The organism is Methylorubrum subtropicum, assembly GCF_038442325.1.
GTDB lineage: Bacteria > Pseudomonadota > Alphaproteobacteria > Rhizobiales > Beijerinckiaceae > Methylobacterium > Methylobacterium subtropicum.
Genome location: NZ_JBBXMW010000019.1, coordinates 1 through 92,247, shown reverse-complemented (window position 1 = coordinate 92,247; position 92,247 = coordinate 1). Strand labels below are relative to the sequence as shown.

General features: G+C 70.9%; 85 protein-coding genes and 1 pseudogene. 35 read left to right on the top strand and 51 right to left on the bottom strand.

From position 1 onward, the window contains the following. Positions 1-154: 154 nt before the first annotated feature. The 3 genes from bfr to AAHG03_RS21760 form a co-directional block, all read right to left on the bottom strand. Complete coding sequence (gene bfr, locus AAHG03_RS21770) at positions 155-652, bottom strand: bacterioferritin (protein ID WP_056240891.1); 498 nt, start codon at positions 650-652, stop codon at positions 155-157. Positions 653-702: 50 nt separating this feature from the next. Further along, positions 703-993, bottom strand: a complete 291-nt coding sequence (locus tag AAHG03_RS21765; RefSeq protein ID WP_342153147.1) for a (2Fe-2S)-binding protein — start codon at positions 991-993, stop codon at positions 703-705. A gap of 322 nt (positions 994-1,315) precedes the next feature. Continuing rightward, positions 1,316-2,179 (bottom strand): universal stress protein, encoded by an 864-nt coding sequence (locus AAHG03_RS21760; RefSeq protein ID WP_342153145.1) that lies wholly within the window; start codon positions 2,177-2,179, stop codon positions 1,316-1,318. Between the two features lie 372 nt (positions 2,180-2,551). On the opposite strand from AAHG03_RS21760, the gene AAHG03_RS21755 reads away from it, so the two are divergent. Then, on the top strand, positions 2,552-3,256 hold the full coding sequence (locus tag AAHG03_RS21755; RefSeq protein WP_342153144.1) for a DUF4142 domain-containing protein: 705 nt from the start codon (positions 2,552-2,554) through the stop codon (positions 3,254-3,256). Between the two features lie 215 nt (positions 3,257-3,471). Here AAHG03_RS21755 and AAHG03_RS21750 read toward each other — a convergent pair whose 3' ends face one another. The 3 genes from AAHG03_RS21750 to AAHG03_RS21740 form a co-directional block, all read right to left on the bottom strand. Beyond that, positions 3,472-4,155 carry a carbonic anhydrase gene (locus AAHG03_RS21750; RefSeq protein ID WP_342153143.1) on the bottom strand — a complete coding sequence of 228 codons (684 nt, stop codon included), beginning with the start codon at positions 4,153-4,155 and terminating at the stop codon, positions 3,472-3,474. Positions 4,156-4,297: 142 nt separating this feature from the next. Further along, complete coding sequence (locus tag AAHG03_RS21745; protein WP_342153142.1) at positions 4,298-4,825, bottom strand: NUDIX hydrolase; 528 nt, start codon at positions 4,823-4,825, stop codon at positions 4,298-4,300. A 12-nt stretch (positions 4,826-4,837) separates the two neighbouring features. Next, positions 4,838-5,587 carry a DUF429 domain-containing protein gene (locus AAHG03_RS21740; RefSeq protein WP_342153140.1) on the bottom strand — a complete coding sequence of 250 codons (750 nt, stop codon included), beginning with the start codon at positions 5,585-5,587 and terminating at the stop codon, positions 4,838-4,840. Between the two features lie 333 nt (positions 5,588-5,920). On the opposite strand from AAHG03_RS21740, the gene dut reads away from it, so the two are divergent. From dut to AAHG03_RS21725, 3 genes are all read left to right on the top strand, one after another. After that, positions 5,921-6,382: a dUTP diphosphatase gene (gene dut, locus AAHG03_RS21735; RefSeq protein ID WP_342153139.1), complete on the top strand. Its 462-nt coding sequence runs from the start codon at positions 5,921-5,923 to the stop codon at positions 6,380-6,382. A gap of 107 nt (positions 6,383-6,489) precedes the next feature. Next, entirely contained in the window at positions 6,490-6,687 is a 198-nt protein-coding gene (locus AAHG03_RS21730; protein ID WP_342153138.1) for a hypothetical protein, read from the top strand. A 188-nt stretch (positions 6,688-6,875) separates the two neighbouring features. After that, positions 6,876-7,502 (top strand): TetR family transcriptional regulator, encoded by a 627-nt coding sequence (locus AAHG03_RS21725; protein ID WP_342153136.1) that lies wholly within the window; start codon positions 6,876-6,878, stop codon positions 7,500-7,502. Between the two features lie 104 nt (positions 7,503-7,606). Here the strand turns inward: AAHG03_RS21725 and AAHG03_RS21720 are convergent, their stop codons facing one another. The 6 genes from AAHG03_RS21720 to AAHG03_RS21695 form a co-directional block, all read right to left on the bottom strand. Further along, positions 7,607-7,951, bottom strand: coding sequence for a DUF1330 domain-containing protein (locus AAHG03_RS21720; RefSeq protein ID WP_342153135.1), 345 nt, complete (start codon positions 7,949-7,951; stop codon positions 7,607-7,609). A 2-nt stretch (positions 7,952-7,953) separates the two neighbouring features. Continuing rightward, positions 7,954-8,652 (bottom strand): orotidine-5'-phosphate decarboxylase, encoded by a 699-nt coding sequence (gene pyrF / locus AAHG03_RS21715; RefSeq protein WP_342153134.1) that lies wholly within the window; start codon positions 8,650-8,652, stop codon positions 7,954-7,956. Beyond that, entirely contained in the window at positions 8,652-9,338 is a 687-nt protein-coding gene (locus AAHG03_RS21710) for a uracil-DNA glycosylase family protein (RefSeq protein WP_342153132.1), read from the bottom strand. The genes pyrF and AAHG03_RS21710 overlap by 1 nt, the downstream gene beginning before the upstream one ends. A gap of 63 nt (positions 9,339-9,401) precedes the next feature. Next, positions 9,402-11,495, bottom strand: a complete 2,094-nt coding sequence (locus AAHG03_RS21705; protein ID WP_342153131.1) for a calcium-binding protein — start codon at positions 11,493-11,495, stop codon at positions 9,402-9,404. 182 nt (positions 11,496-11,677) lie between these two features. Beyond that, positions 11,678-12,808: an AI-2E family transporter gene (locus AAHG03_RS21700; RefSeq protein ID WP_342153129.1), complete on the bottom strand. Its 1,131-nt coding sequence runs from the start codon at positions 12,806-12,808 to the stop codon at positions 11,678-11,680. A gap of 47 nt (positions 12,809-12,855) precedes the next feature. Beyond that, positions 12,856-13,311: a molybdenum cofactor biosynthesis protein MoaE gene (locus AAHG03_RS21695; RefSeq protein WP_342153127.1), complete on the bottom strand. Its 456-nt coding sequence runs from the start codon at positions 13,309-13,311 to the stop codon at positions 12,856-12,858. 139 nt (positions 13,312-13,450) lie between these two features. Here AAHG03_RS21695 and AAHG03_RS21690 point away from each other — a divergent pair, with 139 nt between their 5' ends. Continuing rightward, a complete protein-coding gene (locus AAHG03_RS21690) occupies positions 13,451-14,473 on the top strand; it encodes a gamma carbonic anhydrase family protein (RefSeq protein ID WP_342153125.1) in 1,023 nt (340 codons plus the stop codon). Positions 14,474-14,643: 170 nt separating this feature from the next. Here AAHG03_RS21690 and AAHG03_RS21685 read toward each other — a convergent pair whose 3' ends face one another. From AAHG03_RS21685 to AAHG03_RS21625, 13 genes are all read right to left on the bottom strand, one after another. Continuing rightward, on the bottom strand, positions 14,644-15,435 hold the full coding sequence (locus AAHG03_RS21685) for a lysophospholipid acyltransferase family protein (RefSeq protein ID WP_342153123.1): 792 nt from the start codon (positions 15,433-15,435) through the stop codon (positions 14,644-14,646). A 199-nt stretch (positions 15,436-15,634) separates the two neighbouring features. After that, entirely contained in the window at positions 15,635-17,392 is a 1,758-nt protein-coding gene (gene ggt / locus AAHG03_RS21680; protein WP_342153121.1) for a gamma-glutamyltransferase, read from the bottom strand. 36 nt (positions 17,393-17,428) lie between these two features. Continuing rightward, positions 17,429-17,620, bottom strand: coding sequence for a hypothetical protein (locus tag AAHG03_RS21675; protein WP_342153120.1), 192 nt, complete (start codon positions 17,618-17,620; stop codon positions 17,429-17,431). Between the two features lie 380 nt (positions 17,621-18,000). Next, positions 18,001-19,011: an NAD(P)H-quinone oxidoreductase gene (locus AAHG03_RS21670; RefSeq protein WP_342153119.1), complete on the bottom strand. Its 1,011-nt coding sequence runs from the start codon at positions 19,009-19,011 to the stop codon at positions 18,001-18,003. 305 nt (positions 19,012-19,316) lie between these two features. After that, positions 19,317-19,595 (bottom strand): hypothetical protein, encoded by a 279-nt coding sequence (locus AAHG03_RS21665; RefSeq protein WP_342153118.1) that lies wholly within the window; start codon positions 19,593-19,595, stop codon positions 19,317-19,319. Between the two features lie 148 nt (positions 19,596-19,743). Beyond that, entirely contained in the window at positions 19,744-20,295 is a 552-nt protein-coding gene (locus tag AAHG03_RS21660) for an RBBP9/YdeN family alpha/beta hydrolase (RefSeq protein WP_342153117.1), read from the bottom strand. A gap of 80 nt (positions 20,296-20,375) precedes the next feature. Further along, a complete protein-coding gene (locus AAHG03_RS21655) occupies positions 20,376-21,455 on the bottom strand; it encodes a UV damage endonuclease UvsE (RefSeq protein WP_342153116.1) in 1,080 nt (359 codons plus the stop codon). A 45-nt stretch (positions 21,456-21,500) separates the two neighbouring features. Next, positions 21,501-22,520: a 5-oxoprolinase subunit C family protein gene (locus AAHG03_RS21650; protein ID WP_342153115.1), complete on the bottom strand. Its 1,020-nt coding sequence runs from the start codon at positions 22,518-22,520 to the stop codon at positions 21,501-21,503. Beyond that, positions 22,517-23,242, bottom strand: a complete 726-nt coding sequence (gene pxpB / locus AAHG03_RS21645; RefSeq protein WP_342153114.1) for a 5-oxoprolinase subunit PxpB — start codon at positions 23,240-23,242, stop codon at positions 22,517-22,519. Before pxpB ends, AAHG03_RS21650 begins: the two co-directional genes overlap by 4 nt. A gap of 235 nt (positions 23,243-23,477) precedes the next feature. Then, complete coding sequence (locus AAHG03_RS21640; RefSeq protein ID WP_342153113.1) at positions 23,478-24,236, bottom strand: hypothetical protein; 759 nt, start codon at positions 24,234-24,236, stop codon at positions 23,478-23,480. 54 nt (positions 24,237-24,290) lie between these two features. After that, positions 24,291-24,677, bottom strand: a complete 387-nt coding sequence (locus AAHG03_RS21635; RefSeq protein WP_342153111.1) for a DUF3618 domain-containing protein — start codon at positions 24,675-24,677, stop codon at positions 24,291-24,293. Continuing rightward, positions 24,674-25,084, bottom strand: a complete 411-nt coding sequence (locus AAHG03_RS21630; protein WP_342153109.1) for a phage holin family protein — start codon at positions 25,082-25,084, stop codon at positions 24,674-24,676. Before AAHG03_RS21630 ends, AAHG03_RS21635 begins: the two co-directional genes overlap by 4 nt. An 18-nt stretch (positions 25,085-25,102) precedes the next feature. Beyond that, the gene (locus AAHG03_RS21625) at positions 25,103-25,558 is read right to left on the bottom strand and encodes a hypothetical protein (protein WP_342153107.1); all 456 of its coding nucleotides are present in this window, start codon (positions 25,556-25,558) and stop codon (positions 25,103-25,105) included. A gap of 411 nt (positions 25,559-25,969) precedes the next feature. Here AAHG03_RS21625 and AAHG03_RS21620 point away from each other — a divergent pair, with 411 nt between their 5' ends. The 7 genes from AAHG03_RS21620 (at position 25,970) to upp (ending at position 33,580) form a co-directional block, all read left to right on the top strand. Beyond that, entirely contained in the window at positions 25,970-27,394 is a 1,425-nt protein-coding gene (locus AAHG03_RS21620; protein ID WP_342153105.1) for an alpha,alpha-trehalose-phosphate synthase (UDP-forming), read from the top strand. 296 nt (positions 27,395-27,690) lie between these two features. Further along, complete coding sequence (locus tag AAHG03_RS21615; RefSeq protein ID WP_342153102.1) at positions 27,691-28,377, top strand: hypothetical protein; 687 nt, start codon at positions 27,691-27,693, stop codon at positions 28,375-28,377. A 358-nt stretch (positions 28,378-28,735) separates the two neighbouring features. Next, complete coding sequence (gene glgX / locus AAHG03_RS21610) at positions 28,736-30,838, top strand: glycogen debranching protein GlgX (protein ID WP_342153100.1); 2,103 nt, start codon at positions 28,736-28,738, stop codon at positions 30,836-30,838. Between the two features lie 493 nt (positions 30,839-31,331). Next, complete coding sequence (locus tag AAHG03_RS21605; RefSeq protein ID WP_342153098.1) at positions 31,332-31,850, top strand: hypothetical protein; 519 nt, start codon at positions 31,332-31,334, stop codon at positions 31,848-31,850. Between the two features lie 42 nt (positions 31,851-31,892). Further along, the gene (locus AAHG03_RS21600; RefSeq protein ID WP_342153097.1) at positions 31,893-32,378 is read left to right on the top strand and encodes a phosphatase PAP2 family protein; all 486 of its coding nucleotides are present in this window, start codon (positions 31,893-31,895) and stop codon (positions 32,376-32,378) included. 177 nt (positions 32,379-32,555) lie between these two features. Continuing rightward, on the top strand, positions 32,556-32,825 hold the full coding sequence (locus tag AAHG03_RS21595; RefSeq protein ID WP_342153096.1) for a phosphatase PAP2 family protein: 270 nt from the start codon (positions 32,556-32,558) through the stop codon (positions 32,823-32,825). Positions 32,826-32,929: 104 nt separating this feature from the next. Beyond that, positions 32,930-33,580 (top strand): uracil phosphoribosyltransferase, encoded by a 651-nt coding sequence (gene upp / locus AAHG03_RS21590; RefSeq protein ID WP_342153095.1) that lies wholly within the window; start codon positions 32,930-32,932, stop codon positions 33,578-33,580. A 152-nt stretch (positions 33,581-33,732) separates the two neighbouring features. Here the strand turns inward: upp and AAHG03_RS21585 are convergent, their stop codons facing one another. The 4 genes from AAHG03_RS21585 to AAHG03_RS21570 all read right to left on the bottom strand — a co-directional run bounded on the left by AAHG03_RS21585 (position 33,733) and on the right by AAHG03_RS21570 (position 37,275). Beyond that, the gene (locus tag AAHG03_RS21585) at positions 33,733-34,614 is read right to left on the bottom strand and encodes a 3-hydroxybutyryl-CoA dehydrogenase (RefSeq protein ID WP_342153151.1); all 882 of its coding nucleotides are present in this window, start codon (positions 34,612-34,614) and stop codon (positions 33,733-33,735) included. Positions 34,615-34,766: 152 nt separating this feature from the next. Continuing rightward, positions 34,767-35,720, bottom strand: coding sequence for an electron transfer flavoprotein subunit alpha/FixB family protein (locus tag AAHG03_RS21580; protein WP_342153093.1), 954 nt, complete (start codon positions 35,718-35,720; stop codon positions 34,767-34,769). A gap of 71 nt (positions 35,721-35,791) precedes the next feature. Further along, the gene (locus AAHG03_RS21575; RefSeq protein WP_342153091.1) at positions 35,792-36,541 is read right to left on the bottom strand and encodes an electron transfer flavoprotein subunit beta/FixA family protein; all 750 of its coding nucleotides are present in this window, start codon (positions 36,539-36,541) and stop codon (positions 35,792-35,794) included. Positions 36,542-36,702: 161 nt separating this feature from the next. Further along, on the bottom strand, positions 36,703-37,275 hold the full coding sequence (locus AAHG03_RS21570) for a cob(I)yrinic acid a,c-diamide adenosyltransferase (RefSeq protein WP_342153089.1): 573 nt from the start codon (positions 37,273-37,275) through the stop codon (positions 36,703-36,705). Positions 37,276-37,813: 538 nt separating this feature from the next. Here AAHG03_RS21570 and AAHG03_RS21565 point away from each other — a divergent pair. Continuing rightward, a complete protein-coding gene (locus AAHG03_RS21565; protein ID WP_342153087.1) occupies positions 37,814-38,026 on the top strand; it encodes a hypothetical protein in 213 nt (70 codons plus the stop codon). A gap of 78 nt (positions 38,027-38,104) precedes the next feature. On the opposite strand, the gene AAHG03_RS21560 is transcribed toward AAHG03_RS21565, so the two are convergent. From AAHG03_RS21560 to AAHG03_RS21550, 3 genes are read right to left on the bottom strand one after another with little or no spacing between them, the layout of a single operon-like run. Beyond that, on the bottom strand, positions 38,105-38,845 hold the full coding sequence (locus AAHG03_RS21560) for a uracil-DNA glycosylase (RefSeq protein WP_342153085.1): 741 nt from the start codon (positions 38,843-38,845) through the stop codon (positions 38,105-38,107). Continuing rightward, on the bottom strand, positions 38,842-40,350 hold the full coding sequence (locus AAHG03_RS21555) for a bifunctional metallophosphatase/5'-nucleotidase (RefSeq protein ID WP_412759779.1): 1,509 nt from the start codon (positions 40,348-40,350) through the stop codon (positions 38,842-38,844). The genes AAHG03_RS21560 and AAHG03_RS21555 overlap by 4 nt, the downstream gene beginning before the upstream one ends. Before the next feature lie 8 nt (positions 40,351-40,358). Next, positions 40,359-41,315 (bottom strand): class I SAM-dependent methyltransferase, encoded by a 957-nt coding sequence (locus AAHG03_RS21550; protein WP_342153082.1) that lies wholly within the window; start codon positions 41,313-41,315, stop codon positions 40,359-40,361. A gap of 207 nt (positions 41,316-41,522) precedes the next feature. Here AAHG03_RS21550 and hemH point away from each other — a divergent pair, with 207 nt between their 5' ends. The 6 genes from hemH (at position 41,523) to AAHG03_RS21520 (ending at position 48,298) form a co-directional block, all read left to right on the top strand. Beyond that, positions 41,523-42,593, top strand: a complete 1,071-nt coding sequence (gene hemH / locus AAHG03_RS21545; RefSeq protein ID WP_342153081.1) for a ferrochelatase — start codon at positions 41,523-41,525, stop codon at positions 42,591-42,593. Positions 42,594-43,131: 538 nt separating this feature from the next. Further along, positions 43,132-43,701, top strand: a complete 570-nt coding sequence (locus AAHG03_RS21540; RefSeq protein WP_342153079.1) for a F0F1 ATP synthase subunit delta — start codon at positions 43,132-43,134, stop codon at positions 43,699-43,701. Between the two features lie 64 nt (positions 43,702-43,765). Further along, positions 43,766-45,298 (top strand): F0F1 ATP synthase subunit alpha, encoded by a 1,533-nt coding sequence (atpA, locus tag AAHG03_RS21535; RefSeq protein ID WP_342153078.1) that lies wholly within the window; start codon positions 43,766-43,768, stop codon positions 45,296-45,298. Between the two features lie 141 nt (positions 45,299-45,439). Further along, positions 45,440-46,330, top strand: coding sequence for a F0F1 ATP synthase subunit gamma (locus tag AAHG03_RS21530; protein WP_342153077.1), 891 nt, complete (start codon positions 45,440-45,442; stop codon positions 46,328-46,330). 42 nt (positions 46,331-46,372) lie between these two features. Beyond that, entirely contained in the window at positions 46,373-47,824 is a 1,452-nt protein-coding gene (gene atpD, locus AAHG03_RS21525; RefSeq protein ID WP_342153076.1) for a F0F1 ATP synthase subunit beta, read from the top strand. A 72-nt stretch (positions 47,825-47,896) separates the two neighbouring features. Then, on the top strand, positions 47,897-48,298 hold the full coding sequence (locus AAHG03_RS21520) for a F0F1 ATP synthase subunit epsilon (protein WP_056241723.1): 402 nt from the start codon (positions 47,897-47,899) through the stop codon (positions 48,296-48,298). A gap of 112 nt (positions 48,299-48,410) precedes the next feature. Here AAHG03_RS21520 and AAHG03_RS21515 read toward each other — a convergent pair. From AAHG03_RS21515 to AAHG03_RS21490, 6 genes and pseudogenes are all read right to left on the bottom strand, one after another. Next, positions 48,411-48,599 (bottom strand): annotated as a pseudogene (locus AAHG03_RS21515) (hypothetical protein); the annotation flags it as partial. Between the two features lie 23 nt (positions 48,600-48,622). After that, the gene (locus AAHG03_RS21510; protein ID WP_342153149.1) at positions 48,623-49,864 is read right to left on the bottom strand and encodes a CCA tRNA nucleotidyltransferase; all 1,242 of its coding nucleotides are present in this window, start codon (positions 49,862-49,864) and stop codon (positions 48,623-48,625) included. A gap of 5 nt (positions 49,865-49,869) precedes the next feature. Then, positions 49,870-50,127: a DUF6111 family protein gene (locus AAHG03_RS21505; protein ID WP_342153074.1), complete on the bottom strand. Its 258-nt coding sequence runs from the start codon at positions 50,125-50,127 to the stop codon at positions 49,870-49,872. 33 nt (positions 50,128-50,160) lie between these two features. Continuing rightward, positions 50,161-50,865, bottom strand: coding sequence for a CoA pyrophosphatase (locus tag AAHG03_RS21500; protein ID WP_342153073.1), 705 nt, complete (start codon positions 50,863-50,865; stop codon positions 50,161-50,163). Next, positions 50,862-51,455, bottom strand: a complete 594-nt coding sequence (locus AAHG03_RS21495; RefSeq protein WP_342153071.1) for a DUF1285 domain-containing protein — start codon at positions 51,453-51,455, stop codon at positions 50,862-50,864. The genes AAHG03_RS21500 and AAHG03_RS21495 overlap by 4 nt, the downstream gene beginning before the upstream one ends. A 43-nt stretch (positions 51,456-51,498) precedes the next feature. Continuing rightward, positions 51,499-51,924 (bottom strand): PaaI family thioesterase, encoded by a 426-nt coding sequence (locus AAHG03_RS21490; RefSeq protein WP_342153070.1) that lies wholly within the window; start codon positions 51,922-51,924, stop codon positions 51,499-51,501. Between the two features lie 213 nt (positions 51,925-52,137). On the opposite strand from AAHG03_RS21490, the gene AAHG03_RS21485 reads away from it, so the two are divergent. The 4 genes from AAHG03_RS21485 (at position 52,138) to AAHG03_RS21470 (ending at position 59,173) form a co-directional block, all read left to right on the top strand. Further along, entirely contained in the window at positions 52,138-53,148 is a 1,011-nt protein-coding gene (locus AAHG03_RS21485) for an AAA family ATPase (protein ID WP_342153068.1), read from the top strand. A 13-nt stretch (positions 53,149-53,161) separates the two neighbouring features. Further along, entirely contained in the window at positions 53,162-54,076 is a 915-nt protein-coding gene (locus AAHG03_RS21480) for a DUF58 domain-containing protein (protein WP_342153067.1), read from the top strand. A 10-nt stretch (positions 54,077-54,086) separates the two neighbouring features. Beyond that, positions 54,087-56,921, top strand: a complete 2,835-nt coding sequence (locus AAHG03_RS21475; protein WP_342153066.1) for a DUF4159 domain-containing protein — start codon at positions 54,087-54,089, stop codon at positions 56,919-56,921. A gap of 161 nt (positions 56,922-57,082) precedes the next feature. After that, a complete protein-coding gene (locus AAHG03_RS21470; RefSeq protein ID WP_342153064.1) occupies positions 57,083-59,173 on the top strand; it encodes a hypothetical protein in 2,091 nt (696 codons plus the stop codon). A 68-nt stretch (positions 59,174-59,241) separates the two neighbouring features. On the opposite strand, the gene AAHG03_RS21465 is transcribed toward AAHG03_RS21470, so the two are convergent. The 3 genes from AAHG03_RS21465 to AAHG03_RS21455 form a co-directional block, all read right to left on the bottom strand. Continuing rightward, the gene (locus AAHG03_RS21465) at positions 59,242-60,000 is read right to left on the bottom strand and encodes an HAD-IA family hydrolase (protein ID WP_342153063.1); all 759 of its coding nucleotides are present in this window, start codon (positions 59,998-60,000) and stop codon (positions 59,242-59,244) included. Then, positions 59,994-60,677 carry a ribulose-phosphate 3-epimerase gene (gene rpe / locus AAHG03_RS21460; protein WP_342153062.1) on the bottom strand — a complete coding sequence of 228 codons (684 nt, stop codon included), beginning with the start codon at positions 60,675-60,677 and terminating at the stop codon, positions 59,994-59,996. The genes AAHG03_RS21465 and rpe overlap by 7 nt, the downstream gene beginning before the upstream one ends. Before the next feature lie 262 nt (positions 60,678-60,939). Beyond that, a complete protein-coding gene (locus tag AAHG03_RS21455) occupies positions 60,940-62,607 on the bottom strand; it encodes a M10 family metallopeptidase (protein WP_342153060.1) in 1,668 nt (555 codons plus the stop codon). 214 nt (positions 62,608-62,821) lie between these two features. Between AAHG03_RS21455 and AAHG03_RS21450 the strand changes: the two genes are divergently transcribed. From AAHG03_RS21450 to AAHG03_RS21435, 4 genes are all read left to right on the top strand, one after another. Then, complete coding sequence (locus tag AAHG03_RS21450) at positions 62,822-64,369, top strand: CYTH and CHAD domain-containing protein (protein WP_342153059.1); 1,548 nt, start codon at positions 62,822-62,824, stop codon at positions 64,367-64,369. 132 nt (positions 64,370-64,501) lie between these two features. Continuing rightward, on the top strand, positions 64,502-65,008 hold the full coding sequence (locus AAHG03_RS21445; RefSeq protein ID WP_342153058.1) for a CYTH domain-containing protein: 507 nt from the start codon (positions 64,502-64,504) through the stop codon (positions 65,006-65,008). 81 nt (positions 65,009-65,089) lie between these two features. Next, a complete protein-coding gene (locus AAHG03_RS21440; RefSeq protein ID WP_342153057.1) occupies positions 65,090-65,287 on the top strand; it encodes a hypothetical protein in 198 nt (65 codons plus the stop codon). 132 nt (positions 65,288-65,419) lie between these two features. Then, complete coding sequence (locus tag AAHG03_RS21435) at positions 65,420-66,361, top strand: hypothetical protein (RefSeq protein ID WP_342153056.1); 942 nt, start codon at positions 65,420-65,422, stop codon at positions 66,359-66,361. Positions 66,362-66,374: 13 nt separating this feature from the next. Here AAHG03_RS21435 and AAHG03_RS21430 read toward each other — a convergent pair whose 3' ends face one another. The 5 genes from AAHG03_RS21430 to AAHG03_RS21410 form a co-directional block, all read right to left on the bottom strand. Next, positions 66,375-67,214, bottom strand: a complete 840-nt coding sequence (locus AAHG03_RS21430; RefSeq protein WP_342153055.1) for an alpha/beta hydrolase — start codon at positions 67,212-67,214, stop codon at positions 66,375-66,377. A gap of 154 nt (positions 67,215-67,368) precedes the next feature. Beyond that, on the bottom strand, positions 67,369-68,151 hold the full coding sequence (locus AAHG03_RS21425; RefSeq protein ID WP_342153054.1) for an anti-sigma factor family protein: 783 nt from the start codon (positions 68,149-68,151) through the stop codon (positions 67,369-67,371). A gap of 121 nt (positions 68,152-68,272) precedes the next feature. Continuing rightward, complete coding sequence (locus tag AAHG03_RS21420) at positions 68,273-68,845, bottom strand: sigma-70 family RNA polymerase sigma factor (protein ID WP_342153053.1); 573 nt, start codon at positions 68,843-68,845, stop codon at positions 68,273-68,275. A 97-nt stretch (positions 68,846-68,942) separates the two neighbouring features. Next, a complete protein-coding gene (locus AAHG03_RS21415; protein WP_342153052.1) occupies positions 68,943-74,225 on the bottom strand; it encodes a beta strand repeat-containing protein in 5,283 nt (1,760 codons plus the stop codon). Between the two features lie 441 nt (positions 74,226-74,666). After that, on the bottom strand, positions 74,667-75,959 hold the full coding sequence (locus AAHG03_RS21410) for a L,D-transpeptidase family protein (RefSeq protein ID WP_342153050.1): 1,293 nt from the start codon (positions 75,957-75,959) through the stop codon (positions 74,667-74,669). A 400-nt stretch (positions 75,960-76,359) separates the two neighbouring features. Between AAHG03_RS21410 and AAHG03_RS21405 the strand changes: the two genes are divergently transcribed. From AAHG03_RS21405 to AAHG03_RS21385, 5 genes are all read left to right on the top strand, one after another. After that, positions 76,360-76,743, top strand: a complete 384-nt coding sequence (locus AAHG03_RS21405) for a hypothetical protein (protein ID WP_342153049.1) — start codon at positions 76,360-76,362, stop codon at positions 76,741-76,743. A 108-nt stretch (positions 76,744-76,851) separates the two neighbouring features. Then, positions 76,852-77,868, top strand: coding sequence for a DUF1775 domain-containing protein (locus AAHG03_RS21400; RefSeq protein WP_342153047.1), 1,017 nt, complete (start codon positions 76,852-76,854; stop codon positions 77,866-77,868). Between the two features lie 111 nt (positions 77,869-77,979). Further along, complete coding sequence (locus AAHG03_RS21395; protein ID WP_342153045.1) at positions 77,980-78,462, top strand: copper chaperone PCu(A)C; 483 nt, start codon at positions 77,980-77,982, stop codon at positions 78,460-78,462. Next, the gene (locus AAHG03_RS21390; protein WP_342153043.1) at positions 78,452-79,084 is read left to right on the top strand and encodes an SCO family protein; all 633 of its coding nucleotides are present in this window, start codon (positions 78,452-78,454) and stop codon (positions 79,082-79,084) included. Before AAHG03_RS21395 ends, AAHG03_RS21390 begins: the two co-directional genes overlap by 11 nt. Positions 79,085-79,208: 124 nt before the next feature. Further along, entirely contained in the window at positions 79,209-79,388 is a 180-nt protein-coding gene (locus AAHG03_RS21385) for a NepR family anti-sigma factor (RefSeq protein ID WP_342153041.1), read from the top strand. Positions 79,389-79,391: 3 nt separating this feature from the next. On the opposite strand, the gene AAHG03_RS21380 is transcribed toward AAHG03_RS21385, so the two are convergent. From AAHG03_RS21380 to AAHG03_RS21370, 3 genes are all read right to left on the bottom strand, one after another. Further along, the gene (locus tag AAHG03_RS21380) at positions 79,392-80,450 is read right to left on the bottom strand and encodes a cysteine synthase A (RefSeq protein ID WP_342153039.1); all 1,059 of its coding nucleotides are present in this window, start codon (positions 80,448-80,450) and stop codon (positions 79,392-79,394) included. A gap of 69 nt (positions 80,451-80,519) precedes the next feature. Beyond that, the gene (locus AAHG03_RS21375; RefSeq protein ID WP_342153038.1) at positions 80,520-80,717 is read right to left on the bottom strand and encodes a hypothetical protein; all 198 of its coding nucleotides are present in this window, start codon (positions 80,715-80,717) and stop codon (positions 80,520-80,522) included. Between the two features lie 401 nt (positions 80,718-81,118). Further along, positions 81,119-82,522, bottom strand: coding sequence for a serine protease family protein (locus AAHG03_RS21370; protein WP_342153036.1), 1,404 nt, complete (start codon positions 82,520-82,522; stop codon positions 81,119-81,121). Between the two features lie 138 nt (positions 82,523-82,660). On the opposite strand from AAHG03_RS21370, the gene AAHG03_RS21365 reads away from it, so the two are divergent. The 3 genes from AAHG03_RS21365 (at position 82,661) to sugE (ending at position 90,692) form a co-directional block, all read left to right on the top strand. Further along, complete coding sequence (locus tag AAHG03_RS21365) at positions 82,661-87,967, top strand: alpha-2-macroglobulin family protein (RefSeq protein ID WP_342153035.1); 5,307 nt, start codon at positions 82,661-82,663, stop codon at positions 87,965-87,967. A 3-nt stretch (positions 87,968-87,970) separates the two neighbouring features. Further along, positions 87,971-90,277 carry a penicillin-binding protein 1C gene (pbpC, locus tag AAHG03_RS21360; RefSeq protein ID WP_342153034.1) on the top strand — a complete coding sequence of 769 codons (2,307 nt, stop codon included), beginning with the start codon at positions 87,971-87,973 and terminating at the stop codon, positions 90,275-90,277. A gap of 94 nt (positions 90,278-90,371) precedes the next feature. Next, positions 90,372-90,692 (top strand): quaternary ammonium compound efflux SMR transporter SugE, encoded by a 321-nt coding sequence (gene sugE, locus AAHG03_RS21355; protein WP_342153033.1) that lies wholly within the window; start codon positions 90,372-90,374, stop codon positions 90,690-90,692. Between the two features lie 6 nt (positions 90,693-90,698). Here the strand turns inward: sugE and AAHG03_RS21350 are convergent, their stop codons facing one another. Next, positions 90,699-91,499: a helix-turn-helix domain-containing protein gene (locus AAHG03_RS21350; RefSeq protein ID WP_342153031.1), complete on the bottom strand. Its 801-nt coding sequence runs from the start codon at positions 91,497-91,499 to the stop codon at positions 90,699-90,701. 51 nt (positions 91,500-91,550) lie between these two features. Further along, the gene (locus AAHG03_RS21345; protein WP_342153029.1) at positions 91,551-92,102 is read right to left on the bottom strand and encodes a class GN sortase; all 552 of its coding nucleotides are present in this window, start codon (positions 92,100-92,102) and stop codon (positions 91,551-91,553) included. Between the last annotated feature and the right edge of the window lie 145 nt (positions 92,103-92,247).

The following is a 92,247-nucleotide window of genomic DNA, read 5'->3' as shown; positions in this document are numbered from 1 at the left end:
CGCCGCCTGGCCCTCGCCATCCTGCGCCAGGACACCGCTAAGGGCTCCTTGCACACCAAGCGGCAACTGGCCGGATGGGACGACGACTTCCTCGCCGACCTCATCACCCAAATGCGATAGCCCTGCCACAAGGGGGAGGGGAATACCCAAAAAATCAGTCCTTCTCGGGCTCGATCTGCTGCAGGCCGCCGATGTGACGCTGGGCGTAGAGCGGCAGGCCGATCTGGCCGATGAGGTCGAGCTGCGTCTCGAGGAAGTCGATATGGCCTTCCTCGTCGGCGGCCAGCTCCTCGAACAGGATCTTGGTGACGCGGTCGTTGATCGAGTCGCAGTACTTGGCGGCCTCGAGGTAGAGCGCCCGGGCCTCGTTCTCGGCCGCGAGATCGCACTCGATGATCTCCTGGACGTTCTGCCCGATCTTCAGCGGGTCGAGCTCCTGGAGGTTCGGGAAGCCGTCGAGGAACAGGATCCGGTCGATGAACCGGTCCGCGTGGTTCATCTCCTCGATCGATTCCTTGCGCCAGAACTTGGCGAGGTCGACGTAGCCCCAGTCGTTCAGCAGGCGGAAGTGGAGCCAGTACTGGCTGACCGCGGTCAGCTCGCTGCGCAGGCCCCGGTTCAGATATTCGATGACCTTCGCGTCGCCCTTCATCGGCCCTCACTCCTCGTTTGCGAGGCGTCGGGACGATCGGTCGAACCGTCTCAGGCAGCGACGCCCTCGGGCTCCCTTGTAGTTTGGAACGATCCCAAACTGCAAGTCGCTTCGCAGCCGGTGGTGCAGGCGTGCGCCGCATGACTGTGCGCCGCATGGGCTTCCGCTTCGGCCAGCGCGTTGCGCAGGATGCCGCGGATGGTGCGGGCGCAGCGCCCGCATTTGGCGCTGCAGCCGAGGCAGCCGTAGACCTGGGCCGGCGTTCGCGGACAGCCGGGGCCCGGCTGCAGGCACGCACGGACCTGTCCGTCGGAGAGGACGTTGCAAGAGCAGACGATCATGCGGGGATCGCGAACCTGTCGTGCCTGTCGGGTTCCGCCGAAGCGGCGGCGCCTGATCCTCTTCGATCCCCCTATCCCATGGGCGTCACCGGAAGCCGGCTCTGCAACGCCCGTAGATTAGAATAATTGAAAAGTTCAAGCTTTTCAGGACTTTAGCGGGCACCTTCGGGCTTGGCAACTCCCCGTGCGCGCAATCGAACGCGGCGCGAGCCATCGCGAAAGCGGGCGCCACGAAACGGCCGCATCCGGGACAAGGCGGTTCAACGGAACGCGATCAAGGACTTGGGCGACGAGGCTGACGCGGCGGTTCGGCCGCCTCGCCTCAATGCGCCATCAGCACCGGCACACGCGCCTGCGACAGGATGTGACTGGTCGGCCCCCCGAAAATCATCTGGCGCAGGCGGCTCTGGGTGTAGGCGCCCTTGATCAGCAGGTCACAGCCGACGCTCTCGGCGGTGTCGAGATAGAGTTCGCCCGGCGTGCGGCGCCCGGCGAGCAGCTCCTTGTGCGAGGCCTCGACCCCCTCCGCGGCGAGCGAGCGAGCCACGTCCTCCGCGCTCGGGCCCGGCACCATGCCGCCCTCGGCGCTGAGCACGAGGATGCGCCGGGCGCGGCGCAGGAACGGCATGGCGAAGGCGATGGCGCGGGCCGTCTCGCTCGATCCGTTCCAGGCGATCAGGATCGATTCGCCGAGGCAGTCCGGCACTTTCGGCGGGGCGAGCAGGATCGGGCGCCCGCTCTCGAACAGGGCGGTCTCGAATGTGGTCATGCGCGGCGCGCCGTCCTCCGGCCCCGGCCGCCCGACCACGGTCGCCGAGAACAGGCGGGCGTACTGGCCGAGGAAGGCGTCGCCCGGCGGCACGTCCGGGCGCCAGCGGAAGCGCGGTCCGGCATTGGCAGCGGCATCCGGCGAGCAGGCGGCGCCGATTTCGCGCCGCGGCAGGCCGGCCGCCTCCATGGCGGCGACGAAGCGGGCGCCGGCATCCTGGGCCTCCGCCTGGTCGGCCTCCTCGTCGCGCAGCCACGTCATGCCGCCGACCATGTCGACGGGGACGTATTCGGCGAGCGCCGGGCGCAGCGCGATGCCCTCGATCACGCTGCCGAAGCGGCGTGCTACCAGCACGGCGGTCGCGAACACGGAGGGCAGCGCGTCGTGCAGCGTGACCGGAACGAGCAGGGTCTTCATGGCCGGCCTCCTCGAACCTTCTTTTTTGGGACTTTGCGGCGTGGGCCGCGGGATTGGCGGAGGCTAGATCGAATCGGCGCTTGGGAAAACCGGTCCCGTCGCCGCCATCCCCGGTCGATCCGCCCGGCCGTGCGGCGTTGTCCGCCGATTCGACCTCAATGCGGATGAAGGACCCGCCGCGTCATGAGCAGATGCGGCGAACTACGGACAAGCTTGACCGTCCCGATAAGTCATCACTCCGACAAATTCAATCTCAGGGAACCATGCCGGCAGACAGCGGTTGACCAGGCGAAGTCGATGTCGCGGCCTCGACCGGTTCCGCCGGTCTCTGAGGCCGTGACCCATGTCGATTGTCCCAATCAGAGGTTCAGTATGCTGAAGAACTACGCTGTCGCGTCCGCCCTCGTCGCCGTCATGGCGACCCCGGCCTTCGCCCAGAGCACGGGCGATTTCCGCACCGACGCGCTGCAGGCCAACTCGTTCGAGATCCAGTCCAGCCAGATCGCGCTGCAGAAGAGCCGCAACCCGGCGGTGCGCGCCTTCGCCAAGGAAGCGATCCGTGACCACCACGCCGCGGCCGTGGCGCTGACCGGCGGCGGTCGCGACGCCGTGGCGGGCGGCATGGGCGGGCCGATCGGCGGCCTGATCGAGGCTCCGCTGCAGATCGCGGGCGGCGCTGTCGGCGCGGCCACGGGTGCGGCGGCCGGCGTCGTCGGCGGCACGCTCCAGGGCGGCCCGGTCGGCGGTCTCCAGGGCGCCGGCACCGGTGCGGCCCGCGGCGCGGCGGCCGGCACTCGTGCGTTCGACGTGGACACCACTGCGGGCACCGGGCTGGGCGGTCGGCTGAACCCGCAGCAGCAGCAGATGCTCGCCGAGCTGTCCGCGGCTCCGGCCGGCCCGCAGTTCGACCGTCTCTACGGCCGCCAGCAGGTGATGTCGCACCAGATGTCGCTGCAGATGCACCAGTCCTACGCCCAGTCCGGCCCGAACCCGGCTCTGCGCAACTACGCCCAGCAGGCCGTGCCGGTGCTGCAGGAGCATTACACCATGGCCCAGCGCCTCCCGGGCGCCCGCTGAGTCCAGCGACCCATCCGGTAAAGAAAGAGCGGCGGGCCGAGAGGCCCGCCGCTTCTTTTTGTGTTCCAGGGCATGAGGTTACCGAACTGGGCGTCTCCTCCGCCCTGCGGGGAGGAGGGAGGAGGTGGGGGTGGTGCCGGATGAAGCTCGACGCTCGATCCTGAACCACCCCCACCCCTGACCCCTCCCCGCAAGGGGGAGGGGAACCGCTCAGATCAGCTGCACTGGATCAGCGCCGACGGAGCGAGGCTCTGGCCGTCGCGGGCGACGACGGAGTGGAACTCGCCGGTCTGCGGGTCGCGGACGCGCAGTTCGCCGGTGGCGATGCCGAAATGCGCGCCATGCAGGTGAAGCTTGCCGGCCTCGACCTTCTTGCGCACGAAGTCGAAGGTCATGAGGTTCTTCAGGCTCTGGCCGATCATCGCGTATTCGAGGCGGGTGAGGTAACCCTCCTTGTCCTTGTGGTCGCCGGCATCCGCCAGCGTCTGCTTGGCCGGCTCGACCAGCGAGACCCAGTTGCCGATGTAGTTGCCGCTCGACAGCGGATCGGAGCCCATGCCGGCGGCCTTGATGCCGCCGCAGGTGGCGTGGCCCATCACGACGATGTGCTTCACCCCGAGAGCCACCACCGCGAATTCGAGCGCCGAGGACGTGCCGTGGTGGCTGTCGCCCTTGTCGTCTTCGGCCGGCGGGACGATGTTGGCGACGTTGCGGATCGTGAAGATCTGGCCCGGCCCGGTGTCGAAGATCACCTCGGGGGCCACGCGGCTGTCGCAGCAGCCGATCAGCAGCACTTCCGGCTCCTGGCCGGCGCCGAGGGCCTCGTACTTGCGCCGCTCGTTCGGCAGGCGCTCACCGAGGAAGGTCTTGTAGCCTTCCGTCAGAACCTCAGGAAACATCGTGTCGCTCTCCGGTTATGATCGGGTGCGGCAGCGCACGCGCGGGCCCCGATCGACCGTTGGAGCGTCGGACGGGGTGCGCCGCATCGGGCGCCGCCTTGGGCGGAAATGACCCCGTGGCCGGTAGATATCGGCTGCGGCGTCAAGCGTTACGCCAGTTTAAACGCACAGGCGTGCCCGGAACGTCCCCGGTCACGATTTGTTGCGCCAGATTCGCGAGACCGGCCGGCTCGACCCGCTCTCCGCTCGCGGCAAGTGCGTCAAGGCACCACCAGCGGGTGCCGCGCACCGGGTTGTCCTCGGTCTCGGCCAGCCGACTCGTGTCGATCACGTCGCTTGCGAGCCGGACCACGAAGTAGCGCTCGCGGGCGTAGCGCGATGTGCGGAACAGGTGGAACGGCCCGTCGCAGACGGCGACCAGCGGCCCGAGTTCGACATCCGCGACGCCGATCTCTTCGGAGAGTTCGCGGCGGCAGGCTTCCTCGTGGGTCTCGCCGGGCTCCAGCCCGCCGCCGGGCATGAACCAGAAGCCGCGCGCGTCGGGGTCGGCCGGGTCGATCGGGCGGACGGATTCGTACTCGATCAGGAGCAGGCGCCCGGCCGGGTCGAACACCAGGGCGCGGGCGATGTCGCGGGTCGCAAGATCGGATTCTTTGTCGGTGTCGCTCATCCCCCCGGCCTATCAGCAAACCGGGTCGCGTCCGAGACCTTTGGCCGGCGCCCAGATCACCACCGGCAGCCCTTCCGCGTCGTGCTCGAACTCCGGCGGCAGCGCCACGGCGCGGCCCTCGGCGATGTCGCGGGCGACGATCACGGCCGCCATGGCGTCGAGATGGTCGTCCGCGCCCACGCCCCGCGGCGGCGTCGAGGCGACGAGGGACGGCGGCAGGCCGGCGACCGCCAGCAGCAGCCGGCGCTCGGCGAGCCCCGCTGCCTCGCGCTTGCCGGCCTTGAGCGGCCGGTCGCCGTTGAGGCGGAAGAAGGCGACTTCCGGGTGCACCTCGTGGACGCGCGCTCGAAGGGCCGGCTCTTCCCGCAGAAGGGTGTCGACCTCCTTGATGTATCCAAAGATATTCCAGCACTGGAGCGAGGGGGCGAAGGGCGGCTCGGAACGCTCCCGCGAGAACGCCTTGGCCGTCTCGTAGTCGGCGGCATAGACCGCGGCGCGGGGCGGCACCGGGAAGACGCTGGTGCGCTTGGCACCCAGCAGGGCACGGGCCGCGTTGTCGGCCGAGCGCCCCTTGTCGCGGATGCGCTCGGGCAGGCCGATCGGCACGTCGATGCCGACGATCTCCGGCGCCTCCGGGGTATCGAGCACGTCGCGGACGGATCGAAAGTGGGCGGTGCGCCAACGTTCGGGATCGTCGCGGTCGACGAGCACCCCGGCCCAGGCGCCGCGGCACCCGTCCAGCCCCGCGATCCAGCGCGCCATCGGCTTTCTCCCTACGTGCGGTATCGGCCGCTCTCTTATCTCACGACCCGCCCCGTCATTCCGGGGCTCGCCAGAGGCGAGAACCCGGAAGCCACCCGTGATGCGCGGCTTTACGAAGCGGCGCGGCCAGTCGTGGATTCCGGGTTCCGCTGCGCGGCCCCGGAATGACGGCGGTGGGGTTTCGCGGAAGAGTCTCGCTGTTGGCTCGGCTCATTGCCTCCCCACATTGCCCCACGGCCCGGCTTCGCACAGACTCGGCCGAATTCCTCCCCGATACGAGGCTGCCGCTTGCCCGAGGATGCGACGAAACGGTGTTCCGGGGAGCCACCGAGGGTGGGCTTACGCATCCTCGATGCCCGCCTCACCCGTTGGGGCTTCCCGCGCTGGGGCAGTCCCGGTTCGGCCGGGCTCGATCTCCATGCCTGCCTCGACGCGCCGCTGCGGCTGGCGCCCCAGGCGGCGGCCGTGCTGATCCCGGCGGGGGTCTCGGTGCGGATCGGCGATCCCGGCTGGTGCGGGCTGGTCTATCCCCGCTCGGGGCGGGGGCATCGCGACGGGCTCGTGCTCGGCAACGGCACCGGGGTGATCGATGCCGATTACGAGGGGCCGCTGCTGATCTCGGCCTGGAACCGCAACCCGGCGGGCGAGCCGATCCGTATCGAGCCGGGCGAGCGCATCGCCCAGATCGTGTTCACCCGGGTGGTGCGGCCGGATTTCGAACTGATCGAGGAGTGGGTCGAGGGCGATACGACCGGCGGACGCGGCCGGGGCGGGTTCGGCTCGACCGGGCGGTGATCCTGAGATAAGCTTGGCCATAGAGCGACTTAGCGCATCGTCGCCCCGAACTTTTCCCCGTCTCGTCCGTTGGTCAGGCCGAAGCCCGCCAGCCCGACGAGACCGCCATGGCCGCCCACGAGATCCTCGGCTATTTCGAGCACCGCACCGACGGGGCCTGGGTCTGCGTGAAGCCGTTCACGCTCAACACCCGCTCCAGCCGGGTCGACATCCGCCGGGGCCAGCGCTTCGAGTACGGCCGCCGCGTCGGCGGGCTCGACCTCGCGGAGTACCTGGAGCAGCTCGGCTCCCAGTTCGGCTCCTGATTTTTTAGGATCGGGGCGTGGTGGCCGTGCACATGCGGCGGTAAAGCCACGCCGCGTTGCTTTTTTCCTCTCCGCACAAATCACCGGGAACGGATCGTCGGCTACGCGATTTGCGATGTGGCCCGGCGTCCCACGGGTCGCTTTCGCCGCTCAGACGCCACCACGCGCGAGGCCCAGGACCCCCGATCATGTCTCCCGCGACGGCCCGCCTCGTCCCGCCCTCCACTGATGAGATTCCGACGACCCGAGAACGGATCGTGGAGGTGGCGGCCCGGTCGTTCCGGGAGATCGGCTACCAGAAGACCACGGTCGCCGACATCGCCCGGACGCTGAAGATGAGCCCGGCCAACGTCTACCGCTTCTTCGACTCGAAGAAGGCGATCAACGAGGCGGTGGTCGAGCAGGTGACCGGCGAGATCGAGGCGATGATCGCGGCCATCGCGGCCAGCCCGAACCTCGACGCGCCCGAGCGCCTCACCCGCATCGTCACGACGCTCCACACCGATTGCCGCCGCCGCTGGGAGGCGCATCCGCGCGTCCACGAGATGGTCGAGGCCGCCATGAGCGAGAGCTGGTCGGTCTGTCAGGCGCATGTCGATCGCATCGAGGCGGTGCTGACGCGGGTGGTCGAGGACGGCGTGCGCGAGGGCCACTTCACCATCGCCGACCCGAAGGCGGCCGCCGCCTGCCTGCACGCCGCAATCGTGCGCTACTGCCACCCGCTGCTGGTGAGCCGGCAACAGGACACGGCGCTGCCGCCGCTGCCGACGATGATCGCGTTCCTGCTCGGGGCGCTTCGGGCGGCGAAGCTGTAGCCCCGGTTCGTCCCACCCGACCCCCTCATCCTGAGGTGCCCGCCTCGGCGGGCCTCGAAGGAGGGGGATGGGTGGGAGGGCCGTCGAGAAAAGAGACGGCCGTCCTACTCCGACGCCGCGCCCGGCGTCGGGGCCGGCTCGGAGACCTGCGGCTGCGGGCCGTCGTAGCCCTCGATCACCACGATGTCGGCGTCCGCACCCCCCTTCTGCAGGGCGCGGGCGGATTGGTAGAGGTCCGAGTTCCAGCAATCGAGCGCGGCTTCGTAGCTCGGGAACTCGATGACGACGTTGCGGGCGCGCGCCGTGCCGGCCACCGCCTCGTAGGCGCCGCCGCGCACGAGGAAGCGACCGCCGAAGCGGGCGAAGGCGGCGCCGTTGGCCGCCGCATAGGCCTTGTAGGCCTCCGCGTCCTGCACATCGACCCGGACGATCCAGTAGGCTTTTGCCATGCTCACGCTCCCTCCATCTCGGCGACGATTTTTTCCGCGACCGCGCGGGGGTCGTCGGCCCCGGTGATCGGGCGCCCGACCACGACATGGTCGATGCCGGCCGCCCGTGCCTGGGCCGGCGTCATCACCCGCTTCTGGTCGCCCGAGGCCGCATCGGCCGGGCGGATGCCCGGCGTGACGATCAGGCGCTCGGAGCCGACGACGCGGCGCACGGCCTGCGCCTCGACGGCCGAGCAGACGATGCCGTCGATGCCGATGTCGCGGGCTTGGCCTGAGCGCTGCGCCACCAGTTCGGCCACCGGCAGGGCGTAGCCGGCTTCTACCGCGTCGGCATCGTCGTAGGAGGTCAGCGCCGTGACCGCCAGGATCTTCAGGCCGTTCGCCCGGCCCCGCACCGCGGCCCGCATGGTCTGCGGATAGGCGTGCACCGTCAGGAACGTCGCCCCAAGGTTCGACACCGAGCGCACCCCCTCCTCGACGGTGTTGCCGATGTCGTGCAGCTTGAGATCGAGAAAGGTCTTCTTGCCCTGCCGCGCGAGGCGCTCGGCGAAGGCGAGGCCGTCGGCGTAACCGAGGCGGTAGCCGATCTTGTAGAAGGTCGCCGCGTCGCCGATGCGCTCGACCAGCCGCTCGGCACTCGCCACATCGGGCAGATCGAGGGCGACGATCAGGCGGTCGCGGGGGTCGGCGATGTCCGGCATCAGGTGCTCGAGCGTGAGGAGGCGCGGGCAGCGATTCCCTTCCCAGGCGCGTCTGTCAACGCGGAGGCCACTTCCGCCCGCAGCACCGGCAGCAGCTCGGCCTCGAACCAGGGGTTCTTTCGCAGCCAGCCGTTGTTGCGCCAGGACGGGTGCGGTAGGGGCAGGATGCGGGGCCGCGAGGAGGCCGCCAGCACCGCGCGCCAGCCCGCCACCGTCTCGGTGAGGCCGCCGGGCCGGCGCCCAAGATGCCAGGCTTGCGCGTACTGGCCGATCACGAGGATCAGGTCGAGCCGGGGTAGGCCGGCGATGAGGTCGGCCCGCCACGCGGGCGCGCATTCCCGCCGCGGCGGGCGATCACCGCCCTTGGCGTCGAGGCCGGGAAAGCAGGCGCCCATCGGCAGGATCGCGACCTTGCCGGCGTCGTAGAACGCCGCCTCCGACAGGCCGAGCCACGCCCGCAGGCGCACACCGGACGGATCGCTGAACGGCACGCCGCTGCGGTGCGCCCGGTTGCCCGGCGCTTGGCTGGCGATCAGCAGGCGGGCGTCGGCGCTCCCCTGCACCACCGGCCGCGGCTCGTGCGGCAGGGGCGCGCCGAAGCGGGGCGCGTCGCGGCAGAGCCGGCAGGTCCGCAGGGCGGCGGCGGTCTGCGCGAAGTTTTTTTGGGTGACGGGCGCGGACGACATCGCCGTGGGAGATGGGGCGGAAAGCCTCAAGCCGCGATGCGTCATCCGCGCCCGCTTTCGGCGTCACACGATCAGGATGTCGGCGTGGTCGAGATGCGCCCTGCCGTGGTTGTCCACCACGGCGAAGCGGATCGCCGCGAACGCCGTTCCGCTGCCGTCGGCGTCGTAGGACAGGGCGCCGGTGTTGTGGTCGTAGAGGATGCGGTCGTCGGCATCGACCGTGGCGCCGGCCACGCCCAGGTCCTTGAACGCATCGTCCGTGAGGTGCCCCGCACCGAGCGCCGTGAAGATGCCCTTGGCGAGCCGGACCGTGTCGATGCCATGGGCGAAGTCGGAGATGTGATCGACGTTGCCCGCGCCCAAAGCCGAGGCGAAGATGAAGCTGTCCCGGCCCGCGCCGCCCTTCAGGAGGTCGTCGCCGAGGCCGCCTTCGAGCTTGTCGGCGCCCGCATTGCCGATGAGGGCGTTGTCGAAGGCGTTGCCGATCAGCGTGTAGCCGGCCTTGCTGGTCGCGGCGAGTTGCAGCGTCTCGATCTCCTGGCCGGCGCCGAGCTTGTAGTTGCGCGAGGCGATGACCGTGTCCCGGCCGCCGCCCCCGGCCTCCACCACCCGGTCGTTCCAGTTGTCGACGAGGTAGGTGTCGTTGCCGCCGTAGCCGTAGAGCGCGTCGGCGCCGCCCTTGCCGTCGAGCTGGTTGTCGCCGTTCGTGCCCCGGATCGTCTGGCCGAACTCGTTGCCGGTGAGATGGAGCGCGGCGTTGCCGGCCCGGTCGCTGGCGGAGAGGCGCTCGATCTCCTGGCCGGCCTGAAGCGCGTAGCTCACCTTGGTCAGCACCGTGTCGATGCCCTCGCCGACCTTCTCGACGACGCGGTCGCCCCGATTGTCGACGATGAAGGTGTCGTCGCCCTGGCCGCCCCAGAGCTGGTCCGCCCCCTTCCAGCCGTCGAGGCGGTCGTCGAAGGCCGAGCCGGTCAGGGCGTCGCTCGCGGATGAGCCGATGATCGTGACGGCCGAGACCAATTGGCGGCCGTTGGCGCTCAGGCTGTTGGTGCCGCCGATCTTCGTACTGAAATCGATGGTGCCGCCGCCGCCTAGAAGAGTGAGGCCGATATTGTGTATGATGCTGTTATCGTAAGATATCGTCTTGAACGAATTGTACTGCTCAAGCGTTCCGCCGGCATCGGACGTCCTCAAGATTTCCACGTTGTGAAATTCATAATCCAGCAGACTGCCGGACACCATGACGGTGTCGGTCCCCGTGCCGCCGTCGATGCGGCCGATGCCGGACGATACGAGGTCGAGGAAGAACGTATCGTTGCCGGCATCGCCGTTCAGAATATCGATGCCATCGCCGGTGTTGATGAAATCGTCTCCGTCGCCGCCATTGAAGACATCGTCGTAAGCGGAGCCATAAAAGGTGTCGCCGTTGTGCGACCCGGTCACGGTGACGCCTGACGTGAGAGATGTCGCTCGGACGGAGACCCCGAGGTTGCCCGAAACGGAGGACGTGAAATCGAGCGTCCCGCCGACACCCCTGAGGAACAGACTGATCGTCGGGAGGGGGCTGTCGCTGACGGTGTATTTCTGGAACGACCGGAACTGCGCGATCGTCCCGGAGTGACCGTCGCCATCCAGAACTTCGACGTTCTTGACGGTCAAACCGCTCAGAGTGCCGATCTCAAGGGTATCGATGCCGTCGCCGCCGTCGATCACCGCGCCGTCATAGGCGAATCCGCCCATCTGGAACCTGTCGTCGCCCTTGCCGCCCGAGAGCCGGTCGGCTCCGCCCCACGAGAAGAACGCGTTGTCGGTGACGATGACGTCGATGCCGTCGCCGCCGTCGATCGTGTCGGCGGCCGACGAGCGTGCCTCGATCACGTTGTCGCCCGCGTTGCCCCGGATGACGCTGCCCTTCTCGGAGCCGTACGCGGTGATCGGCGCCTTGCCCGTGAGGGTGAGATGCGTCGCCTTGCCCTGAAGCTCGAGCGTGATCTGTCGAGCGGCTTCGTCGGCGCCGACCGTCAGACCGTCGGTCCCGATCTTCACGTATTCCTTCTTCGAATACCCGGCGTCGGCGACGATGGTGTCGCCGGGCCTTGCTGCGACGGTTGCCTTCTGGATCGTTGCGTAATCGCGCGGCACGCGAAGGACGGCCATGACGGATCTCCAAACGTTTCTTGCGTGCCGATTGCTTCGGCATCACTTGTCACGCCCGGGTCGCCGGCACGGTTCGACAGTCGAACCGCGCGCCCGTCTCAAGCGCGGCCTTGCAAGGTGGTACAACGTGTGGCTTTTTCGGGGCTGACGCGGCAACCCCATCGGCGCGTCGTCGGGCGGCTTCAGTCGTCGCCGGGCGCGTCCTCGATGTAGAGTTCTTCCAGCAGAACCTTGATGACGGCCACCAGCGGCAGCGCCAGCGCCACGCCCCACAGGCCGAACAGCACGCCGAGCAGAAGCTGGCCGGCGAAGATCGTCGCCGCGGGCAGGTCGAGGGCGCGGCGCTGGATGAAGGGGGTGAGGCCGTAGCTCTCCGCTGCCTGCACCGCGAGATAGACGCCCATGGCCCCGAGCGCGCCGTTGAGGCCGGAGGCGAGGCTGCTCAGGACGATGATGGCGCCCGCGATCATCGGGCCGATGGTCGGCACGAAGGCGAGCAGCCCCGCCTGGAGCCCGAGGATCAGCGCCCCGCCGATGCCGAGGAACGACAGGCCGGCCCAAGTGAGCAGAAAGATCGCCGCCATGGTGAGGAGCTGGCCGAACAGCCAGTGCCGCAGGGTCTCGCCCGATCCGTCGAGGACGCAGGCGCCCTTGTCGCGGTGGCGCGCCGGCACGAGGCGCAGGGCCCCATCGCGGTAGCCCTTCGGATCGGCCGCGATGGCGATGCCGAGGAAGGCGATGACGAGGACGTTGCCGAGCGCGTTGAACAGCCCGAACACCACGGTCGCGGCCGGCCCGAGCACGCTGCCGGCATCCGACAGCAGCGAGCCGGGGCTCTTCAGGGCGCCCGAGGCGAGGCCCGCGAGCCCGCCCTGCTTCTGGCCCTTGGTCGGCTCCCCGTCGCCCTTGTCCTCCGCGGGCTTCGGGGCCGATTTCTCCTCGCCCTGCGAGAAGTCGAGTTCGATGCCGTGGTCCTTGAGCCAGGTCCGCACCGTCTCGGATTGCTGGCGCACGGTGGTGCCGAGGTCGCGCGCCTGGGTCGTCACCGTGGCGCCGCCGAAGGCCACGAGCGCCAGCGAGAGCGCGCCGAGCGCCAGCGTCGCGATCGTCAGCCGCAGGGCGCGGGGCAGCGGCAGCACGTATCCGAGGCCGCGGGTCAGCCCATCGAGGAAGACAGCGAACAGGATGCCGGAGAAGATCAGCAGCAGCGTCGCCGAGGCGGTCCAGGCGAGCCAGAGCGCGGCGGCGAAGCCGACCACGGCGATGCCCGCGGCCGTGAGCCGCCGCGGCCCGATGGAGGAGGTGGCGCTCATCGGGTTTTTTCGCTTTCGATTGTGGTGTGGGGCATCAGGCCCAGGATTCAGGCCCAGGATTCGGCCGCGGCCTCGTCGGCCTGGGTCGCCTCGACCCAGCCGCCGGTCGTGCCGTCGGCGAGGTGCTCGCGCTTCCAGAACGGGGCGCGGGTCTTGAGATAGTCCATCAGGAAGTCGGCCGCCGCGAACGCCGCCTTGCGGTGGGGCGAGGCGGTGATCACGAGCACGATCCCCTCGCCCGGCCGCACGAGGCCGTGGCGGTGGATCACCCGCACGGCCTGGACCGGCCAGCGCGCGCGCGCCGCCTCGACCACGCGGCCGATCTCGGCCTCGGCCATGCCGGGGTAATGTTCAAGTTCGAGGGCTTCGAGCCGCCCGCCCTCGTCGCGGCAGAGGCCGGAAAAGGTCACGACGGCGCCGGCACGCCCCATCAGTTCCGCCTCGACGCGGGCGATCTCGGCGGCGGTGTCGAACGGCTCGGACTGGATGCTGACCGGATTCATGTCTGTTCTACAAACCGCCTTTGGCCGCCCCGGGTCCGGCGGAGCCGATCCCGGCCTACCCCATCGGCCCATGCGCCTATATGGCTCATATGTGCCCGCGCGCCACGGCGTGCCGGCCCCGCCAGCTGACGAGCCGCCCGTGACGCCCGATCTGATCCTGCCCTATCACGGCGTCCTGCCGGTCTTCGCCTCGCGTCCCGTCTGGTGCGGGCGCGGCAGCACCGTGATCGGCACCGCGACGCTCGGCCCCCAGGCGTGGCTCGGCGACGACAGCGTGATCCGCAGCGACGGGCAGGTCGTCACCGCGGGCGAGCGGCTGTGGCTCGGGGCCCGCTCCACCGTGCACATCGCCACTGAATCGACCCCGACCCATATCGGCGACCGGGTCACGGTCGGCCGCAACGCGGTGGTGCATGCCTGCACGGTCGGCTCGGACGTGGTGATCGAGGACGACGCGATCATCCTCGACGGCGCGACCGTCGGCGACGGCGTGCTGATCGAGGCCGGCGCCACGATCTTTCCGCGATCGACGCTGGAAGGCGGCTACGCCTACGGCGGCAACCCGGCCAAGCAGTTGCGCCCCGTGACGCTCGCCGAGATCACCGAGCGGGCCGAGCGCCTGCGCGAGGCCGCCGACGAGCGCCCGACCGGGCCGGAGCCGGTGGCCCCGGAGGTGGAGGAGAGCGTGTTCGTGGCCCGCACGGCCCGGCTCTCCGGCCGCATCGCGCTGGGCGCGGGCGTCACCGTGCTGTTCTCCTGCGAACTCGCCGCGGAAGTCGGTCCGATCGTGATCGGCGCCGACACCAACATCCAGGACAACACCGTGATCCGCACCCGCGGCGAGGGCGTGGTGATCGGGCGCGACACCACCATCGCCCACAACGTCCGCATGAACGATTGCCGCATCGGCGCCCGCAGCCTCATCGGCATCGGTGCTGTGCTGGCGCCGGGCACCGTGGTCGCCGACGACGTGATGCTGGCGGGCGGCTCGACCACCGATCCGGGGCAGTTGCTGGAGGGCGGCCATCTCTGGGGCGGCCGCCCGGCCCGCATCCTCGGCCCGCTCGATGCGAAGAAGCGGGCCATGATGGCGCATATCGTCGAGGGCTATTGCCGCCACGGGCGCGAGTACCGGCAATTGCAGGCCGAGAGCGAGGCTTAGAGCATCGGCCCGAAAGCTGGGAACCGACTTTCGGAAAAAGCCGATGCGGCACAACAACCGAGAGCATCGGCCCAAAAGGGGTGTACCAGCTTTCGGAAAAAGCCGATGCGGCACAGCAACTTAGACAATCGTCCTGGATTTCGTATCCAGGACGATTGTCTAAGCGCCGGCTACAGCATCCCGGACGTGTCCGGCGCGGGCTCCGCGCCGCCGACCGGCACGGCGACGGGGTGGCCGTGGCGGGCCAGATCCTCGCGGCCTTCCGCCAGCAGGGCGGCGGAGGCGGTCTCGATGCGCTCCTGCACCGTGTTGAGGAACTCGAGCCGCGGCAGCCCCGGCGGGATCACCGGCAGGAACTCGATGACGGTGGTGCCGGGCATGCGGCGAAAGCCGCGGCGGCGCCAGTACAGGCCGGTGTTGAGCGCCACCGGCAGGCAGGGCACGTTCAGCGCGGTGTAGAGGTGGGAGGCGCCCTGCTTGTAGGCGGGTGGGGCGCCGGCCGGGCGGCGGGTGCCCTCGGGGAAGATGATGAGCTGGCGCCCCTGGCCGATGGCGGCCTTGGCCGACGCGTTCATCGCCGCCATCACCTTGCTGCCCTTGGCGCGGTCGATCGGCACCATGCCGCCGCGGGCGAAGTACCAGCCGACGACCGGCGTCCACATCAGCTCGCGCTTGAGCACGTAGGCGAAGTCGTCGAAGGGGATCGTCAGCGCCAGCGTCTCCAGCGCCGACTGGTGCTTGGCCGCGACCAAGAGCGGGCCCTCGGGGATGTTGTGCAGGCCGCGGAACTCGACCCGCGTGCCGCCGACCACCCGCAGCAGCCACAGCACGGTCCTGCCCCAGAACTGCGCCACCCGGATCACGGCCTTGCGCGAGGCGAAGGCGGGCAGCCCCAGAATCGCGATCAGCGCGGTCGCGACGTAGAAGCAGAGGTTGAAGGCGAGGGAGCGGAAGAGGAGCATCGTCGGTCCGGTGAGGCTGGCGCTCCTTTAGCCCGCGCGCCCGCGCTTGCCCACCGCCGCGTGTCCCGACCCCTCCAGCGTCATTCCGGGGCCGCGCAGCGGAACCCGGAATCCACGACTGGCCTCGACCTACCGTATTGCCGCGCATCACGGGTGGATTCCGGGTTCGCCTTCGGCGCCCCGGAATGACGACGGAGGTTTAATGCCCCTCCGCCAGCGTCCCGCGCTGGCGCGGATCGGAGGCGCCCGCCAGCAGCCCGTCCTCGGCCATCACCGAATTGGCCGAGCCCGAACTCGCCCCGACCTTCACCGGATGGCCCCTGGCGCGCAGCAGGGCCAGGGTGTCGGGCGAGACGCCCTCTTCCACCATCAGCATGTCCGGCTGCCACTGGTGATGGATGCGCGGCGCGGCCACGGCCTCGGCGAGGTTGAGGCGGAAATCCAGCACGTTGACGATCACCTGCAGCACCGTGGTGATGATGCGGCTGCCGCCGGGGCTGCCGGTGACGAGGTACAGCTTACTGTTCCGGAACACGAAGGTCGGCGTCATGGAGGAGAGCGGGCGGGCGCCCGGCGCCACGGCGTTCGCCTCGCCGCCGACGAGGCCGTAGGCGTTGCGCGCGCCGGTCTTGGCGGAGAAATCGTCCATCTCGTTGTTGAGCAGCACCCCCGTGCCCTCGGCCACCAGCCCGATCCCGTAGGAGAAGTTGAGGGTGTAGGTGTTCGACACCGCGTTGCCCTCGGCGTCCACCACCGAGAAGTGCGTGGTCTGGTCGGACTCGTAGGGCAGCGGATCGCCGGCCTTCACCTCGCCTGCGGGCCGGGCCCGCTCGGGGTCGATGCTTTCGCGCAGCTTCGCCGCGTAGGGCTTGGAGGTCAGGCCCGCCACCGGGACTTTGGTGCGGGCCGGGTCGCCGAGCCACGTGGCGCGGTCGGCATAGGCCGGCTTCATCGCCTCCGCCATGAGGTGGAGCGCGCCCGCGCTGCCGGCACCGAGTTTTGCCAGATCGTAGCCCTCCAGCACGTTGAGGATCTCGATGAGGTGGACCCCGCCGGAACTCGGCGGCGGCATCGAGACGATCTCGTAGCCGCGATAGGTGCCGCGCACGGGCTTTCGGATTTCCGGCCGGTAGGCGGCGAGGTCGGCCACCGTCATGATGCCGCCCGCGCCCTGCACCGCCCCGGCGATCTTTTCCGCGATCGGACCCTCGTAGAACGCGTCCGGCCCGCGCTCGGCGATCGCCTTGAGGGTGTCGGCGAGGTCGGTCTGGCGCAGCGTCGCCCCGCGCGGCAGCACGTGGTCGCCTTCAAAGAAGATTTTTCGGCTCGACGGCCATGCCCCGAGCAGGCCCGAGGCCCGCGGCAGGGAATCGGCCAGCCCCGACTCGACCGGGATGCCCTCGCGGGCGAGTTTTTCCGCCGGGGCGATCAGGTCGGCCAGCGTCAGCTTGCCCGAGCCGTAGCGGCGATGCGCCTCCGCCAGTCCCCGCACCGTACCGGGCACGCCCACCGCCTTGCCGCCGCGGGTCGAGGCCGCCTTGTCGGGCTCGCCCTTGGCGTCGAGGAACATGTCGGCGGTCGCCGCCCCCGGCGCGGTCTCGCGGTAGTCGATCGCCACCGTCTCGCGGTCGGCCGCGCGGTGGACCATCATGAAGCCGCCGCCGCCGAGATTGCCCGCCCGCGGCAGGGTCACGGCGAGCGCGAAGCCGACCGCCACCGCGGCGTCGATGGCGTTGCCGCCCCTCTCCAGCACCGCGACGCCGACGCGGGTCGCCAGCGCCTCCTGCGACGAGACCATGCCGCGGGTGGCGAGCACCGGCAGCAGCCGCGCCGAATCCGCCTGGATCGGCGGCGGCTCGGGCGCGGAGGGGAGCGAGCCGGGCGTGACGTCCGGCTGCGCGCGGGCCGGGCCGGCGAGGACGAGGAGCGCGAGGGCGAGGCGAAGGCGGAGCGTCATGCCGGACGATGTAGCCTCCGGCTTGGCCGCGGCCAGCTACTGCCCGCTGATCGACGGCCCGCCGGCCGCCCCGCCGGTGCCGGGCGGCCCGCTCGTCGGCGTCCCACCGATCACCGCGCCCGGCGTCCCGCCGACGACCGCGGGCCGGTTCGGGGTGCCGCCGGTGCCGGGACCGGTGACGGGCGCGTCGCCCGTGGCGGAGGCCTTTGGACTGGGCGGCGAGGGCACGGCGGACGCTCCGTCCCGTGGGGCGGATTGGGCTAGGGCCGGCGCGACAGGGAGGATCAGGGCGAGCGCCAGGGCGATCGGGAGATGCCGCATCGGGGGCCTGTGGGGTGAGAGCGCCGGAAGCGGCAACGTCTCACGAACACCTGCCTCTGCCGGGAGTTCCGGCCGCCGTCCGAGGGGGGGGGCTCGCAAGTCGCGCCCGAGCCAAGTCGAGCGCGTGCTCCCTCCCCCTTGCGGGGAGGGGTAGGGGTGGGGGTCGGGCAGAAGGCACCGCCGAGTTCTATCCGGTACCACCCCCACCTCCTGCCTCCTCCCCGCAAGGGGGAGGAGAACGCCCTCTCCTGCTCGCCGAGAGACGCGGAAAGAAGGCTACCGGCGCGTCAGCGCCCCGTCGTCAGCAGAATCTTCCCCGAATGGCTGCTGGTCTCCATCAACTCGTGCGCCTTCCGCGCGTCCTCCAGCGGGAAGGTGGCGTGGACGATCGGGCGGATCTTTCCCGCCTCCACCAGCGGCCACACCTCGCCCTTCACGCCCTCGGCGATTGTCGCCTTCGCCTCCTTCGACTGCGCCCGCAGGGTCGCGCCGGTGATGGTCAGGCGCTTGAGCATGATCGGGGTCAGCGTCAGGCTCTCGGCCTTGAAGCCCTGCATGAAGGCGATCTGGACGAGCCGGCCCTCGACCGCGAGCGAGGCGATGTTCTTCTGGAGATAAGCCGCGCCCACCATGTCGAGGATGACGTCGACGCCCTTGCCGTCGGTGAGGCGCTTCACCTCCTCGGCGAAATCGGCCTCACGGTAGTTGATGGCGGCATCCGCCCCCAGCTCCTCGCAGAACCGGCATTTCTCGGCCGAACCCGCCGTGGTGAGGACGCGGGCGCCGTGCTGCTTGGCGATCTGGATCGCGGTCGAGCCGATGCCGCTCGATCCGCCGTGGACGAGAAAGGTCTCGCCGGACTTCAGCCGCCCGCGCTGGATGACGGTGGAGTAGACGGTGAAGACGGTCTCGGGCAGGCCCGCCGCCTCGGTGAGCGAGAGGGAGGCGGGCTTCCCCAGCACTTGGCCGACTTCGGCCACCGCGAACTCGGCATAGCCGCCGCTGATGACGAGCGCGCAGACCTCGTCGCCGACCGAGAAGCCGGTGACGCCCTCGCCGAGCGCCGCGATGCGGCCGGCGATCTCCAGGCCGGGGATTTCGGTGGCGCCCTTCGGCGGCGGATAGCTGCCCTGGCGCTGCATGATGTCGGGCCGGTTGACGCCCGCAGCCACCACCTCGACCAGCACCTGCCCGGCCTCGGGCCGCGGCACCGGCGCCGTCTCCACCGCGATCACCTCCGGCCCGCCCGCGCCGCCGAAGCGGATCTGGCGCATGGTCTCAGGCAGCGATTGGGTCATCGACGGGCTCCTGGCGTTTTTTGGGGCTCCGTCGTCACATGGCGCGGAAGGCCGGTGCCGTCGAGGTTGCGTGGCGCATGTCTTCGTGAGGGCTTGCCACCCCACGCCGTCATTACGCGACTTTTCGGGAGGGGGCGGATTCGCCCCTGAAGCGGTTCAGCGAGGCGCCTCGTTCGGACGATGCGGAGCCCTGGATTGCTTCGGCTCCGCCTCGAAATGACGGAGAGGCCGGCTGGATTGACGGCCGTCCCAACGAAAACGGGCCCCGCAGGGCCCGCATCGTTCAATTGTCGTGAAGCGCGGCTTCAGTTCGCCTTGTTCTGCGACGGCTGCGGGTAGGCCGGGTTCTCGGCCGGGACGTTGCCGCTGTTGGAGGACGAGGACTTGTTGACCGAGCCGGTCGTCAGCTCGCGGGCCGATTCCTGGCTCTTGCCGGCGTAGTCGGCGGGCGCCTCGGCGCGGTTCCAGCTCAGCAGGCCGACGGTGGCGATGGCCAGCAGGACCAGGCTGGCGACCAGCACGTAGAGGACGGGCTTGCCCTTCTCGCCCTGGCGGGCCTCGGTGGGTCTCTCGATCGGCGCCATGGATTTCCTCTCTCGGGACTCGGCTGACGCCGAGTGATGCGGTGTGACGGGGGATATGGTTCGCCAACGCCGCGCCGTCCGAGGATGTTCCTGGCGGCCAAGCCACTCCTCGAGCCCACGGTCGAGCCGCTTCGAAGAATTTGCCGGCTCAGAGGTTCTTCAGGAAGCCCGCGAGCCGCATCAGGCCCTCGGGCCAGGGTCCGTGCCCGCTCGCGACGTTGATGTGGCCGGATTCACCCGCATCGACCAGCGCGGAGCCCCAGGCATAGGCGTAGTCCTCGGCCCGCTCGTAGGTGCAGTGCGGGTCGGTGCGGCTCGCGACCAAGAGCGAGGGGAAGGGCAGGGGATCGCGCGGCACGGGGGCGAAGGCGCGCACGCTGTCGGGGAGCGCCGCGCCCGCCTCGATGTCCGGGAAGGCCACGAGCAGCGCGCCGCGCACGACGCCCGCGGGGAAGCGGGGCGCGGCCTCGACCGCGGCGACCACGCCGAGGCTGTGGGCGATCAGGATCACCGGCTGGCGCGCCGCCGCCACCGCCTCGACGATGCGGGTGCGCCAGGATTCCGGATCGGGGTTGTGCCAGTCCGCCTGCTCGACCACCCGCGCCGTCTTGAGGCGCCCGGCCCAGCGACTCTGCCAATGCTCCGCCTCGGAGCCGGCATAGCCCGGCAGGATCAGGATGTCGCAGTCGGCTGTCTTCATGATCGGCCTTTCGGAACGGGGCGCCCTCTGACCTCGGGCGCGCGTCTCGTCCGGCCAGTAGCCGAGACGCCCGATCCCGCTCAAGCGGCGGCCCGCGCGGCCCCCACCTGCCGCTCGATCTGTGCGGCGAGCGGCACGCTCGCTTGGTTCTTGCCCTTGGCCTCGATCTCGAAATCGGCCCAGGCGAGGTGGCGGGCCACCAGCGCGTTGACCGCCTCGTTCCACATCTTGTCCGAGTGCGCGGCGAGGTCGCGCCAGGAATGGCCCTGCTCGGAGAGGCCGACGAAGTCCGGCAGGGCACCGGGATCGTGGTCCGGCAGCACGCTCTCGCGCGAGACGCTGATATGGGCGACCGGCCGCACGCCGCGCCAGGAGGCGATCACCGCCTGAACCCGCGGATCGTCCGGCTCGATGTACTCGCCGCGGCTCTCGACCCAGTGATGGTGCAGGTCGAGCACCACCGGCACCCGGTCGCCGAGGCGCAGCACCGCGTCGAGGCCGAACAAGGATTCGTCGTTCTCGACGGTGAGCAGGTTGCGCGCGGTCTCCGAGATCAACGAAAGACTCTCGCGGAACCCCTCGATGCCGGGCTCGCGCCCGCCGACATGGATGTTGAGATGGGCGCCATGCGGATGCCAGCCGGTGCCGTAGCCCAGCATCGCCATGATTTCGGCGTGGTACTCCAACTCGGCGATGCCGTTGGCCTGCGCATTCGGGTTGCGCGAGGCGATGATGCAGAACGGGCCCGGATGCATGCTGAGGCGCACGCCGCCCTTTCGTGCCCGCTCGCCGATGCGGGCGAGCCCGGCCTCGATCAGGGCGCGCAGCGAGGCTTCCGCGTAGATCGGCATCGCGGTCGGGTGGGTGAAGCCCGGCAGCATCGAACTCGCCATCCGCAGCAGCCGCTCCAGCGGCGGGCGGGCGGCGACCCAGGTCACCTGCCGCTCCAGCGCCGCGAGGTTGTGGCGCACCACGTCCTCCAGCTTCCGGCGCCGCTCCGCGGGACCGAGGCGCCCGAGATTGGCCATGGTCACGGTGCCGAGATTCATCAGCTTGGCCGCGTCCTTGGCGGCCTTGAGCGTCTTATGCGCCGGGTCCGCATCGGGGATGAAGGTGCAGCAGAAGCCGAGGCGGGGTGTTTGGGATTGTTCGCGCGACATGGGCGGACAACGCCGTAGGACCGTTTCGGTCACGGGGCGAAAACCTCAATCGTCGCGAAACGCGTCCACCGCCGCGCCCGCGACGTTGGCCGCCATCAGCCGCTCGGCCGCGCCCACCACCGGCCGCAGGTTCTCTTGGAGCGCGTCGCGCGCGGCGGCCCGACCTTGGGCGAGCTTTCGCGCGGTGGCGAGATCGACCGCCTCGAACCGCACCGCCTCGCCGGGCCGGCGCTGGGCGATCCGGCGAAGGTCGGCCGAGACGACGGTGGCGATCTTCGGATAGCCGCCGGTGGTCTGGCGGTCGGCCATCAGCACGATGGGCCGGCCCGTGCCCGGCACCTGCACCGAGCCCATCACGGTGGCGTCCGAGACGATGTTGAAGCCCCCCTCGCCGTGGGCGATGGCCGGTCCGTCGAGCTGATAGCCCATCCGGTCGGCCTGCCCCGAGACCGTGAATTCCTGTTCGAGGAAGGTCGCGAGGCCGTCGCTCGCAAAACAATCGTCCTGGGGGCCGAGGACGACGCGGATCGGCCGGTCGCTCTCCAGCGGGACGGGATCGAGGCAAAGGTCCGCCGCGCCCGCGGGCGCTGACCCGGCGAGCGGCAGCCGGTCGCCCTCGCGCAGCGGGCGTCCGTCGAGGCCGCCGAGGGCGGCGCGGCGGTGGAGCGCGACGCTGCCGAGGACGGGGTGCAGCCCGAATCCGCCCGCGACCGCGAGCGTGGCGAACACGCCCGCGCGGGGCCGCCCGAGGGTCAACTCCGCGCCCTCGGCCAAGAGGAACGAGCGGTGGTCGGCGAGCGGTTCGCCGTCGAGCCGCAGCGGGCCGCAGGCGCCGGCGAGCGCCAGCCGCACCGGCCCGCCCTCGGCCCGCAGCGTCGCGCCCGCGAGGCCGAGTTCGATCGCCGCCGCATCCGGCGGGTTGCCGACGAGGACGTTCGCGGCGGCGTGCGCCAGCCGGTCCATCGGCCCCGAGGCCGAGAGGCCGTCGCGCAGGAAACCGGGCCGGCCGCCGTCCTGGATCGAGGCGGCGCCGGAGAGGCGCAGGAGATGGAGGACGCCGCTCATGCCGCGCTCGGTTCGGCCACCGTCTGGCCGGCCTCCGCGGCGGCGGCGAGCGCGTCCCAGCGTTCCGCGGGCGTCGGCATGAAGCGCACCCGGTCGCCGGGGCGCAGCAGGAAGACGGGATCGCGCGCCGGCACGAAGTTTCGGAACGGCGTGCGGCCGAGCAGGTGCCAGCCGCTCGGGGCCGCGATGCTCGCCACCAGCGCCTGCGCCCCGCCGATGGAGATGGTACCGGCGGGCGTGACAGGGCGCGGATGCGGGTGGCGCGAGAGCGCGAGGCCGGGATCGAGCCCTTCGAGATAGGCGTAGCCCGGCAGGAAGCCGATCATCGCCACCCGGTATTCCGGCGCGGCGTGGCGCTCGATCACGGCCTCCGGCGCGATCCCGTGATGGGCCGCGACCGCGTCGAGATCGATCCCGAATTCGCCGCCATACACCACCGGGATGCGCCACAGCCGCGCGGTGGCGGGCGGCGGCAGCGGTTCGGCGGCGAGTGCCAGCACGGCACGGCCGAATCGTTCGGGGTCGGCGACGAGGGGATCGAGATGGACGGTGAGCGAGCGGTAGGTCGGCACCGTCTCGCACAGGCCCGGCGGCGGCTCGGCCCGTAGCGCGGCGTCGAGGGCCAGCACGCGGGCCGAGAGCGCCGGGTCGATCCGGTCGCCGAACTCGATGGTGAAGGCCGTGTCCCCGCAGGCGAGCAGCCGCGGCGCGTCGTGGGTCATGGGCGGGAGGCTAGCCGAAGATGCAGCCTCCCGCGAGATGTGAGCCCGGTTCGATCAGGCCCCCTTCGGAGACACCCGCACCGTCACTCCGGGGCCGCGAAGCGGAACCCGGAGCCCACCCGTGATGCGCGGCTGCGTGATGCGGCGCGGCCAGTCGTGGATTCCGGGTTCCGCTTCGCGGCCCCGGAATGACGGCGTGGTGGGGAGGAAGCGGGAGATGCTTCTCCCACCTCTCTCAGAGCCGGTGCGCCGTCCGCTCCGCGTCGTCGTGGTCGTCGCGCTCCGGCGTCGTGCCGGCGGCGCGCTGGACGGCGGCGTCGATGTTGTCCGGGTCGAGCGCCGTCTCGACGAAGGTCCGGCCGCGCTGGGTCAGGTCGCGGGCGTAGCGCACGCCCTGGCCGCGCAGGTCGTCGGCGTAGGGGCCCAGCGCCCGGTCCTCCTGGCGGGTGCGCGGCAGCAGCGCGCCGAGCAGCAGGCCCGCGGCGAGGCCGACGACGCCGACCAGCAGCGGGTTCTCGGCGATGAAGTCCTCGGTGGCGGTGCGGCCGCGGTGCAGGCGCTCCGCCCCGCGGTCGGCGAGGTCGGCGGCGCGGCGGCGCTGGCTGTCGTAGCGGTCCTCGGCCCAGGCGCGGGCGTCCTCGTAGGTATCCTCGGCGCGGGCGCGAGCCGAGCGCAGAGTCTCGCTCGCCCGGTCGCGCAGCTCGGACGCCTTGTCGGCGGCCTGATCGCGCAACTCGGAGGCCTTGTCGGCGGCGCGGTCGCGCAGGTTCGAGGCCTGCTCGGCGGCCTCGCGGGTGGTGTCGTGCAGGCCCTGCTGCAGCCGGGCGTTGGCGTCGCGGCCCGCGGCGGTGGCGCGGTCCGAGGCGGTGTGCAGGCTGTGCTCGACGCTCTCGGTGCGGGGCATGCCGGCCTTGGCGGCGAGCTGCTCGGGCAGGGTCTCGACCGGAGGGACGCCCTCGGTGGGGCGCGGCGGGATGGCGGGATCGTGGTTCATGGGGGGCTCCGTCTCCGAGGGGCGGCGCCGAGCGGCGCCGCGCAATGTCAGGGTTCAGACCTGCGGGCGCTCGCCGGGCAGGTCGTGCGGCGGCTTCCCGGCCGGAGCGTCGGGATCGTAGGTGCGGTCGGCGCCCGTCACGGTGACGGGCGTGGCGTCCACCGGCACGAGGGCGCGGCTCGCCCGCTGGCGGCCGGTGCGCATCCCGTTGAGCAGCAGCCCGACGCCCGCCGCGATCAGCAGCACCGGCACGGGGTTGCGCCGCACCGTGTCCAAGGCCTCGTCGTAGAAGCCGCTGTAGGGCGTGCGCCGGGCGGAGCCCAGCATCTCGTCCACGAGGCTCGACGCGTTGAGGCGGCCCTGGATGCGGTCGATGGTCTCGTCGAGCCGGGCGCGGCGCTGCTCGATATCCTTTTCCAGATCCGAGATCGATTCGCTCATCCCGAGACCCTTTCCGTCAGAGCGCGGGCATCCTGGCGGACCTGGCGGGAGGTCCGGGTCGGGGCGAGGTTCGACAGCGACATCGCGCGGGCGCCGAGCACGCCGAGGATCACCGCGACGAGCAGCATCGCGCCGCCGACGAGGACGGCGGCGAGCCACTCGGAGCCGACGAGGGTCGCGACGAACTTCACCAGCGCGCCGATCAGCACCAGCATCGCGGTCACCGCGAACACCGCGGCGAACACCATCATGCCGAGGCCGACGAACAGCGAGCGGACGTTGTTCGTCATCTCGGTGCGGAAGAGCGCGATCTCCTTGCCGGCGAGTTCGCTCGCCTCGCGCAGCGCATCGGCGATGAGCGCCTGGATCGAGGAGGAGGGGGGTGGTGGGGGCGGGGGGCTGGTCATGGCGTTCGTCTCGTTCCCTCAGGCCCGGTAGTCGCGGTCGTAGGCCGTCTCGGGCTCGCCCGAGGCCTTGATGAAGCGCGCGAGCAGGAAGCCCGCGGCGAACGTCGCGACCGCGGTCGTCACCGGCGAGCGCCGGGCGAAGGCCTCGGCCTCGGCGTAGAAGTCGTCGAGGCCGCGCCGCTCGATCGAGCCGGCGAGGTCGTCGAGCCCTTCCGCGGCGCTGTCGAAGAAGGCGCGGATGTTGGGCCGGTCCTCGAAGGTGTTGCCCGAATCGCGCAGGGACTTCGCCAGATCGCCGACCGAGCGGGCGGCCTCGCCTTTCCGCTGATCGACATAGGCATAGGCCTGCTTGCGGGCGGCGGCCGCGAGGCCCCGGCCGCGCTCGGCGGCGAGCTGGGCGGTGTCCTCGACGTCGTGGCGCAGGTCCTTCAGGTCGGCCCCGCCGACGGGGTCCGGTGACGCGGAGGCGGTCATGGTCTCAACTCCTGCAAGCACGAAGCGGTGGGGGCGGGCGGCGCCGGGATGCGGCGGCAAAAGGATTCGGCCGGAGAACCGACAGCCATGCTGAGGGGTTCCGCCTCCAACGCCCTGTTCCGCTTCACGCTTCGGCGGGGCGAAGAGTAGGGAACCGCTCAGGGGAGGTGCACGCGTGGTCAGGCGCGAGACGATGCGACGGGCATCCGGCCCTCCGGTGCGGACGGCCGCTGCGATCACCCGTCTGACACGTGGGAGTCGTCTGTCATCGCTTGACCGGCGGAAAGCGATGCGCTTGGCTGCACCCGGACGGATCGCGCACGACTTCCGCGCGTTTTCCCACGGACGTTTAAGACTCTACAGGCGGGCGCACCCCTCGCGCCCGCTGCAACGAGGAGCGGAGCCGGGTTCGTGGCACGTCTGATCATCGTCTCGAATCGTGTCGCCGTGCCTGCCGAGGGCAAGGATGCGGTCTCCGCGGGCGGCCTCGCCGTCGCGGTCAAGGAGGCGTTCTCCTCCTACGAGGGGCTGTGGTTCGGCTGGAGCGGCAACATCACCGAGAACCCGAGCCCGGAGCCCGAGCTGATCGACCGCGGGCCGATCCAGTACGCCGTCCTCGACCTCTCGCCCCAGGACCACCGCGAATACTACGCCGGCTTCGCCAACCGGGCGCTGTGGCCGATCATGCATTACCGCATCGGGCTCGGCACCTTCTCGCGCTCGGACTATGCCGGCTACCAGCGCGTCAACCAGACCTTCGCCCGCGCCCTCGCCAAACTGGTCGAGCCAGACGACCTGATCTGGGTGCACGACTACCATCTGCTGCCGCTGGCGAGCGAACTGCGCGGCCAGGGCATTGCCAACCCGATCGGCTATTTCCATCACATCCCCTGGCCCGCGGCCGACGTGTTCAACACCCTGCCGGCGAGCGGCGAGCTGCTGCGCGCCATGGCCGATTACGACCTGATCGGCCTCCAGACCGACGCCGACGTGCAGAATCTGTCGCGCAACTTCATCGACACGATGCGGGCGATCCCGCTGGGCGGCGGCGCCCTGATGGTCGATGGGCGGCGCACCCGCATCCGCTCCTTTCCCATCGGCATCGACGTCGCCGGCTTCAAGGAGGCCGCCGACAAGGCCGGCTCCAACAAGGTGGTGCGCGAGACCATGGCGGGCTTGCGCACCCGCAAGCTCCTCATCGGCGTCGACCGGCTCGACTACTCGAAGGGCGTACCCGAGCGCATGGAGGCGGTGGACCGCTTCTTCGCCTCGAACCCGGACCAGCGCGGCAACGTCGTCTACATCCAGATCACCCCGAAATCCCGCAGCGAGGTGCCGGAATACGAGCAGCTCTCGCGCGAGGTGAACGAGAAGGTGGGCGACATCAACGGCACGCTCGGCGAGCCCGCCTGGACGCCGATCCAGTACGTCACCAAGGCCTATCCGCGCCCTGTGCTCGCCGGCCTCTACCGGGCGGCCCGCGTCGGCCTCGTCACGCCGATGCGCGACGGCATGAATCTGGTCGCCAAGGAATACGTCGTGGCCCAGAGCGAGGAGGACCCCGGCGTCCTCGTGCTCTCGAAGTTCGCGGGCGCGGCGCGCCAGCTGCCCGAGGCGCTGCTGGTCAACCCCTACGACCGGTTCGAGGTGGCGGAGGCCATCCGGCAGGCGCTCTACATGCCGCGGGCCGAGCGCCTGGAGCGTTGGAAGCCGATGGCCGAGCGCATGCTGCGCGAGGACGTCGACTGGTGGGCCCGCAGCTACATGGCCGAACTCGAATCCTTCCGCACCGTCGAGCGCGGGCCGCCGCGGGCGACCGCCGCCGCCGCCGAGTAGTTTTTTGTCTGTTTTATCGAGGTGACGGCCGGATCGTGAGGTCCGGTCGTTCTTTTTTGCCCCGTCGCGACCGGCCCTCTCGCAAATGACGATTGCGTGATCGGCCGTGTCGATTGCATCACACCGGGCGCGGCATTGCACCGGCCTGCGCGGATACAGTCCCGGTGGCAGGCCGGACACTTCTCATTCCCTGCACGATTGTGCAGCGTCGTCCGGTTCGCGGGGGCGCGGGCCGATCTACGGCAGGCCGTCCGACGTGCATTGATCTCGTGATCGATTCGGATCGGATTTTCGCTTTGCCCGGCCACTTCACCAACCGATCCGCCGGGAAAGTCTCGCGCCGCGGCCTCGTCTTCCTCCTGACGCTTCTGTGCGCCCTCGTCGGCCCGCTCGCGGGCGGGCGCGAGGCCCGCGCCTTCGACGTGGAACTGCGCTCGCCCTTCGCGCCGTGCCGGGCGGACTGCACTGCGACCCTGTTCGCCGGCCAGCTCGTCGAGACCTCCATGTGGGAGATCTTCCTCACCAAGCATCAGGGCCCGTGGGACTGGCGCTGGGGGTCGAGCACCTTCGTCGGCGGCGCCTTCTCCCGCGAGGTCGTGCGCTTCGACCGCTTCGCCTCCATCGAGACCGAGGTGGGCGTGGGCAAACGGTTCGGCTCGCTGCACGAGGGCGAGGGCTGGGGCGCGCTGTATTTCCGCTGGAAGTGGTTCCCCTGGGACGAGTACCTGCGCACCACGGTCGGCATCTCGATCGGCCTCAACTACGCCACCGGCGTCCCGGCCTTCGAGTCGCGCCGGGCCGGCGTCGAGGGCCAGAACCTGCTGCACTACCTCTCGCCGGAGCTGACCTTCGGCCTGCCGAGCCGGCCCGACCTCGACCTGATCTTCCGCTTCCACCACCGCTCCGGCGGCGACCTGCCGTTCTTCAACCGGGCGGGCGGCGGCGTGCAGTACGGGACGGTGGGCCTGCGCTATCGTTGGTAGCGGTTCGAGTGCGAAGTCGCGTCAGGGAACCTGCCTGATGCGAGACCGAGCCTCCCCAGCCAACTCCTCACCGTCATTCCGGGGCGCGAAGCGAACCCAGACCCGAAGGGGCGCGCCGGAGGCGTGCAATCCATGACTGGCCGCGACGCATCACACAGCCGCGCATCACGGGTGGATTCCGGGTTCCGCTTCGCGGCCCCGGAATGACGGCGGAGGGGTGAAAACCGGACCGTTGTCATCCTTTGGCCGGTCCGAACCTTGAGCGGCCCCGCCCGCGGCTTGAGCTTCGCCCCACCAGTCTTTAACCCCAACAAGGAGGCCCGGCGCCCGTAAGGCGCGCCCACGACGAAGGACCGGGATGATCGTCATCGAGGAGGGCCTGCCGACGCCGCTCGGCGCGCATTTCGACGGCCGCGGCGTCAACTTCGCCCTCTTCTCGCAGCACGCGACCGCGGTCGATCTCTGCCTGTTCGAGCCGGGTGCCCGCTACGAATCGCGCACGATCCGCCTGCCGAGCCGGACCGACGACATCGTCCACGGCTACGTCCACGGCCTGCTGCCGGGCCAGCTCTACGGCTACCGCGTCTCCGGCCCGTGGGAGCCCGCCGCGGGCCACCGCTTCAACCCCGCCAAACTCGTCCTCGACCCCTATGCCCGCGAGATCGCCGGCCGCATCCGCTGGCACGACGCGCTCTACGGCCACCGCCGCGGCGGCGCCCGCGAGGACCAGATCGACCGCCGCGACAGCGCCCCGTTCATGCCGCGCGGCGTCGTCACCCGGCCCGACGCCCCAGAACCGACGCCGCTCGCCGCCCCCCGGCCGCTGCACGAGACCGTGATCTACGAGGCCCACGTCAAGGCGCTGACCATGACGCATCCGGCGCTCTCGGACGCGGAGCGCGGCACCTATCTCGGGCTGGCCCATCCGGCGATCATCGAGCACCTGCTCAAGCTCGGCGTCACCGCCCTCGAACTCCTACCGATCCAGGCCTTCGCCGACGACCGCTTCCTCGTCGAGAAGGGACTGACCAACTTCTGGGGCTACCAGCCCTTCAACTACTTCGCCCCCGAGCCGCGCTATCTCGGCGGGGGTGACGCCAGCGCGCTGCGCTTCGCCATCCGCGAACTGGCCGCGGCCGGCATCGAGACCCTGATCGACGTGGTCTACAACCACACGGCCGAGGGCGATCATCTCGGGCCGACGCTCGCCTTCCGCGGCATCGACAACGCCAGCTACTACAAGCTCGATCCGGAAGATCGCCGCCGCAACATCGACTGCACCGGCTGCGGCAACACGCTGAACGTCGCCCATCCCCGCGTGATGCGGATGGTGCTCGACAGCCTACGCCACTGGGTCACGGTCTACGGCGTGGCGGGCTTCCGCTTCGATCTCGCCTCCAGCCTCGGCCGCGCCCCCTACGATTTTTCGCCCGAAGCGCCGTTCTTTCAGGCCGTGCAGCAGGACCCTATCCTGTCGCGCGTAAAACTCATCGCCGAGCCGTGGGACATCGGCATGGGCGGCTATCGGCTCGGCGGCTACCCCTACGGCTGGAGCGAGTGGAACGACCAGTTCCGCGACAACCTCCGGGGATTCTGGCGCGGTGATCGCGGCACGCTCGCCAAGCTGACGCAGGGCCTCTCGGGCTCGCGCGAGATTTTTTTACCGTCCGGCCGCTCGCCGCTGGCCAGCATCAACTTCGTCGCCTCCCACGACGGCTTCACGCTGGCCGACGCGGTCGCCTACGAGGAGAAGCACAACGAGCCCAACGGCGAGGGCAACCGCGACGGCCACGGCCACAACCTCACCTCCAACTACGGAATCGAGGGGCCGACCGACGATGCCGAAATCCTCGGCGTCCGCGCCCGCCAGAAGCGCAACATGCTGGCCTGCGTGTTCTTCGCCCAAGGCGTGCCGATGCTGCTGATGGGCGACGAGCGCTCGCGCACGCAGAACGGCAACAACAACGCCTATTGCCAGGACAACGCCGCGAGCTGGATCGATTGGGAGACCGATCCCGATCCGGCGCTCACCGAATTCGTCGCCAACCTCGCGGCCCTGCGCCGCGTCTGCCGGTCGCTGCGGCGGCGCCGCTTCCTCATGGGGGCCGAGGTCGAGGGCACCGGCCTCAAGGACGTGCACTGGCTCTCCCCCGACGCCGCCGAGATGGACGGCGCCGCCTGGGCCGACGGCGAACGCCAAGCCTTCGGCATGCAGATGAGCAACGACATCGCCGGCTCCGAGCGCGTGCTGATCCTGATGAACGCCGCGACCAGTCCGTGCCCCTTCGCCCTGCCGCCTACGCTCGGCGGCCCCTGGCGCCCGGTCTTCGACACCACGCTCCCCGTCGGCACCGTCCCCGAGGGCAGCCGCCCGGCGGTCGAGGCCGGCGGCACGGTCGATCTGCCCGCGCGGGCCGTGCTGGTGCTGAAGGGGGCGCCGGCTCTGCCGCATCAGGGGTAGAGCATCGGCCCGAAAGACGGCCGCCGGCCGGTCGGAGGAAGCCGATGGGGCATAAGAACCGGGCGCGGCTCCCACGCGCCGCGATTCGGGCTGCCTGTGAAGCCGTCCGTGGACGCCGTGCCGAGCGTTGCGGTCGTGCCTCGGCATCGTCCGCGGCCGATGCTTCGCAGGGGCTCGATCTCCGCCGTCATCGCCGCCTCGTCGAGCCGTGCAGGTGAACTCAACAGCGGGATGGAGCTGAAACTAAGCTTCGGCGTTAACTCACGTCGCTTCCGTATCCATTGGATTTATCATCCCAGTGTTTAGTGTCATTCAGAGTTTATTGCCAAATTCAGATCATTTACTGATGGATGTTGATTGGCAATATCCAGTCCTGCCGTCTGCTTGATGTTATCATCTTTAATTTTCGTGGTTTGTGTATAAAATTTCCCTATTGTGATTCGAAATAAGTCATGCATGATCGGCGCTCCCAATATTGATCGGGAGAGCGGTTGTGGCCGAAAGCGCGATTTATTTCTGGAATGAAGTTGCCCTCGAACTGGCTCGCCGCGATTACGAGCCGTTCGTCGGCTCGTCCGGCGCACCCATGATCATGCCGGAGCAGGCCGGGCCGACCCGGACGTCGCGGGCTCTGGCGATGATCCACGTCGCCATGTACGAGGCCCTGGCGCTGAGCGATCCGGCCTCAGGCCTGACGCCGTTCGGCCTCGCGGTCGGTGCGGCTCCCGCCGGACCGGTCGGCGCCGCGGCGACGGGCGCCGCCGTCTCGACGATGCAAGCCTTGTTCAAGAACGCCGCGCAGAAGGCTTACGTCGAAGACAGGGCGGCGTTCTACACGCAGATGCTGCGGGCGGGCGGCGCCACTCAGGCCTCGATCGATGCAGGCAAAGCCTTCGGTGCGAAGGTCGGCGCCGCGATGATCAAGGACCGGGAGGGCGATACGCCGATCGTCGGGCAACCCGACGACAGGAACTATAAGGTCGAACGATGCCATCACCAGGCGGACCCCTAAGCCTTCGATCAGGGCCGGCTCAATCCGCGCTGGGGCGAGCTTGTGTCGTTCTGCCGCCCGACGACGAAGCCCGAAGCGGCGGGCTACGACAACACCACGATCCTCGGCGCGCCGCCCCTCTGCGATCTGTCCGATTCGAACGGTCGGTACAGCAAGGAATACACCGAGGTGCGCGACAAGGGCGACGCCCGCTCGACGCACCGCACGCTCGACGAGACGATCATCGGCCTGTTCTGGGCCTATGACGGGGCGTGGCGGATCGGCACGCCGCCGCGGCTCTATAATCAGTGCGTCCGCGCCGTCGTGGAGGCTCATGACGAAAAGTCCGAAAAGAAATTCGGGGAGGCCGCCCTCGCGCGGCTGTTCGCCCTGATCAATGTCGGCATGGCCGATGCCGGGATCGTCGCGTGGCAGGCCAAGTACGCCCACGATCTCTGGCGGCCGGTGATCGGCATCCGGCAGGAGGACGAGGGCTTCGGACCCGGCAAGCACGAAGGGAAAGCCGTGGTGAACGGCGATCCGTTCTAGCGTCCTCTCGGTGCGCCGCAGACCAATCAGCGCGGCGCCCTGTCCCGGACGCCGAACTTCCCGGCCTACCCGTCCGGCCACGCGGCCTTCGGGACGACCTGTTTCGAGATCGTCCGCCAGTTCCTCGTCGATGAGGGGGGCGATCCCAACCTGTCCTTCGCGGTCGAGTCCGAGGAGTTGAACGGCCGCAACGTCGATCCCGATGGCTCCGTGCGCACCGCTCATCGGCGCACGCTGAACCTCACAAAGGCCATCGCTGAGAACATCGAATCCCGTGTCTGGCTCGGGGTCCACTGGCGCTTCGACGGTGAGGGCCTTCCGCTCGCGCAGGGCGGATTGCCCCTGGGTGGTCGGGCCATCGGCGAGTACCTCGCGCCTAAGATCCGGGAATGCTTCTCTCCGCCGCCTCCCGCCGAGGAGACGAAGCAGGAGGAAAAGACCGTCTGAGGGCTCCGCGCCCGACATCCGAACGGATAACCCCGCGAGCCGTCTCGGCTTCGCGGGGCCTTCGTGGCATCGTGCGCCGTCAGACAGGGTGGAGGCACGGTTCGATGCAGGCGGCAAGCGGCGGGGCGTCTGCGGTGACGGTGGTCGATCATCCGCTCGTCCAGCACAAGCTGACGATGATGCGCGACCGCGACCGCTCGACGAAGGGGTTTCGCGAACTCCTCAACGAGATCGGCATGCTGCTGGCCTACGAGGTGACCCGCGACCTGCCGCTGGAAGAGATCTCGATCGAGACGCCGATCGGGCCCATGGAGGGCCGCCAGATCGCCGGCAAGAAGCTCGTGCTCGCCCCGATCCTGCGGGCCGGCGTCGGCTTCCTCGACGGGATGCTCTCGCTGATGCCCTCGGCGCGCGTGGCCCATATCGGGCTCTACCGCGACCCCGACACGCTCCAGGCGGTGGAGTATTACTTCAAGTCGCCGTCCGACCTCGGCGACCGCACCGTGCTGGTGCTCGACCCGATGCTGGCGACCGCCAACTCGGCGGTGGCCGCGGTGGAGCGGCTGAAGAGCCGCGGCGCCAAGGACCTGCGCTTCGTCTGCCTGCTCGCCGCCCCCGAGGGCATCGCCCGGTTCCAGGCGGCGCACCCGGACGTGCCAGTCTGGACCGCAGCGATCGACGAGCGCCTCAACGAGCACGGCTACATCGTCCCCGGCCTCGGCGACGCGGGTGATCGGATGTACGGGACGCGGTAGACAAAAACCTGGCCCACCACGTGGATCGTGCGGCAGCACCGTATGGCCCGGCGCGAAGAGCGCCGCGCGCAGCGGCCTCGGCTACGCCGAGGCGTCTAGCGGAGCGAGAAGCCTAAGGCCGCGGACGCGGCCGCCGGCGCTTGAGGCCCGAATTATCTTGTCGGAATCGGCGTCTCGCCGCGATAATCGTAAAAGCCGCGCTTGGTCTTGCGGCCGAGCCAGCCGGCCTCGACGTATTTCACCAGCAGCGGGCAGGGGCGGTACTTCGAATCCGCCAGGCCCTCGTAGAGCACCTGCATCACCGACAGGCAGGTGTCGAGACCGATGAAGTCGGCGAGCTGGAGCGGACCCATCGGGTGGTTGGCGCCGAGCTTCATCGCCGTGTCGATCGATTCGACCGAGCCGACGCCCTCGTAGAGCGTGTAGATCGCCTCGTTGATCATCGGCAGCAGGATGCGGTTGACGATGAAGGCCGGGAAATCCTCCGACATCGTCGAGGTCTTGCCGAGCCGGCCGATGAAGGCCTTGGCCGATTCGTAGGTCGGGTCTTCCGTGGCGATGCCGCGGATCAGCTCGACGAGCTGCATCACCGGCACCGGGTTCATGAAGTGGATGCCGATGAAGCGGTCCGGCCGGTCGGTCGAGGCGGCGAGCCGCGTGATCGAGATCGAGGAGGTGTTGGTGGCCACCAGCGCGTCGGGCTTGAGCGACGGGCACAGGTCCTGGAAGATCTTGCGCTTGGTCGCCTCGTCCTCGGTCGCGGCCTCGATCACGAGGTCGCAGGCGCCGAGGTCGGCGAAGCCCCGGGCGAGGCCGATCCGCTCCAGGGCGGTGCGGCGCTGATCCTCGCTCAGGCTGCCCTTCTGCACCTGACGCGTGAGGTTCGCGTCGATCTGCGCGAGGCCGGCGTCGAGCCGCCCGGAATCGCGGTCGTTCAGCCGGACGTCGAGGCCCGAGGCCGCGCAGACATGCGCGATGCCGGTCCCCATCTGGCCGGCACCGATGATGCCGACCGTCTTGATCTCGATGCCCATACCCGTCTCGCGTCTCACCTGCTGCGGCATCGCCGGGCGAACCGCCTGTATACCATGCGGCACTGCAACAAATGCGTCAAACCGGACTCGTTCCAAGCCCTGGGGCCCATTGGCCCGCGCCCGCCCCAAGGCGAGCGCGGAATGGTCGATTTTTACCGGTCCTTCGCCTTGGCGATCTCGGCCTGCAGGTCCGGCACGACCTGGAACAGGTCGCCGACGAGGCCGTAATCCGCCACTTGGAAGATCGGCGCGTCCTCGTCCTTGTTGACGGCGACGATGACCTTCGAGTCTTTCATGCCGGCCAGATGCTGGATCGCGCCGGAGATGCCGACGGCGACGTAGAGATCGGGGGCGACCACCTTGCCGGTCTGGCCGACCTGCCAGTCGTTGGGGGCGTAGCCGGCATCGACCGCCGCGCGCGAGGCGCCCACCGCGGCGCCCAGCGCGTCGGCCAGCGGCTCGATCAGCTCCTTGAATTTTTCCGAAGATCCGAGCGAGCGGCCGCCGGAAACGATGAACTTGGCCGACGCCAGCTCCGGCCGGTCGGACTTGGCGATCTCTTCGGACTTGTAGGCGGCACCGAGCGCGTCGGGTGCTGCCGCCGAGACCGCCTCGACGGCGGCGGTAGAGCCGCCCTCTTCCGCGGCCTTGAAGGCGGCGGTGCGGACCGTGATGACCCGCTTGCCCGCACCCGCCTGCACGGTCTGGATCGCGTTGCCGGCGTAGATCGGCCGCTCGAACGTGTCGGGCGAGACGACCTTGATGATGTCGGAGACCTGAGCGACGTCGAGGAGCGCGGCGACGCGGGGCAGGGTGTTCTTGCCGGTCGTCGTCGCGGCGGCGACGATGGCGTCGTAGGGCTCGGCGAGCGAGACGATCAGCGCCGCGTTGGTCTCGGCGAGGTCGTGGTCGTAAGCCGCGTCCTCGGCGTTCAGCACCTTCTCGACGCCGTCGAGCTTACCCGCGGCCTCGGCCGCCGCCTTGGAGTTGGCGCCGGCCACGAGCGCGTGGATCGGGCCACCGAGCTGCTTGGCCGCGGTGAGGGCCTTGAGCGTGCCGTCCTTGATCTTGCCGTCGGCGTGCTCGACGTAGAGGAGCGTGGTCATCGAGAGACCTTTCGAATGAGGGGGTTAGCGCCGCTCGACCTTCCGGGAGCGGCGCGCGAGTCTGGAAAAAACTAGAGGACGCCGGCCTCGACCTTGAGCTTCTGGACGAGTTCCGCCGCGGAGCCGACCTTGACGCCCGCCGAGCGGCCCGGCGGCTCGGCGACCTTCACCACGGTGAGCTTCGGTGAGACATCGACGCCGAGCGCGTCGGGGGCCAGCTCCTCCAGCGGCTTCTTCTTGGCCTTCATGATGTTGGGGAGCGAGGCGTAGCGCGGCTCGTTGAGGCGCAGGTCCGTCGTGACGATAGCCGGGAGCTTCAGCGCCACGGTCTGGAGGCCGCCATCGACCTCGCGGGTCACGTCGATCGCGCCCTCACCGAATTCGAGCTTGAACGCGAAGGTGCCCTGCGGCCAACCGAGCAGGGCGGCGAGCATCTGGCCGGTCTGGTTGGAATCGTCGTCGATCGCCTGCTTGCCGAGGATGACGAGTTCGGGGCTCTCCTTCTCGACGACCGCCTTGAGGAGCTTGGCCACCGCCAGCGGCTCGCAATTCACGTCGGTCTTGATCAGGATGGCGCGGTCGGCGCCCATGGCGAGCGCGGTGCGCAACGTCTCCTGCGCCTGCTGCGGGCCGATCGAGACGGCGACGATCTCGGTGGCCTTGCCCTTCTCCTTCAAGCGGATCGCCTCCTCGACGGCGATCTCGTCGAAGGGGTTCATCGACATCTTGACGTTGGCGAGTTCCACGCCCGACCCGTCGGCCTTCACCCGGATCTTCACGTTGTAGTCAACGACCCGCTTGACGGGCACCAGAACCTTCATGGCAGTCGCTTTCCTCCGTGCCGTCGGATGGCAGGCGGGCGCCCGTGAGGCGGCCACGCCCGTGCGACGGCAATCCGATCTTGATTGTCTGAGCGGCGGGACCGTAACGAGCCGATTTCCCGCTTGTCAACGCGCCTATCTGGAGGAGTGGCCTGCGGAATCTAGCGGTTCTGGCCGGGAACCCAGAGCACGTCGTCGGCCCCGTCGCGGTTGGCCGCGCGGGAGGCCACGAACAGGAAGTCCGACAGGCGGTTGAGGTATTGCAGCGCTTCTGCCGAGATCGCCTCGCGCTCGTTGGCCGAGAGCGACACCACCAGCCGCTCGGCCCGGCGGCAGACGGTGCGGGCGAGATGGAGCGCGGCGGCCGTGGGCGAGCCGCCGGGCAGCACGAAGGACTTCAGCGGCGGGATGTTTTCGTTCAGCGCGTCGATCTCGGTCTCCAGGCGCTGCACCTGGGCGGCCACCACCCGCAGCGGCTCGTAGCCCAGCGGCTCCTCGCTCGGCGGGGTGGCGAGGTCGGCGCCGAGATCGAACAGGTCGTTCTGGATGCGCGCCAGCATGGCGTCGAGGGCCGGCTCGGCGTGGAGGCGGGCGAGCCCGAGGCAGGCATTGGTCTCATCGACGGTGCCGTAGGCCTCGACCCGCAGATCCGCCTTCGAGCGCCGCTCGCCGTTGGCCAGCCCGGTCGTGCCCTTGTCGCCGGTGCGGGTGTAGATGCGGTTCAGCTTGACCACGGCGTTCCTCCCCCGCGGGTTTTATTGTGAACCCGCTGGGGATGGTGTTTCGCGTGAGGCCGGACTTGGCAAGGGGGTGGTCCGCGCCGCTGACGGTTCGAAGCCGGTGATAGGACCGCTGCCTTCTCAGCCACTCCGTCATTGCGAGGCGAAACTGACGCAATCCAGCGCTCCGCATGGGTCGAATGAGGCGCGGCGCTGGACCGCTTCATGAGCGCATTCGCCCTTTCCGGCGTCGTCGCGCTCTGGATTGCGTCAGTTTCGCCTCGCAATGACGGCGTAGGGCGGTCATCGATGCGATCAGCCGGGGGACGGATAATTCCACTGCCATGCTGTCAGAGCACGCAAACCGGAATGATATCCCGCCGTATCCACCCTAAAGCATCGCCCAGCTCTCAAATGATGGATTTAATCCCGACAATCCGCCCCTGAGCCATGCATCGACGGAATATCGGCTTCGCGGCATCTGGCATACCAAATCCCAGTGTGCAGTGCGATATAAAATCCAACGCAACGCACCAAGCACGGACCCGCCCCGATGATCGCTCTCCTCGTTCTCGCTGCCGCCATCGCCAACGTGTCGCTCGTCGTTTTCCTGGCCGAGCGCTTCGGCGGTGAGGGCTCGCACGTCTCCGCCGGCGAGCTGACCAGCCTGCAGGCGACCGGCACCGCGCACACCGCTCCGGCCAAGACCTACGCCTCGGCCAACGAGAACGTCACGCTCCCGGCCGGCGCCCGCCTCGCCGCATAATCCTTCCGAACATCGCTTCGGTAGATCGGCCCCGCCCCTGTGGCGGGGCTTTTTGCATGTGCGAAGAGGAACGATATTTCAGGTGAGGCGCCAGTCGATCGGCGCCCGTCCGTTTTGTTCGAGCCATGCGTTTGCGCGCGTGAAGGGCTGCGATCCGGGGAAGTCGCGGGCGCGGTTGAGCGGGGAGGGGTGGCCCGAGGCGATAACGCCGTGGCGAGCCGTGTCGATCAGCGCCTCGCGGGCGCGGGCCTGGGCGCCCCAGAGCAGGAACACGGCAGGTTCTTCGCGAGCCGAGACCGCCGCCACCGCCTCGTCGGTGAGCTGCGACCAGCCGAGCCGCAGATGCGCCCCGGCCTTGCCGGCCTCGACCGTCAGGGCGGAATTGAGCAGCAGCACGCCGCGCTCCGCCCAGGGCGTCAGGTCGCCGGTCGAGAGGTCGGGTTTCTGGCCCTCGGGCGCGAGTTCGGCGAGGATCACCTTGAGCGAGGCCGGGAGGCGGCGTCCGCCGACATAGGAGAAGGCGAGCCCGTTGGCGTCGCCCGGCGTCGGGTAGGGGTCCTGGCCCAGGATCACCGCCTTGACCGCGGGTAGCGGCGTCAGCGTCAGCGCCCGGAAGATCGCCGACGGATCGGGCAGGACCTGCGCGCCGGCCGCCACGCGGGCATCGATTTTTTTCGCGACCGCGTCGGCGGCGCCCTCCCGGAAGAAGGGGAGGGCGAGCCAGGGGGAGCCGCCGTCGCGGAAGGCCGCGAGCGCCGCCGCGACGGGGCCGGCGGAGGGCTCGGCCGAGGGTTCGGCGAAGAGATCAGGCTGGGTCACGGCAGAACCTTGAGGCGTGGGCCCGTCACCGCCGGCAGTGGTGCGTGGAGGCGGATATAGGTCATCACCTCGTTGGCCAGGAGCTTTCCATCGGTCGCGCCGATCAGGGTGCGGCCCTTCGCCAGCATCCCGTAATCGTTGCCGCCGCGCAGCATGAAGTCGTTGGCCGCGACCCGGTAGGTTCGGGCCGCATCGAGCGGTTCGCCGCCGACATCGACCGCGACGACCCGCCGGCCGGGCGGCGCCTTGGGGTCCAGCGTCACGGTGAGGCCGGAGACGTGCAGGAAGCGGCCGGATGAGCGGCCAAGGTCGCGAAAACCGTTCTCCAGGGCTTCGCGCAGCGTCGCGCCGTCGATCGCCACCAGCACCACCGAGTTGCCGAACGGCAGTTCGCTGAGAATGTCGCGGCGGGTGATCGCGGCGCCCGCCGGATAGAGCCGGTCGCCGCGGATGCCGCCGCCGTTCATCAGGCCGACCTCGGCGCCGGTGCCGGCCCGCACGGCGTCGGCGACCAAGCTGCCGAAGCTCGATTCGTGCCGCCGGACGCTGGCGATGCGGCTGTCGAGGGGCGCCAGCGTCGTGCCGAGCACGACGTCGAGTTCGCGCGATAGGTCGCCTTCGAGATGGGCGACGAGCGCCGCGGTCTCGGGGTCGGGCGTCACCTGCGCGGTGTCGTGGACGCGGAAGGCCGCGCGCCAGCGCAACGGACCGTCGCCCGCGGCGGTGACGAACACGTCGACGGCGGTGACGTAATGGGCGTCGTGGCTCGACTCGACCAGCACCGCCTGCCCGTCGTCGCGCACCACGAGGTCGTGGTCGTGGCCCGAGAGCAGGATGTCGACGATCCGGGCCCGCACGATCGCGTCGTCGGTGATCCGCGCGGTGTGGCACACGCCGACGATCATCTGCGCGCCGGCCGCGCGGAGTTTCTGGGCCTCGGCAGAGAGCGTCTCGATCTCCGGCCCGAAGCGGAGGTCGCCGGACTGCGACTTTTCCGGCGTCGATTGCAGCGCGATGCCGACAAGCCCGAGCCGGACGCCGCCGAGCTCGATCAGCGCCGAATCCCTCACTCCCGGCAGCGGTCGGCCGTCGCCGTCGCGGAGGTTGGCGGCGAAGAACGGGAAGCGCGCCTCCGCCTGCCGCTCGGCGAAAACCTTGGGGCCGAAATCGAATTCGTGGTTGCCCGGCACGAACACGTCGGGCGGGGCGAGGTTGTGCAGCGCCACGATATGGGCGCCCCGGTCGAAGCCCGACATCAGCGAGGGCGAGAAGCAGTCGCCCGCATGGGCGTAGAGCAGCGGCACGCCGCGGGCGCGTTCCGCCTTCACCACGGCGTTGAGCCGGGCGAAGCCGCCGCGGCCCTCCGCCTCGCCCATGGCGTAGATGTCGTTGACCAAGAGCAGCGTGAAGGTCGGCGTGGCGGCGAACGCCTGTCCGGTGCCCGCCGCGATCAGGCCGGCACCCAGCCCCGCCACGGTGGCGCGGCGGGTAAGGTGACTCGGCAACATAGCCTTCAGCGCCGGGCGAGCCCGTCCCGCACCGCCTTGGCGTTGCGCCGCAGCGCCGGCCAGATCCAGGCGCCGGAGGCGAGGAACAGCCCCGCCGACATCGGCTTCAGATCGACCGCGAGGCGCTCGGCGAGGCCGGGATTCTTCAGCGGCGCGGGCGGCGCGTCGGTCTTGCGATAGACCACCGTGGTGTCCTCGCGCCAGTACTCGGTGTGCGGCACGAGGCCGGCGCGGCGGGCGAGCAGATCGAAGGTCTCGCGGACGTAGCCGTGGACATGGGCGAAGTGGAAGCGCTCGTGCGGCGGCTTGCCGGTGGCGGCCATGTTCGGCACCGCCGCGTAGAGCACGCCGTCGGGCTTGAGCCAGCGGGCCAGCCGCTCCACCGCCTCGGCCGGGTTGCGCAGGTGCTCCAGCACGTGATGCGTCGAGATCACGTCGAAATGCCCGGCCGGGAAGGTCTCGGGGTTCTCGGCCTCGTCCAGCACGGTGACGCCGTGGTGCTCGCGGGCGTAATTCGCGTAGTCGCGGCCCGGCTCGACGCCGGTCACGTCGCAGCCGCGCTTTCGCGCCTCGGCCAGGAACTCGCCGGAGCCGGAGCCGAAATCGAGCAGCCGCGCGCCGGGCTTGAGCTTGGGCGCCAGCAGGTCGGCGCGGAAGGTCGCCTCGCGGGCCGAGCGGTTGAGGTGGTGGCGCGGCGGGCCGCCCGCGAAGGCGAGTTGGTAATCGGCCCGGTAGGCGGTGGCGTAGTACTCGGCCAGCTCGTCCGGCGTCGGCATCGGGTCGGTGCGGATCAGCCCGCACTGGGTGCAGGCGATCGAGCGCAAGGTCTTCAGCCGCCGGTCGGTCTCGGCGACGGTCACGGCCTCGCGCGATCCGCACAGATTGCACGCCGTCGGCGTCCCCGCGTAGGGGTAGCCGGTGAACGGCACGAAATGCTGCAGGAAGTAGCGGGGGGACGGCATGTCGCGCTGGCCTCCGAGGCGATTTCGGGCGAAGGATTTCGCCACACTCTCCATCGCAATTCGTCATAAGACCGCGAGCAGAGATTCTTGGTCTTGGACGGCCGCCTGCTCTAGATCGAACGGCGGGAGCGCACAACCTGATCGCCTTGAGGCCTCGACGACGGCCCTGCGTCAGAGGGAGGCGGCCTGCCCGTGACCGGAAGCCCGATGAACGAACGCGTCGAACCCCAGACTCTCTTGCGCGAACCCGTTCGCGTCGCCCCCACCACCCTGCCGCCCGACCATCCGGCGGTGCGGACCGGCCGCGTCGGCGTGCTGCTGATGAACCTCGGCACCCCCGAGGGCACGAGCTACTGGCCGATGCGCCGGTACCTCAAGGAATTTCTGTCCGACCGCCGCGTCATCGAGGTGCCGCGCCTGATCTGGTGGCCGCTCCTCAACCTCGTCATCCTGTCGAAGCGCCCCGGGCCGAAGGGCCGCGACTACGACAGCATCTGGAACAAGGAGCTGGACGAGGGCCCGCTCAAGACCATCACCCGCGGCCAGTGCGAGAAGCTTCAGGCCGCCATGGGCGACACCGTGCTGGTCGATTGGGCGATGCGCTACGGCAAGCCCGAGGTGTCGGTGCGCATCCAGGCGCTGCTCGACGAGGGCTGCGACCGCATCCTGCTCGTGCCGCTCTATCCGCAATACGCGGCGGCGACCTCGGCCACCGCCTGCGACCAGGCGTTCAAGGCGCTGATGCAGATGCGCTGGCAGCCGACGGTCCGCGTCTCGCCGCCCTATCACGACGACCCCGTCTATATCGAGGCCATGGCCCAATCGATCCGCGAGGGGCTGCAAAAACTCGATTTCGAGCCGGAGGTGATCCTCACCTCGTTCCACGGCGTGCCCAAGAGCTACCTCTTGAAGGGCGACCCCTACCATTGCCAGTGCCTCAAGACCGGCCGCCTCATCCGCGAGGCGATGGGCTACAGCCCCGAGCGGATGCGGGTGACCTTCCAGTCGCGCTTCGGCAACGAGGAATGGCTCAAGCCCTACACCGACGAGACCGTGCAGGCGCTGGCCAAGTCCGGCGTGAAGCGCATGGCGATCGTGGCGCCGGGCTTCACCGCCGACTGCCTGGAGACGCTGGAGGAACTCGACGGCGAGAACCGCCACTATTTCGAGGAGAACGGCGGCGAACACTACGCCTTCATCCCCTGCCTCAACGATTCCGACCTCGGCATGCGCGTGATCGAGCACGTGGTGCGGCGGGAATTGCAGGGGTGGATCTAATCCGGTCCGCGCCGCCCTTGCGGAACCGGTGGTGGCATGCATACCTATCGCTCACGCGGAACACGGTTCTGAGGTGAGAACGGCCTCCTCACGCGCCCATGCCGTCACGGTGTGGGCAAAGTAGCGCGAGCCGCCAAGCGGTTCGGGTGAAGAGATCCGGAGTTGGGCATCCCGGCAGGTGTCCGTGATCTGCGTTCGCATCGGGGGTTCCGGGAAGCCGGGACCCCCGACGTGTTTCAGCGCCGCCGCACGGCGACGCGCTCCCGCCAGGGTCGAATCTAATGGTCGTTGTGCGATCGGCCGATTGACCGTGTTCGAAGTCCGGGACAGCCCTGCCTTCAAAGCGCCCATCCCCCGCCCTGACTTCGCCTTGCACACCCCCGGAGCCCATGCTAGGCGACAGCCGCGCCATGGGGAGACCCTTCAGGGCCTTCCGTGCCCGGCGCCATTCCAATCCCCACGGTCTTGCAGCCTTCGCCGTCACGGGCGGACGCGGGCTGAGAGAGAGCGGCGGGCAAAGGACAAGAGAGAGCGACGGGTGGCGCAGAACGGTTCCGAGGGTCCCCTGGTGGCAGGCGTTGCCGGTCGCTACGCTTTGGCCCTGTACGAGCTGGCCCGCGACGAGCGGCAGGTCGATGACGTCGCCCAGAACCTCGACGCGTTCGACGCGCTCTACAAGGAGAGCGCGGATCTCCGCCGCCTCGTGAAGAGCCCGGCCTTCTCCGCCGAGCAGCAGACGGCCGCCGTGGGCGCCCTGCTCGCCAAGGCCGGTATCTCCGGCCTGGCCGCCAACTTCATCAAGCTCTCGGCCGCCAACCGCCGCCTGTTCGCGCTCCCGGACATGATCCGCGCCTATCGCGAGAAGGTGCGCGAGGCCAAGGGCATCGTCCGCGCCGAGGTCCGCGTGGCGGAAAAACCCTCCGACGCGATCATCGAAGAGATCAAGGGCAGCCTGCGCGACGTCGCCAAGACCGAAGTCGAGATCGACCTGCATGTCGATCCCGCCCTCATCGGCGGCATCGTCGTGAAGATGGGCTCCCGCATGGTCGACGCCTCGCTGCGGACCAAGCTCAACAACATCCGCCTTGCCATGCGGGAAGCCCGCTGAGGCCTCGGCCTCGCGACCGACCGTAACCGACGAAACAGACACCCGACCTTAAAGAGGCCCGACGATGGACATCCGCGCCGCCGAGATCTCCGCGATCCTGAAAGAGCAGATCAAGAACTTCGGCGAGGAGGCCGAGGTCACGGAAGTCGGGCAGGTGCTCGCGGTCGGCGACGGCATCGCCCGCGTCTACGGCCTCGACAACGTCCAGGCCGGCGAGATGGTCGAGTTCGAGTCGGGCGTGCGCGGCATGGCCCTCAACCTCGAACAGGACAACGTCGGCGTCGTGATCTTCGGCTCCGACCGCGAGATCAAGGAAGGCCAGACCGTCAAGCGCACCGGCGCCATCGTGGACGTGCCGGTCGGCAAGGGCCTGCTCGGCCGCGTGGTCGACGGCCTCGGCAACCCGATCGACGGCAAGGGCCCGATCCAGACGACCGAGCGCCGCCGCGTCGACGTGAAGGCACCGGGCATCATCCCGCGCAAGTCCGTGCACGAGCCGATGGCCACCGGCCTCAAGGCGATCGACGCCCTCATCCCCGTGGGCCGCGGCCAGCGCGAGCTGATCATCGGCGACCGCCAGACCGGCAAGACCGCCATCGCGCTCGACACCATCCTCAACCAGAAGCCGGCCCATGCCGGTTCGGACGAGAACGCCAAGCTCTACTGCGTCTACGTCGCCATCGGCCAGAAGCGCTCGACGGTGGCCCAGTTCGTGAAGGTGCTGGAGGACCAGGGCGCGATGGAATACTCCATCGTCATCGCCGCCACGGCCTCCGACGCCGCGCCGATGCAGTTCATCGCGCCGTTCTCCGGCTGCGCCATGGGCGAGTACTTCCGCGACAACGGCATGCACGCCGTGATCGTGTATGACGACCTCTCCAAGCAGGCGGTGGCCTACCGCCAGATGTCGCTGCTGCTGCGCCGCCCGCCGGGCCGCGAGGCGTATCCGGGCGACGTGTTCTACCTCCACTCGCGCCTGCTCGAGCGCGCCGCCAAGATGGGCGACGCCGCCGGCAAGGGCTCGCTCACCGCGCTTCCGGTCATCGAGACCCAGGCCAACGACGTGTCGGCCTACATCCCGACCAACGTGATCTCGATCACCGACGGCCAGATCTTCCTCGAGACCGACCTGTTCTACCAGGGCATCCGCCCGGCGGTGAACGTCGGCCTCTCGGTGTCGCGGGTGGGCTCCTCGGCCCAGACCAAGGCGATGAAGAAGGTCGCCGGCAAGATCAAGGGCGAGCTGGCGCAGTACCGCGAGATGGCCGCCTTCGCGCAGTTCGGCTCCGACCTCGACGCCTCGACCCAGCGCCTGCTGAACCGCGGTTCGCGCCTGACCGAACTCCTGAAGCAGCCGCAATTCTCGCCGCTGAAGATGGAAGAGCAGGTCGCGGTGATCTACGCGGGCGTCAACGGCTACCTCGACAAGCTGCCGCTCAACAAGGTCCGCGCCTTCGAGGACCAGCTGCTCGGCACGCTCCGCTCGAAGCACGCCGACCTGCTGACCACGATCCGCGACTCCAAGGACCTGTCCGACGAGAGCGCGAACAAGCTCAAGGGCGTCGTCGAAAGCATCTCCAAGTCGCTCGAAGGCTAACGCCCTCGGACGATCCGATCCCTTCCGTATGAGGAAGGGATCGGGGACGGCGGCCGACGGCCCTCGTCCCGAACGACCCTCTCCGGCTCCTCCCCCGCCCGGGGAGGAGAGGCCCTCCCGAACGGACCCGGACGCCCCTCGATGGCCAGCTTGAAGGACCTGCGCAACCGCATCACCTCGGTGAAGGCGACGCAGAAGATCACCAAGGCGATGCAGATGGTCGCCGCCGCCAAGCTGCGGCGCGCCCAGAACGCCGCCGAGAACGGGCGTCCCTACGCCGAGAAGATGTCGAACGTGCTCGCCAACCTCGCGGGCAACCTCGTCGGCGGCATCGATGCCCCGCGCCTGCTCTCGGGCACCGGCCAGGACCGCGTCCACCTGCTCGTGGTCTGCACCGGCGACCGCGGCCTGTGCGGCGCCTTCAACTCCTCGATCGTGCGTCTCGCCCGCGAGCACGTCCGCAAGCTGGAGGCCGAAGGCAAGACGGTCAAGATCATGACCGTGGGCAAGAAGGGCCTCGACATCCTGCGCCGCCAGTACCGCGACCGGATCGTCGAGAGCATGGACATCCGCGGCACCAAGCCGGTGGATTACGAGTTCGCCTCGCAGATCGCCGACAAGATCGTCGCCCGCTTCAACGCCGGCGAGTTCGACGTGGCGACGCTGTTCTACTCCGAGTTCCGCTCGGTGATCTCGCAGATCCCGACCGCCCAGCGCCTGATCCCGGCCGAGCTGCCGCAGACCGACGGCTCGACCACGACGGGTGCCGGCTCCGACGCCGCCATGGAGTTCGAGCCTTCCGAGGAGACGATCCTCGAAACGCTGCTGCCGAAGAACCTGACCGTCCAGGTCTACCGCGCGCTCCTGGAGAACGCCGCCTCCGAGCAGGGCGCGCGCATGAGCGCCATGGATTCCGCGACCCGCAACGCGGGCGAGATGATCAAGAAGCAGACGCTGATCTACAACCGCACGCGTCAGGCCATGATCACCAAGGAACTCATCGAAATCATCTCGGGCGCGGAAGCGCTCTGATCACTTAAATACGCGTCCGCACGCATCCGAAGGACAGGCATCATGGCCAACACCGCCGCCCCCACCTCCACCAACGCCAAGGGCAAGATCACCCAGGTCATCGGCCCGGTGGTCGACGTGCAGTTCGAGGGTCACCTGCCGGAGATCCTGAACGCGCTGGAGACCAAGAACCAGGGCAACCGCCTCGTGCTCGAAGTGGCCCAGCAGCTCGGCGAGAACACCGTGCGCTGCATCGCCATGGACACCTCGGAAGGCCTCGTGCGCGGCCAGTCCGTCGAGGACACCGGCGCCCCGATCCGCGTGCCGGTCGGCCACAACACGCTCGGCCGCATCATGAACGTCATCGGCGAGCCGATCGACGAGGCCGGCCCGATCCAGTCCGACACCCTGCGCGCCATCCACCAGCCGGCCCCGTCCTACGACGAGCAGTCGACCGAGGCGCAGATCCTCGTCACCGGCATCAAGGTGGTGGACCTGCTCGCCCCCTACGCCCGAGGCGGCAAGATCGGCCTGTTCGGCGGCGCGGGCGTCGGCAAGACCGTGCTGATCATGGAGCTGATCAACAACATCGCCAAGGCACACTCGGGCTACTCGGTGTTCGCCGGCGTGGGTGAGCGCACCCGCGAGGGCAACGACCTCTACCACGAAATGATCGAGTCCAACGTCAACAAGAACCCCGCCGAGAACAACGGCTCGGCCGAGGGCTCCAAGTGCGCGCTGGTCTACGGCCAGATGAACGAGTCGCCCGGCGCCCGCTCGCGCGTGGCGCTGACCGGCCTGACCATCGCCGAGCAGTTCCGCGACGAGGGCCAGGACGTGCTGTTCTTCGTCGACAACATCTTCCGCTTCACCCAGGCCGGCTCGGAAGTGTCCGCTCTGCTGGGCCGCATCCCCTCGGCGGTGGGCTACCAGCCGACGCTCGCCACCGACATGGGCGCCCTGCAGGAGCGCATCACCACCACGAACAAGGGCTCGATCACCTCGGTGCAGGCGATCTACGTGCCGGCCGACGACCTGACCGACCCGGCGCCCGCCGCCTCGTTCGCCCACCTCGACGCCACGACCGTGCTGTCGCGCTCGATCGCCGAGAAGGGCATCTACCCGGCGGTGGACCCGCTCGACTCGACCTCGCGCATGCTCTCGCCGGCGATCCTCGGCGAGGAGCACTACGACGTCGCCCGCCGCGTCCAGCAGACCCTGCAGCGCTACAAGTCGCTCCAGGACATCATCGCGATCCTGGGCATGGACGAGCTGTCGGAAGAGGACAAGCTGACGGTGGCCCGCGCCCGCAAGATCGAGCGCTTCCTCTCGCAGCCGTTCCACGTCGCCGAGGTGTTCACCGGCTCGCCGGGCAAGCTCGTCGCGCTGGAAGACACGATCAAGGGCTTCAAGGGCCTGGTCGAGGGCAAGTACGACGACCTGCCGGAGGCGGCCTTCTACATGGTCGGCTCCATCGAGGAGGCCCAGGAGAAGGCCAAGAAGCTCGCCGCGTAAGCCGACGACGCTTCCATCCGGCGCGCGCGACACCCGTCCGCGCGCCGCCCCTCCTCTCGCGGACACTGACGCATGGCCACCTTCCAGTTCGATTTCGTCGGCCCCGAGCGGACGCTGTATTCCGGTCAGGTCGAGGCGGTGCAGCTGCCCGGCTCCGAGGGCGAGATGACCGTGCTGCCGGGCCACGCGCCGGTCATCACCTCGCTCAAGGTCGGCGTGATCACGGTCACCGAGCAGGCCGGCTCCGGCAAGCGCATCTACGTGCAGGGCGGCTTCGCCGATATCGGTCCCAAGGCCGTGACTGTGCTGGCCGAGCGCGCCGCGCCGATCGAGGAGATCAGCCCGGCCACGATCGATGGGGAGATCGAGGCCGCCGAGATGGCCCGCGACGCGACCCAGGACCCGGCCAAGCGCGAAGAGCTCAACAGCCAGATCGTCCAGCTTCGCGAAGCCCGCCACACGCTCAGCCTCTGAGTTTTTTTTCGAGTTTTCGAGAAGGGCGTTGGGTCACCGGCGCCCTTTTTCGTTTTCAGGGCTCGCTATTCCTTAGCCTGGCTACCTCTCAGGTTTCACGTGCCATCGCCCGCGCATCCCCTCGCCCCGCACGCGGGGAGAGGGCTCTGCCGACCTCGTCGTCGGCAGAGCGAGGCGGCAGCCGAAGGTGAGGGGGCGATTCAGGACCAGCCTCTTCCGTCGAGTTCCCCTCACCCTCGCTACCGCTTGTCGCGACGACGACAGGGTCGTCGCGACCCTCTCCCCGCGTGCGGGGAGAGGGGGGCTCTGCGGCTTGCCAACGCGCTAATTCGTTATAGGGACGCTTGCTTTCGTGAGCGCGTGGGCGAGCAGCCGATCCTTCACCCCCGCATCGCTCGGGCAGCCCTCGGCGAGCCACAGGGCGCGGGCGGCGCGAAGGGCCTGTCCCACGCCCGGACCCGGCGGCACGCCGCGGGCTACGAGGTCGGCGCCGGTCAGCGGCAGGACCGGGCGCGTGCCGTCTCGCGCCATCCGATCCAAACTAGCCCTGGCCTCGTCCGTCACGAGCGGGCGCGGCTCGCCGTCGAGGATGCGTAGCGCCGTCCGCGCGAGCGCGGCGCCGTGATCGGCCACGAGCGCCGGCACATCCGCCGCGTCGAGGGCGGGGCGGCCGTGCAGGTGCGCCAGCACATCGGCGTAGGCCGTGAGGTCGGCCTGCTCGGCCTTGGACAGGCGCAAGGTGTCCTGCAGCCGGTCGGCATCCTCGCGGGTCAGCACGCAGAGCGCGCCGAGCCGCACGACCGGCTCCGTTTCCGCACGAGCCAGCCGCCCGAGTTCGGCGACGCCGCCGGTGATGCGCGCGAGCAGGCCGGTCTCGCTCAACGTCGCGACGGCCTCGACCGCGCGCGGCGCCAGCAGCAATTTCAAAAACTCCGCCCGCACCCGCTCGCGCGAGAGCCGGGTCAGGCCGTCGCGGGCCGCGACCGCGGCGGCGAGCCCCTCCGGGTCCGGGTCGCCCCGCCCGTAGCGGGCGTGGAACCGGAAGAAGCGCAGGATCCGCAAAAAGTCCTCGCGGATGCGGGTGGCGGCCTCACCGATGAAGCGCACGCGGCTTGCCGCGAGGTCGGCCACGCCCCCGGTGGTGTCGTGGAGCGTGCCGTCGGGGGAGAGCGAGAGCGCGTTGACGGTGAAGTCGCGCCGCTCGGCATCCCGCAAGAAGTCGCGGCCGAAGCGGACGACGGCGTGGCGCCCGTCGGTCTCGACATCCTCGCGCAGCGTCGTGACCTCGTGCGGTTCGCCAGCCACCACCAGGGTGACGGTGCCGTGCTCGATCCCCGTCGGCACCGCCTTGAGGCCGGCGGCGCGGGCCCGCGCGATCACGGCCTCAGGGAGGATCGTGGTGGCGAGATCGACGTCGCTGGCGGTGCGCCCGAGCAGCGCGTCGCGCACGCAGCCGCCGACGAGGCGGGTTTCCTCAGCCGGAGCATCGAGGGCGGCAAGGCAGGCGCGCACGCCCGGACGGGCGAGGAGCCGGGCGGGGCCCTCGGGATCGAGGCCGGGGGGCAGCGGCGTCACTGGAAATGGCCCGGCACCAAGCGCCCGTTCTCGTAGCGCGGCGGCACGTAGCCCTCGGCGTGGCGCTCGCCGGTCAGCCCGGTCATCACCAGCGAGACCACCACGACGAACAGCCCGGCGAGCACGAGCCGGGTCCATTGCGGCTTCCACTCGGCCCCGTCGAGCGGCGAGCGGCGGGCGAGCAGCAGCCAGCCGGCGAAGAGGATGAAGGGCAGCGAGAACAGGGCGATCTGTTCGAGAACGAGGCGCAGCATTCTTTTCGGGTTTTCGCGGGGCTGAACTGTGGGTCAGGCGTAGAGGCGCTCGTAGAGGTTATGCACGATCCCCGCCGTGACGCCCCAGATCAGGTGCTCGCCGTGCGGGATGGCGTAGAAGTAGCGCGTCCGGCCCTGCCACGCCCGCGAGCGGACGAGATGCCGCGCCGGATCCATGAGGAAGCTGAGCGGCACCTCGAAGGCGAGGTCCACCTCGTCGCGGTTGAGGCTCAGCACCGCGTCCGCCGCCACGAGGCCGACCACCGGCACCACGAGGAAGCCGGTCGCCGAGAGATAGGGATCGAGATAGCCGAGCGGGCGCACGGAATCGTCTGTCAGGCCGATCTCCTCGCGGGCCTCGCGCAGAGCCGTGTCGATGGGCGAGACGTCGCCCGGATCGACCTTGCCGCCGGGGAAGGCGATCTGGCCCGAATGGTCGCGCAGATGCGCGGCGCGGCGCGTCAGCAGCACGCTCATGCCGTCCTCGCGCTCGATCACCGGCACCAGCACCGCGGCGTCGCGGTGGGGCGCGGCGGGAGCGGTCGCCGGACCGCCGGGATCGAGGTCGTGGTCGCCGCGCGGGTTCGCGAGCGGCACGCCGGGGCCGGGCGGCGCGCGCGACAGCCCGACCTCGGCCCGCGCCAGGAAGCCGGGGCGGCGGAAGTCGGCGGGGTTGGCCGGCTCGCGCCCGGTCGGCGGCGCGGTCGCGGGATCGGCCGCCGTCTCGGGCAGCTTCATGCGGCAGCCTCGGCTGAGGCGATGCGGTGGAAGACGCCCCCGGCCCACAGGCCGAGCCATTCCTGCCCGTCGATGCTGCGCTCTTCGGCGAGTTCGACGAGATCGTAGGTGAGCGCCCGGCTCACCAACGCGGTCAGCCCGCCGCGTACGCGGACATACGGCTTGAGGCCCTCCGCCCCATCCTCGAACCGCAGGGGATGCTCGGCATCGACGGGGACGAGATCGTCCACGTTGGTGCGCAAGGCGATGCGACGGCTCTCGCCCGCGCCCTCCACCGCCATCTCCACGGCGGTGAAATGCGCGTCCTCGACGGCGATGCGCACCTTCTCGACCGGCGTCACCAGCACGGTCGAGCCGTCGGGCTCACGCCGCAGGATCGAGGCGAACAGCTTGACGAGCTTTCCCCGCCGGATCGGCGAACCGTTGTGGAACCACGTCCCGTCGGCCGCGATGCGGATGTCGATGTCGCCGCAATGCTCCGGATTCCACCGCTCCACCGGCGGCGGCCCGCGCGTGCCGAGATCGCCGAGGGCGGCGCTCAGGCGGGCGAGGGCGGGATCGGGGGCCGGATCCGAGGCATCTTGGCTCATGCCCCGAATATATGGCAGGCCGCGCCCCGCAGGGAGACGGCCCTTAACCGGGCTTCTGCTTCAGCACCTTCCAGATGCCGGTAACGGCGACCAAGGCCCGCCCGCCGCTCGTCAGCGTGCCGCGCACGAACACCAGCGACGCGGTCTGTCGCACGATCTCCGGCGTCACCTCGATCAGGTCGCCGATCTTGGCCGCGTCCACGAACTGGCTCGACATCTCGACGGTGACGCAGGGGGCGTCGTCGGCGGCCTCGCGCACCACGATGCTGAGCGCCCGGTCGGCGAAGGTCAGCAGCGCGCCGCCATGGACGATGCCGACCAGATTGCCGTGGCGCTCGTCGGTGCGGAATGCGAAGTCGCGCCGGCCGCCCACCGTGCGGTGATGCACCGGGCCGATATGGGCGATGAAGCCCGGATCAGTGAAGGCCTCCCAGCCCGCGGGAAACGCCGCGCTTTCCTCGTCGGTCATGAAGGGTCGGCCTCCGTACCAAAATGCCGGGCGGCGGCCCGGCGGGATGCAAGATGTCGCGGGCCGCCTGCCCTCGGCTGCCGAGCCGCCCATATAGCGCTCATCCGCCGCGCGGCAGCGCCGCGCTTGCGTTCGGTGCGCGTTCGGCGCCAGACTTGCCACGTAATCCCGGGCGCTCGACCTTCGCCGCCCGGCATCCGGAGATTCGACCGCATGGCACAGGGCGCCGGTTCGGCCAGCACGACGAGCCTCGACGACGGGATCGTCGCCACCGCCGAGACCTGCCTGTCCGCGATCCACGAGGCGCGGGAGGCGATCCACGGGGTCATCTTCGGCCAGGAAAGAATCGTCGATCTCGCCCTCGTGACGATTCTGGCCGGCGGCCACGGCCTGCTCGTCGGCCTGCCGGGGCTCGCCAAGACCAAGCTCGTCGAGACGCTGGGCACCGTGCTCGGCCTCGACGCAAGGCGGGTGCAGTTCACCCCCGACCTGATGCCCTCCGACATCCTCGGCACCGAAATCCTCGACGAGGACGCCGAGCGCCGCCGCTCGTTCCGCTTCGTCAAGGGCCCGGTCTTCACGCAATTGCTGATGGCCGACGAGATCAACCGCGCCAGCCCGCGCACGCAATCGGCCCTGCTCCAGGCGATGCAGGAGCACTTCGTCTCGGTCGCGGGCGAGCGCCACGACCTGCCGCGCCCGTTCCACGTGCTGGCGACCCAGAACCCGATCGAGCAGGAGGGCACCTACCCCCTGCCCGAGGCGCAGCTCGACCGCTTCCTGCTCCAGATCGATGTCGGCTATCCGGACCGCGCCGCCGAGCGCCGCATCCTGATCGAGACGACCGGCGTCGAGGACGCACGGGCCAAGGCCGTAATGAGCACCGAGCAGTTGCTCACGGCGCAACGCCTCGTGCGGCGCCTGCCGGTGGGCGAGGCGGTGGTCGATGCGATCCTCGATCTCGTGCGCTCGGCCCGCCCCGAGGGCGGCGATCCGTCGGTCGCCAAGAAACTTCAGTGGGGCCCCGGCCCCCGCGCCAGCCAGGCGCTGACGCTCGCCGTGCGCGCCCGCGCCCTGATCGAGGGCCGCGTCGCCCCTTCCGTGGCCGACGTGAAGGCTTTGGCCGAGCCGGTGCTCAAGCACCGCATGGCCGTAACCTTCGCGGCGCGTGCCGACGGCGAGAGCGTGACCGGCCTGATCGGCCAGCTCGCCGCCAAGCTCTGACGGGACCGACCCGATGGCCTCCACCCGGCTCGTCGAGGCCGACAGCCGCCGCCCCGGGCGGCCCGAGACCGGCGGGGCGCTCGATCTCGCCGGGCGGATGCCGCGCCTCGTGCTCGAATCGCGCCGCGTCTCCGGCACGCTGGCGCACGGCCTGCACGGCCGCCGCCGCGCCGGGCCGGGCGAGAGTTTCTGGCAGTTCCGCCCGTTCGTGAACGGCGAGGCCGCTGCGCGCATCGACTGGCGCCGCTCGGCCCGCGACGACCGGCTCTACGTGCGCGAGCGCGAGTGGGAGGCCGCCCACAACATCTGGCTCTGGATCGACCGCTCCGCCTCCATGGGCTTCGCCTCCGATCTCGCTCCGACCTCCAAGGTCGAGCGCGCGCTGGTGCTGGGGCTGGCGCTCGCCGACACCTTCGTCGACGGCGGCGAGCGGGTCGGGCTGCTCGGCCTCACCCGGTCGTCGGCCGCCCGCGGCATCGTCGAGACGCTGGCGCAATCGCTGGTCAACGACCGCGCCGGGCTGAGCCAGGATCTGCCGCCGCCCGCCAGCCCCGGCCGCTTCGACGAGACCGTGCTGATCAGCGACTTCCTCACCCCGCTCGACGCCGTGCGCGCCTCGGTGCTGGCGATCTCGACGCGCGGCACCCACGGCCATCTCGTGATGGTGGTCGATCCGGTGGAAGAGACCTTCCCCTTCACGGGGCAAGCCGTGCTGCACGATCCCCAAGGCAACGTCAGCCTCGACATCGGCGAGGCCGGCGCCTGGGGCGAGGCCTACCGCACGCGCATCGCCGCGCACCGCGACGGCCTCGCCGAGATCGCCCGGCAGCGGGGCTGGACGATGACGATCCACCGCACCGACCGGCCCGCGACCGAGGCGGCGCTCCGCGTCCTCACCCTCGTCGCCGCCGCGCGCGGGCTCGGCTGAAAGGCAAGGCGTGTTCGGGATTCCCCTCACCTTCGCCGCCCCGCTCGCGCTCGCCGCCCTCGTGGCGTTGCCCGCGCTCTGGATCCTGCTGCGGGTCACGCCGCCGCGCCCGCGCCGCATCAGCTTCCCGCCGCTGGCGCTGATGGCCGACATCCTCCCCAAGCGCGAGACTCCGGCCCGCACCCCGCCCTGGCTGCTGATCCTGCGGATTCTCGCCGCCGCCTGCCTGATCCTGGCGGTGGCCGGCCCGGTCTGGAACCCGTCCGGCATCGGCGCCGCCTCGGGCCGCAGCCCGCTGTTGCTCATCCTCGACAACGGCTTCACCGCCGCCCACGATTGGCGCGACCGCCTGCGCGCCGCCACCGACGAGGTCGAGGCCGCCGCCCGCGACGGGCGCCCGGTCGCCCTGGTGGCGAGCGCGGAAGGCCCCGCTCCGTTCGAGGCGCGCCCGCCCGCCGCCGCCCTGGAGCGCCTGCGCGCGATCAAGCCGCGCCCGCACCTCGCCGACCGCGGCGCGCATCTGGCCTCCGTCAGTACCTTCCTAGAGCGCACGCCCGGCGCCTCCATCGTCTGGATCGCAGACGGCGTGCGCGGCGCGGGCGACACCGACTTCGCGAAGGGGCTCGCCGAACTCGCCGCCAAGCACGGCAGCGCCATGACCCTGCTCAAGGCCGACCGTCCGCCCGCGCTCGCCCTCGAAGGTGCGCCGCAGCAGCCAGGCGAAAAGCTCTCCGCGCAGGTGCTGCGCGCCGCCCCCAACGGCCGCGACACCGGCCTCGTGCGCGCCCTCGACCCAAAAGGTCTGCCGCTGGCCGAGAGCCGCTTCACCCTGGAGCCGGAGGCCCGCGAGACGAGCGTCGCCTTCGATCTGCCGGTGGAGTTGCGCAACGCCATCGCCCGCCTGGAGATCGAGGGCGAGGGCTCGGCCGGGGCCGTGGTGCTGATGGACGAGCGCGGCCGGCGCCGCCGGGTCGGCCTCGTCTTCGGCGGCACCCTCGATCAGGCCCAGCCGCTGCTCGCCCCGACCTACTACCTCGCCAAGGCGCTCTCGCCGTTCGCCGACGTGCAGCAGCCCCGCGGCGGGCAGGGCACATCCGAGGCCATCGGGCAGATGCTCGACAATCAGGTCTCGGTGCTGGCGCTCGCCGATGTCGGCGCGCTCGACGAGCGCACGCTGGCCCGCGTCGAACAATTCGTGGACGAGGGCGGCCTGCTCCTGCGCTTCGCCGGTCCGCGCTTGGCCGCCGGCAACGATCCGCTCGTGCCGGTGCGCCTGCGCCGCGGCGGGCGCTCGCTCGGCGGCACCCTCTCCTGGGACCGGCCGAAGACGCTCGCGGCCTTCGCGCCCGAGAGCCCTTTCGCCGGGCTCAACCCGCCCGCCGACATCGGCATCCGCCGCCAGATCCTGGCCGAGCCCGACGGCGACCTTCCGGGCAAGACCTGGGCGGCCCTGCAGGACGGCACGCCGATCGTCACCGCGCAGAAGCGGGGGCAGGGGCTCGTGGTGCTGTTCCACGTCACCGCCGACACCACGTGGTCGAACCTGCCGCTGTCGGGCCTGTTCGTCGACATGCTCCGCCGGGTCGTCGGGCTCGCCGGCCCCTCCGCCAAGCTCGTGGAGGGCGACGGGCGCCAAGCCAAGGCCGCGTTGCTCGCCCCGCGCCTGACGCTCGACGGCTTCGGCGCGCTCGGCTCCCCGCCTGCCGGCGCCACCGCGGTCCCGGCCGATTTCGCGGATCGGGCCGGCCCCGAGCATCCGCCGGGCTTCTACGGCGCGGCCGAGGGCGGCATCGCCGTCAACGCGCTGCGCCCCGGCGACCGGCTCGAACCGCTCGACATCGCCGCGCTCTCCGGCGCCCGGATCGGCTCGCTCGCGGGCGCCGAGACGGTGGACCTGCGCGCCACCCTGTTCACCCTCGCGCTGCTGCTGCTCGCCCTCGACACCCTGGCCGGCCTCTGGCTCGGCGGCTTCTTGCGCGGCGCCGGTCGCTTGTCGCGCGGGCGCGCGGCGCCGGCCGCCCTCGTCCTCGCCGCCGTTCTGGGCGCCGGGCTCGTGGCGACGGCCCCGCCGGCTCACGCGCAGGTGCCCGCCGCCAACCGGCCCAACGGCACCGAATCCGCCCTCAACACGCGGCTCGCCTACGTCGTGACGGGTGATGCCGCCATCGACACCGCGAGCCGGGCCGGCCTCACCGGCCTGACCCAGATGCTCGCCGCCCGCACCGCCCTGGAGCCGGGCGAGCCCGCGGGCCTCGATCCCGAGAAGGACGAGCTGGCCTTCTACCCGCTGATCTACTGGCCCATCGTCGCCGGGCGCGCGCAGCCGAGCGAGGCGGCGATCCGCAAGATCGACGCCTTCATGCGCAACGGCGGCACGGTGATCTTCGACACCCGCGACGCCCAGACCGCCCGCGCCGGCGGCCCGCCGACCCCGGAGACCGCCTATCTCCGCAAGATGCTCGGCACCCTCGAAGTGCCGGAGTTGGAGCCGGTGCCGCCCGACCACGTACTCACCAAGGCGTTCTACCTCGTGGACAGCTTCCCCGGCCGCTACGGCAACGGCCAGACCTGGGTGGAGACCATTCCCCCCGCGGCGGAAGGCGGCGAGCGCCGCCCGGCGCGCGCGGGCGACGGCGTCACCCCGCTCATCATCACCGGCAACGATCTGGCCGCCGCCTGGGCGGTGGGCCGCAACGGCGAGCCGCTCTATCCGGTCAACGGCGACCAGCGGCAGCGCGAGATGGCGTTCCGGGGCGGCATCAACATCGTGATCTACACGCTGACCGGGAACTACAAGGCCGATCAGGTCCACGTGCCGGCGCTGCTGGAGCGGCTGGGCCAGTGATTCTTTTGGGGCATGCTCGACCCGCTCTCCTCCCCCTTGCGGGGAGGAGTTGGAGGTGGGGGTGGTGCAGAAGGCACCGCTCCACTTCATCCTGGGCCACCCCCACCCCTACCCCTCCCCGCAAGGGGGAGGGGATATCCCGCGCTTGAAGGCCTCACCTCATGCTGAGCCTCAGCTTCACCCCCCTGGTCCCCTGGCCGGTGCTCGCCGGCGTCAGTGTGCTCGCCGCGATCCTCGTCGTCGTCGCGATCCTCGCCCGCGGGCGCACCGCGCTCCTGCGCGCGCTCGCGCTCGCCCTGGTGATCGCCGCGCTCGCCAACCCCTCCCTGGTGCGCGAGGACCGCGACCCGGTGAAGGACGTGGCCGCCATCGTCGTGGACCGCTCCGGCTCGCAAAGCTTGGGCGATCGCCCGGCCATGACCGACGCGGTGAAGGCCGAGCTGGAGCGCCGGTTCGGCTCGCTCACCAACATCGAGCCGCGCTTCATCGAGGTCGGCGACGCGCAGGGCTCGGAGGGCGACGACGGCACCAAGCTGTTCACCGCGCTGACCCAGGCGCTCGCCGACGTGCCGACCGAGCGGGTGGCCGGCGTCGTCATGCTCACCGACGGCGTGGTGCACGACATCCCGGCCTCCCTGGAGACGCTGGGCTTCAAGGCGCCGCTGCACGTCCTCGTCACCGGGCGGCCCGACGAGCGCGACCGCCAGATCCGCATGCTGGAAGCCCCCCGCTTCGGCATCGTCGGCAAGGACGTGACCATCCGCGCCGAGGTGATGGAGCGCGGCGGCACCGGCTCCGCGACCGTCAGCGTGCGCCGCGACGGCGAGGAGATCGACCGGCAGACCATCGCGACCGGCACGCCGTTCTCGCTGACGACGCGGATCGAGCATGGCGGCCCGAACGTGGTCGAGATCGAGGTCGAGCCGCTGCCGGGCGAGCTGACCACCGTCAACAACCGCGCGGTGCTCCCCATCGAGGGCATCCGCGAGAAGCTGCGGGTGCTGCTGGTCTCCGGCGAGCCGCACCAGGGCGAGCGCACGTGGCGCAACCTCTTGAAGTCGGACGCGTCGGTCGATCTCGTCCACTTCACGATCCTGCGCCCGCCGGAGAAGCAGGACGGCACGCCGATCTCCGAACTCTCGCTGATCGCCTTCCCGACGCGCGAGCTGTTCGTCCAGAAGATCAAGGACTTCGATCTGATCATCTTCGACCGCTACGCCAACCAGAGCGTGCTGCCGTCGGCCTATTTCGACAACATCGTCCGCTACGTCCGCGAGGGCGGCGCGCTTCTGATCGCCGCCGGCCCCGAATTCGCCGGCCCCGCGAGCCTTGCCCGCACGCGGCTGTCGGCGGTGCTGCCGGGCGATCCGTCGATGAAGGTGGTCGAGCAGCCCTACAAGGCCGCGCTCACCGACACCGGCCAGCGCCATCCGGTCACCCGCGCGCTGCCCGGCTCGGACTCGAACCCGCCCGCCTGGGGCGACTGGCTGCGCATCGTCTCGGCCCAGACCCGCGCGGGCGTGCAGCCGATCCTGTCCGGCGCCAACGGTCTGCCGCTGTTGGCCCTGTCGCGGGAGGACAAGGGCCGCGTCGCCCTGATGCTGTCGGATCAGGCCTGGCTCTGGGCCCGCGGCTACCAGCAGGGCGGCCCCTATCTCGACCTGCTGCGGCGGCTGGCCCACTGGCTGATGAAGGAGCCGGCCCTCGAAGAGGAGGCGTTGCGCGCCCAAACCACCGGTCGCGGCCGCGAGGTGCGCGTCGAGCGCCAGACCATGGCCGAGGAAGCCGGCCCCGTCACGGTCACCGGCCCGACCGGCAAGGAGCGCACGCTGACGCTCACCAAGGCCGAGCCCGGCCTGTTCAGCGCCACTTTTGAAGCCGAGAGCCTCGGCCTGCACACGTTGCGCTCCGGCACCCTCGTCGCCTTCGTCAGCGTCGGCCCGGCCAACCCGCGCGAACTCGCCGACGTGTTCAGCGACACCGAGCGCCTCAAGGGCGTGGCCGAGGCCTCCGGCGGCACCATCCGCCGCGTGGCGGCGGCGGGCGGCGGTCTCGACGTGCCCCGCCTCCAGATCACCCGCGGCGGGCGCTTAGGCGGCGCCGACTGGATCGGCTTCCGCCCGAGCGACAGCGCCACGATCCGCGGCGTCGAGGTCTATCCGCTCGGGATCGGCCTGTGGGCGCTCGCGGCTCTGGCCGCCGCCGTGCTGGCGATGTGGCTGGTGGAGGGCCGGCGGGGGCGGGCGGCGTAGGGGGACGTTTCTCGACTGCTTCAGCCTCCGCCGTCATCGGGCGACGGCGCCGAAGCGATCGGCCGCCGTCAGGCCGAGCCGTGGAGCTGGCCCGCGTGCCACGCGGCGAGCGCGTCGAGGGTGACGATTCCGTCCGGCCACGTCACGCCCTGCAGGTGGGTGTGCGGCGCCCCCGGCTCGCCGAGGTCGGACACCGCCGAGAAGGCGCCGTCGAGCGCGTGGCTCTGCGTGTAGCGGCTGCGGGTGGCGAGCACCGGCAGGCCGGCGCTGAGCGCCGAGCGGATGCCCGCGGCCGAATCCTCGAACGCGATGGCCTCGGACGGGTCGATGCCGAGGCGGTGGACGGCGAGCGCGAAGATGTCCGGCGCGGGCTTCTTCTGCGCCGCCTCGTCGCCCGCCGCGATCACGTCGAAGGGGTTTTGGCCGGGGAAATTGATGCGCAGCAGGAGGTCGATGTTGGGCCGGCTCGTGGTGGTGGCCACCGCCAGCCGCACGCCGCGGGCGCGCGCCTGCCCCACCAGCCGCCCGACGCCGGGCCGCAGGCCGAGATGCCCGCCCTCGGCGAGTTCGCCGTAGAAGCGGGTCTTGAGGTCGTGGATCTCGGGCAGCCGCGCCTTCAGGCTCTCGGCCTGATCCGCATGGAAGCGCTCGATGTAGTGGACCAGCCGCTCCTTGCCGCCCATCACCTTGAGGAGTTCGGCGTAGAGGTCCGGCGACCAGTCCCAGGGCAGGCCGAGCGCCCGGAAGGCGCGGTTGAAGCCCTGGCGGTGAAGGTCCTCGGTCTCGGCGAGCGTCCCGTCGACGTCGAAGATCAGCGCCTTCAGCATCGCGCACCGTCCCGGCCGGTCGCCGTCGCGGCGGCCTCGCGGATCGCCGCGATGTTCTTTTGGTACTGGTCGGGGCCGCCTTTGAACGCGGCGGAGCCCGCCACGAGGATGTCGGCGCCGGCCGCCGCGGCCGGGCCGGCGGTCTCGGGGGTGACGCCGCCATCGACCGAGATGCCGATCGACCGGCCCGCCGTCAGGGCCTTCACCCGCGAGACCGTCTCCAGCGCGGACTCGATGAAACTCTGGCCGCCGAAGCCGGGATTGACCGTCATCACCAGCACCAGATCGACCATGTCGAGCACGGGCTCGATCACACTGGCCGGCGTGCCGGGGTTGAGCGCCACGCCCGCGCGCTTGCCCAGCCCCCGGATCGTCTGGAGCGAGCGGTGGATGTGGGGGCCGGCCTCGACATGGACCGTGATCGCGTCGGCGCCGGCCTCGGCGAAGGCGGCGAGGTAGGGGTCGGCGGGCGCGATCATCAGGTGGACGTCGAACAGCTTGTCGGTCCAGGGCCGCAACGCCTTCACGATGGCAGGGCCGAAGCTGATGTTGGGCACGAAATGCCCGTCCATCACGTCGAGATGGATCCAGTCGGCCCCGGCCCCGGCGATGGCCCGCGTCTCCTCGCCGAGGCGCGCGAAGTCGGCGGCGAGGATCGAGGGGGCGATGAGGGTCATGGGCGGGCTCGGGCAGGGAGATTGGGGCAGCGGCTCGGAGCGTACGGCGCACCGCCCGCGGGGGCGGCCCACCGCGGATGAGTCTAGGGCGGTCGATGGACGGGATGTAGTGGACCTTTGCCCCGAGCGCACGGGACGATCCGCCGTCCCGACCCCAAAGATTCGGTTCGCGTGACGCCTTCCCGCGCAAAGGCCGTGCCCGACGCATCGGACACGGCCTCAAGGATGCGCGCCTCATCCGGCCGACAAGCCGGACGCGCCGTCAGGCGATCAGGAAGTCCGCGTGGGTGATCGCCGCCTTGTTGTCGAGCACGGCGAACTTCACCGCCGCCGCCTTGCCCGAGCCGTCGGTGTCGTAGAACAGGGAGCCGTCCCGGCTGTCGTAGAGGATATGATCGTCGGCATCGACCCTACCCTTCGCGATGTCCTTGAACGCGCTCGCCTTGAGCCCGCCCGGCGCCAGGGCCTCGAAGATCGCGTCGTCGAGCAGGATCGTGTCCTCGGACGCGAAGTCGGTGATCCGATCGACGTTGGTCTTCCCCAGGGCGGAAGCGAACACGAACGAATCGGCGCCGCGCCCGCCGGTGAGGATGTCGTTACCGCCCTTGCCCTCCAGGCCGTTGGCGCCGGCATTGCCGACGATGGACTGGCCGAACTCGTTGCCGGCGAGGTTGAGCTTGGTCGTGCCGGTCGAGGCGAGGAGCCTCAGGCTCTCGATCTCCTGGCCGCCCTTGAGCGCGAAGTGGTTCTGGACGAACACGCGGTCGGTGCCGCCGCCCGCCTGCTCGAACACGAGGTCGGCGTAGCGATCGACGAGGTAGGTGTCGTTGCCGGCCCCGCCCGACATCCGGTCCGCACCGGCTCCGCCTTCGAGGGTGTTGTTGCCGACATTGCCGATCAGAATGTCGGCGGCCGAGCCGCCCTTGGCGTTCTCGATCAGGTTGACGATGACGCCGTTGACCGTGTGGGCGAGCGCCAGGCCGATGTTGTTCGCGACCTTGCCGATGGTCGAGAAGGCGCCGGGATTGAGGTCGATCTTGACCGAGCCGGTCTGGTTCGAGGCGTCGATCGTGTCGAGGCCGCCGGCATCCCACACGGTGAGGATCGCGCTGCGGCCGTTGGCGAGCAGGCCGCCGTCCTTGAGGGCGTACTGGCCCTTCGCGCCGAAATAGCTCGTGGCACCGGCCCGCGTCTCGAGGTTGGCGCCGTAGAGCTTCTGGATCGCCGCGATGTCGTACATCATCGGCGTGATCGGCCAATCCTGGTCGGCGGCCGGGACGCCCGCCTCGCCCGGATGGGCGATGTAGGACATCACCGTGTACTGGTTGTTGTGGAACGGGACGGGCTGATCGAACTCCCCCTCGCCCGCGGGATGCTCCAGGCCCAGCGCGTGGCCGAGTTCGTGCAGGTAGGTCTGCCAGCCGGTATTGCCGTACACGGCGCCGAGCTGCTGGGGATTGCCGGTGTTGACCCAGAAGTCGCCGTGGGCGGACGGCACGCCGAGTTGGCCGGCGGGGATGTCCGTGTCGGTGGACCGGGGCAGACCCGGTACGAAACCGAACAGGTTCTCGTCGGCGAACTTGTAGGAACCGAGGGTGATGTCGGCGACCTTGAGGCCGGGGCCGGCCTTGACCTCGACGAGGTTGAGGTTGGCGACCTCCGCCCATTCCTTTATGGCTTGGCGCGTGAGCTGGGCCTCCGCCCGGCCCATCGCGACGTTCGCGCCGAACGGCGCCGTCGAGTCCAGCTCCGTCGTGTCACCGCTGGCGATCAGATAGGAATCGACCTTACCGTCCCGGTTCGTATCGACCTTCGGATAGTAATCCGGCACTTGGGAGATGAAGGCGTAGGTGATTGTCCGATTTCCGGTGTGCCAACCGCCGGCGTCGCCGACGAGGAGGGAATCCGGGGTAATGCGGGAGGGAGCCATGGTCGCGTCACCTGTTTGAGGGCGACCGCTCTTCTATAAGCTCGGCCATAAGGGTTCCACGAATTCGTCGAGCAATTTTCGCGACGATCGCGACGCCTCGGGAATGCGCAGGCGCCGCCGCGGCCGATCCAATCCGCGTATCGCGGCGTTGTCCGGTCTCATGAACGGCCGCGCCGCGGCCGAGACGCGAGAAGCAGGGATCGGGACGGACCGGATGAGCGAGCCGCGGGAGATCGAGCTGAAACTGGAATGCGAGCCCTCCGACCTCGCCGTGCTGCAGGACCATCCGCTGCTGCGGGAGGCGTCCGAGCAGGATGAGGCCGAACTCGCCTCGGTCTATTACGACACGCCGGACCGGGCTCTGCGGGCGGCGGGCTTCGGCCTGCGGGTGCGCCGGATCGGCGAGCGGTACGTCCAGACGCTCAAGGCCGAGGGCGACGGGCTGTTCGAGCGGCCCGAATGGGAACAGGCGATCGAGGGCCCGGAGCCCGATCTCGGCGTGCTCGCCGACACGCCGCTCCCCGACATCCTCGGTCCCGACGCGACGCTCGCCCCGCTCTTCACCACCGCGGTGACGCGCAAGACTTATCTCGTGCGCCAGGGCAGCTCGACGGTGGAGGTCGCCCTCGACACCGGCCGGATCGCCTCGCCCGCGGCCGGCGACCGGATCGCCCCGATCTGCGAGATCGAGCTGGAGCTGAAGGACGGCGCGGCCAGCGACCTGTTCGCCCTGGCGCATGCGGTGGCCGCCCTGGTGCCGGTGCGGCTCGGGGTGCAGACCAAGGCCGAGCGCGGCTACGCGCTCACCGCGGGCGAGCCGGAGCGGATCAAGGCGGAGGCCGTGCCGCTGCGCGAGGATGCGAACGCCGCGGACGCGTTCCGGGCCATCGCCCATGCCTGCCTGCGCCACATGCGGCTCAACGAGGCGGTGCTGCTGGAGCGGCGGGAGCCGGGCGCGCTGCACCAGATGCGGGTGGCGATCCGGCGCCTGCGCTCGGCCTTCTCGCTGTTCGGCGACCTCGTGGAGGACGCCCAGGGCGAGCGGCTGCGGGCCGAGCTGAAGCGGATGACCGAGCCGCTCGGGCGCGCCCGCAACCTCGACGTCTTCCTCGCCACCACCCTGCCGGCCGAGCGCGAGCGACACCCGGACGAGATCGGCCTGCTCGGCCTGGAGCGGCAACTGGAGGAGGCGCGCACCAAGGCCTATGCCGAGGTCGAGGCCCTGCTCGCCTCCGAGGCGTGGCGCGCGCTGGTGCTCGACCTGATCGGCTGGATCAATGCCGGGCCGTGGCTGCGCGATACGCGCGGCGACCGACCGGTGCGCCGCGACGAGCCGGCGATCGACTTCGCCGAGCGCGAACTCGACCGCCGCCGTCGGCAGGTGAAGAAGCGCGGGCGCCGCCTCGACCGGCTCAGCCCCGAGGAGCGCCACCGGGTCCGCATCGCGGCGAAGAAGCTGCGCTATGGTGCGGAGTTCTTCGCGAGCCTCTATTCGGGCCGCAAGGCGGGCCGGCGCCACGCCGCCTTCGTCAAGGCCCTGTCCGGCCTGCAGGATGGGCTCGGCGCGCTCAACGACATCGCCACGGCCCACGAGGTGGTGCGCGCGGAAGTCGTCGAGGAGGCCGGGATCGCGGCCGGCGCCTCGACGCTGTTCGCCGCCGGCATGGCCGCCGCCGACGTCGAAGTGCGGGAGCGGGCATTGCTCGACGAGGCCGCGGAGGCGCATGCCGAACTGGTCGATGCCAAGCCGTTTTGGCGCTGAAGGCCGGTCCGAGCCCCGCGCGCGCCGCATCCGGCGCGCGCTCAGCGTTGGATGGCGTACAATCCGGTTTTGTCCTAGTCGGGTCTCGCTGAAGGAGGCGGGCCTACTCCGTCGTCCAGCTGTCCTGTCGTGATGCGTTTCGAGATCGAGCGGAAATTCCTGGTCGTCCACGACGGCTGGAAGGCGGGCGTGATCGGCCGGCGGCGGCTGACCGACGGCCTCGTCGGGCAGTTCGAGAACGGGAAGGTGCGGGTGCGGCTCGACGAAGAGCGCGCCTTCCTCACCGTCAAGGGCGAGCGCCAGGGGCTCGGGCGGCCGGAATTCGAGTACGAGATCCCGCGGGAGGACGGGGAGGCGATGCTGCGCCTCGTCTGCGACACCTGCCTGATCGAGAAGACCCGCCACCGGGTGCTGCACGGCGGGCTCGTCTGGGAGATCGACGTCTATAACGGCGCCCTCGACGGTATGATCCTGGCCGAGATCGAGCTGGAGCACGAGGCCCAGGCCTACGCCGCCCCCGACTGGCTCGGCCGCGAGGTCACCACCGACCCGCGCTTTCGCCAATCGACCCTGCTGCGGCTCTCCCGCGAGGCCGGCCGCACCGTGACCCTCGACGAGGTGCTCTCCGCCGTCCTGTGAGGCTGGAACCGCGACATCGGCGCCCGGAACGGCGCCCGCGGGGCGCGGTTGCCCGGTCTCACGCGGATAGGAGACGCCCCAATGTCGAAGCACCTCAAGACCGACACGCCGACCGATGCCGACCTGAAGGGCAATCCCGGCATCGGCCAGTCCAAGGGCCTGACCGGGACCGATCCGGCGCAGATCGAGGCCGACTCGACCTTCGAGGGCGACGTGGAGAACGAGACCACCCCGGAAGGCGGCGTCGATCCGAACCATCGCGGGCGCAAGAACGCGTGAGCGGAGGCGCGCACGCTTGACGTGTGGGCCGTCGTCGGCACCGCTGGCACGACGACGATCCGCCTTGTAACCGACCGGGACGCGACGGGGCCAAAGACCCGCCGCGCCCCGACGAACCTGACGAGACGACGGGTGCGAGAGGACCTGAACGAGGGGCAAGCGGACGGGCCGGACACGTCGCTGTTCCGGCGCTTCCTTCCGGAGATCGATCACCGCACCACCGGCGCGGTGCTGAGCCATCCGGGCTTTGCGCGGATACGGCCCGCCTACATCGCGGCGACGACGGCGCATTACGAGATCGCCACGCTGCCCGGACACTGGCAGAGCACCGCCGGCCGCGTCGCCGCCCTCGGCGCCCTCGTCTGCAACGATGCGGTCTTCGACCCCGCCGACCGGGCGACTTGGCCGACGCTGGCGCGCTTCAAGCAATCGGTCGCGATGTTCGGCCTGACCAGCCCCCGGCAGATCGACGAGATCGTCGCCCGCCTCGCGGGGACCGGCTACCTCACCCTGGAGCGCCCGCCCGAGGATGGGCGCGTGCGGTGGCTGCGCCCCACCGAACGGCTGCTGGCCTGGGACCGCGAGGTCCTCGCCTCCTATTACGGCGTGCTGCGCCAGCTCTATCCCGAGACCGGGTACGGCCCGGCGCTCGCCCGCGACCCGGCCTTCCAGCGGGCGCAGCGCGCGGTCGCCGTCACGACGTTTCCGGTGATCGGGCGCTTCCTGGCGGCCAACGCCGACCTGCTGCCGTTCCTGTCGATGAACAACGGCGTGCGGGTGCTCCTGATGCTGTGCGAGGCGAACACCGCCGATCCCATGGCCCCGGTGCGCGAGAGCGACCTCGCCGGGCTCAAGCCGCGCTTCGGCTTCTCCCGCTCGCATGTCCGCAACGTCCTCGTCGCGGCGGCGGAGCAGGGCCTCGTCGCGCGGGCGCAGCCCGGCGGTTTCAGCCTGACCCCGCGGGGCCTGACGGCCCTCGACCGGTTCATCGCCGACACGCTGTCCTCGCACGACATGACCTACCGCATGGCCGTCCAGGCGATGGAGGCGGCGCCGCTGCGGGCCTGCGGCTGATTCTTTTGGGGTCTCAGGGCGCCGCCGCCTGGGCCGGCACCGCGCCGCACCGGCTCTTCATCCGGCCGCGGAACAAAGCTTCGGCCCCGGCATCTTCCTCGCCCATGATCGAGACGTGGTCGCCGGGGATCAGGCGGAGCTGCGCCTGCGGGCCGGCCGCCGCGGCGAGGCGCACGGCGAGCTTGGCCGGCACCACCGGATCGTGCGTGCCCTGGACGATCAGCACCGGCTCGGTGCGCCCGGCGATGCGCCGGTCCGAGCGGTAGGTGTCGGCGAGGAGGAGGCCGCTCGGCACGAACGGATACAGCAGGCGGACGAGGTGGCTCATCGAGTCGAACGGCGCTTCGAGATAGAGCCCGAGATGCGGCGCCCGCTCGGCCACGGCGACCGCGATGGCGGCGCCCAGGGAATGGCCGTGCAGCAGGATCGACGCGCCCGGCGCCCGCTCGGCGGCGGCGACGTAGGCCGCGACGCCGTCGCGGATCAGGCCGTCCTCACTCGGGCGGCCGGTCGAGCCCGGATAGCCGCGATAGGCCGGCGCCAGCACGCCCCAGCCGCCCTGCCGCCACACGCCTTCGGAAAAACGCTCCGCATGCGGCTCGGGGACGGAGGCGTTGCCGTGGAAGCTGACGACGACGCCGCAGCCCGGCTGCGGCGGGCGCCAGAGCGCGTGCAGGCTCTCGCCGTCGTCGGTGCGCAGGGTGATCGTTTCGGTTCCGGCGACCGCCTCGGCGGGCGGGCGCTCCATCCAGCTGCCCGGATAGATCAGCCGGCGCTGCCCGAGGGCGAGCGATAGGACGGCGACGCCGTAGAGCCCGGCGAGGGCGAGGGCGAGGATGCCGAGGAGGCGCATGGACCCGAGGCTGCGGCGAACGCAAATTGAATAATGCGTGCACCGGCCGAAGGGTAGGGCCCCTCCCGCGACCGTGATCGGCGCAAAATGGAAAGCCCCGCTCCGGATCGGGAAATCCGGAACGGGGCTCGGGTTCTCGACGGCGCGGTTCGGGTCAGTGGCGCAGCGAGGCGAGGCGGGCGGCCGCCGCGTGCAGGCCGGGCTCGTCGCGCGAGCCGCTGAGGGCGTAGGCGGTGTGGCCGTTGCGCCAATAGGCGGTGGCGCCGTCGCTCGAGCGGGTCACGGGCTCGCTGCCCTCGGGGACGACCGCGCCGCCGCTGCGCTTGGCGAACAGCGACAGCTCACCGAGATCCTTGGCCTCGATCTCGATCTCGACGCCGGTGCCTTGGCGGCCGGGGAAGATCTGCACGTCGCGCACGACCCAGCCGTTCGGCATCTCCGGCAGATCGACGCCGGTGGCGGCCTCCAGATCGGCCTCGTCGTAGGCGACGGTCGCCCGCTGCGAGGTCGCGCGGGCACGGATCTGCACGGCTTGGCGCGCCTGCTGCGCCTCCTCGGCCAGCGCCGGATCGATCGGCGAGGCGATGGAGTTCGGCACGCCGAAGGTGCCGATCTCGGTGTGCGCCAGCCAGCCGGCGCCGACGAGCACGGCGATGGCGGCGGCCCGGCGCAGGCGGTTGCCGACCCGCTGCCACGCGAGCGCCCGGTCGATGCGGCGGGCGCCGGAGCGCAGCCGCTCCGGGCCGCCGGTCGTCGCCAGCGCGGCGGGCAGCGCGAAGGCCTCGCGCAGGGCGTCGCGATCCCGCAGGTCCGCCATCACCAGGACGGCGTCCTCGGGATGGCGCGCGAGATGCGCCTCGACCTCGACGCGGCGCATCGGGTCGAGTTCGCCATCAACGTAAGCGATGAGATCGGTTTGCGTGATCGGGTCGACCATCAGCCCACTCCGACGTCCTTTCCGCCAGCCAAGCTATTGAAGCCTTCTGGCCCTAAGCCTCTTCCTGCGCCCCCTCGCACGGAGAGCGCGCCGTTCATTCCCGGACCTGGATAACGCCGGATCAGGCGGCGCTTTCCCGGCCGACGATGCGCAGATGCGGTCGTCCTCGCTCGGCGGGGTCGTCCGAGGAGCCGGACGAGCCGCGGGACTTGCGGCTGCCCTCCTCGAAGGCGCGGAGCGCCGCACGGCCGCGACCGAGCCGCGACATCAGCGTGCCGATCGGGATGCCGAGCACGTCCGCCGCGTCGGCATAGGCCATGCCCTCCAGAGTCACGAGATGGAGCGCGGCGCGCTGCTCCTCGGGCAGGCTCTCGAAGGCCTTGCGGATCTGCATCAGCCGCACCTGCCCCTCCTGGGCGGGCGGCGCCACGTCGTCGGAGAGCTGGACCAGCACGTCGGCGTGGCGGGCCTCGACCCGCTTGCGGCGCTGCTCGTCGATGAAGACGTTGTGCAGCACCGTCATCATCCACGTGCGCAGGTTGGTGTCCGGCCGCAGGTTGGCGCGGGATTCCAGCGCCCGCACCAGGGTGTCGTGGACGAGGTCGTCCGCCTTGACCGCGTCCCGCGTGAGCGAGCGGGCGTAGCGCCGCAGCGGCACGAGGAGATCGACGATTTCGGGGCGTTTCGAGCGCATGCGATCTGGCACCATGTCGAGTTAACGCGGGTGCCCTCGCCTTTAATCCATCCCCGCCCCATCCCCGCGCGGGCGAACCCGCGCGGGGTGCGCGGCCTCACACGATGAGGAAGTCGGCGTGGGTCAGGAGGGCCTTGTTGTCGAGGACGGCGAAGGTCACCGCCGCCGCCTTGCCCGAGCCGTCCGCGTCGTAGGCGAGCACGCCGGTGTCGTGGTCGTAGACGATCCGGTCGCTGGCATCGAGCTTGGCGCCGGCCACGCCCAGATCCTTGAACGCCGCCGCGGCGAGATGGCCCGGCGCCAGCGCCGTGAAGACGCTCTTGGCGAGCTGGATCGTGTCCACGGCGGCGAAGTCGGTGATGTGGTCGACGTTGCTGCTGCCGAACCCACTGGCGAAGACGAAGGTGTCGGCCCCGGCCCCGCCCGTGAGCTTGTCGTTGCCGGCATCGCCCGAGAGGCGGTCGGCGCCGCCGTTGCCGATCAGCACGTCGTGGCCGGTGCCGCCGGTCAGCGTGTCGGCGCGGGCGCCGCCGACGATCTTGTCGTTGCCGTTCGAGCCGACCACCTTGCCGTCGACGGCGTTGGACACGGTCACGGCGTTGTTCACGCCCTGGCGCAGGCTGACCGTGCCGAAGGTCTCGACCACCACCGTGCCGGCCTTACCGACCGAGCCGGTGTCCACCATCATGTTCTTGGTGCCGCCCAGCAGCGTCAGCCGGTCGCCGTCGGCCTGGCCGACGCCCGCCGCGCCGACCTGGAACACGGGCGTCCCGTCGGTCTTGCTGACGTCGATGACCTCGACGGAGGAGAGCTTCGCCAGGGTCCCGTCGGTGCGCGAGAACGTGCCCGAGGTGATGCTGAGCGTGTCGGTGCCCGTGCCGCCCTTGATCGAGTCGGCGGAGGTGAAGCTCGCGGCACTCCCCTCGAACACGTCGTTGCCCCTCGTCCCGACGAGGCGGTCGGCGCCGCCGGTCAGCAGGCCCGCCGCGACCTTGCTGTGCAGTTCGGCCATGGTCGGGGCGGTCTGCCCGACGAAGACGAAGTTGTCGGCGGTGAGCTTGGAGGCGCTCACGCCCTTCAGCACGACCGTGGCCCCCCCGACCGCGACCTTCGCGCCGTCGGTGCCCTGGGTGATCTTGAGCGCGGCGAGGTTCTTGGCGCTCGCGATGCCGCGCAGGTCGAGCTTCTCCATCCGGTCGGCCACCGCGAAGTCGGTGATCGTGGCGTTGCCGAGGACGACGAAGGTGTCGGAGCCCGCCCCGCCCGTGGCGACGTCGCCGCCTTCGAGCCGCAGGATGTCGTTGCCGAGGCCGCCCAGCAGGGTGTCGCGGCCGGTCCCGCCGCTGAGGATGTCGTCGCCCGCCCCGCCGTCGATCCGGTCGCTGCCGGCGCCGCCGCCGATGACGTCGTTGCCGGCCCCGCCCGAGAGCGTGTCGGCGCGGGCGCCGCCGGTGATGGTGTCGCGCCCGGTCGAGCCGACCACCTTGCCGCTGACCGCGTCGGACACCGTCACGACGTTGTTCACGCCCTGGCGCAGGCTGACCGTGCCGAAGGTCTCGACCACGACCTTGCCGGCCCGGCCGACCGAGCCGGTGTCGAGGGCGATGTCCTTCATGCCGCCGAAGATCGTCAGCCGGTCGCCGTCGGCCTGGCCGACGCCCGCGGCGCCGACCTGGAAGGTCGCGGTGCCGCTCGCGCGGGTCACGTCGATGATCTCGACGGAGGAGAGCTTCGCCAGGGTCCCGTCGGTGCGCGAGAACGTGCCCGAGGTGACCGTCAGCGTGTCGATGCCCGCGCCGCCCTTGACCGAGTCGGCGGAGGTGAAGCTCGCCCCGGTGGTCTCGAAGATGTCGTTGCCCGCGGTGCCGACGATGCGGTCGGCGCCGCCGGTCAGCACGGCGGTGGGCGCCCGGCCGTGCAGCTCGGCCACGGTCGAGACCTTCTGCCCGGCGAAGACGAAGTTGTCGGCGGTGAGCTTGGAGGCGGTCACGCCCTGCAGCAGGATCGTGGCGCCGCCGACGACGATCTTCGCGCCGTCGGCGGTCTGGGTGATCTTGAGCGCGGCGAGGCTCTTGGCGGTGGCGATGCCGCGCAGATCGAGCTTCTCCATCCGGTCGGCCACCGCGAAGTCGGTGATCGTGGCGCTGCCGAGGACGACGAAGGTGTCGGAGCCCGACCCGCCGGTGGCGACGTCGCCGCCTTCGATCCGCAGCGTGTCGTCGCCGAGGCCGCCCAGCAGGGTGTCGCGGCCGATCCCGCCGCTGAGGACGTCGTCGCCCGCCCCGCCGTCGAGCCGGTCGCTGCCGCCGCCGCCGACGATGAGGTCGTCGCCGTCGCCGCCCGCGAGCAGGTCGGCGCGGGCGCCGCCGGTGATGGTGTCGCGCCCGTTCGAGCCGACCACCTTGCCGGTGACCGCGTCGGACACCGTGACGACGTTGTCGACGTTCTGGCGCAGGCTGACCGTGCCGAAGGTCTGCATCACCACCGTGCCGGCCTTGCCGAGGCCGGCGGTGCTGAGGGCGATGTCCCGGGCGCCGCCGAAGATCGTCAGGCGGTCGCCGTCGGCCTGTCCCACGGCCCGGGCATCGACCTGCACCTCGACGGTCTGGGTCGCCATGGACACGTCGAGGACCTCGACGGAGGAGACGCGGGCGAAGGAGGTCGCGAGCACGCCGATCGTGTCGGAGGCCAGACGCAGCGTGTCGGTGCCGCCCTTGCCGTCGATGACGCTGCGGGTGGCGAGCTGGGCCGAGGTGGTCTCGAACAGGTCGTTGATGGCGCTGCCGACATAGGTCTCGATGCCGCTCTCGGGCGTCACCGTCGGCAGCCGGGTGTGCATCTCGGCCAGCGTCGCGGTCTTGTCCCCGACGAAGACGAAGCTGTCGGCGGTGAGCGAGCGCGGCGCGATGTTCTTGAGGGTGATCGTGACGCCGCCGACGGTGACGGCGGTGTCCTTGCCGACCGCGGCGATCTTGAGGGCGGACATGCCCGTCGCCCCGGCGATCCCGCGCAGGTCGATCTTCTCCATGCGGTCGGTGGCGTTGAAGTCGGTGATCGTGGCGTTGCCGAGGATGACGAAGCTGTCCGTGCCCGCCCCGCCCGTGCCGGTGTCGCCCGCGCCGAGCCGCAGCAGGTCGCTGGCCGCTCCGCCGGACAGCACGTCGATCCCGGCCTCGCCGTCGAGGAAGTCGGCGCCGTCGTCGCCCGTCAGGGTGTCGTCGCCCGCGCCGCCCCTGAGGGTGTCGCGCCCCCGGCCGCCGAACAGGCTGTCGTTGCCGCCCGCGCCCCAGATCATGTCGTTGCCGTCGCCGCCCGAGAGGCGGTCGGCGCCGATGTCGCCGTAGATCGTGTCGTGGCCGCCCGCGGTGTCGATATCGCCGCCGGACTTGGCCGCGTGGACGACATCGTCCTTGCGCCCCGCCCGCAGGTAGAGGAACCGGACGTCGTTGGCCTCGATCGTGCTGTGGGGATGGACCGGGAAGGCGCCCGGCCCGACCGAGGGCCAGGCGGCCCGATCCACCTCGTAATAGGCGACCGAGCGATCGACCGTGACGGTGTTGCCGCTATCCGGGCTGCCGTGGAAGTTGATGTCCCGGTTGGTGAAGTCGACCTGGATGTTGTTGTAGTGCTCCGCGTCCCAGGCCGAGAACAGCACGCTGTGGCGCATGTCCTTGTCGGTCAGGTGGGTGAAGTTGCCGGCGAAGGTCTCGGCCAGCGACCACGCGTAGCCGCTGCCGCCCTCGCCCTTGTTCTGGCTGCCGACCGCGGTCAGACTATCGACGTCGAGGCCGTAGGTGCGGGTGAAGGCGAAGGCGGTCGAGGCGTTGTTGTAGGCGCCGACGTCGAACAGCTTGCTGTCGGCCACGCCGCGGAAGCTCACCGTCGAGACGCCGAGCCAGGCCGAGCGCGTGTTCTCGAAGTTCAGCGAGTTGGCCGGCGTGAACGCGGTCTCGATCTTGAAGCCGCCGACCTCGACGTTCTTCAGGAGGGCGGGCTCGCCGGCCCAGCCCTTGCCGGCCTCGAAGGTGTAGGGCAGCGGCTCGGCGAGCGTGACCTTGTTGCCGTCGATGGCCACGACCTTCGACAGCATCTCGCGCAGCGGGCTCCCGTTCGGGTTCGACGGGTCGGGGAGGATGACGCCGGTGTTGCCGGTCTCGGCGAAGAACTTCGCGTCGTTGCTCTGGGCGATGTAGACGACGTCGCCGACCTTCAGGTCCTTGGTCGAGGTCAGCTGGACCGTCTTCGAGCCCTTGACGGCGGTCACGGCCACGTCGGCGAAGCGGTGGTCGGCCAGCGCCCCCTGCACCTTGATGGTCGAGCCGGCCTGCGCATCGGGGATCAGCGAGCGGATGATCGTCTTGTCGCTGCCCGCGCCGAGCAGGGAGATGTCGCTGCGGTCGATCCGTAGGGTCGTGTCGAACTCGTAGGTTCCGGCGGCGAGCTGGATGGTCGTGCCGGGGGGCGCCTCGTCGAGCAGGCGCTGGATGACGTCCTGCGAGGTGCCGGCATCGACGTAGACGATGCTGGTGTCGGTCTGGCCGCTGTAGATGAAGTTGCCGGCGCTCACCTGGGACGCCTTGACGCCGCTGAGCAGGATCGTGGTGTCGGCGACCGTGATGCTGGCGCCGGCGGGCGTGTCGGTGATCGCGAGCTTGGCGAAGTCGGTCGCCGCGGACACGCCGCGCAGGTCGATCCGCTCGAGGTGGAAGTCCACGGCGAAGTCGGTGATCGTCGTCGTGCCCGGGCCGACCTTGAAGGTGTCGGCCTCGCTGCCGCCGGTCACGGTATCCCGGCCGCCGCCGGAGACGATGAGATCGACGCCCGCACCGCCGTCGAGCACGTCGTCGCCCGCCCCGCCCGTCAGGGTGTCGCGGCCCACGCCGCCCTTCAGCGTGTCGTTGCCGGTGCCGCCGGTGAGCGTGTCGTCGCCGGCCCCGCCGGTGATGCGGCCGTCGAAGCCGTCGGCGACCCGGATCTTCTGGTCGGCGAAGTTGCGCAGGGTGACCTGGCCGGTGCCGGCCAGCACCATCGTGTCGCCCGCATCCATCGCGGTCACGCCGAACATCATCGCGTTGGCGCCGAAGGCCACGGTGAGGCTGCCGTTATCGGCCTGGCCGATGCTCGCGGCGTCGAGCGCCATGGTGATGGCGCCGCTGACCGAGGCGATGTCGATCCGCTCGACCGACGAGAGGCCGGCGAGGCGGGTGTAGTCGAGGGCGAGGCCGGTGGTGATGCCGGAGAACCGCAGCGTATCGGTGCCCGCGCCGCCCCGGAGGATGTCGGCGCCGCGCAGATCGTTGATCGAGCCCGCGAGAAACACGTCGTCCTGGTCACCGCCGATCAGACGGTCGGTGTCCCGGCTCAGCTTGTACTCGGTCATCTGGCTCTATCCCCCGAAGCCTTCGGCCTTGCGCCGTTCAGGCCGGCCGCGCACCATTCCATTCAAGGCTTAACCGACCTTTGCGGGATCGGGCCGTGTTGGTTTGCGCGACCGGAAACCGTGGTTTCCGAAGCGTTTATTGTGATCGTTCGTTTCGGATACCCTCGACGACGGAAGCCGCCCCGCCGAAGCGCAGGCTTCGCGAATCGCTCAAGTCGTCGGAATCCTGCATACCGGTACGTTTCGTCCCGAACTGGGACAGCCGCATGCGGCAGGCGGTCGCAGGGGGTTGCCGCGGAGTGCGCGGGCGGGGGGGCGCCGCCGGTTTCGGCCGAGGCGTGCCGGGAGAGCCACACCGCAAGGCCGGACCGCGGCACGAAAAAGCCCCCGGGTCCGTCGGACCCGGGGGCGCGCAAGAGGCTCGCGGTGGAGAGAGGCGGCTTACTCGTCGCCCGGCTCGAAGGTCTCGGGCTGGGTCGAGGCGGCGCTGGCGACCGGGGTCGGCGCCTCCAGCGTCGAGGGCACGTTGACGCCGTCGCGCTTGTAGATGTCGTCGCGGAACTGGACCGTGCCCTCCGGGGTCGCCCAGGCGGTGATGTAGGTCCAGTAGACCGGCACGGGCTGGGCGAGGCGCGCGTCGATGCGCTGGCCGCCTTCCACCGCGCGCTCGACCGCGGCGCGGTCCCAGCCGGGGGTCTCCTTCAGCAGCCACGTGATGTACTCGCGCACGTTCTGCAGGCGGACGCAGCCCGAGGAGATGAAGCGGAAGTCGTCGCCGAACACGCCGCGGGAATTGGTGTCGTGCATGAACACGCCGTAGGGGTTCGGGATGTTGATGCGCACCACGCCCATCGAGTTGAAGTCGGCGCCCGAATCCTGGCGGTAGGTGTAGCGGGTGCCCTCGTCCGAGTTCCAGTTGACCTGGCGGGGCGAGATCTCCTGGCCGCCCGAGAGGATACGGATCTTGTTGTCCGTGAGGTAGTTCGGGTCCTTCTGCATCTTCGGGATCAGGTCCTTCTTCACGATGGAAGCCGGGACCGTCCAGGTCGGGTTGAAATTGATCTCCACCGCCTTGGTGTTCATGATCGGCGACTGGCGGTCGATCTTGCCCACGCCCGCGGCGTGCAGCGTCACGACCTGCCCGTTCTCGACCGTCTGCACCAGCGCGGCCGGGATGTTGGTGATGACGAAGCGGCGGCCGAGATCGCCCGCATACGAGCGCAGGCGGATCACGTTGGTCTCGAGCTGGCGCAGACGGATGTCGGCGGGCACGTTCATCGCGGCCTGGGTCGCCGGGCTCATCTGGCCGGTCTGCGACAGGCCGTGGCGCGCCTGGAAGCGCTTCACGCCCGCCGAGACGTAGGAATCGTAGACGCCCGCGCCGCCGGCATTGGCGTCGAGGTCGCCGGTCACGATCAGGCGCTGGCGCACGGCGGCGACCGCCGGACCGCGGGAGCCGACGCGCAGGGAGGCCGCGCCCGAGACCGCCTGCCAGCCGCCGCGGGCGACGATGGCGCGGTACTTCTCGACCATCGCCTCGGTCGACGCGATGGTCTGCGGCGACAGGATCGGCGTCGAGGAGCGGGTGACCTGCATGGTCGAGGGCGAGGAATAGTCCTGCGCCCACTCGGCCTGGGCGAAGCCCGGCTCGCGGGCGAGCGCCGGCCCGGCGACGAGGGTGGTCGCCGCCAGGGCGAAGGCGAGGGAACGGGAGGGGCGCGCGGTCTTCAGCATCGATCCGGGGCTCTGGATGAAGGTGCGGTTCGGTGGAGCCGGCGGGAACGACAGTCCCGCCAAGTCCTCGTGCCGCCGTTGTCGGGGTCTTAGCGTTAAGAAGCCATGCCGTTCCGGGCCATATTGTGGCGCCCCTGGTGCCGTGGCGCACGTGACCGCGCGGGTGGGGCCTGAGGGTCACGGGTGGCGGCCAAGCTTGCTTTCCGTGTTCCGGGCGCGAAGAGCGCCCCGCGCAGCGGCCTCGGCTTTTGCCGAGGCGTCTAGCGGAGCGGTAGCCCAAGGGCACACGATGTCCGCGGAGGCGGCCGCCGGCGCTTGAGGCCAAGCAGGAAGCAGGGCGGCGCAACCTGCGACGCGATTCCGCTGGCGGCCTGCACGCGGCTGTTCTACGCCTCGAATCATGCCGACGAACCACCGCGACCGGACCGGGCGTGCGCCGCGCCGCCTGCGCGGGCTCACGGCCGTCCTCGCGCTCTATGCGCTGGTGCTGCAGGCGCTGCTCGGCGGCATCGCGGCCCTGCCGGTGGCGGGCGCCCCCGGCCTGCTCTGCGCCGCCGCGACCGACGCGGCACCCGACGACAAGCCCGCGCCGACGCCGCCCCACGCCGCCTGCTGTACGGCCGCGAGCCACGCCCCGTCCGCCGCGCCGCCGCCGGCTCTCGCCCGTGCGCCGGCCTGGAGCGCGCCGGAGGCGACGGCGCCCGGCTGGCGCGCCCGTCCGCTCCATGCTGCCCGCGCGCCACCCTTCCTGATCGCCAGCGCCCGCGCACCGCCGCTCGCCTGATCCGAACCCTCCCGCCAGCCGCCCCCACGACGGCCGCTGGGGGACTCGCGACCTCCCCTCCCGTGAGGGCCGCGAGCGACCTTCGCCATCAGCCTTTCGGACTCCGCCATGCCCCACGCCCGCCCGCGCGCCGCCCTGCCGGCCGCCCTCGTCCTGCTGCCGCTCCTCATCTCCGCCGCGTCGGCCCATGCCGTGCTGGAGCGCAAGGAGGCCTCGCCCAACGCCGCCTATCGCGGCGTCGTCCAGATCATGCACGGCTGCGATGGCCGGCCGACCACGCGGGTCAGCGTCACGATCCCCGAGGGGGTGACCGGGGCCAAACCGATGCCGAAGCCCGGCTGGACGCTCGCCACCACGCGCTCGGCCTATGCCAAGCCCTACCCGTCCTTCCACGGAACCGTCACCGAGGGCGTCACCACGATCACGTGGAGCGGCGGCAGCCTGCCCGACGATCAGGTCGACGAGTTCACCTTCCTGGCCCGCGTCTCGGACGACTTCGCGCCGGGCGCGACGATCTACTTCCCCGTGGAGCAGGACTGCACCGAGGGCAGCTACCACTGGAGCGAGGTGCCCGCCCAGGGCGAGGGCGCCCGCGTCCTCAAGAGCCCGGCCCCGGCCGTGCGGATCGTCGCCGCCAAGACGAACCCGGCGCCCGCCAAGGTGGACGCCAAGGCCGAGACCAAGACCGGCACGCTCGCCATCGAGACGCCGTGGCTGCGCGCCACGCCGGGCGGGGCCAAGGTCGCGGGCGGCTACGTGACCGTGCGCAACACCGGCACGGAGCCCGACAGGCTGACCGGTGCCACCCTCGCCCGCGCCGGGCGGGGCGAGATCCATTCGATGTCGACGGAGAACGGCGTGATGAAGATGGCCCCCGTCGAGGGCGGCCTGACCATCGCGCCGGGCGAGAGCGTGGCGCTCAAGCCCGGCGGGCTGCACTTGATGTTCCTCGACCTCACCGACGGCCTGCGGGCCGGCGAGACGGTGACGGGCACCCTCACCTTCGAGCGGGCCGGCGCCGTCCCGGTGACTTTTGCGGTCGCGCCCATCGGCGCCCAAGGGCCGACCCAACAGGGCCCCGGCGCGGCGGCGCCCGAGGCCGGCGGCCACGCCCACCACCATTGAGCGGGCGCGCGACGCCGCTCGCCCGGCCCATTCCGAAAAAACCTCCCTATCTTCCCCGAAGCCTCCACGCCCCGCGGCCGATGCCCGGAGCGCCCCCGACCGGAGACACACATGCGCCTTCCCGCTCTCGCGCTCGCCCTCACCGTCCTGTCGGCGGGCCCGCTCTCGGCCCACGATTACAAGGCGGGTCCGCTCAAGATCGACCATCCCTGGTCCCGCGCCACGCCGGGCGGGGCCAAGGTCGCGGCGGGCTATCTCAGCGTCACGAACACCGGCACCAGCCCCGACCGCCTCACCGGCGCGAGCGTCACCGCGGCGGGCCGGGCCGAGCTGCATTCCATGTCGAGCGAGGGCGGGGTGATGCGCATGGCCCCGCTCCCCAACGGCCTGGAGATCGCGCCGGGCGCGACGGTGAAGCTCGCGCCGAGCGGCAACCACCTGATGTTCCTCGACCTCAAGCAGCCGTTCAAGAAGGGCGAGCGGCTCTCCGGCACCCTCACCTTCGAGCGGGCCGGCACGGTGGCGGTGGAGTTCGTCGTTGAGGGCATCGCGGCCAAGGGCTCGTCGGATAAGGGCCACGACCATGCCCACTGAACCCGGCGGGCCGGCGCCGCCGCGGCGGGGCGGCGGCCCCATCCTCGCCGTCTTCGCGCTCGGGCTCGCCGCCATCGTCGGCACGACGGTGGCCTTCCTGCCGTCCGGCCCCAAGCCCCCGCCGATCTCGGTGATCGGCGGGTCGTTCCGGCTCGAATCCTCGAAGGGCGGCGTGCTCGATTCGCGCACGCTGCTCGGCAAGCCCTACCTCGTGTTCTTCGGCTTCACCCAGTGCCCCAACGTCTGCCCGACGACGCTGGCCGACCTCGGCAACCTGCTCGACGCGTTCGCGAAGGAGGGGGGCGATATCCGGGCCTACTACGTCACCGTCGATCCCGAGCGGGACACGCCGGAGGTCATGCGCGAGTACATGGCCTCGTTCAGCGACCGCATCACCGGCCTCACCGGCAGCCCGCAAGAGATCGAGCGGGTGACGCGCGCCTTCCGCGCCGAGGTGAAGCGGGTGCCGCTGGCGGAGGGCGGCACCACCATCGAGCACAGCCTGATGGTCTACATGATGGACCGCAACGGGGGCTTCGCCGGCCCGCTCGACTTGGAGGCAGGCCATCCCCTCGCTCTCAAGCAGTTGCACCGGCTGGCGGCGGCCGGGCGCGCGAGCTGATCGGGCATCGTCTCGCTTGCGGGACGCCCCATGGTGAACCGCCCGTCAACGATCCCGGTAAAATCCGCCTTAACCCTCTCCTGCCAGAGTGCCGGCTTCGAGGGGCACGGACGGGAGACGATCCGTGACGAAGACGGTGACCGAGACGAAATCGACGGGCGACGACGCCGTACCGCCCCTGAGCCAGGGCGTGCGCCGCCATATCGGCAAGAACCTGCGCAGCCTCTATGCCGGTTGCCTCACCGAGCCAGTGGGCGAGCGCCTCGAGGCGCTGATCGCCCGGCTGGGGAAGACGCAGGGATAACCCTCAGGCCCGCCAATCCGGCAGTTCACCCGCCGCCGCGCCGAGCCAGTCCGGCGTCGGCAGGCCGCGCTCTCGGAGGAAGGCCGGGTTGAACAGCTTCGAGGCGTAGCGCGCCGCGCCGTCGCACAGGATCGTCACGATGGTGTGGCCCGGCCCCAGAGCGCGGGCCAGCCGAATCGCGCCCGCCACGTTGATCCCCGACGAGCCGCCGAGCGACAGCCCTTCCTCCCGCATCAGCCGGAAGACGATCTCCAGCGCCTCCGCGTCGGGAATCCGGAACGAGTGGTCCGGCGCGAACCCTTCGAGGTTCTTCGTCACGCGGCCCTGGCCGATGCCCTCGGTGATCGAGGAACCCTCGGCCTTGAGCGTGCCGGTGCTGTAGAGGCTGTGCAGCGCCGAGCCTTCCGGGTCCGACAGGGCGATCTTCACGCCGGGCTTCAAGGCCCGCAACGCCTCGGCGACGCCCGCCAGCGTGCCGCCGGTGCCGGCGGCGCAGACGAAGCCGTCGACCTGACCCTCGGTCTGCGAAAAGATTTCGGGGCCGGTGCCCTCGATATGGGCGCGGCGGTTGGCGACGTTGTCGAACTGGTCGGCGAAGAAGGCGCCGGCGCTTTCCGTCTCCGCCAGCCGCTCGGCGAGGCGGCGCGCCGCGTGGACGTAGTTGTTCGGGTTGGCGAAGGGGACGGCGGGCACCTCGACGAGGCGGGCGCCGGCCAATCGCAGCGTCTCCTTCTTCTCCGCCGACTGGGTCTCGGGGATGACGATGACGGTGCGGTAGCCGCGCACCGCCGCCACCAGCGCCAGCCCGATGCCGGTGTTGCCCGCGGTGCCCTCGACGATGGTGCCGCCGGGCCGGATCAGCCCGCGGCCTTCCGCATCGCGCACGATCGAGAGGGCGGCCCGGTCCTTCACCGACAGGCCGGGATTGAGGAACTCGGCCTTGCCGAGGATGGTGCAGCCGGTCTCGTCCGAGGCGCGGCGCAGCCGGATCAGCGGCGTGCCGCCGACCGCGGCCAGAACGTCCGGCGAGACCCGCGGGCGGACGTCGTGGGATGCGGTCATGCGCTCAAAACCTCCGGCTCCGGCCCCGGATCGGGCGCCGGATGTCGGCGAGGCTTAATCGCCGGATTTTCAGGAATCCAGATAGCCCGCTTCCTGCAGCGCCTCGGCGACCGCAAGAAAGAAGGGATCGTCCGGCGCCACCGCGTCGGGCGACAGATTCGTTCTCTCGGGCGCGGCCTCCGGCGGCGTCTCGGGCGGGCGGGCGGCGACCGCGCCGAGCCCGAGCAGGCTCGCCGCACTCAGGAGGGATTCGGTCAAGGAGATCATGCCGCCAGTGTCTCGAAACGGGACGTCCGCGAAAGCGCAAACGTTAACACAACCTTGACGCATTTGCGGCGCGGCGGGTTTTTCACGCGCATGACGCCGGCCCTGTGGCCGGTCGGTGACGGCCGATTCAGCGGCGGTTCAAGCGTGACGGTCGATGAGGGGGCGAGTGTGCCCTCCCTGCACCGGTTTCGGGCCCGCGAGGCCCCGCCGCCGCCGCAATCGGACCCGAGGGAACACATCGTCAAGCTTCTCCGGCTACCGCCTGGGACGCCGCCTTCCCGATCCCCCCAGAAGAGTCAAAAGCGTCCCCATGACGGTCGTCGTCCTCATCGCCTGCAACCTGCTGCTGGCCGGCCTGTTCTCCCTCGTCGCCGTCGTCCTCGACTGACCGCTTCCCGCTCTCAGCGCCCGCACACGATCCCGACCACCGCGCTGAGCACCGGCGCGGCGGCTCCGCTCGGGCTGGCCGCGGGGACTGACGCGGGCGCACGCCCCTTGAACGTGTCGGCCAGCGCGCTCGCCGGCACGACCGCGTAGCGCGTCGGCGGCATCACCCCGGCGATCAGGCGCGGCCCCGCGGGCGCCCGCGCCACCAGCCCGACGAGGCGGCCCGCCCGGTCGAGCACCGGCGCGCCGCCCGCGCCCGGCTGGAGCGGCGCGTACACGCCGCCCGGCCCGGCGATGCCGGGGGCGACGCTGCGCCCGCCATTCGCCTCGGCTGCGAGCACCAGCAGCGCCTCGTCCTCACTGAGCGTTTCCGTGCGGAGCGGTGGCACCGCGCCGCCGCCGAGCCCCTCGACCCGCAGCACCGCCACCGGACCGGCGCCCTCGCTCCGGGCCGGCAACCCGTTGACGCGGGGCGCCGGGCAGTTCTCCAGGGCGGAGGCCGCCGTCAGCACCCGCCCGCCGCCGAGATTCAGTCCGGTCGCGGAGGCACGCGCCTCGCCCGGCGGCGCCAGGGGCGGGGCGGCAAGGTTGGGCCCCGGCCCCGGCGCGGGCTTGGGGGGCGCCGCCGCGACCGGCGGCGAAACGCCTTCCGTGGGAAACGGCGAAAAACTGTTCGCCACCGCGATCACCAGCGGCTCGACCTCGGCGGCGAGCGCCCGGTCGTAGCTCAGGGCGAAGCCGCGGATGCCGGCCTCGCCGAGCGCATAGCGGACATAGGAGCGCCCGGTCGCGGTCTCGGCGGTGACGACGATGAAATCCGGCTTCCTGAGCTTGTAGGTGACCTTGCGCTCCGGGTTCGCCGCGGTAGCGCGCTCGAACAGGGCGTCGAGATCGGTGGCGCCGGGCGGGAATGAGCGGGTGTCGAGCGTCACGCGCCCGTCGGCGCTCTGCCAGCGGGTGCCGCCGGGCAGCGGGCTGCGCTTGGCCAGCAGCCGCTCCGGCACGCCGATCACGGCGCCGCTCGCCCCGTCGGTCTGCACCCGGAACCGCGCCGCCTTGCGCGCCGCATCCGCCGCCGTCGCGAGCGCCACCCGCTCCGGCGCGGCGAGCTGGCCGGTGGGGGCGGCCCCCGTGCGCCGCTGATAGGTGGCGATGCCCTCGAACGTCCGGCGCCCGAAGCCGCCGGTCGTCACGCCGTTGTAGTCGCCGGTCCAGACCAGCGCGTCCTGCACGGCCCGCCGCTCGGGCTCGGGCAGCGCCTCGAAGGCGGCGCGGGCCGCCTCGAAGGCGGGATCGGGCGCGGGCGAAGCGGGCTTCGGCGCCGCGGGCGGCGGCACTTGTGCCGCTGCGCTCAGCGCGAGGCCGAGGCTGGCGAGCGCCGCGAGGCCCGTTCGAAAAGCTGCCGTCCGCCGATGCATCGCGATCATCCGCCCCGACGCGCTGGGCGCGTCACGCACCGATGATGCCCGCGTCCGGCGCGTCGCGACAAGCGTTGCGGCGCCCGCGCCAAGTGATAGCGTGCCGCCCGCCGCTCATAGGCGGTCGGAGAGACGCGCATGTCCCAGGGCAACTCGATCCGGCGTCTCGCCGTCCTGACGGCGGCCTTCGTCGCCACGACCCTGCCGGCGGCGGCCCAGGCCCCCCGTCCGGCCCCGCCGCCGAAATCCGCCACCGCCCCGATCCAAAAGACCTTCGTGCGCGAGGCGCTGGCGAGCGCGGGCGTGCGTCTGGAGGCCTCGCTGAAGGCCGAGGCGCCTCCCGGCGCCAAGCCCGCCGCCCAGTGGCGCCGTGAGGCGGAGGCTGCCGCCAAGAGCGACGAGGCCGAGCCCGACGCCGAGATGAACGCCTACGCCGCCGCCATCGCGGCCGATCCGAACGATGTTCGGAACTGGCTCGACTACGCCCGCACGGCGGCCGCAGCGGGAGCCGACGAGGAGCGCGGCGACTACTCGGCCCGGCTCAAGCTGAGGAGTCGCGCGGCGGCGGCCGCCTACCAGGGCTACCTCAAGGCCCGCACGCCCGCGGACGAGGCCCGCGCGCTCGCCCGCCTCGGCGAGGTCCAGGCGGCGCAGGCCGAGTGGCGCCCGGCGATGGAGGCCTACCGGGCGAGCCTCGCCCTGAAGGACGACGCGCCGACGCGGGGCGAGTACGAAAAGCTGCGCGAGGAGCACGGCTTCCGCATCCTCGACTACAAGGTCGATTCGGATGCCGCCGCGCCGCGGGTCTGCTTCACCTTCTCGGAGTCGCTGCTGCCGAAGACCGACTACGCCCCCTTCGTCGCGGTGTCGGGCGCGAGCAACGCCGCGGTGACGGCGGAGGGCCAGCAGCTCTGCGTCGATGGGCTGAAGCATTCCGAGCGCTACGCCTTCGTGCTGCGCGCCGGCCTGCCCTCCACTGTGGGCGAGACCCTGCTCAAGGCCGCCGACTACGAGGTCTACGTCCGCGACCGCTCGCCCCAGGTGCGCTTTACCGGCCGCAACTACGTCCTGCCGCGCACGGGCCAAGCCGGCGTGCCGCTGGTCTCGGTCAACGCGCAAAAGCTCGATGTCGAGGTGCTGCGCATCGGCGACCGCGGCCTGCTGCCGACGCTGCGCTCGGAGGAATTCCTGAGCCAGCTCAGCGGCGCGACGGCCAAAACCATCGCCGACCAGAAGGGCCAGCGCGTCTGGAAGGGCACGCTCGATACGGCGAAAGCCGAGACCAACCGCGAGGCGGTCACCGCCTTCCCCGTGCTCCAGGCGGTCGGCAAGCTCGAACCCGGCCTCTACCTGATGCTGGCGAAACCCACCGGCACCACCGATGCGGCGGCGGACGAGGAAGGGGGCTACGAGACCCAGGCGACGCAGTGGTTCGTCGTCTCCGATCTCGGGCTCACCGCCTTCAAGGGCCGCGATGGCGTCCACGTGCTGGCCCGCTCGCTGGCGAGCGCCAAGGCCGTTTCCGGCGCGGAGATCCGCTTGGTCGCCCGCAACAACGACGTGCTGGCGACGCAAAAAACTGACGGCCAGGGCCACGCCGCCTTCCCCGGCGGCCTCGCCCGCGGCGAGGGCGGGCTGGCGCCGGGCCTCGTCGTGGCGCAGGTCGGCGACGATTACGGCTTCCTCGACCTGGCGCAGGGCGCCTTCGACCTGTCGGATCGCGGCGTGAAGGGCCGCCCGGCGCCGGGTGGGGCGGAAGCCTACGTCTTTCCCGAGCGCGGCGTCTACCGCTCCGGCGAGACGGTGCAGTTGACCGCCCTCCTGCGCGACCCGCAGGGCGCGGCGGTGAGCGGCCTGCCGCTGACGCTCGTGGTGAAGCGGCCGGACGGGGTCGAGTATCGCCGCGCGGCGGTTGCCGACGAAGGGCTCGGCGGGCGCGCGCTCGCGCTGCCGCTGATGGCGGGCGCCATGCACGGCACGTGGCGGGTCTCGGCCTATACCGATCCGAAGGCGCCGCCGGTCGGCGAGGCGAGTTGGCTCGTCGAGGATTACGTGCCCGAGCGGCTGGAGGTGAGCCTCGCGCCCAAAACCCCGACGCTGAAGCGCGGCGAAGCGGCGACCATCGACGTCTCGGCCCGCTACCTCTACGGCGCGCCGGGCGCCGGCCTCGACGTGTCGGCCGCGGTCGCGGTGCAGCCGGCGACGGGTTCCGGCATCAAGGGCCTGGACGGCTATTCCATCGGCCTCGACGACGAGGCGGTGGAGGCGACCACGACGGAAGTCGAGGCCAGGGCCACCACCGACGCGCGGGGACAGGCGAGCCTCACCGTGCCGGTGCAGGAACTCGCCGCCCCCCGGCCGCTGGAGGCCAAGATCACCCTCGCGGCCGGCGAGCCGGGCGGGCGGGCGCTCAGCCGCAGCATCACCCTGCCGATCCTGCCCTCCGCCCCGGTGCTGGCCCTTCGAAAGAACTTCGGCGGCGACCTGTCGGACGGGGCGACAGCGACCTTCGATCTCGTGATGGCCGCCCCCGACGGGCGGCGCCTGCCTCAGGACGGCGTGGTGTGGACGCTCTCGAAAGTCGAGCGGACCTATCAATGGTACCGCGAGGACGGGCGCTGGAGCTTCGAGCCGGTGAAGTCGAGCCGCCGCGTCGCCGACGGGCGCGTCGCGATTCCGACTGATGCGCCCGCGCGCATCGCCGCCCCGGTCGGCCTCGGGCAGTACCGACTGGAGGCGACCGTGCCGGGCCAGCCGCAGGCCGCCGTGAGCGTCAGCTTCTCGGTCGGCTGGGGCGGCTCCGAGAGCGCCGACGTGCCCGACCTCCTCGACCTCACCCTCGACAAGGCCGCCTACGCCTCCGGCGAGCGGCTGAAAGCGCGCCTCGCGCCGAAGTTTTCCGGCACGGCGACCCTCGCGGTGGTGAGCGACCGCGTCCACGAGATTCGCGACGTCACCGTCTCGGAGGGCGGCACCACCGTCGATATCCCGGTCAAGGCCGAATGGGGCTCAGGCGCCTACCTCGTCGCCACCGCCTACCGGCCGCTGGATCAAGCCGCCAAGAGGATGCCGGGCCGGGCGCTGGGGCTCGCATGGTTCTCCATCGACAAGGAGAAGCGCGGCCTCTCGGTCTCGCTCGACGCGCCGGAAAAAGTCCGGCCCCGCGGCACGCTCACGGTGCCGGTCAAGATCGCCGGGCTCCAGGCCGGCGAGGAGGCGCGGGTGACGCTCGCCGCCGTCGATGTCGGCATCCTCAACCTCACCCGCTACGAGGCGCCGAACCCGTTCGCGTACTTCTTCGGCCAGAAGGCGCTCGGCCCCGAGGTGCGCGACCTCTACGGCTACCTGATCGACGGCATGCAGGGCACGCTCGGTGCGATCCGCTCCGGCGGCGACGGCGGCGCGACCGAACTCGCCGACACCCCGCCGACCCAGGCGCCGCTGGCGCTCTACTCCGGCGTCGTCACGGTCGGCGCGGACGGCACGGCCAAAATCCCGCTCGAACTGCCGGCCTTCAACGGCACCGCCCGGCTGATGGCGACCGCCTGGACCAAGACCCGCGTGGGTCAGGCCCAGGCCGACGTGATCGTGCGCGATCCGGTGGTGCTCACCGGCACCCTGCCGCGCTTCCTCAATGTCGGCGACCGCTCGCGCTTCTTCGTGGCGCTCGACAATGTCGAGGGCGGGGCGGGCGATTACACGGTCGATCTCGACTTGTCCGGCCCCGTCGTGGTGGCGGGCGAAGCCCTGCGCTCGACGCTGCGGCTGGAGGCCGGCGCCAAGGGGCAGTTCGTGATCCCGATCACCGCCGCCGGCCCCGGCCTCACCCGGCTCGACCTGACGCTGACCGGCCCCGGCATCCAGGGCAGCGCCGGCCAGTCCTTCGCCCTCGCCATCGGCCCCGGCACCGGCGCGCTGCTGCGCCGTACCGTGCGCCCGCTGGAGCCCGGCGCCGGTCTCGACCTCTCGGCCGATCTTCTCGCCGACATCCTCCCCGGCACCGGCGCGGTCTCGGTGGCGGCCAGCCGGCTCGCCGGCATCGACGTGGCGGCCCTGCTGCAAGCGCTCGACCGCTATCCCTACGGCTGCTCCGAGCAGACGGTGAGCCGGGCGCTCCCGCTCCTCTACGTCAATGGGCTGGCGGCCTCTGAAAAGCTCGGCCTCGACGGCGCGGTGGATGAGCGGGTGCGCGGCGCCATCGAACGGGTGCTGGCGCGCCAGGATTCGAGCGGCGCCTTCGGCCTGTGGTCCACTGAGAATGCGGGCGACACGTGGCTCGACGCCTACGTGACCGACTTCCTCACCCGCGCCCGCGAGCGCGGCTTCACCGTCCCGCAGACCGCCTTCAACAGCGCGCTGGACCGCCTGCGCAACACGGTCGCCAACACCACCAACGTCGAGAACGGCGGGATGGATCTGGCCTACGCGGCCTACGTGCTCGCCCGCAACGGCCGCCCGGTGATGGGCGATCTGCGCTATCTCGCCGACACCAAGATCGAGGATTTCGCCACGCCGCTCGGCCGCGGCCAACTCGCCGCCGCGCTGGCACTTCTGGGCGACCGCGGCCGGGCGCAAAAGGCCTTCGACGCGGCGGTGAAGGCGCTTCAAGTGGGCCGCGACAAGGGCGATTACCGCGCCGATTACGGCTCGCGCCTGCGCGACGGCGCCGCCCTGCTGGCGCTCTCGGCCGAGACCGGGTTTTCGCGCGAGACGCTTCAGCCCGTCGCCGCGGTGATCGGCCAGGAGCGGACGGACGCCCGCACCACCAGCACCCAGGAGAACGCCTGGATGGTCCTGGCCGCCCAAGGCCTCGCCAAAGAGTCCGAGAGCCTCAAGCTCTCGATCGACGGCAAGGCGGAGGCGGGCCCGCTCTCCCGCCTCTACCGGGCGCCTTCCCTGGAGGCGCGGCCGGTGCGGATCGTCAACGAGGGCCGCGAGCCGGTGCAGCTGACGGTCGGCATCACCGGCAACCCGATCACCCCGGAGCCCGCGGCCGCCCACGGCTACACGGTCGAGCGCGCCTTCTACCGCCTCGACGGCAGCCCGGTGGAGGCGGGGAAGCCCCTGCGCCAGAACGACCGCCTCGTCGTGGTGCTGAAGGTGACCGAGGCCAAAGCGAGCGCCGCCCGCCTGCTGCTGGTCGATCGCCTGCCCGCGGGCCTGGAGATCGACAACCCGAAGCTCCTCGACGCCGACGCGCTCGCCGGCCTGAGCTTTGCAAAAACCGACGTGCAGCCGGTCCACACCGAGTTCCGCGACGACCGGTTCGTCGCCGCCTACGACCGCACGCCGGAGCAATCGGCCTTCTTCTCGGCGGCCTACACCGTGCGGGTGGTCTCGCCCGGCACCTACGTCCATCCGGGCGCCAGTGTCGAGGATATGTACCGCCCCGAGCGGTTCGGACGCTCCGCGTTCGGATCGGTCGAGGTGGTGTCGGCGAAGTAGGCCATGTGCGCCGACGCGAACGACCCTCCCCCCTCCGGACCTCGGGCTTGCCCAAGTTCCGCAAGCATCTGCCCAAGTCGGGCAAGCCCGACTTGGGTGGGGGAGGGTGCCCGCGGAGCGGGCGGGAGAGGGGAACCACGGTTCCGGAGATTTCGCGTCGAACGCAGTCAAGCGGAAGCGTCGCTCCCCTCTCCCGACCCCCTTCGGGGGCCACCCTCCCCCGCAGAGGGGGGAGGGAGACGCGTCGGTTTGCTCTGCGCTCTTCTCGGGATCGTGGCTCTGGCGCTCCCCGCCCTGGCACTCTGGTATTACGCCTCGCCCCTCCCACCCCTCGACCTCACCGCGGCCTCGCTGCGCTCCACAATCATCCTCGACCGAAAGGGCCAGTTGCTCCGCCCCTTCGCCACCGCCGACGGGCGCTGGCGCCTGCCCGTCACCGCGAGCGAGGTCGATCCCCGCTTCCTCGCGATGCTGAAAGCCTACGAGGACCGCCGCTTCGACACCCATCCGGGCATCGACCCGGCGGCGGTTACCCGCGCCGCATGGCAGTGGCTCATCGCGCAAAAAATCGTGTCGGGCGGCTCGACGCTCTCCATGCAGGTCGCCCGCCTCGTCGAGCCCCGCGCCGAGCGCTCGCTCGGCGCCAAACTCCGGCAGATGATCCGCGCGGTCGAACTGGAACGGACCTTAAGCAAATCCGGCGTGCTCGACCTCTACCTCGCGCTGGCCCCCTATGGCGGCCCGGTCGAGGGCCTGCGCGCGGCGAGCCTCGCCTATTTCGGCCGCGAGCCGGCCCGCCTGTCGTTCGCCGAGAGCGCGCTGCTGGTCGCCCTGCCGCAGGCCCCCGAGGCCCGCCGGCCCGACCGCTTCGCGGCCAACGCCCGCCGCGCCCGCGATCGCGTGCTCGACATCGCCGCCGAGCGCGGCGTGCTGACCACGGACGAAGCCCGCGCCGCCAAGGCCGAGCCGGTGCCGGCCTCGCGAAAACCCTTCCCGATGCTCGCGGCCCACGCCGCCGAGCAGGCGGTCGCGGCCGATCCCGCGGCGCGGGTGCAGCGCCTGACCCTCGACGCCCGCCTCCAGGCGAGCCTGGAGGCGCTGGCCGCCGAGCGCGCGGCGGCCCTCGGCCCGGCCCTGTCGGCGGCGATCCTCGTGATCGACAACCGCAGCGGCCACGTGCTGGCCCATGTCGGCAGCGCCGGCTATCTCGACGCGGCGCGTGCCGGCGCCGTCGATGCCACGAATGCCGTGCGCTCGCCGGGCTCGGCGCTCAAACCCTTCATCTACGCACTGGCCTTCGAGAACGGGCTCGCCCACCCCGAAACCCTCCTCGACGACCGCCCGGCGCGCTTTGCCGCGAGCTACGCGCCGGAGAACTTCGATCAGGGCTATCGCGGCACCGTGACGGCCCGCGTCGCGCTCCAGCAATCGCTCAACCTGCCCGCGGTCGATCTGCTGGAGACGGTGGGCGCGGCCCGCTTCGTCGCCCGGCTGCGCGGGGCCGGCGCCGCGATCCTGCTGCCGCGCGACACCGCGCCGGGCCTGCCCGTGGCGCTCGGGGGCCTCGGCATCACGCTCACCGACCTCGCCCGGCTCCATGCCGGGCTCGCGCGGGCGGGAAGCGTGCCGAGCCTGATCCGCCGCCTCGACGGGCCGCCCGCCGCCCCCGAGCCGGAGCGCGCGGTCACGGATCCAGTCTCGGCGTGGTACGTCGCCGACATCCTGCGCGGCGCCCCGCCGCCGGAAAACGCGCCGTCAGGCCGGCTCGCCTACAAGACCGGCACCTCCTACAGCTACCGCGATGCCTGGGCGGTGGGGTTCGACGCCCGCGTCACGGTCGCGGTCTGGGTCGGGCGGCCGGACGGCGCCTCGGTGCCGGGTCTCGTCGGGCGAACGGCCGCCGCGCCGATGCTGTTCGACGCGTTCAGCCGTCTCGGCGGCGAGCCCGAACCGCTGCCGCGCCCGCGCGAGGCGCTGGTGGCCGCCACCATCGCCCTGCCGCCGCCGCTGCGCCACATCCGCCGCGACGCGCCCAAGACGCTGGCGGCGACGCTCGGCGTGCCGCTCAAGATCGCCTACCCGCCCGACGGCGCCCGCGTCGATCTCGGCCTTGGGCTCGGCGAAAAGACCCGCCTCGCCCTCAAGGCCCTCGGCGGCCAGCCGCCGCTGACCTGGATGGTCGACGGCCTCCCCGTCGCCGAGAGCCTGCGCCGCCAATCCGACTGGAGCCCGGAGGGCGCGGGCTTCGCCCGCATCTCGGTGATGGACGCGGCCGGCGCCAGCGACAGCGTGGTGGTGCGGCTGGAATAGCCGGGCTCGCGCCTTAGCTTGCCTCGCGAGGCCACGACCTCCCCCTCGCGGGTCCGAGACCGGGACGGCCCGGCGACAACGCCAGGAGGCCGCCATGGCCTGGATCATCCTCATCGCCGCCGGCCTGTTCGAAGTCGTCTGGGCCTTCTCGATGAAGCAGTCGGAAGGCTTCTCGCGGCTCTGGCCCTCGCTCGTCACGGTCGGGGCCATGGCGATCAGCCTCGCCGGGCTCGCCTGGGCGATGCGGACGCTGCCGCTCGGCACCGCCTACACGGTCTGGACCGGCGTCGGCGCGGTCGGCGCCTTCGTGGTCGGCATCGCGGTGCTCGGCGAGGAACTGAGCGCGATGCGGGTGCTCGCCGCCGGGCTGATCGTCGGCGGGCTCGTGCTGATGAAGCTGTCGAGCACGGCTTGAGCCGGCTCAGTCGGCAAGGCCGGGAAACACCGCGAACCCATCCGCCCGCACCCGGTCGAGGATGCGGCGGTAGCCCGGCTCGCAGGCCATGCCGGGCTCGATCCGGCCGTATTGCGCGCCCTCCGCCAGTGCGCCGCGCTCCGGCACCAGGGCGAGGGGCGTCGCGGCGGGCGTCAGGTGGGCGCCGCGGCCGGAGAACAGGGTCGTCAGGATGCCGAACAGCTCGCCCTGGATCGTCGGCCGGCCGAGCATGGCGAGCCGGTACTGCCCCTGGAAGTTCGTGACGAGATAGATCTGGCCCGACTGGTTCGGCACCGAGACGGTGCCGGATTGCGCGAACGGCGCGTCGAGCCGCTCGGCCTCGCGGAAGATCAGGCGGGCGCTGTCGGAATCCCAGGCGATCTCGGTGCGGTAGGCGAACAGCGCGCCAGCTTGCCCGAACGAGGTCCGCAGCGTCAGGTAACGCCCCTCCAGAAAAGCCACCGCCTCGCGGGTGTAGGAGCCGAATTCTTCGGGCGCGTGGCGCGGCGCTGCCGGCTTCGGCGCGGGCGCCGCGGCGGGGGTCCGCAGGGGCAGGCCCAGCGCCTCCTCCAGGCGGATCGTGGTCGCCAGCGTGAACGGGCGGCGGCCCGACAGCGCCTTTTCCAGGGTCGAGATGCTGATGCGGGCGGCATCCGCCAGCGCCTGGCGCGACATCCGCCGCCGCGCCAGCGCCTCGCGCACGGCATCCGCGATGGCGCGGCTCTGCGCGTCGGGGAGTTCGGTCTCGGGATGGTCGGCCGGACAGGCGGCCTCGAAGGTCGGCATCGTGCGCGGGTCCGGACGAACCCGCACAGAACCGCACCGCGGCCGCTGCCGTCAAGGCGCGGGGCTGACGTCCTCCTCCGCCTCCACCAGCAACCGCTCCGGCCCCTGCGTCAGCCCATCGAGCGGCCAGCAGGTCGCCAGCGCGAGGCGCCGGCCCGGCGCGTCCGGATCGAGGCCGGAGGCGTCCCAGCGGACCACGCGGGCCCCCGTCACCCGGAACCGCACGGTCCGGCCGTCCCGCCGCTGCACCGTGACGGGATCGCCCGGCCGCAACCGGCCGAGGCTGCGGAACTGGGTGTCGCGATGCGCCGCATAGACCGCCGTGCCCGGTTCGCCCGCCTCCGGCGTGCCCTCGACATGGCCGGGCCCGAAGGCCAGTGCCTGCCCGCTGGAGCCGGCGAGCGCGATGTAGCTTTCGCCGAGATCGGGGAACGCGATGCGGGCGACCGGTACGGTATCGGCCCAGGGCCAGGGGCGGACGGGTGTGCCCTCGACGAGCGTGCGGGCGAAGGCGCGCTCCAAGAGCACCTGCGCCAGGGCCCCCTTGGCGGGGATCCAGGCCGCTTGGGCGAGGAGCGCCAGGCCAGCGAGACTGAATACCAAGGCGAGTACAGAGCCTAGCGCGGGTCCCCTCCCCCTTGCGGCAGGGCTATCGCATATGACTTTTCGGCGCGTCGATCCGCGTTGAAGGCCATGCGTTGACGCCTCCTTATAGACAGGAGGTGATCGATGCTGGAAGTGCAGGGTT

Bases quoted from the DNA above. Each gene is read 5' to 3' on its own strand.
- AAHG03_RS21365 (WP_342153035.1), top strand. From the start codon at position 82,661: ATGTCCCAGGGCAACTCGATCCGGCGTCTCGCCGTCCTGACGGCGGCC.
- AAHG03_RS21395 (WP_342153045.1), top strand. From the start codon at position 77,980: ATGCGCCTTCCCGCTCTCGCGCTCGCCCTCACCGTCCTGTCGGCGGGC.
- AAHG03_RS21450 (WP_342153059.1), top strand. From the start codon at position 62,822: ATGAGCGAGCCGCGGGAGATCGAGCTGAAACTGGAATGCGAGCCCTCC.
- AAHG03_RS21480 (WP_342153067.1), top strand. From the start codon at position 53,162: ATGGCCTCCACCCGGCTCGTCGAGGCCGACAGCCGCCGCCCCGGGCGG.
- ggt (WP_342153121.1), bottom strand. From the start codon at position 17,392: ATGACGCTCCGCCTTCGCCTCGCCCTCGCGCTCCTCGTCCTCGCCGGC.
- AAHG03_RS21725 (WP_342153136.1), top strand. From the start codon at position 6,876: ATGTCTCCCGCGACGGCCCGCCTCGTCCCGCCCTCCACTGATGAGATT.
- AAHG03_RS21445 (WP_342153058.1), top strand. From the start codon at position 64,502: ATGCGTTTCGAGATCGAGCGGAAATTCCTGGTCGTCCACGACGGCTGG.
- sugE (WP_342153033.1), top strand. From the start codon at position 90,372: ATGGCCTGGATCATCCTCATCGCCGCCGGCCTGTTCGAAGTCGTCTGG.
- AAHG03_RS21585 (WP_342153151.1), bottom strand. From the start codon at position 34,614: ATGGGCATCGAGATCAAGACGGTCGGCATCATCGGTGCCGGCCAGATG.
- AAHG03_RS21530 (WP_342153077.1), top strand. From the start codon at position 45,440: ATGGCCAGCTTGAAGGACCTGCGCAACCGCATCACCTCGGTGAAGGCG.
- pbpC (WP_342153034.1), top strand. From the start codon at position 87,971: ATGTGCGCCGACGCGAACGACCCTCCCCCCTCCGGACCTCGGGCTTGC.
- AAHG03_RS21640 (WP_342153113.1), bottom strand. From the start codon at position 24,236: ATGAACCACGATCCCGCCATCCCGCCGCGCCCCACCGAGGGCGTCCCT.
- AAHG03_RS21500 (WP_342153073.1), bottom strand. From the start codon at position 50,865: ATGAAGCTGCCCGAGACGGCGGCCGATCCCGCGACCGCGCCGCCGACC.
- AAHG03_RS21745 (WP_342153142.1), bottom strand. From the start codon at position 4,825: ATGAGCGACACCGACAAAGAATCCGATCTTGCGACCCGCGACATCGCC.
- AAHG03_RS21665 (WP_342153118.1), bottom strand. From the start codon at position 19,595: ATGGCGCCGATCGAGAGACCCACCGAGGCCCGCCAGGGCGAGAAGGGC.
- AAHG03_RS21400 (WP_342153047.1), top strand. From the start codon at position 76,852: ATGCCCCACGCCCGCCCGCGCGCCGCCCTGCCGGCCGCCCTCGTCCTG.
- AAHG03_RS21720 (WP_342153135.1), bottom strand. From the start codon at position 7,951: ATGGCAAAAGCCTACTGGATCGTCCGGGTCGATGTGCAGGACGCGGAG.
- AAHG03_RS21705 (WP_342153131.1), bottom strand. From the start codon at position 11,495: ATGGCCGTCCTTCGCGTGCCGCGCGATTACGCAACGATCCAGAAGGCA.
- hemH (WP_342153081.1), top strand. From the start codon at position 41,523: ATGAACGAACGCGTCGAACCCCAGACTCTCTTGCGCGAACCCGTTCGC.
- bfr (WP_056240891.1), bottom strand. From the start codon at position 652: ATGAAGGGCGACGCGAAGGTCATCGAATATCTGAACCGGGGCCTGCGC.
- AAHG03_RS21440 (WP_342153057.1), top strand. From the start codon at position 65,090: ATGTCGAAGCACCTCAAGACCGACACGCCGACCGATGCCGACCTGAAG.
- AAHG03_RS21575 (WP_342153091.1), bottom strand. From the start codon at position 36,541: ATGAAGGTTCTGGTGCCCGTCAAGCGGGTCGTTGACTACAACGTGAAG.
- AAHG03_RS21490 (WP_342153070.1), bottom strand. From the start codon at position 51,924: ATGACCGACGAGGAAAGCGCGGCGTTTCCCGCGGGCTGGGAGGCCTTC.
- AAHG03_RS21550 (WP_342153082.1), bottom strand. From the start codon at position 41,315: ATGCCGTCCCCCCGCTACTTCCTGCAGCATTTCGTGCCGTTCACCGGC.
- AAHG03_RS21485 (WP_342153068.1), top strand. From the start codon at position 52,138: ATGGCACAGGGCGCCGGTTCGGCCAGCACGACGAGCCTCGACGACGGG.
- AAHG03_RS21580 (WP_342153093.1), bottom strand. From the start codon at position 35,720: ATGACCACGCTCCTCTACGTCGAGCACGCCGACGGCAAGATCAAGGAC.
- AAHG03_RS21760 (WP_342153145.1), bottom strand. From the start codon at position 2,179: ATGAAGACCCTGCTCGTTCCGGTCACGCTGCACGACGCGCTGCCCTCC.
- AAHG03_RS21755 (WP_342153144.1), top strand. From the start codon at position 2,552: ATGCTGAAGAACTACGCTGTCGCGTCCGCCCTCGTCGCCGTCATGGCG.
- AAHG03_RS21625 (WP_342153107.1), bottom strand. From the start codon at position 25,558: ATGACCGCCTCCGCGTCACCGGACCCCGTCGGCGGGGCCGACCTGAAG.
- AAHG03_RS21505 (WP_342153074.1), bottom strand. From the start codon at position 50,127: ATGCTGCGCCTCGTTCTCGAACAGATCGCCCTGTTCTCGCTGCCCTTC.
- AAHG03_RS21390 (WP_342153043.1), top strand. From the start codon at position 78,452: ATGCCCACTGAACCCGGCGGGCCGGCGCCGCCGCGGCGGGGCGGCGGC.
- AAHG03_RS21765 (WP_342153147.1), bottom strand. From the start codon at position 993: ATGATCGTCTGCTCTTGCAACGTCCTCTCCGACGGACAGGTCCGTGCG.
- AAHG03_RS21660 (WP_342153117.1), bottom strand. From the start codon at position 20,295: ATGAAGACAGCCGACTGCGACATCCTGATCCTGCCGGGCTATGCCGGC.
- AAHG03_RS21415 (WP_342153052.1), bottom strand. From the start codon at position 74,225: ATGACCGAGTACAAGCTGAGCCGGGACACCGACCGTCTGATCGGCGGT.
- atpA (WP_342153078.1), top strand. From the start codon at position 43,766: ATGGACATCCGCGCCGCCGAGATCTCCGCGATCCTGAAAGAGCAGATC.
- AAHG03_RS21750 (WP_342153143.1), bottom strand. From the start codon at position 4,155: ATGTTTCCTGAGGTTCTGACGGAAGGCTACAAGACCTTCCTCGGTGAG.
- AAHG03_RS21405 (WP_342153049.1), top strand. From the start codon at position 76,360: ATGCCGACGAACCACCGCGACCGGACCGGGCGTGCGCCGCGCCGCCTG.
- AAHG03_RS21455 (WP_342153060.1), bottom strand. From the start codon at position 62,607: ATGGCTCCCTCCCGCATTACCCCGGATTCCCTCCTCGTCGGCGACGCC.
- AAHG03_RS21410 (WP_342153050.1), bottom strand. From the start codon at position 75,959: ATGCTGAAGACCGCGCGCCCCTCCCGTTCCCTCGCCTTCGCCCTGGCG.
- AAHG03_RS21425 (WP_342153054.1), bottom strand. From the start codon at position 68,151: ATGGTCGACCCGATCACGCAAACCGATCTCATCGCTTACGTTGATGGC.
- AAHG03_RS21685 (WP_342153123.1), bottom strand. From the start codon at position 15,435: ATGCTCCTCTTCCGCTCCCTCGCCTTCAACCTCTGCTTCTACGTCGCG.
- AAHG03_RS21730 (WP_342153138.1), top strand. From the start codon at position 6,490: ATGGCCGCCCACGAGATCCTCGGCTATTTCGAGCACCGCACCGACGGG.
- glgX (WP_342153100.1), top strand. From the start codon at position 28,736: ATGATCGTCATCGAGGAGGGCCTGCCGACGCCGCTCGGCGCGCATTTC.
- AAHG03_RS21470 (WP_342153064.1), top strand. From the start codon at position 57,083: ATGCTGAGCCTCAGCTTCACCCCCCTGGTCCCCTGGCCGGTGCTCGCC.
- AAHG03_RS21520 (WP_056241723.1), top strand. From the start codon at position 47,897: ATGGCCACCTTCCAGTTCGATTTCGTCGGCCCCGAGCGGACGCTGTAT.
- AAHG03_RS21635 (WP_342153111.1), bottom strand. From the start codon at position 24,677: ATGAGCGAATCGATCTCGGATCTGGAAAAGGATATCGAGCAGCGCCGC.
- AAHG03_RS21695 (WP_342153127.1), bottom strand. From the start codon at position 13,311: ATGAATCCGGTCAGCATCCAGTCCGAGCCGTTCGACACCGCCGCCGAG.
- AAHG03_RS21430 (WP_342153055.1), bottom strand. From the start codon at position 67,214: ATGCGCCTCCTCGGCATCCTCGCCCTCGCCCTCGCCGGGCTCTACGGC.
- atpD (WP_342153076.1), top strand. From the start codon at position 46,373: ATGGCCAACACCGCCGCCCCCACCTCCACCAACGCCAAGGGCAAGATC.
- AAHG03_RS21700 (WP_342153129.1), bottom strand. From the start codon at position 12,808: ATGAGCGCCACCTCCTCCATCGGGCCGCGGCGGCTCACGGCCGCGGGC.
- AAHG03_RS21710 (WP_342153132.1), bottom strand. From the start codon at position 9,338: ATGTCGTCCGCGCCCGTCACCCAAAAAAACTTCGCGCAGACCGCCGCC.
- AAHG03_RS21350 (WP_342153031.1), bottom strand. From the start codon at position 91,499: ATGCCGACCTTCGAGGCCGCCTGTCCGGCCGACCATCCCGAGACCGAA.
- AAHG03_RS21655 (WP_342153116.1), bottom strand. From the start codon at position 21,455: ATGTCGCGCGAACAATCCCAAACACCCCGCCTCGGCTTCTGCTGCACC.
- AAHG03_RS21465 (WP_342153063.1), bottom strand. From the start codon at position 60,000: ATGCTGAAGGCGCTGATCTTCGACGTCGACGGGACGCTCGCCGAGACC.
- AAHG03_RS21380 (WP_342153039.1), bottom strand. From the start codon at position 80,450: ATGACCGCATCCCACGACGTCCGCCCGCGGGTCTCGCCGGACGTTCTG.
- rpe (WP_342153062.1), bottom strand. From the start codon at position 60,677: ATGACCCTCATCGCCCCCTCGATCCTCGCCGCCGACTTCGCGCGCCTC.
- AAHG03_RS21650 (WP_342153115.1), bottom strand. From the start codon at position 22,520: ATGAGCGGCGTCCTCCATCTCCTGCGCCTCTCCGGCGCCGCCTCGATC.
- AAHG03_RS21420 (WP_342153053.1), bottom strand. From the start codon at position 68,845: ATGCGCTCGAAACGCCCCGAAATCGTCGATCTCCTCGTGCCGCTGCGG.
- upp (WP_342153095.1), top strand. From the start codon at position 32,930: ATGCAGGCGGCAAGCGGCGGGGCGTCTGCGGTGACGGTGGTCGATCAT.
- AAHG03_RS21630 (WP_342153109.1), bottom strand. From the start codon at position 25,084: ATGACCAGCCCCCCGCCCCCACCACCCCCCTCCTCCTCGATCCAGGCG.
- AAHG03_RS21495 (WP_342153071.1), bottom strand. From the start codon at position 51,455: ATGAGCCAAGATGCCTCGGATCCGGCCCCCGATCCCGCCCTCGCCCGC.
- AAHG03_RS21740 (WP_342153140.1), bottom strand. From the start codon at position 5,587: ATGGCGCGCTGGATCGCGGGGCTGGACGGGTGCCGCGGCGCCTGGGCC.
- AAHG03_RS21370 (WP_342153036.1), bottom strand. From the start codon at position 82,522: ATGCATCGGCGGACGGCAGCTTTTCGAACGGGCCTCGCGGCGCTCGCC.
- pxpB (WP_342153114.1), bottom strand. From the start codon at position 23,242: ATGACCCACGACGCGCCGCGGCTGCTCGCCTGCGGGGACACGGCCTTC.
- pyrF (WP_342153134.1), bottom strand. From the start codon at position 8,652: ATGCCGGACATCGCCGACCCCCGCGACCGCCTGATCGTCGCCCTCGAT.
- AAHG03_RS21375 (WP_342153038.1), bottom strand. From the start codon at position 80,717: ATGATCTCCTTGACCGAATCCCTCCTGAGTGCGGCGAGCCTGCTCGGG.
- AAHG03_RS21670 (WP_342153119.1), bottom strand. From the start codon at position 19,011: ATGACCCAATCGCTGCCTGAGACCATGCGCCAGATCCGCTTCGGCGGC.
- AAHG03_RS21565 (WP_342153087.1), top strand. From the start codon at position 37,814: ATGATCGCTCTCCTCGTTCTCGCTGCCGCCATCGCCAACGTGTCGCTC.